Origin of the sequence: Corticibacter populi, assembly GCF_004217315.1 — a bacterium.
Lineage (GTDB): Bacteria > Pseudomonadota > Gammaproteobacteria > Burkholderiales > Burkholderiaceae_C > Lampropedia > Lampropedia populi.
On record NZ_SGWR01000001.1, the window covers coordinates 286,474 to 401,816 of the forward strand.

At 64.8% G+C, this 115,343-nt stretch carries 100 protein-coding genes and 1 pseudogene (2 of these 101 only partly in view); 46 read left to right on the top strand and 55 right to left on the bottom strand.

The genetic code is table 11. The features are described 5' to 3' along the window. A protein-coding gene (locus EV687_RS01245; protein WP_162846513.1) for an NAD(P)/FAD-dependent oxidoreductase crosses the window boundary here: on the bottom strand, positions 1-467 show its 5' end (the start). It extends 793 nt beyond the left edge of the window; 467 of the gene's 1,260 nt are visible here — the first part of the coding sequence; it begins with the start codon at positions 465-467; the stop codon falls past the left edge of the window. Positions 468-767: 300 nt separating this feature from the next. Between EV687_RS01245 and EV687_RS01250 the strand changes: the two genes are divergently transcribed. After that, positions 768-2,447 carry a thiamine pyrophosphate-binding protein gene (locus EV687_RS01250; RefSeq protein ID WP_122226072.1) on the top strand — a complete coding sequence of 560 codons (1,680 nt, stop codon included), beginning with the start codon at positions 768-770 and terminating at the stop codon, positions 2,445-2,447. A gap of 3 nt (positions 2,448-2,450) precedes the next feature. Here EV687_RS01250 and EV687_RS01255 read toward each other — a convergent pair whose 3' ends face one another. Next, positions 2,451-3,383 carry a LysR family transcriptional regulator gene (locus EV687_RS01255; RefSeq protein ID WP_122227083.1) on the bottom strand — a complete coding sequence of 311 codons (933 nt, stop codon included), beginning with the start codon at positions 3,381-3,383 and terminating at the stop codon, positions 2,451-2,453. 429 nt (positions 3,384-3,812) lie between these two features. Between EV687_RS01255 and hglS the strand changes: the two genes are divergently transcribed. From hglS to EV687_RS01285, 6 genes are all read left to right on the top strand, one after another. Continuing rightward, a complete protein-coding gene (hglS, locus tag EV687_RS01260; protein ID WP_122226073.1) occupies positions 3,813-5,267 on the top strand; it encodes a 2-oxoadipate dioxygenase/decarboxylase HglS in 1,455 nt (484 codons plus the stop codon). A gap of 64 nt (positions 5,268-5,331) precedes the next feature. Then, a complete protein-coding gene (locus tag EV687_RS01265) occupies positions 5,332-6,333 on the top strand; it encodes a Bug family tripartite tricarboxylate transporter substrate binding protein (RefSeq protein WP_122226074.1) in 1,002 nt (333 codons plus the stop codon). A gap of 291 nt (positions 6,334-6,624) precedes the next feature. After that, entirely contained in the window at positions 6,625-8,055 is a 1,431-nt protein-coding gene (locus tag EV687_RS01270; RefSeq protein WP_122226075.1) for an FAD-binding oxidoreductase, read from the top strand. A gap of 87 nt (positions 8,056-8,142) precedes the next feature. Then, on the top strand, positions 8,143-9,726 hold the full coding sequence (locus EV687_RS01275; RefSeq protein ID WP_122226076.1) for an acetolactate synthase large subunit: 1,584 nt from the start codon (positions 8,143-8,145) through the stop codon (positions 9,724-9,726). Positions 9,727-9,999: 273 nt separating this feature from the next. After that, positions 10,000-10,980 (top strand): tripartite tricarboxylate transporter substrate binding protein, encoded by a 981-nt coding sequence (locus tag EV687_RS01280; protein ID WP_122226077.1) that lies wholly within the window; start codon positions 10,000-10,002, stop codon positions 10,978-10,980. Between the two features lie 158 nt (positions 10,981-11,138). Continuing rightward, positions 11,139-12,584 carry an NAD-dependent succinate-semialdehyde dehydrogenase gene (locus tag EV687_RS01285; protein WP_122226078.1) on the top strand — a complete coding sequence of 482 codons (1,446 nt, stop codon included), beginning with the start codon at positions 11,139-11,141 and terminating at the stop codon, positions 12,582-12,584. A 42-nt stretch (positions 12,585-12,626) separates the two neighbouring features. On the opposite strand, the gene EV687_RS01290 is transcribed toward EV687_RS01285, so the two are convergent. After that, positions 12,627-14,081 carry an aminotransferase-like domain-containing protein gene (locus EV687_RS01290; RefSeq protein WP_122226079.1) on the bottom strand — a complete coding sequence of 485 codons (1,455 nt, stop codon included), beginning with the start codon at positions 14,079-14,081 and terminating at the stop codon, positions 12,627-12,629. 158 nt (positions 14,082-14,239) lie between these two features. On the opposite strand from EV687_RS01290, the gene EV687_RS01295 reads away from it, so the two are divergent. From EV687_RS01295 to EV687_RS01310, 4 genes are all read left to right on the top strand, one after another. Beyond that, positions 14,240-15,103, top strand: a complete 864-nt coding sequence (locus tag EV687_RS01295; RefSeq protein ID WP_122226080.1) for a DMT family transporter — start codon at positions 14,240-14,242, stop codon at positions 15,101-15,103. Positions 15,104-15,324: 221 nt separating this feature from the next. Beyond that, positions 15,325-15,996 (top strand): HNH endonuclease, encoded by a 672-nt coding sequence (locus EV687_RS01300; RefSeq protein WP_122226081.1) that lies wholly within the window; start codon positions 15,325-15,327, stop codon positions 15,994-15,996. Next, entirely contained in the window at positions 15,993-16,412 is a 420-nt protein-coding gene (locus tag EV687_RS01305; RefSeq protein ID WP_130466404.1) for a hypothetical protein, read from the top strand. The genes EV687_RS01300 and EV687_RS01305 overlap by 4 nt, the downstream gene beginning before the upstream one ends. A 698-nt stretch (positions 16,413-17,110) precedes the next feature. After that, the gene (locus EV687_RS01310) at positions 17,111-18,733 is read left to right on the top strand and encodes a tetratricopeptide repeat protein (protein WP_130466405.1); all 1,623 of its coding nucleotides are present in this window, start codon (positions 17,111-17,113) and stop codon (positions 18,731-18,733) included. A gap of 219 nt (positions 18,734-18,952) precedes the next feature. Here EV687_RS01310 and EV687_RS01315 read toward each other — a convergent pair whose 3' ends face one another. The 8 genes from EV687_RS01315 to EV687_RS01345 form a co-directional block, all read right to left on the bottom strand. After that, the gene (locus tag EV687_RS01315; protein WP_122226083.1) at positions 18,953-19,183 is read right to left on the bottom strand and encodes a helix-turn-helix transcriptional regulator; all 231 of its coding nucleotides are present in this window, start codon (positions 19,181-19,183) and stop codon (positions 18,953-18,955) included. Position 19,184: 1 nt separating this feature from the next. Next, positions 19,185-19,595, bottom strand: coding sequence for a hypothetical protein (locus tag EV687_RS01320; RefSeq protein WP_122226084.1), 411 nt, complete (start codon positions 19,593-19,595; stop codon positions 19,185-19,187). 175 nt (positions 19,596-19,770) lie between these two features. Then, positions 19,771-20,028: a hypothetical protein gene (locus EV687_RS01325; RefSeq protein ID WP_122226085.1), complete on the bottom strand. Its 258-nt coding sequence runs from the start codon at positions 20,026-20,028 to the stop codon at positions 19,771-19,773. Positions 20,029-20,172: 144 nt separating this feature from the next. Further along, positions 20,173-20,490 (bottom strand): nucleotidyltransferase domain-containing protein, encoded by a 318-nt coding sequence (locus EV687_RS19350; protein WP_162846514.1) that lies wholly within the window; start codon positions 20,488-20,490, stop codon positions 20,173-20,175. Beyond that, a complete protein-coding gene (locus EV687_RS18855; RefSeq protein WP_162846515.1) occupies positions 20,471-20,677 on the bottom strand; it encodes a hypothetical protein in 207 nt (68 codons plus the stop codon). The genes EV687_RS19350 and EV687_RS18855 overlap by 20 nt, the downstream gene beginning before the upstream one ends. A gap of 605 nt (positions 20,678-21,282) precedes the next feature. After that, on the bottom strand, positions 21,283-21,516 hold the full coding sequence (locus tag EV687_RS01335; protein ID WP_122226088.1) for a helix-turn-helix domain-containing protein: 234 nt from the start codon (positions 21,514-21,516) through the stop codon (positions 21,283-21,285). Between the two features lie 76 nt (positions 21,517-21,592). Further along, entirely contained in the window at positions 21,593-22,156 is a 564-nt protein-coding gene (locus EV687_RS01340; protein ID WP_122226089.1) for a DUF2975 domain-containing protein, read from the bottom strand. A 110-nt stretch (positions 22,157-22,266) separates the two neighbouring features. Next, positions 22,267-22,980, bottom strand: coding sequence for a class I SAM-dependent methyltransferase (locus EV687_RS01345; protein ID WP_122226090.1), 714 nt, complete (start codon positions 22,978-22,980; stop codon positions 22,267-22,269). A 107-nt stretch (positions 22,981-23,087) separates the two neighbouring features. On the opposite strand from EV687_RS01345, the gene EV687_RS01350 reads away from it, so the two are divergent. Beyond that, positions 23,088-23,411: a hypothetical protein gene (locus tag EV687_RS01350; RefSeq protein ID WP_122226091.1), complete on the top strand. Its 324-nt coding sequence runs from the start codon at positions 23,088-23,090 to the stop codon at positions 23,409-23,411. Between the two features lie 55 nt (positions 23,412-23,466). Here the strand turns inward: EV687_RS01350 and EV687_RS01355 are convergent, their stop codons facing one another. Then, positions 23,467-24,462 carry an aldo/keto reductase gene (locus EV687_RS01355; RefSeq protein WP_122226092.1) on the bottom strand — a complete coding sequence of 332 codons (996 nt, stop codon included), beginning with the start codon at positions 24,460-24,462 and terminating at the stop codon, positions 23,467-23,469. Positions 24,463-24,505: 43 nt separating this feature from the next. Continuing rightward, complete coding sequence (locus EV687_RS01360; protein ID WP_122226093.1) at positions 24,506-25,273, bottom strand: SDR family NAD(P)-dependent oxidoreductase; 768 nt, start codon at positions 25,271-25,273, stop codon at positions 24,506-24,508. Between the two features lie 165 nt (positions 25,274-25,438). Between EV687_RS01360 and EV687_RS01365 the strand changes: the two genes are divergently transcribed. After that, positions 25,439-26,347: a LysR family transcriptional regulator gene (locus EV687_RS01365; RefSeq protein ID WP_122226094.1), complete on the top strand. Its 909-nt coding sequence runs from the start codon at positions 25,439-25,441 to the stop codon at positions 26,345-26,347. A 21-nt stretch (positions 26,348-26,368) separates the two neighbouring features. On the opposite strand, the gene EV687_RS01370 is transcribed toward EV687_RS01365, so the two are convergent. After that, a complete protein-coding gene (locus EV687_RS01370) occupies positions 26,369-27,205 on the bottom strand; it encodes an SPFH domain-containing protein (protein WP_122226095.1) in 837 nt (278 codons plus the stop codon). Between the two features lie 35 nt (positions 27,206-27,240). Beyond that, a complete protein-coding gene (locus EV687_RS01375) occupies positions 27,241-28,023 on the bottom strand; it encodes an MOSC domain-containing protein (RefSeq protein ID WP_130466406.1) in 783 nt (260 codons plus the stop codon). A gap of 171 nt (positions 28,024-28,194) precedes the next feature. Here EV687_RS01375 and EV687_RS01380 point away from each other — a divergent pair, with 171 nt between their 5' ends. The 7 genes from EV687_RS01380 (at position 28,195) to EV687_RS01410 (ending at position 38,378) form a co-directional block, all read left to right on the top strand. Next, positions 28,195-28,674 (top strand): flavodoxin domain-containing protein, encoded by a 480-nt coding sequence (locus EV687_RS01380; protein ID WP_122226097.1) that lies wholly within the window; start codon positions 28,195-28,197, stop codon positions 28,672-28,674. Between the two features lie 240 nt (positions 28,675-28,914). Further along, positions 28,915-29,562, top strand: coding sequence for an RNA polymerase sigma factor (locus EV687_RS01385; RefSeq protein ID WP_162846516.1), 648 nt, complete (start codon positions 28,915-28,917; stop codon positions 29,560-29,562). Further along, positions 29,559-30,587, top strand: a complete 1,029-nt coding sequence (locus EV687_RS01390) for a FecR family protein (protein WP_122226099.1) — start codon at positions 29,559-29,561, stop codon at positions 30,585-30,587. The genes EV687_RS01385 and EV687_RS01390 overlap by 4 nt, the downstream gene beginning before the upstream one ends. 393 nt (positions 30,588-30,980) lie before the next feature. Beyond that, positions 30,981-33,413, top strand: a complete 2,433-nt coding sequence (locus tag EV687_RS01395; RefSeq protein WP_122226100.1) for a TonB-dependent siderophore receptor — start codon at positions 30,981-30,983, stop codon at positions 33,411-33,413. 7 nt (positions 33,414-33,420) lie between these two features. Beyond that, positions 33,421-34,485, top strand: coding sequence for an alpha/beta hydrolase (locus tag EV687_RS01400; RefSeq protein WP_162846517.1), 1,065 nt, complete (start codon positions 33,421-33,423; stop codon positions 34,483-34,485). Beyond that, a complete protein-coding gene (locus EV687_RS01405; RefSeq protein WP_122226102.1) occupies positions 34,482-35,516 on the top strand; it encodes an alpha/beta hydrolase in 1,035 nt (344 codons plus the stop codon). Before EV687_RS01400 ends, EV687_RS01405 begins: the two co-directional genes overlap by 4 nt. Before the next feature lie 171 nt (positions 35,517-35,687). After that, positions 35,688-38,378, top strand: a complete 2,691-nt coding sequence (locus EV687_RS01410; RefSeq protein WP_122226103.1) for a bifunctional acetate--CoA ligase family protein/GNAT family N-acetyltransferase — start codon at positions 35,688-35,690, stop codon at positions 38,376-38,378. A 12-nt stretch (positions 38,379-38,390) separates the two neighbouring features. Here the strand turns inward: EV687_RS01410 and EV687_RS01415 are convergent, their stop codons facing one another. Together EV687_RS01415 and msrP are read right to left on the bottom strand one after the other, a co-directional pair. Then, positions 38,391-39,011: a protein-methionine-sulfoxide reductase heme-binding subunit MsrQ gene (locus tag EV687_RS01415; protein ID WP_122226104.1), complete on the bottom strand. Its 621-nt coding sequence runs from the start codon at positions 39,009-39,011 to the stop codon at positions 38,391-38,393. Between the two features lie 16 nt (positions 39,012-39,027). Then, on the bottom strand, positions 39,028-40,020 hold the full coding sequence (msrP, locus tag EV687_RS01420; RefSeq protein ID WP_122226105.1) for a protein-methionine-sulfoxide reductase catalytic subunit MsrP: 993 nt from the start codon (positions 40,018-40,020) through the stop codon (positions 39,028-39,030). Positions 40,021-40,251: 231 nt separating this feature from the next. Here msrP and yjjJ point away from each other — a divergent pair, with 231 nt between their 5' ends. Continuing rightward, complete coding sequence (yjjJ, locus tag EV687_RS01425) at positions 40,252-41,601, top strand: type II toxin-antitoxin system HipA family toxin YjjJ (protein ID WP_122226106.1); 1,350 nt, start codon at positions 40,252-40,254, stop codon at positions 41,599-41,601. A gap of 37 nt (positions 41,602-41,638) precedes the next feature. Here the strand turns inward: yjjJ and EV687_RS01430 are convergent, their stop codons facing one another. Then, positions 41,639-41,887, bottom strand: coding sequence for a SlyX family protein (locus EV687_RS01430; protein ID WP_122226107.1), 249 nt, complete (start codon positions 41,885-41,887; stop codon positions 41,639-41,641). Between the two features lie 370 nt (positions 41,888-42,257). Here EV687_RS01430 and EV687_RS01435 point away from each other — a divergent pair, with 370 nt between their 5' ends. Continuing rightward, positions 42,258-42,962 (top strand): YebC/PmpR family DNA-binding transcriptional regulator, encoded by a 705-nt coding sequence (locus tag EV687_RS01435; RefSeq protein WP_122226108.1) that lies wholly within the window; start codon positions 42,258-42,260, stop codon positions 42,960-42,962. Positions 42,963-43,236: 274 nt separating this feature from the next. Here EV687_RS01435 and EV687_RS01440 read toward each other — a convergent pair whose 3' ends face one another. The 3 genes from EV687_RS01440 to uvrA form a co-directional block, all read right to left on the bottom strand. Then, positions 43,237-43,593: an FKBP-type peptidyl-prolyl cis-trans isomerase gene (locus EV687_RS01440; RefSeq protein ID WP_122226109.1), complete on the bottom strand. Its 357-nt coding sequence runs from the start codon at positions 43,591-43,593 to the stop codon at positions 43,237-43,239. 189 nt (positions 43,594-43,782) lie between these two features. Continuing rightward, positions 43,783-45,195, bottom strand: a complete 1,413-nt coding sequence (gene dbpA / locus EV687_RS01445; protein WP_122226110.1) for an ATP-dependent RNA helicase DbpA — start codon at positions 45,193-45,195, stop codon at positions 43,783-43,785. Positions 45,196-45,509: 314 nt separating this feature from the next. After that, positions 45,510-51,374: an excinuclease ABC subunit UvrA gene (gene uvrA / locus EV687_RS01450; RefSeq protein ID WP_122226111.1), complete on the bottom strand. Its 5,865-nt coding sequence runs from the start codon at positions 51,372-51,374 to the stop codon at positions 45,510-45,512. Positions 51,375-51,486: 112 nt separating this feature from the next. On the opposite strand from uvrA, the gene EV687_RS01455 reads away from it, so the two are divergent. Together EV687_RS01455 and EV687_RS19085 are read left to right on the top strand one after the other, a co-directional pair. Beyond that, positions 51,487-51,816, top strand: a complete 330-nt coding sequence (locus EV687_RS01455) for a hypothetical protein (RefSeq protein ID WP_122226112.1) — start codon at positions 51,487-51,489, stop codon at positions 51,814-51,816. 179 nt (positions 51,817-51,995) lie between these two features. After that, a pseudogene (locus EV687_RS19085) lies at positions 51,996-52,109 on the top strand (IS110 family transposase); the annotation flags it as partial. A 16-nt stretch (positions 52,110-52,125) separates the two neighbouring features. Here the strand turns inward: EV687_RS19085 and EV687_RS01465 are convergent. Next, positions 52,126-52,962, bottom strand: coding sequence for an aldo/keto reductase (locus EV687_RS01465; protein ID WP_122226113.1), 837 nt, complete (start codon positions 52,960-52,962; stop codon positions 52,126-52,128). A 198-nt stretch (positions 52,963-53,160) separates the two neighbouring features. Here EV687_RS01465 and EV687_RS01470 point away from each other — a divergent pair, with 198 nt between their 5' ends. Beyond that, a complete protein-coding gene (locus tag EV687_RS01470) occupies positions 53,161-54,246 on the top strand; it encodes an FUSC family protein (protein WP_122226114.1) in 1,086 nt (361 codons plus the stop codon). Between the two features lie 95 nt (positions 54,247-54,341). On the opposite strand, the gene mtlD is transcribed toward EV687_RS01470, so the two are convergent. The 7 genes from mtlD to EV687_RS01505 form a co-directional block, all read right to left on the bottom strand. Next, complete coding sequence (mtlD, locus tag EV687_RS01475) at positions 54,342-56,579, bottom strand: bifunctional mannitol-1-phosphate dehydrogenase/phosphatase (RefSeq protein WP_122226115.1); 2,238 nt, start codon at positions 56,577-56,579, stop codon at positions 54,342-54,344. A 301-nt stretch (positions 56,580-56,880) separates the two neighbouring features. Beyond that, on the bottom strand, positions 56,881-57,318 hold the full coding sequence (locus tag EV687_RS01480) for a type IV pilin protein (RefSeq protein WP_122226116.1): 438 nt from the start codon (positions 57,316-57,318) through the stop codon (positions 56,881-56,883). 166 nt (positions 57,319-57,484) lie between these two features. Then, positions 57,485-62,452: a PilC/PilY family type IV pilus protein gene (locus EV687_RS01485; protein ID WP_130466407.1), complete on the bottom strand. Its 4,968-nt coding sequence runs from the start codon at positions 62,450-62,452 to the stop codon at positions 57,485-57,487. 22 nt (positions 62,453-62,474) lie between these two features. Next, a complete protein-coding gene (locus EV687_RS01490; RefSeq protein WP_162846518.1) occupies positions 62,475-63,101 on the bottom strand; it encodes a pilus assembly PilX family protein in 627 nt (208 codons plus the stop codon). Further along, positions 63,098-63,982: a PilW family protein gene (locus EV687_RS01495; protein WP_162846519.1), complete on the bottom strand. Its 885-nt coding sequence runs from the start codon at positions 63,980-63,982 to the stop codon at positions 63,098-63,100. The genes EV687_RS01490 and EV687_RS01495 overlap by 4 nt, the downstream gene beginning before the upstream one ends. After that, on the bottom strand, positions 63,918-64,466 hold the full coding sequence (gene pilV, locus EV687_RS01500; RefSeq protein WP_122226120.1) for a type IV pilus modification protein PilV: 549 nt from the start codon (positions 64,464-64,466) through the stop codon (positions 63,918-63,920). Before pilV ends, EV687_RS01495 begins: the two co-directional genes overlap by 65 nt. Further along, on the bottom strand, positions 64,460-64,942 hold the full coding sequence (locus EV687_RS01505) for a GspH/FimT family pseudopilin (RefSeq protein WP_162846520.1): 483 nt from the start codon (positions 64,940-64,942) through the stop codon (positions 64,460-64,462). The genes pilV and EV687_RS01505 overlap by 7 nt, the downstream gene beginning before the upstream one ends. 259 nt (positions 64,943-65,201) lie before the next feature. Here EV687_RS01505 and EV687_RS01510 point away from each other — a divergent pair, with 259 nt between their 5' ends. From EV687_RS01510 to purF, 11 genes are all read left to right on the top strand, one after another. Continuing rightward, the gene (locus EV687_RS01510) at positions 65,202-65,873 is read left to right on the top strand and encodes a response regulator (RefSeq protein ID WP_122226122.1); all 672 of its coding nucleotides are present in this window, start codon (positions 65,202-65,204) and stop codon (positions 65,871-65,873) included. A 53-nt stretch (positions 65,874-65,926) separates the two neighbouring features. Further along, complete coding sequence (locus EV687_RS01515; RefSeq protein ID WP_122226123.1) at positions 65,927-67,438, top strand: sensor histidine kinase; 1,512 nt, start codon at positions 65,927-65,929, stop codon at positions 67,436-67,438. A 162-nt stretch (positions 67,439-67,600) separates the two neighbouring features. Beyond that, complete coding sequence (locus EV687_RS01520) at positions 67,601-68,623, top strand: Bug family tripartite tricarboxylate transporter substrate binding protein (RefSeq protein WP_122227085.1); 1,023 nt, start codon at positions 67,601-67,603, stop codon at positions 68,621-68,623. Positions 68,624-68,756: 133 nt separating this feature from the next. Then, positions 68,757-69,194: a tripartite tricarboxylate transporter TctB family protein gene (locus tag EV687_RS01525; protein WP_122226124.1), complete on the top strand. Its 438-nt coding sequence runs from the start codon at positions 68,757-68,759 to the stop codon at positions 69,192-69,194. After that, positions 69,191-70,702: a tripartite tricarboxylate transporter permease gene (locus EV687_RS01530; protein ID WP_122226125.1), complete on the top strand. Its 1,512-nt coding sequence runs from the start codon at positions 69,191-69,193 to the stop codon at positions 70,700-70,702. The genes EV687_RS01525 and EV687_RS01530 overlap by 4 nt, the downstream gene beginning before the upstream one ends. Positions 70,703-70,830: 128 nt before the next feature. Beyond that, on the top strand, positions 70,831-71,895 hold the full coding sequence (locus tag EV687_RS01535; protein WP_242612406.1) for an AbrB family transcriptional regulator: 1,065 nt from the start codon (positions 70,831-70,833) through the stop codon (positions 71,893-71,895). Positions 71,896-72,000: 105 nt separating this feature from the next. Further along, positions 72,001-72,480, top strand: coding sequence for a universal stress protein (locus EV687_RS01540; RefSeq protein ID WP_122226127.1), 480 nt, complete (start codon positions 72,001-72,003; stop codon positions 72,478-72,480). A 102-nt stretch (positions 72,481-72,582) separates the two neighbouring features. Beyond that, positions 72,583-73,935, top strand: coding sequence for a bifunctional tetrahydrofolate synthase/dihydrofolate synthase (gene folC, locus EV687_RS01545; protein ID WP_122226128.1), 1,353 nt, complete (start codon positions 72,583-72,585; stop codon positions 73,933-73,935). A gap of 48 nt (positions 73,936-73,983) precedes the next feature. Further along, positions 73,984-74,946, top strand: coding sequence for an SPOR domain-containing protein (locus EV687_RS01550; RefSeq protein WP_122226129.1), 963 nt, complete (start codon positions 73,984-73,986; stop codon positions 74,944-74,946). A 96-nt stretch (positions 74,947-75,042) separates the two neighbouring features. Next, on the top strand, positions 75,043-75,582 hold the full coding sequence (locus EV687_RS01555) for a CvpA family protein (RefSeq protein ID WP_122226130.1): 540 nt from the start codon (positions 75,043-75,045) through the stop codon (positions 75,580-75,582). An 87-nt stretch (positions 75,583-75,669) separates the two neighbouring features. Further along, a complete protein-coding gene (gene purF, locus EV687_RS01560; protein WP_122226131.1) occupies positions 75,670-77,184 on the top strand; it encodes an amidophosphoribosyltransferase in 1,515 nt (504 codons plus the stop codon). Positions 77,185-77,348: 164 nt separating this feature from the next. On the opposite strand, the gene accD is transcribed toward purF, so the two are convergent. The 8 genes from accD to EV687_RS01600 form a co-directional block, all read right to left on the bottom strand. Next, on the bottom strand, positions 77,349-78,251 hold the full coding sequence (accD, locus tag EV687_RS01565; protein ID WP_122226132.1) for an acetyl-CoA carboxylase, carboxyltransferase subunit beta: 903 nt from the start codon (positions 78,249-78,251) through the stop codon (positions 77,349-77,351). An 82-nt stretch (positions 78,252-78,333) separates the two neighbouring features. Next, the gene (gene trpA / locus EV687_RS01570) at positions 78,334-79,170 is read right to left on the bottom strand and encodes a tryptophan synthase subunit alpha (protein ID WP_122226133.1); all 837 of its coding nucleotides are present in this window, start codon (positions 79,168-79,170) and stop codon (positions 78,334-78,336) included. After that, a complete protein-coding gene (gene trpB / locus EV687_RS01575; RefSeq protein ID WP_122226134.1) occupies positions 79,167-80,498 on the bottom strand; it encodes a tryptophan synthase subunit beta in 1,332 nt (443 codons plus the stop codon). The genes trpA and trpB overlap by 4 nt, the downstream gene beginning before the upstream one ends. Next, positions 80,446-81,240, bottom strand: coding sequence for a phosphoribosylanthranilate isomerase (locus tag EV687_RS01580; RefSeq protein ID WP_242612407.1), 795 nt, complete (start codon positions 81,238-81,240; stop codon positions 80,446-80,448). The genes trpB and EV687_RS01580 overlap by 53 nt, the downstream gene beginning before the upstream one ends. Before the next feature lie 40 nt (positions 81,241-81,280). Further along, entirely contained in the window at positions 81,281-82,135 is an 855-nt protein-coding gene (truA, locus tag EV687_RS01585) for a tRNA pseudouridine(38-40) synthase TruA (RefSeq protein WP_122226136.1), read from the bottom strand. Positions 82,136-82,243: 108 nt separating this feature from the next. Next, entirely contained in the window at positions 82,244-85,453 is a 3,210-nt protein-coding gene (locus EV687_RS01590) for a motility hub landmark protein FimV (protein WP_122226137.1), read from the bottom strand. A gap of 318 nt (positions 85,454-85,771) precedes the next feature. After that, entirely contained in the window at positions 85,772-86,752 is a 981-nt protein-coding gene (locus EV687_RS01595) for a Bug family tripartite tricarboxylate transporter substrate binding protein (RefSeq protein WP_122227087.1), read from the bottom strand. An 81-nt stretch (positions 86,753-86,833) separates the two neighbouring features. Continuing rightward, positions 86,834-87,883 carry a CDP-6-deoxy-delta-3,4-glucoseen reductase gene (locus EV687_RS01600; protein ID WP_122226138.1) on the bottom strand — a complete coding sequence of 350 codons (1,050 nt, stop codon included), beginning with the start codon at positions 87,881-87,883 and terminating at the stop codon, positions 86,834-86,836. Between the two features lie 103 nt (positions 87,884-87,986). On the opposite strand from EV687_RS01600, the gene EV687_RS01605 reads away from it, so the two are divergent. Beyond that, positions 87,987-88,940, top strand: coding sequence for an NAD-dependent epimerase/dehydratase family protein (locus EV687_RS01605; protein WP_423201057.1), 954 nt, complete (start codon positions 87,987-87,989; stop codon positions 88,938-88,940). A 51-nt stretch (positions 88,941-88,991) separates the two neighbouring features. Here EV687_RS01605 and EV687_RS01610 read toward each other — a convergent pair whose 3' ends face one another. Both EV687_RS01610 and EV687_RS19255 read right to left on the bottom strand, forming a co-directional pair. Continuing rightward, complete coding sequence (locus EV687_RS01610; protein ID WP_162846521.1) at positions 88,992-89,735, bottom strand: DUF4124 domain-containing protein; 744 nt, start codon at positions 89,733-89,735, stop codon at positions 88,992-88,994. A gap of 95 nt (positions 89,736-89,830) precedes the next feature. Further along, the gene (locus EV687_RS19255; RefSeq protein WP_122226141.1) at positions 89,831-90,364 is read right to left on the bottom strand and encodes a hypothetical protein; all 534 of its coding nucleotides are present in this window, start codon (positions 90,362-90,364) and stop codon (positions 89,831-89,833) included. Positions 90,365-90,831: 467 nt separating this feature from the next. Between EV687_RS19255 and glnA the strand changes: the two genes are divergently transcribed. The 4 genes from glnA (at position 90,832) to ntrC (ending at position 96,012) form a co-directional block, all read left to right on the top strand. Next, on the top strand, positions 90,832-92,247 hold the full coding sequence (gene glnA / locus EV687_RS01620; RefSeq protein ID WP_122226142.1) for a type I glutamate--ammonia ligase: 1,416 nt from the start codon (positions 90,832-90,834) through the stop codon (positions 92,245-92,247). Positions 92,248-92,502: 255 nt separating this feature from the next. Next, positions 92,503-92,997: a hypothetical protein gene (locus tag EV687_RS01625; protein ID WP_122226143.1), complete on the top strand. Its 495-nt coding sequence runs from the start codon at positions 92,503-92,505 to the stop codon at positions 92,995-92,997. A gap of 268 nt (positions 92,998-93,265) precedes the next feature. Continuing rightward, positions 93,266-94,318 (top strand): nitrogen regulation protein NR(II), encoded by a 1,053-nt coding sequence (glnL, locus tag EV687_RS01630; RefSeq protein ID WP_423201058.1) that lies wholly within the window; start codon positions 93,266-93,268, stop codon positions 94,316-94,318. A gap of 41 nt (positions 94,319-94,359) precedes the next feature. Beyond that, positions 94,360-96,012: a nitrogen regulation protein NR(I) gene (gene ntrC, locus EV687_RS01635; protein WP_122226145.1), complete on the top strand. Its 1,653-nt coding sequence runs from the start codon at positions 94,360-94,362 to the stop codon at positions 96,010-96,012. A gap of 656 nt (positions 96,013-96,668) precedes the next feature. Here ntrC and EV687_RS01640 read toward each other — a convergent pair. Then, positions 96,669-97,838 carry a glycosyltransferase gene (locus tag EV687_RS01640; protein ID WP_122226146.1) on the bottom strand — a complete coding sequence of 390 codons (1,170 nt, stop codon included), beginning with the start codon at positions 97,836-97,838 and terminating at the stop codon, positions 96,669-96,671. A gap of 121 nt (positions 97,839-97,959) precedes the next feature. On the opposite strand from EV687_RS01640, the gene EV687_RS01645 reads away from it, so the two are divergent. After that, positions 97,960-98,301: a DMT family protein gene (locus EV687_RS01645; RefSeq protein WP_207226359.1), complete on the top strand. Its 342-nt coding sequence runs from the start codon at positions 97,960-97,962 to the stop codon at positions 98,299-98,301. A gap of 450 nt (positions 98,302-98,751) precedes the next feature. On the opposite strand, the gene purU is transcribed toward EV687_RS01645, so the two are convergent. From purU to EV687_RS01670, 5 genes are all read right to left on the bottom strand, one after another. Continuing rightward, the gene (gene purU / locus EV687_RS01650; RefSeq protein ID WP_122226148.1) at positions 98,752-99,609 is read right to left on the bottom strand and encodes a formyltetrahydrofolate deformylase; all 858 of its coding nucleotides are present in this window, start codon (positions 99,607-99,609) and stop codon (positions 98,752-98,754) included. A 41-nt stretch (positions 99,610-99,650) separates the two neighbouring features. Further along, a complete protein-coding gene (locus tag EV687_RS01655) occupies positions 99,651-100,562 on the bottom strand; it encodes a ChaN family lipoprotein (protein WP_122226149.1) in 912 nt (303 codons plus the stop codon). A 95-nt stretch (positions 100,563-100,657) separates the two neighbouring features. Continuing rightward, positions 100,658-102,217 carry a phospholipase D family protein gene (locus EV687_RS01660; RefSeq protein WP_122226150.1) on the bottom strand — a complete coding sequence of 520 codons (1,560 nt, stop codon included), beginning with the start codon at positions 102,215-102,217 and terminating at the stop codon, positions 100,658-100,660. Between the two features lie 175 nt (positions 102,218-102,392). Next, positions 102,393-102,692, bottom strand: coding sequence for a BTH_I0359 family protein (locus tag EV687_RS01665; RefSeq protein ID WP_122226151.1), 300 nt, complete (start codon positions 102,690-102,692; stop codon positions 102,393-102,395). Between the two features lie 233 nt (positions 102,693-102,925). Next, positions 102,926-103,723 (bottom strand): DUF3108 domain-containing protein, encoded by a 798-nt coding sequence (locus EV687_RS01670; protein ID WP_162846523.1) that lies wholly within the window; start codon positions 103,721-103,723, stop codon positions 102,926-102,928. 166 nt (positions 103,724-103,889) lie between these two features. Here EV687_RS01670 and EV687_RS01675 point away from each other — a divergent pair, with 166 nt between their 5' ends. Continuing rightward, a complete protein-coding gene (locus EV687_RS01675) occupies positions 103,890-104,543 on the top strand; it encodes a nitroreductase family protein (protein WP_122226153.1) in 654 nt (217 codons plus the stop codon). A gap of 25 nt (positions 104,544-104,568) precedes the next feature. On the opposite strand, the gene EV687_RS01680 is transcribed toward EV687_RS01675, so the two are convergent. The 4 genes from EV687_RS01680 to ugpA all read right to left on the bottom strand — a co-directional run bounded on the left by EV687_RS01680 (position 104,569) and on the right by ugpA (position 108,530). Then, positions 104,569-105,600 carry a metal-dependent hydrolase gene (locus tag EV687_RS01680; RefSeq protein WP_162846524.1) on the bottom strand — a complete coding sequence of 344 codons (1,032 nt, stop codon included), beginning with the start codon at positions 105,598-105,600 and terminating at the stop codon, positions 104,569-104,571. A gap of 113 nt (positions 105,601-105,713) precedes the next feature. Next, positions 105,714-106,724 (bottom strand): sn-glycerol-3-phosphate ABC transporter ATP-binding protein UgpC, encoded by a 1,011-nt coding sequence (ugpC, locus tag EV687_RS01685; protein ID WP_122226155.1) that lies wholly within the window; start codon positions 106,722-106,724, stop codon positions 105,714-105,716. Positions 106,725-106,794: 70 nt separating this feature from the next. After that, entirely contained in the window at positions 106,795-107,646 is an 852-nt protein-coding gene (gene ugpE, locus EV687_RS01690) for a sn-glycerol-3-phosphate ABC transporter permease UgpE (RefSeq protein WP_122226156.1), read from the bottom strand. Between the two features lie 2 nt (positions 107,647-107,648). Beyond that, positions 107,649-108,530, bottom strand: a complete 882-nt coding sequence (ugpA, locus tag EV687_RS01695) for a sn-glycerol-3-phosphate ABC transporter permease UgpA (RefSeq protein ID WP_122227089.1) — start codon at positions 108,528-108,530, stop codon at positions 107,649-107,651. A 295-nt stretch (positions 108,531-108,825) separates the two neighbouring features. On the opposite strand from ugpA, the gene yfiR reads away from it, so the two are divergent. From yfiR to yfiB, 3 genes are read left to right on the top strand one after another with little or no spacing between them, the layout of a single operon-like run. After that, positions 108,826-109,449 (top strand): regulatory sequestration protein YfiR, encoded by a 624-nt coding sequence (gene yfiR / locus EV687_RS01700; protein ID WP_122226157.1) that lies wholly within the window; start codon positions 108,826-108,828, stop codon positions 109,447-109,449. Then, positions 109,446-110,723: a diguanylate cyclase DgcN/YfiN gene (gene dgcN / locus EV687_RS01705; RefSeq protein ID WP_122226158.1), complete on the top strand. Its 1,278-nt coding sequence runs from the start codon at positions 109,446-109,448 to the stop codon at positions 110,721-110,723. Before yfiR ends, dgcN begins: the two co-directional genes overlap by 4 nt. Positions 110,724-110,753: 30 nt before the next feature. Beyond that, entirely contained in the window at positions 110,754-111,290 is a 537-nt protein-coding gene (gene yfiB, locus EV687_RS01710; protein WP_207226360.1) for an outer membrane lipoprotein YfiB, read from the top strand. Between the two features lie 63 nt (positions 111,291-111,353). Here yfiB and EV687_RS01715 read toward each other — a convergent pair whose 3' ends face one another. From EV687_RS01715 to EV687_RS01740, 6 genes are all read right to left on the bottom strand, one after another. Further along, a complete protein-coding gene (locus EV687_RS01715; RefSeq protein WP_122226160.1) occupies positions 111,354-112,247 on the bottom strand; it encodes a recombination-associated protein RdgC in 894 nt (297 codons plus the stop codon). A gap of 19 nt (positions 112,248-112,266) precedes the next feature. Beyond that, positions 112,267-113,058, bottom strand: coding sequence for a glycerophosphodiester phosphodiesterase (gene ugpQ, locus EV687_RS01720; RefSeq protein ID WP_122226161.1), 792 nt, complete (start codon positions 113,056-113,058; stop codon positions 112,267-112,269). 126 nt (positions 113,059-113,184) lie between these two features. Then, positions 113,185-113,781: a cation:proton antiporter gene (locus tag EV687_RS19320; RefSeq protein ID WP_122226162.1), complete on the bottom strand. Its 597-nt coding sequence runs from the start codon at positions 113,779-113,781 to the stop codon at positions 113,185-113,187. Continuing rightward, positions 113,781-114,062 (bottom strand): K+/H+ antiporter subunit F, encoded by a 282-nt coding sequence (locus EV687_RS01730; RefSeq protein ID WP_122226163.1) that lies wholly within the window; start codon positions 114,060-114,062, stop codon positions 113,781-113,783. Before EV687_RS01730 ends, EV687_RS19320 begins: the two co-directional genes overlap by 1 nt. Then, positions 114,059-114,562 carry a Na+/H+ antiporter subunit E gene (locus EV687_RS01735; protein ID WP_341273242.1) on the bottom strand — a complete coding sequence of 168 codons (504 nt, stop codon included), beginning with the start codon at positions 114,560-114,562 and terminating at the stop codon, positions 114,059-114,061. Before EV687_RS01735 ends, EV687_RS01730 begins: the two co-directional genes overlap by 4 nt. A gap of 20 nt (positions 114,563-114,582) precedes the next feature. Next, positions 114,583-115,343 carry the 3' end of a monovalent cation/H+ antiporter subunit D gene (locus EV687_RS01740; protein WP_122226165.1) on the bottom strand. It continues 970 nt past the right edge of the window, so only the last 761 of its 1,731 coding nucleotides appear in the window; its start codon lies off the right edge, out of view; it ends in the stop codon at positions 114,583-114,585.

The window sequence follows — 115,343 nt, forward strand, 5'->3', positions numbered from 1 at the left end:
GCGGCGTCCCCGTCCCGCGCGGCCTGGCTGGTGTAGACCTGCAGCTGGCCGGTGAAGCGCAGCAGATCGTCAGCCTGCAGCTGCTGCGCCAGCGCACGGTAGAGATCGGTGGCCTGCTGGTTGATTGCGGCCAGCGCCAGCGAGGCCTGTTCCACCTGGCGGACATTGGAGGCCGCCAGAAACCGCAGCAGCCAGGGCGCTGCCCGCAGCGCATACGCGGGCTGGATGCTCAGCGGGCCATCGCGGTCGAGCAGCATGCCGGGCACCTTCTTCCACATGCCGGGCATGCCCAGCGGCGCGACCGACGCCGAGCTGATGCTGCCGGCGTTGCCGGTGGAGCAGCACAGCGCGTCCGGATCGCGCTCGATCAGGGTGACTTCCAGCCCCTGCTGGCGCAGTTGCAGGGCGCACAGGGAGCCGATGATGCCTGCACCGATGACGATGCAGTGGGAATGCTGGGTTGGCATGTTCGTGTTCGATTTCAAGGAGTGTGGAGCGGCAGCCCCGATGATAGAGCCGCCGGAGCGCCATTCGGCCGGTTCGGCTGGCAGCCAAGCTGTGCTGCTGCATACCCATTCCGAAACGGAATGATCTGCCACGCAACTATCGTTTGCCATGCGCAGGGGCCGCTTCTAGCATCGGCGTATTTTGTTCGGGATGCGCTGAAATCCATCGCATTCCCTCCAGGACACTCTTCCAGGGTGTCCTCCCTCCCCCCAGGGGCGTGGCATCGGCTGCCATTCCTGCGGGTTTCCAGTGAGCCCATCATGACTTCATCCCCTCAGTCCCCATCCCCCCAAAGTGCCGGTCGCGTGCTGGTCCAGGCGCTTGCGTTGCATGGCGTCGACCGCGTTTTCTGCGTGCCCGGCGAGAGCTACCTGGAGGTGCTCGATGCCTTGTACGACGAGAAGGGCATCGACGTCGTCGTCACCAAGCATGAAGGCGCGGCGGCCAACATGGCCGAAGCGGACGGCAAGCTCACCGGCAGGCCCGGCATCTGCATGGTGACGCGCGGCCCGGGCGCCACCCACGCCAGCATCGGCGTGCATGTGGCCCAGCAGGATTCGACGCCGATGCTGCTCTTCATCGGCCAGATCGCCCGCGACATGAAGGGGCGCGACGTGTTCCAGGAGATGGATTATCAGCAGGTCTTCGGCTCCATCGCCAAGCTGGTGATCGAGGTCGACGATGCCGATCGCATGGCCGAGTTGGTCGCGCGCGCCTTCCATGTGGCGGTGTCGGGGCGGCCTGGTCCGGTCGTCATCGCGCTGCCCGAGGACATGCTGGAAGACCCCACCGGCACACCGGCCTGCCAGGCCACGGCCGTGGCGCCTGTGCAGGTGGGCACCGCTACGGCGCAGCGCATCGCCGCGCTGCTGCAGCAGGCTCGCAGGCCCCTGGTGGTGGCCGGTGGCGGCGGCTGGGATGCCGTCTCGTGCCAGGCGCTGCAGGTGTTCGTGGAGTCATGGGGGCTGCCGGTGGCGTGTGCGTTCCGCCGCCAGGACGTGTTCGACAACGAACACACCCATTACGTGGGGCACCTGAGCCTGGGCATGAGCGGCTCGGTGCGGGAGATGGTGCAGCAGGCGGATGTGATTCTCGCCATCGGCACGCGCCTGGGGGACATCACCACCGGCGAGTATGCCTTGCTGCAGGTACCCCGGCCGGCCCAGACGCTGGTGCATTGCCACCCTTCGGCGGAGGAACTCGGGCGCGTGTACCAGGCAGACCTGGCGGTGGCGGCCCCGCCCCGTGCGCTGCTGGCCGCATTGAATGCGCTGGCCGCGCCAGACGCTCCGCGATGGAGCGACTGGCGCGCGCAGGGCCGCGCGGGTTTCGAGGCGTTCACGGGTCTGTCTTCGGCGCCTTTGGAGGCCGCCGGCGTGGACTTGCGTGAGGCCGTGCTGCACCTTTCCCGCGTTCTGCCAGAGGATGCGATCCTGACCAACGGCGCAGGCAATTACGCGGTCTGGCTGCACCGCTTCTACCGCTACCGCAGGCCGCGCACGGAGCTGGCGCCGACCTGCGGCGCGATGGGCTACGGATTGCCCGCTGCGGTGGCTGCGGCCTTGCGCCACAAGGGGCGGCCGGTCGTCTGCGTGGCCGGTGATGGCTGTTTCATGATGTACCCGCAGGAGCTGGCCACTGCCGCCGAGTTCGGGGCCTCATTCATCGTGCTGCTGGTCAACAACGGGATGTACGGCACCATCCGCATGCACCAGTCCAAACGCTATCCGGGGCGCGTCAGCGCCACCCGGCTGCAAGGCCCCGATTACTGCGCACTGGCGCGCTCGTTCGGCGCCCATGCCGAGCGCGTGACCGCCACCGCGGAGTTTGCGCCGGCGTTTGCCAGGGCCCAGGCCGCGGGCGGGCTGGCATTGCTGGAACTCGTCACCGATCCGCTGCAGATCACCCCGGATCTGCGCCTGCCGCAGGCCGACGCGTGAGCGTCAGGGCGGTGCCGCGCCGGTGACTGCTTCGCCGCGCGTGAACGCGGCGGCCTTGTCCTGCAGCCAGGAACGAAAGGCCGCCAGCGGCGGATAGTTGGCGCGGCGCGTGGGCCACACCAGGTAGTAGGCGCCGATGCTTTGCACCGGCGGGAGTCCGGGCACGGCGCTGACCAGTTCGCCTTGCTGCAGCTCGCGCGCGATCAGAAAGCTCGGCAGCAGGGCCACGCCGATGCCGGCCACGGCGGCCTGGGCGGCGGTGGCGAACTGGTCGAAATGCATGCCGGGCGCCTCCGGCGGCTCCATGCCCTGGGTACGAAACCAGGCTGGCCAGGCGCCGGATCTCGACGCCAGATGGATCAGCGACTGCCGGCTGAGACCCGGCACGCCGTCAATGGGGTTTTGTGCCAGAAACTCGGGGCTGCAGGCAGGCACCACCGTTTCGTTCATCAGGAACGTGCTCTCGCTGCCCGGCCAGTGCGACTCACCGAAATGGATGGCCGCGTCCTGCGGGTCGAGCTGGAAGTCGAATGCGGCCAGCCGGGTCGAGATGTTCAGCGTCGTGCCCGGATGGCGCTGGAAGAAATCCGGCAGGCGCGGCGCTAGCCAGCGCGTGCCGAAGGTCGGGAGGATGGCCAGGTTCAGCACACCTCCTTGCGGATTGGCCTTGCAGGCGAGGGTGGCGCTGGTGATGCGGGTGAGCGCCTCGCGCACTTCCTGCGCGTAGGTTTGCCCCACGCCGCTGAGGCGGACGGTCTGGCGTTCGCGGATGAAAAGCGCGATCCCCAGGAATTCCTCGAGCGCACGTATCTGCCGGCTGACGGCACTCTGGGTGAGGTGCAATTCCGAGGCCGCCGCCGTGAAGCTCAGCAGGCGGGCGACCGACTCGAAAGCGATCAGCAGCGATGTGGGGGGAAGATCTCTTCGCGCAAACATGGTCTCGGGTACTTGGGCCAACCAACGGGCCTGTCGACGGATGGAGGGCGGGCGTGGATGTCGACGAGTATGCGCCATGCCAGGACCGGCCAAGCCCGGACCCAGGCATGGTCAAGCCCTCAGCAACATGCGCGCCACCATCGTAGCGTGGACATCATGCGATTCTGCCGGCAACTCGGCCTGCACGCCGCGGGGAATACCCATGCCGTGTCGCCGGCGGGATACCGCCTGCCAGTCTCGCCGTTCACCAGGGAAGGGTTAACGCGGATGTATTCCATCCCGGAATGAATGCGCACGGATTTATCGTTTGTGGCCCGGGGAGGTGTCCCCCTACCATCTGCGCATCCCGTCACAGGCCGGCGTTTTCCACGGCGCGAGCCTGCATCCGGGCATTGAACGCCCGTCACCACTTCCATCACCACGACAGCCATGGCAGACACCGTTGCCCCCGCCCAGACCGTGCCGTTTGTTTCCACCGATGAAATCCGTACACGCTTCTCGCGCGCCATGTCGGACATGTACCGCAACGAAGTTCCCCAGTACGGCACGTTGCTTGAGTTGGTTGCTCAGGTGAATGAGGCCTGCCTGCAGGCCCGGCCCGAACTGCGGCAAGCGATGCAGGGCAGCGGCGAGCTCGAACGCCTCAATCTCGAACGCCATGGTGCCATCCGCGTGGGCACCGCACAGGAGCTGGCGACCCTGCGCCGGCTGTTCGCGGTCATGGGCATGGAACCCGTCGGCTATTACGACCTGTCGGTGGCCGGCGTGCCGGTGCATGCGACTGCCTTCAGGCCGGTCTCCGACGAGGCCCTGCACAGCAATCCGTTCCGCGTGTTCACCTCCTTGCTGCGGCTGGAGCTGATTGCGGATGCCCAGTTGCGCGAGCGGGCGCAGCAGATTCTCTCGCGGCGCAACATCTTCACCGCCCGGGCGCTGGAGCTGATCGCTGGTTTCGAGGCCGCGGGTGGTCTCAGCGAGCGCCAGGCCGACGAGTTCGTGCGGGAGGCACTTGAGACCTTCCGCTGGCACAGCGAAGCCACCGTGGATTTCGAGACCTACACCAGCCTGCAGAATGCCCACCGCCTGATCGCCGATGTGGTGTGCTTCAAGGGGCCGCACATCAACCACCTGACGCCGCGCACCCTGGACATCGACGCCATCCAGGCGGCCATGCCGCAGCGCGGCATCAACGCCAAGGATGTGGTGGAGGGGCCGCCGCGCCGCGAATGCCCGATTCTGCTGCGCCAGACCAGCTTCAAGGCCTTGCAGGAGCCGGTCCACTTCAGCGACCACGTCGGCTCGCACACCGCGCGCTTTGGCGAGATCGAGCAGCGCGGCGTGGCCTTGACCCGCAAGGGCCGCCAGTTGTACGACGAGCTCTTGTCGCGGGTGCGCAGCATGCAGGGCGCGGGCAGCTCCGCCCCGGACTACGGCCAGCGTCTGGCACAGACCTTTGGCGAATTCCCCGATAGCCACGAACGCATGCGTGAGGAGGGGCTGGCGTTCTATCGCTACCGCCTGACCGACGCTGGCCGAGCGCATGCGCGCGAGGCCTTGCAGGCGCTGGATGGAGATCCTGCCCATGGTCTCCACGCCCTGGTGAACCGCGGCTGGGCCACGGCCCAGCCCATCACTTATGAGGACTTCCTGCCTGTCAGCGCGGCCGGCATCTTCCAGTCGAACCTCGGCGGCCAGGAGCAGCGCCACTACCAGGCCCATGCGGCCAGGCAGACGTTCGAGCGCGACCTCGGGGCCGCCACGCACGACGAACTGGCACTCTACGAACAGGCGCAACAACGCTCTGTGGAGGGCATGGTCCAGGCGCTGCAAGCCCAAGTGAAGGCTCAAGTGAAGGCTCAAGAGAAGAAGCCCCAGACGACATAGGCAAGAACCGAGTCAAAGGCCTGACAGCAAGAACTTTCATCTCACAACGACACAGGAGACATCCATGCCAGACCGCAAGATCACCCGACAAGCCTTTCTGAAATCCATCGCCGCGCTGGGCCTGACCGCTGCCTTGCAGCCCTTGTCCGCGCAGATCTCGAATGGCTACCCGAGCCGCGCCATCCGCCTGGTCGTGCCCTTTGCGCCCGGAGGCAACACCGACCTGATTGCGCGGATCCTGGGCCAGGCGCTGGCAGAGGAGCTGGGCCAGCCCGTGGTGGTGGAGAACATCTCCGGCGCCAATGGCTCGATCGGCACGAGCCGGGTGGCGGCGGCCGCCGCGGATGGCTACACCCTGCTTTTCGGAACGGCCGGTACGCAGGCCATCAACCAGAGTCTTTACAAGAACCTGAGCGAAAAGAACCTGGACGATTTCGAGTACCTGGGCCTGGTGACGTCGATCCCCAACATGCTGGTCATCAACGAGGCCAGAACCCCGGTGGGTTCGGTGGCCGAGCTGCTGGCGCTGGCCCAATCCAGCCAGGCGGGCCTGAACTACGGATCGCCCGGCGCGGGCTCCACCATCCATCTCTCCGCGGAAATGTTTGGCACGGCCGCAGGGGTCAAGCTGCTGCATGTGCCTTACCGCGGCAGCGCGCCAGCCCTGGCCGACCTGATGGGTGGGCAGCTGGACTTCATCTTCGAGAACATCACGCCGGCCCTGCCATTCGTGACTTCGGGCAAGCTCAAGGCACTGGCCGTCGCTTCAGAGGAGCGTGTGCCGCTGCTGCCGGATGTGCCGACGATGAAGGAAAGCGGCTTCGACAACTTCGTCACCGGCACCTGGAACGGGGTGCTCGCGCCCAAGGGCACGCCGCAGGCCATCGTCGATCGTTTGAGCACAGCCATCCTCCAATGCGCGGCCAAGCCGGACTTCAAGGCCAAGGTGCAGGAAATGGGCGGGCAACCGCTGGAGATGGGGCCGGAGGAATTCAAGCGCTTCACGCGCGAGGAGTACCAGCGCTGGAATGCGGTGGTGGCCGCTGCCGGTGTGGAAAAGCTGTAAGAACCTGTTCACGATCTTTTCATGGGCCACGTTGTTCCGACAGGCGATGCGATGCAAGGCGCAAACCGCAGTCGGGCCGGTGGCCCGGCGAGGATTTGTAACATCGCAGCGCGCGCCTGCCGGGACAACCCGAAGGGCAGGAGGCCAAAAATGCATCGGGCGGCGTTGCCCGCCTTGCCCAGACGCCCAGTCTGGCCTGCGACGGGCGTCTTGCCCACTGCATTTTTGGCCTCCTGCGTGACCCATGAAAAGATCGTAAACAGGTTCTAAGAACCTCTTGCCGGATTTGCCATGCACGCTGATCTCATTGCAGCCTTGACCGCCATCGTGGGCGAAGGCCACGTCCTCACCGGCCATGCCACGGCCGAATATGCCACCGACTGGCGCCAGCGCCTGCAAGGCCAGGCCTTGTGCGTGGTACGCCCCGGCAGCACCGACGAGGTTGCGCAGGTGGTGCGCGCCTGTGCGGCGGCGGGCGTCTCCATCGTCCCACAAGGCGGCAATACCGGCCTGGTCGAAGGCTCGGTGCCGGACGGCTCAGGCCGGCAGGTGGTGCTGAGCCTGCGGCGCATGCATGCGGTGCGCGCCATCGATCCAGACAACCTCACCATCACCGTCGAGGCGGGCTGCGTGCTGCAGAACGTGCAGGCGCTGGTGCAGGAGGCGGGCTTTCTGTTCCCGCTCAGCCTGGGGGCCGAAGGCAGTTGCACCCTGGGCGGCAACCTGGCGACGAACGCCGGCGGCACGCAGGTGGTGCGCTACGGCAATACGCGCGACCTTTGCCTCGGGCTGGAGGTGGTGACCGCCGACGGCCAGGTCTGGGATGGCCTGCTGGGCCTGCGCAAGGACAACACCGGCTACGACCTGCGCCACCTCTTCATCGGCAGCGAAGGCACGCTGGGCGTGATCACGGCGGCGAGCATGCGCATGGTTCCGCAGCCTGCCGCGCAGCTGACGGCCTGGACCGCCGTGCCCTCGCTGGATGCGGCCAACGCCTTGCTGGCGCTGGCGCACCAGCACCTGGCCTCGGCGCTGACCGGCTTCGAACTGATGAACCAGCAGGCCCTGGCGCTGGTGGACCTGCACTACCCGCACTTGCGGGTGCCGCTGTGGCAGCAGGGGCCATTCTGCGTGCTGCTCGAAGCCTCCGACAGCGAGTCGGAAGCCCATGCCCGCACGCTGTTCGAGCGCCTGCTGGAGCTGGCGATGGAGAAAGAACTGGTGCTGGATGCCGTCATTGCCGAGAGCGTCCAGCAGGCACATGACTTGTGGCACATCCGCGAGAGCATCACCCTGGCCCAGGCCGCGGAAGGCGTGAACGTCAAGCACGACATCTCGCTGCCCATCTCCCGCATCCCGGCCTTCGTGGCCGAGACCGATGCCGCGCTCCATGCGCTGCTGCCGGGCATCCGGCTGGTCAACTTCGGCCACCTGGGCGATGGCAATCTGCACTACAACGCCCAGGCGCCCGAAGACATGGAGGCGCGCGCGTTCGTCGCCGACCACGAGGAGTGCATCGGCGAGGTGGTCTACCGGAACGTGCACCGCTTTGGCGGCTCCATCTCCGCCGAGCACGGCATCGGCTCGCTCAAGCGCGAGAAGCTGCCCCACTACAAGTCACCGGTCGCCATGCAGCTGATGCAAAGAATCAAGTCCGCGCTCGACCCCCAGAACCTGCTCAACCCCGGGCGTGTGCTGGTAGGCCCGCGCACGGACCCCTGAGCGCTGCCGGCGGGACGCGATAGCGGTGCATGGAATGGCCCATCCCGCCCTCTTGAACGGAATATCCCTCAACCCCTGGAATCGAATATGACCCATAGAACAGGCGCGGAGCAGCTGGTTCACACGCTGCTGGACAACAAGGTGGACGTGTGTTTTGCCAATCCCGGCACGTCGGAAATGCACTTCGTCGCGGCGCTGGACAAGGTGGGCGCCATGCGCTGCGTGCTGGGCCTGCACGAGACCGTCGTGACGGGCGCAGCCGATGGCTACTACCGGATGGCCGACAAGCCGGCCGCCACGCTGCTGCATCTCGGTCCGGGCCTGGCCAACGGCCTCTCCAATCTCCACAATGCCAAGAAGGCCCGCTCCGGGATCGTCAACATCGTCGGCGACCATTCCGCCGAGCACCTGAAGCTGGATGCGCCGCTCACATCGGACATCAAGGCCCTGGCCGGCGTGGTCTCCCAATGGGTGCACACCAGCCAGTCTGCCAGCGACATTGCCACCGATGGGGCGCAGGCGGTGCGGCAGGCCTGCGGCCGGCCGGGGGCCATCGCCACGCTGATCCTTCCGGCCGATGTGGCCTGGTCCGAACTGGCGGCGGAGGGCTCCGCCGCCGTCGCGCCACAGGCGCCGAAGGCGGCAGCCGAGCCGGCAGGGGCGGCCGGTGCCCATGACATGGCCCGCATTGTCCAGGCCTTGCGGGAAGATCCCGAACACACCCTGATCCTTTGCGGAGACCGCGCGACGCGTGCAGATTGCACCAGCCTCGTCGGCCGCATCGTCGCCGCCACCGGCTGCGCCGCCCGCGCCGAGTTCTATGGCGCGCGGCTGGAGCGCGGCGCCGGCAGGGTGGCGCTGCTGCGCCTGCCATACGCGGTGGCGCCTTCGCTGGCCATCCTCGCCAAGTTCAGCACGGTGGTGCTGGTGGGGGCCAAGGAGCCGGTGGCCTTCTTCGCCTATCCCGACAAGCCCGGCCGCCTGACGGCCCCGGGGTGCCGGTTCCTGACGCTCTCGACACCCGAGGACTGCCCGCGCGACGCCTTGCGCGAGCTGTGCGGTGCCTTGGGTGCGCAGTCATTGCCGGCCGCACTGCTGGCGCGCCACGCCACCGACGCGCCCGCGCAGGGCCCGCTCGATTCCGAATCCATCGGGCGGGTGCTTGGCGCCACCTTGCCGGACAACGCCATCGTGGTCGATGAAGCCATTTCGACCGGCAGAGGCTTCGATGCGCTGACCCTGCATGCCGCGCCGCATGACTGGCTGACCGGCTGTGGCGGCTCCATCGGCTTTGCCCTGCCGGCGGCGGTGGGGGCGGCCATCGCCGCACCGGGGCGCAGAGTCGTTGCGCTGGAGGGCGACGGCAGCGGCATGTACACCTTGCAGTCGCTGTGGTCGATGGCGCGGGAGCAACTGGACGTGACCGTGCTGATCTTCGCCAACCGGACCTACGGCATCCTGCATGGTGAACTGGCGGCCGTGGGCGCCGGCGCACCCGGCGCGCGCGCCCAGGACATGTTGAACCTCGACAGGCCGCAGATCGACTGGTCGGGGCTTGCCGAGTCGATGGGGGTGCCCGCGATCAAGGTGGCCGACATCGAATCCCTGAGCAAGGCCCTGCAGGCGTCGTACCGCCGCCATGGACCCATGTTGCTCGAGGTGCTCCTTTAGAACCTGTTCAAAGTCTTGGCATGAGAGCCGTTGTGGTTGAAAGGTTGTGGCTGCAAGGCGCAAAACGCAGCCGGGTTGGTGGCCGGGCGAGGCGTTTGCAACGCCGCAGACGCAGCATTTCAGCCGCAACCCACAGGGCATGGCGTTGCCATGCGGATCCATGCAGAGACTTTGAACAGGTTCTGAGAGCCTGCTTGCGATCTTTTCGCGGGCCCGAACGCAGATTTTCCCCACCACACCAGAAGAACCATCGCATCAAGGAGACAAGCCATCATGCAACGTGAAACGAATCGTCCTGCCAGGCTGGCCAAAGCCAGCATCCTGTCCGCCGCCGCGGCACTGGCCATGCCGCTGTGGGCGGCCAACGCCTTCCCGCAATCGCCCATCGTGCTGGTGGTGGGATTCGGCGCCGGCGGCAGCACCGACGTGTGCAACCGCGCGCTGGCGGTGGATGTCTCGCGGCAACTGGGGCAGCCGCTGGTGGTGGAGAACCGGCCCGGTGCCGGCTCCTCGCTGTCCGTGACCTACACCGCGCGCCAGAAGCCCGATGGATACACGATAGCCGCGCTCTCCACCGGCAGCCTGCTCAATCAGGTGCTGACACCGAGCGTCAAATACGACGTCACCCGGGATCTCACCCAGATCGCGATGGTCGCGCAGTACCAGGTGGGGGTGTTGGTAAAGGCCGATTCCCCCTACCAGTCCATGGCCGAACTCATCGAGGCCAGCAAGACCGCCAAGCAGCCATTGGCCTATGGCACGGCGGGGCTTGGCACGCCGATGCACCTGGCTTCCGAGCGGCTGACGCAACTGGCCGGCACGGAGTGGGTGCATGTGCCGTACAAGAGCGGCCCGGAGAACATCACCGCGCTGCTGCGAGGTGATGTGGACTTCATGGTGCAAACAGCGGAGTGGGTACCCTATGTCCGCAACGGCAGCATGCGCTTGCTGGCCGCCTACACGCAGGAGCGGATCAAGGGGTTCGAGTCCGCCCCCACCGTCCGGGAACTGGGCTACGACGTGGTGGCACCGAGCTTCATGGGGATTTCCGGCCCGGCTGGAATGGATACTGCGGTTGTGCAAACATTGCAGGAAGCATTCCGCAACGCCGTCAACGCCAAGGAATTCGTCAGTTGCAGCGACCAGTTTGGCCTGCGGCCGGATTTCAAGGATGCCGCAGCCTTCAGCGCGCATGTCCAGGATACCTTGACGACCTGGACGCCGCTGATCAAGCAGCTGGCGCCGCAGAACTGAGCCTGGTGGAGCCGGGACGGCGGCCACCGGCGCGCGGGGTGCCCGCCGCCTGCACCGGGCCGCCGGTGCGGGTGTCTCCATCTCCAGGCCATTCCCTTCGTGACAACGGTGCGCGGTCCATTGGCCCGCATCCGATCCTTTTTCAGACCAGGAAACCCATGAGCTCTTTTTCATACCCCAGCACCCAGCTTCTGATCGGCAACCAGTGGGTGGACAGCCAGGACGGCCGGCGCATCGATGTGCGCAATCCCGCGACGGGGCAGGTCATCGGCCAGGTTGCCCATGCCGGCATTGCCGACCTCGACAAGGCCCTGGCAGCGGCGCGGCAGGGCTTTGAGGTCTGGCGGCACACCTCGGCGCATGAGCGTGCGGCCCTGATGCGCCGCGCGGCGGGCTTGCTGCGCGAGCGCGCCGACGCGATCGCCCGCAGCCTGACGCTGGAGCAGGGCAAGCCGCTGCGGGAGGCGCAGGCGGAAGTGGCCGCTGCCTCCGGCATCATCGAATGGTTTGCGGATGAAGGCCTGCGCGTCTATGGCCGCATCGTGCCGGCGCGCAATGTCGCAGCGCTGCAGCTGGTCATCAAGGAGCCGGTGGGGCCGGTGGCGGCGTTCACGCCATGGAACTTCCCGGTGAACCAGGTGGTGCGCAAGCTCGGCGCGGCGCTGGCCACGGGCTGCTCGTTCCTGTTGAAGGCGCCGGAGGAAACGCCCGCTTCACCGGCTGCATTGCTGCGCGTCTTCGTCGATGCCGGGCTGCCGCCTGGCGTGCTGGGGCTGGTGTATGGCGATCCGGCGGAAATATCCTCCTACCTGATCGCGCACCCCGTTATCCGCAAGGTCACGTTCACCGGATCGACGGTCGTGGGCAAGCAGCTGGCCGCGCTGGCCGGCGCCCACATGAAGAGGGTGACCATGGAGCTGGGCGGCCATGCCCCGGTCATCGTCGCGGAAGACGCCGACCTGGAACTGGCGGTGCGCACGGCCGGCGCCGCCAAGTTCCGCAACGCGGGCCAGGTGTGCATCTCGCCCACGCGCTTTCTGGTGCACAACAGCCTCAAGCAGGCATTCGCGCAGGCGCTGGCAAGGCACGCCGAGGGCCTGCAGCTGGGCGATGGCCTGGTCGATGGCACCACGCTGGGGCCGCTGGCCAACCCGCGCCGTGTCGTGGCGATGGAGTCCATCGTCGCGGACGCGAAAGCCAAGGGCGCGCAGATCGTGACCGGGGGCGAACGTGCCGGTGGCACGGGCAATTTCTTTGCGCCCACCGTCATCTCCGATGCGCCGCTGGACAGCATGCTCTTCAATGACGAGCCGTTCGGCCCGGTGGCCGGCATTCGCGGCTTCGATTCGCTCGAAGAGGCGATCGCCGAGGCCAACCGTCTGCCCTACGGGCTGGCGGCGTACGCGTTCACGAAATCCTTCAGGAACGTGCAACTCCTCAGCGACCGGCTGGAAGTCGGCATGGTCTGGATCAACCAGGCCGCGACGCCCTCGGCGGAACTGCCTTTCGGCGGCGTCAAGGATTCGGGCTACGGCACCGAGGGTGGCCCTGAAGCCCTGGAGGCCTACCTCAATACCAAGGCGGTGTCTGCCGTGGGGGGTTGAGATCGGGAGGAGTCGTGGCATCGGTCGGCAAAGCCGAATGCACTACTGGCCGGCCCGGCCAGTAGTGGGCGCGGCAGGCTCAGCGGACAGCGGCGGGGGAAGGAGAGGCGCTGGCACGGACGCCAGGGCCCTGGCCAGCACCTCGAACAAGCGCCCGTCCAGTGATTGCGAGACATTGAAGCGCAGGTACCCGCTGGCACTGAGCGATTGGCTGAAGGCATTGCCGGGCGCGAGCACCACCCCCTCCTGCAGGCAGGTGCGTGCCAGTGCCGCGGCATCCACGCCATCGGGCAGGCGGCACCAGAGGAACATGCCGGCACCGGGCCTCAGCCACGGCACGATGCCCAGTGCGCCCAGGTGCTGGATGGTTTGTTCCATCGCGGTGGCCAGGCGTGCGCGCACGCCCTCCATGTGACGGCGGTAGCCGCTGCCGGTCAGCGCCGCCAGCAGAATGGCCGCGGGCAGTTGGCCGCCTCCGAAGTGGGTGGCGATCTTCAGGTCGACCAGGGCGTCGATCCAGTCCGCGCGGGCGGCGATATGGCCGCAGCGGAGCGAGGCCGAAAGGCTCTTGGAGAAGCTGCCGATATGAATCACCCGCGAGAGACCGTCGAAGGCGGCCAGGCGCGGCGCCGGGCTGGTTTCGTAGTCGGCATAGAGATCGTCTTCGACGATCACCAGTTCGGAGGCGTCGGCCAGCTTGAGCAGCCGGTGCGCCGTCACCGATGACAGCGTGGCGCCGGTCGGGTTGTGGATGCCCGCATTGGTGATGTACAGGCGTGGTGAATGCGTGCGCACCGCCGCCTCGAAGGCCGCGAGGTCCGGCCCGCCGGGCGTGAACGGCACGCCCACGACCTGCACGCGATGGGCGCGCAGCAGGGCGTGAAAATTGAAGTAGCAGGGATCGTCCACCAGCACGGTGTCTCCCGGCTGCAGCAGAAAGCGGCAGATCAGGTCGATCGCATGCGTGCTGGACTCCGTCAGCATGATCTGCTCGGGCTGCGCCTCCACATCCATCGCCGCCAGGCGGCGGGCCAGCCATTGCCGAAGCGCAGGCAAGCCCCGCGCCGTCGCGTAATCGGCCAGCAGCGCCTCGCCGGCCCGCGCGGTGCCACGCAGCGCACGCCGCATGCCCTCTGCATACGTCCACGATGCGGGCAGCCAGCCGCAACCGGGCTTGAGCAAATCCTTGCCGGTCTCCAGTGCCTGGCGCGATACCCAGAGCGGATCGACTTCGCGGTCGAGTCGCGGGCCGATTTCCGCCAGGGCCAGCGGCGCCGCCGGGCCGGCAACATAGAACCCCGCACCACGCCGGGCGTGGATAACCTCCTCGGCCACCAGCCGCTCGTAGGCCTCCACCACGGTGGAGACAGACAGCCCCATCGTCCTGGCCTGCGCGCGCACCGACGGCAGGCGGGCGCCGGGCAGGTAGCTGCGCGAGGCGATCTTCGCGCGTACCGCGGCCATGACGGCCTCGATACGGGTGTGGCTTGTTGGCATGGGCTGGTCCTTCCATCCGAAGCAGGGAGAGCAACTGTGGCGTGATCGACTGTGTGGTGATCGATACCAATACAGTTCATGAAAATTGTATGGCATTGTCCATGGCCGGGCGGGCGCCTCCGTGGTGAAGTGTGGGGCCACCTCCAACGGAACGAAAAATGGACCAGAAAACCAGCGGCTGGATCAGCGGCTTCATCGGCGTATTGATATTCGCGGGCTCGTTGCCCGCCACGCGAGCGGCGGTGATGGATTTCGAGCCGGTATTCCTCACCTGCGCCCGCGCCAGCATCGCCGGCCTGCTGGCGCTGGCCTTGCTGCTGGCGTTGCGCCAGCGTCGTCCCGCCCCGGCCGACGTGGTGCCGCTGGCGGTGGTTGCCCTGGGTGTGGTGCTGGGCTTTCCGCTGCTGACCGCGCTGGCGCTGCGGCACGTCTCGTCCGCGCATTCCATCGTCTTTCTCGGGCTGCTGCCCGTCTGCACGGCCTTGTTCGGCGTGCTGCGCGGCGGCGAGCGGCCCCACGCGGCCTTCTGGCTGTTTTCGGTGCTGGGCAGCGCCTGCGTGGTCGGCTATGCCGCAAAGGACGGCATCGATGCCTCGCCGGTTGGCGACCTGCTGATGCTGGCGGCCATTCTTGTTTGCGGCCTGGGCTATGCCGAAGGCGCCCGCCTGTCGCGCCGGCTGGGCGGCTGGCAGGTCATCAGCTGGGCGCTGGTGCTGACCCTGCCCATCATGCTGCCGGCCGCCGTGTTCACCATGCCGGCATCGTTTGCTGCAGTCGGCACGCCGGCATGGATTGGGCTGGCCTACGTCTCGCTGTTCAGCATGCTGATCGGCTTCATGTTCTGGTACCGCGGGCTGGCGCTGGGCGGCATCGCCGCAGTGGGACAGCTGCAATTACTGCAGCCATTTTTTGCCCTGGCGCTGGCGGCATCACTGCTGCACGAAGCGGTGAGCGGAGCCATGCTGCTGGCGACTCTCGGCGCGGTACTTTGCGTGGCTGGCGCACGGCGGTTTGCTGTGTGAGCGAAAGTTGACCAGAAGAGCAATGGAGACGACCTCGCAGTGCGTTGATCGAGAGTTAACTCAAATGTATCTAAATGAGACAAACTTTCGTATACTGCGCTTTCGAGGCCGTTGCCAGAGCACTGAAGTGACGGCTATCGGCTAGAAGCGGACTATCAGACCTACTGCCGCAAAGCAGTCGAACAGAGTGACTCTAATTAGGTTACACAGGATTATCACCAGTGGCGATTAGCGACAACACAGTGAAGCTCTTGTGGGGCCGCGCGGCAGGCACTTGCTCCAATCCAATTTGCCGCACCGACCTCACGGTCCTCTTGGAAGACGGTCGCGGCTTTAATGTTGGCGAGATGGCACATGTCATAGCCAGTAGTCCTAATGGCCCACGCGGAGTTGGCACTGGTGGAAGCGATGAGTATGAAAATTTGGTCTTGCTCTGCCCAACTTGCCATCGAACCGTGGACAAGGCACCTGCGGGAACTTACCCAGTCTCCATGCTCCACCAGTGGAAGCAAGATCACGAAAGTAGCATCCGCTCTAATGGGACCGCGCTGAAGTTTCAGAGCGTAGCGGAGCTGAAGATCTATGTCGCTCGCCTACTCTACGAAAATAAGGTCTTATGGTCTAGCTTTGGGCCGCAGTCCCTAGTCGCTCAGGCCGATCCAGGTTCTAACATGTACGAGGTGTGGGTGCTGCGGAAGCTAGACACAATCGTTCCCAACAACACCAAGATCATTAACGCAGTCGAAGCAAATATCACTTTATTGAACTCAACTGAAACTGCATCGTTCTTCCATTTTAAGATTCACGCACAAGCCTTCGAGCGGCATCAATACACACGACTGGATACCTACCCAATGTTTCCCGCAGAATTTGAGAAGGCAATGTTGTCATGAGCCAGAACGGACGTAACAATTGGAATGTAAGCTTTGCCCATATTTCTTGGCTTGATAAGCTATTAAGTACTCACGGAAACTGCGGAACGCTTACTCGACATGACGATCTTGTTTTCGAAATTAACCGAAAGCAGCAGACGGATAACCTCTCTGTTGTCTGTTTGAACGAATATACGATGGGCCTTACTGCTGTGCAACGCGTGATTCATGAGTTCGGGAAACCTTCAATCATTTACATTGGAGGCGGATGGTGCGGCTACACAGAACAAGCAAAACAGTTCTGTCTTTCGGAGTGTATTGGTCTTTATGTCACCAATGAAATGTCAGGAGCGCTATGGGCCACTGAGTATTGGGCTTATCACCAGCGTGACAGGGATGGCAATTCAATCTATCACCTCAGCAGAGAGCAGGCTTAAGGCTGTATATGGTTTCGGGTCAGCCTTTCGCGGTGAGCCGTTCCGCGACATTGACATCCTTGCTGTAGTTAAGGCTGAACCGACAGTGGCGCTCGACGCATTCTACGATTTGCGGGCTGCGCTTGAAAACGCAACAAGAATCTACGGAGCTCCCGTTCACCTAATTATGCTTACAGAAGTCGAGTTGGCCTCAAGACCACTCAGGTGCATGAATGCACTGACGCCTCTCTGGGTTGTGCAACCCAACTCCGCACTTGACGTGACCTGCGCGAAAAGTTTGGCGGGCACCTCAACTCCACGTTGAGCGCTTTTGCTTTCTAAGAGTCTGACTGTCCGCAATGGGCCGGCAAGACCTCTTCATGAGCCGCAATAGCGGACTTCCAGCAGTCCCCGGGATCACACTGTTTGTCACCGCCGACTACTCACCTGAAGCCTGTCATTGAGCAGAAGCAGGCGAAGCTGGTCAGGAAATGGAACGCAGACTCTCTCACAAAAGGCACAATTGACAAATGGCACGGGACAATTTCAAGGAGTCAATCAAGGCTGCGCTTCGCGATCGCGTCGCACATCGCTGCTCCAATCCTGAGTGCCGAGTCCCCACTGCAGCCCCTGGATCCGGAACTAGGGGTGTAGTCCGAGGAGGTGATGCCGCGCACATAGCCGCAGCCTCGCCCAAGGGCCCTCGCTACGAAGAGAGCATGTCTGCGAAGGAGCGCTCGTCTATCGAGAACGGAATCTGGTTGTGTGTTACTTGTGCTCGTAAAGTTGATCACAATCCAGAGGCATATCCAGTCGAACTTCTGCGCGAATGGAAAGCCTCAGCTGAAAATGCTGCTACGCTGGAATTTGGCAGGCCACTCCTCGCAGATGCTCATTTGCAAGCGCAGGCGCAAATACTCGTCGCCCGGCAAGATCAAGCACAACAAGAAATACTTGCTAAGCTGAACTCCATTCAAGCCGATCTTGCCAATGGACGCTCATCAAGCCAAATAGGCGTTGAGCCGCTTGACCATTTGTTGGAAGCTCTGAGGCGGCTTGCAGACAATGGCAAGGTTCGAGGGGCAACTGTCATAGAACTCAGCAGCGACGGCCGCTATAGGGATGCTGCGACAGAAGCTATCCGTCTTGCTGAAGACGAGGCCAATGCTGCAGTTTATCTTAGAAACGCAGCAAAGGAGATGCGCAGTCGCGCCGCAACCCGGTGGCTCGATGCCGGAGATATCGCCTTCGTTTCGGATCATTTTCAAGCTGCCAATGCCTACGAGCGTTGCACCGAAATTGATCCATCAAATCCTTACGGCTGGAGTCGACTAGGAGAGATTTCTTGGTGGGTCGGCCGCCTAGACAAGGCATTGCATGCCTTTACTCAAATGTGGTATTCAATGCCGGAAGGGATTGTAACGCTGTGCAGAGGAGGGGATCCACCTGAAGCACAACTCGCTCAATTCATGATTGATCATCCAAACGTCAGCCGCGAGTCATACATCTGGACTATCAGAGGTATCGTAATTGCCGGGCTCAACATTGTCGAGATTTTGCGACGTCAGCCTTCTTTGGTCTCGCAATGGGTCATGCGGCTTGTACCTATGGAAGGAATTGGCAGACAGAGATCACCAACAGAGGCTGAAGCGGCAGGTATGGCTGAATTCTTCAGGGAACAGGTTTATAGCTTAGGTCGTGTGATCAGCACCAGTGCTGCGTCAACTGAGCATCGTCGCATCTTAGAAGGTCTCGCGCGTGTCTCTAGACGTCGAGCTGAACTTAACGAGAGCGAAGAGTACTTGCAGCGTGCGCGTGCCATGTCTGTCGAGCAAAAAGATTTTGTGGCCGAGGCAGTCTACCTATGCAATCTAGGTGTTGTTGCCAGCATGCGAGCTCAGATAAATACTGCCCGAGAATACTTTGATCAAGCTCTCTCCTTGTGCAAGGGGAATCCCCGCAAGGGACGGCTATTCGTCGGAACCAAACTTATCAGTGTCGAGGAGGCGGCTTGCCTTCGAGAGGAGCATGAGCTGAATTTGGCGAATGGCACCGCCATCGCAGCTCCGAAAGCAGACGAAATCGAGGTTTGCAACTTGCTCGCTGACGCGTTCGACCATGACACAGAAGCCGCTATGCGAAAAGCTCTAGTCCTGAAAGAGACGGAAGGCAATGCACACGGCAACCTAGGTAGGCTCGCAATGATGGAAGGCGATATTGATCTAGCTCGACGGGAATTTGAGATATCACTGGCACTTCATGAGTCGATCTGTTATTCCAGAGGAGTCGAAATTACACGCAACGCGATATTGCTCTTGGATAAATCCAAAACAGGAAAATAGGACTATGGATTGACGCGAGCGAAAGATGAGGGTAGCTGCTACCGTTCGCGTGCAGTGTACTGACTCGTAGTTCGCACTGCTGAGCAGCCATAGGTGTTGCTCGGTTGAACTTCCGCAATGGGTCGGAAACGGCCATCTATTTTGGGAGAAAGTCAGCAAGGAGCAGGCATCGGCATGATGGTATCTTGATTCATAGGGGCACCTATGGATTCGTTTCGGCTAATTATTCTCCGGGCGTTTCTCAGCGATTGAGGGATGATGAGGGTTCTCGAAGATATCTTCGACAGACTGATTGAAAATCGCACTGATCCGAAACGCCAAGTCCAGGGAAGGGGCGTGCTTTTCAGTTTCGAGGGCGTTGACAGCTTGGCGGGAGACGCCCAGTCGCTCTGCCAAATCCGCTTGCGTCAAGGCGAACTCGGCGCGCAGTATTCGTAATCGATTCTTCATCTCAGTTGCTCGTGCGAACAAAGGGGGATGCAAGAGCGTACATTGCCCAGAAAAATGGATAGACGAGCCAGCCGGGAAGATGGGGAGCGGTCGCGTAGGTTTCGCCAAATCCCCATGCAGTGCAAAGCACCAGTGTTGCGCCGGCAGCCAGGATGAAGCATTTGGCGACGATCACGCGCACGAATTCGTCGCTCTCCGCCATGAGCCGAAGGGTGGCCCAAATTTGTCCTGCAACAGGTAACGCCACTGCCACGGCAACTGCCCATCCCGCAGGTCGTCCCAGAAGGCTGTCGAAAAAGCCGAGGATTGCGGCAATGTTGATCAGTATGTAGATCCCCATGAGGGACATCATACGAATGATGTATGTGCGTTCAACTGAAGGAGGACGCGCACGGTCGATGTGAGTGTTCATTGCTATGGGCTCCATGTAAGGTTTACATGACTTTAATTATGTCGTGACTACTTGTCAATAAGTAATGTTGTCATTACTTATTGATTGGATTTTGGTCGATGAAGCATGTTGACCCACTAAGAACCTGCACACGCTAGTTGCATGAATTCAGACCAACTCGTGTGGCAGGGTGTGCTCAGTATGCCGAGACGCATCGCCGTTCAATCGCGTGTCTGGCATGCGTGATGAATGCTGCAACATCGGCCGGATGGCTGGCGAGATCGTCCTGCTCCAGCGCCAGGTCGCTGGCGGGGGTCTTGCGTAACACCGGACGGTAAGGCGGCGTTACTTTTTTCTCCAGCGCATGCCCCAAATCTGTCTTTGGCACGGCGTCGAGCAGGGTTGGTGCGCTGGGCGCCAAGATGGCGATGCGGTGTGTGCGGGCCTGGGTCAAGAGCAGGGCAGGTCGTGGTCCACCTCCGGCTCCTCGAAAACGCTTGCCAGTATGTCCTCGCACCGCCGCCATTCACCAAACCGGGCCTCGCGCCTGGCGGGATGGCGCCAGGGCATGACGTGCTTCAGTGCCAGCACTGTCACTTCAAGCGCACGCAAGGTGGGCGATGGCGCGGGGGGCAGAAGGGGCCAACAGTGCCGCCACCAATGCCTGCCGCTCGGCCTGGCCCGGCGGCTTGTCCACGATGACCAGCAGGTCAATGTCGCTGTAGGGCCGAAGTCCGCCATTGACGGCAGAGCCGAAGAGGTGAAGGTCACGATGCCATGGACCTGATGCCGTTCGACGATGCCGCGGGCCTGGGCGACCTGGGTCCGATGGAGGGGCCTGTCGCTCATGGCGATGGAGGGTAGCGCGGCAAATGCCTTGATGACGCCTCCATCGACTACCGTGCGCAATCTCCATTGACTGCCGCCGCCACGAGAAATGGCGCGCTGAGCAGGCCCATGCCACTGCCTTGGTACTCGCCCTTGGCGCAGTCGCCTTTGGCGGATTGCGCAATCGCTTGGCCAAGGCGCTGGTCGGTGCGGTTGACGGCCGGGCCCTGCAGGCGGGCGTTGGCCTGCTGGGCGAGGGTGGGGGCATGGCGCATGCCCTGCAGTGCTTGCTGGATGCCGTGTGCATCCGTCGGGATGCGGGGGGTGGCCGGCGTGGCGTCTGGTTTTTCTGGCTGCGGCGAAGGATTGTCCGGATGGGTGGCGCGCGTGGCTGGCTGCGCCGATGGTGCAGATGGATTGGCCGCCCTGTCCGGAAGCTGGGCCTTGGCCAGAGGTGGTGCGTCGTTGCGTCTTGGCTGTGCCGGGGTTTGTGGCGCGGCAGAGGCCGTGTTTGAGGGGCTGCGTTGTTTCTTTGCCGAGACTGGGATGTCCGGTTGCGACCGGGTAGATGGTGACGGCTCCGTCTTCGGGGCAGGCGCTATTGCCCGGGCAGGGAGTTTGTCGGCTTTCGGGGGTGACGCTGGATGCTCGGGCAACAGTTGCACCTGGATGGCGAGGGTGGTCGCGGGTGCCTTCGCCTTCGGGATGGGCGCCACATGTGTTGTGAAGATGCCCAGCAGTAACGCGCCATGCATCGCCAATGCAAGCAGCGTGGTCATCAGCAGCCTGCGGTGCGGGTCCGGTGCCGGCTTCAGCATGCTGTGTGTGTGAGACGTGCTGGCGGCCTGCATCGCGGTGGCTTCAGGAGGCGTTGGGCAGCTCAGCGCTCGGAACCGGTGTGGCCGCCTGGTTCCGGGCGGTAGCTCAGCAGCTCGCCGGGCTGGCAGTCCAGGTGCTGGCAGATGGCTTCGAGCGTGCCGAGTCGGATGCCTTTGACCTTGCCTTGCTTGAGCAGCGAGAGGTTTTGCTCGGTGATGCCGATGGCCGCAGCGAGGTCCTTGGATTTGACCTTGCGCCGCGCCAACATGACGTCGAGGGTGATTTCAATGGGCATGGGGGTGATGGGAGAGCGCTTGAGTAGCCTGGATACATGACGGCCTGTGAGAAGGCTGCAGGCGTCTTGTGTCTTGTCAAACGAATTGCTGGTTTTCGGCGTGAAGTTCGCTGGCGCGGCGCAGGATGCGGGCGATCACCACCACGCAGGCGGCGAGAAACAGCGCGACGATGCTGCCGGAATCGAAACCGAGCGAGATCAGGCGCTCGCCGGGCGGATTGGTGAAGGTGAGCCAGGCGCTCAGCAAGGGCTCGCAGAGGAAGGTGGCGAGCACCCAGAGGGCCACGGCCTGGCCCAGCCGGCCCATGTGCGTGGCCGATTGCGGCGAGAAATATTGGCCGCCAGCGTAGTTGCGCAGCAGTGCGCGCAGGTGCAGCAAGCCACCAGAGAGCACCAGCAGCGGAATGGCCGAGAGCACGGCCGCGCCCAGGCGCTGCCACCATGGCAGCGCGGCGGGCTCAAGGGCGAGTGCGGCGATCAGGCTGTCGGAGAGCGAGAAGGACAGTCCGTGTCGCGCATGCAGGTCCTGCCATGCGGGGACGAGCCAGACCGCCGCATTGAGCAGCAGCATGCCGATGACCAGCCAGAGCGTGAGGGTGGCCATGCGCTGGCTGAGAACGGGGAGGCGATCGGTGACCATGACGTTTTTCTGGAAGTTTTAATGATCGAATTGTATTGAAAAATTATCGTAAAACAATAATAAATAAAAAGAGCAGCGATGATCATGGCCTGCGCATTCGCAGTGCAGCTTCATGCGCGCCTGGCGTGGTAGAGGCTGACGCGCCGGAACTCGGGTGATTCGTCCAGGTCGGGCCAGGTGCATGCCTGCAGCGTGGCCACGCGCTGATAGGGCGGGTGGCGGAAGTTGCGCACCCGCGAGTCGGCCAGCAGCACCTGGGCGCCACGCGTCAGGAAGGCATCGAGCAGGGGCAGGTTGGCGCGGTCGTACAGCACGTCGGCGGCGAGGATGAGGTCGAAGCGGTCGGCCTCGGCAAAGAAGTCGGCGCTGCTGCCGAGGGTGACGCCATTGAGTGCGGCATTGGCATGGCAGGCCTGGCGGGCGAGCGGGTCGAGGTCGCAGGCCACCACCTCGGTCGCGCCGACTTTCGCGGCGGCAATGGCGGCCACGCCCGAGCCGCTGCCGAAATCCAGCACTTTCTTGCCCTGCACCCACTGCGGATGCTCGGCCAGCCAGCGCGCCAGCGCCAGGCCACTGGCCCAGCAGAAGCACCAGTAGGGCGGCTCGTTCATGATGCGGCGGGTTTCGTCTGGCGAGAAGGGCCGGTGCATGCCGGCCGCATCCAGCAGCCACAAGCGCAAAGCGGTGCCGGGTAGCTCGGTGAGGGCGAGCCGGGCATCGTGCAGCAAATCGTGCAGGGCGTGCTGCAAGGCCGCCGTGGCAGGCGCAGGCGCTGCACCTTCTGCTCTCTTTGCTCTCTCTGTCGTGGATTCGGATGGATTCATCAGCGCTTTCTTGGGGCAATGGCGTGACGCGTACCATGCCACGTCGGGCACTGTTTGATAAGGTCGATGACGTCGCAGTGGATGAACCCATGACAGGAGTACATACGGTGAAACGCTTTTTCCTGGTGGTGTGTTGTGCGGGCCTGGCAGCCTGCGGCAGCGTGGGCGGCCAGGCGCCGCAGAGCCCGCAGGGCCATGCCGAGGTGGTCAAGCCCCTTGGCTCACGGCAATGCGAAGGAGGTGGCAGCACGCTGGAGCAGTTGCAGGTGCAACTGGCCGGCGCCGGGGTGCGGGTGCTTGCGGCGGCGCAGGGCTCGGATGGCCGGATGTACCCGGCCGTTTGCGGTGCGCCGGATGGCCGCGTCGGGGTCTTCACCATCCCCGCTGGTCAGGTGGACGCGGCGGCGAATGCGGGGTTTCAGGCCAGGTGAGGGGAGAGTTGCATCGGGCGCGAGGCGGTGGTGATGGCGCTCCCTGGCCCGGCGCTCAACGCTCCACACCGGCGAATCCGGCCTCCGGATAGCGCTCGCCGGCAATGGCTGCCGCATCGAACAGGTGATCCAGCTCCGCAATCTCCCCGGCTGTCAGCGTGATGTCGGCGGCGGCCACATTGCTCTCCAGATAGGCGATGCGCCGCGTGCCGGGGATCGGGATCACGTGCGGATGCTTGTTCAGCAGCCACGCCAGCGCAATCTGCGCATTGCTCCAGCCGCGCGCCTTGGCAAATTCGCCCAGCGCGGCGACCAGCCGGCGGTTGTGGGCTTCGGCCTCGCCGATGAAGCGCGGGTTGTGGCGGCGGAAGTCGTTCTCGGCCAATTGGTCGGCCGCCACGGTGGCCGTCAGAAAGGCCCGGCCCAGCGGGCTATAGGCCACGAAGGCAGTGCCCTGTTCGGCGCAGGCGGCCAGCATGCCTTGCTCGGGCTCGCGGCTCCACAGCGAGTATTCGCTCTGGACGGCGGCAATCGGGTGCACTGCGTGGGCGCGCCGCAAGGTCTGCTGCGAGACTTCCGAGAGCCCGATGGCCGCCACCTTGCCCTCGGCCACCAGCCGGGCCATTGCGCCCACCACGTCCTCGATGGGCACGGCCGGGTCGCGCCGGTGGCAGTAGTAGAGGTCGATCTGCTCGACGCCGAGGCGCCGCAGCGAGGCCTCGCAAGCGGCCTGGATGTAGGCGGGCGAGTTGTCGATGCGGCGCTCATAGCGGCCTGCCTCGCGCACGATGCCGAACTTGGTGGCCAGCACCATGCGCTGCCGCCGGACCGGGCCGCCTTCGGCAATGAACCGCCCGAGCAATTGCTCGTTGTGGCCCAGGCCATAGGTGTCGGCCGTGTCGAACAGGGTGACATCCAGTTCCAGCGCGCGGGCCAGCGTGCGCAGTGACTGGGCATCGTCGCTGGGGCCGTAGAACTCGCTCATGCCCATGCAGCCGAGGCCGAGGGCGGACACCATGGGGCCTTGCGTCCCGAGTCGTCGTTGTTGCATCGTTTTCTCCAGAAGTTGGGTCAGGGCATTCGTCCCATGGGAGTCAGGGCAGCGTGTAGCCGCCATCGACCGTGAGGGTCTGGCCATTGATGTAGCTGGCCGCGTTCGAGAGCAGGAACAGCACCGGTCCGGCCACCTCTTCGGGCGTGCCGGGACGGCCTGCCGGCGTGGTGGCCAGTGTCGCATGCAGATTCTCGATGCTGCCGAATCCGATGGCGGCCATGGGCGTCTCGATGGGGCCGGGACTGACGGCATTGACGCGGATGCCATGCGGCCAGCCCTCCAGCGCGGCGGCGCGTGTCAGGCCCAGCACGGCCTGCTTGCTGGCGGTGTAGGGAGCGAGGTTGGCAAACGTGGCCTGCGTCACCATCGACGCGGTGTTGACGATGGCGCCACCACCGCTCTGCCGCATGGCCGCCATCTCGTGCTTGAGCGCATGGAAGACGCCAGACGCATTGGTGCGCATCACCGCCTCGAAATCGGCGCTGGTCAGGTCGGTCAGCGCGCAGGCCTGGCCGAGCAGCCCGGCATTGTTGAAGGCGCCGTCGAGGCGGCCGAAGCGCTCCACCGCAAAGGCCACGGCCCGCGCCACATCCGCCTCCACCGCCACATCGGTGGCGATGGCCAGAGCCTCGCCACCCTGGTCGCGGATGCTTTGCGCCAATGCGTCGAGCGCATCCCGGCGCCGCGCCGCCAGCACGACGCGGGCGCCGGCCTGGCCCAGCGCCAGGGCCGTTGCCGCGCCGATGCCGGACGATGCGCCAAGCACCAGCACGCTTTTCCCGGCCAGGCCGGAGTCGATCGAGGTCATGGGTGAAGCCTTTCTCATGAGACGAAGGGGTTGAAGGGGTTGAAGGGGTTGAAGGGGTTGAAGGGGTTGAAGGGGGCGAATGAAATGACCCGATCGAGCATAGTCCCCATGCCATTGCGCAACAATACGCACATTGATTCATGACTTGTTGAGAAATTTTCATCAATGACCACTGCCTCCGCCACCAGCCTGAACGACCTGCACGCCTTTGCCGCGGTGGCCAGGACGCGCAACTTCCGGCGGGCCGCCGTCGAGCTGGGGGTTTCAGCTTCGGCGCTGAGCCATTCATTGCGTGGCCTGGAGGCGCGCCTGGGCGTGCGGCTGCTGCACCGCACCACGCGCAGCGTCGCCCCGACCGAGGCCGGCGAGCGCCTGTTGGCCCGCCTGGGCCCTGCGCTGCGCGAGATTGCCGATGCCATCGAAGCGATCAACGACTTCCGGGATTCCCCCACCGGTCTGCTGCGCATCAACGCCCCCCGGGCCGCCTGCGACTGGGTGCTGGCGCCGCTGGTGGCCAAGTTTCTGGCGCAGCACCCGGGCATGCGGGTGGAACTGGTGGACGACGACAGCCTGGTCGACATCGTTGCCACCGGCTTCGATGCGGGCGTGCGCTTTGGCGAGAGCCTGCAGCAGGACATGGTGGCCGTGCCGATCGGCCCGCCGCAGCGCTTCATCGTCGTGGCCGCGCCCGACTACCTGGCACGGCGCGGTACACCGGCCGATCCGCGTCAGCTCACCGGGCATGCCTGCATCCGCGTGCGCTTCCCGGCTGGTGCGTTCTATCGCTGGGAGTTCATGCGCGATGGCGAGCGCCTCGAGGTGGAGGTCGACGGGCCGCTGGCGCTGGGCGACATGCGCCTGATGGTACAGGCCGCCGAGCAGGGCCTGGGCCTGGCCTACGTCTACGCGCAGTATGCGCAAGAGGCGCTGGCGGCGGGCCGGCTCGTCAGCGTGCTGGATGATTGGCGGCCGGCCGAGGCGGGCTTTTTTCTCTACTACCCCAGCCACCGGCTGGTGCCGGCCGGGCTGCGCGCCTTCATCGCGCTGGCGCGGGAGTCATTGTCGGCGCGCTGAGCAAGTTCCCGCTGCCTGTTCTCAATGCCTGCTGCTTGCCTGTACCACCGGCTGCGTGCCGCGCTCGCTGCACAGCACCACCAGCAGGTTGCCGACCAGGTCGGCCTTGTGGGCATCGTCCAGTGGCACGGTGCCGTTCTTCTCCAGTTCGGCCAGCGCCATCTCCACCATGCCGACGGCACCGGCGACGATCTTGGCCCTGGCCGCAATCACCGCGTTGGCCTGCTGGCGCTGCAGCATGGCCTGGGCGATCTCCGGCGCGTAGGCGAGGTGGCTGATGCGCGCCTCGATCACCTCCACCCCGGCCTTGCCCAGGCGTTCGGCAATCTGCCGCTGCAGCTCGTGCGAGACCTCGTGCGGGTGGCTGCGCAGCGAGACCTGGCCGTCCTCGTGCTGGTCGTACGGATAGCTGCCCGCCAGTGCGCGAAGGGCCGCCTCGGACTGGATGCGCACATAGCTCTCGTAGTCGTCCACGTTGTAGACGGCTTCGGCCGAGTCCTGCACCTGCCAAACGATCACGGCGGCAATCTCGATGGGGTTGCCCTCCAGGTCGTTGACCTTGAGCATGCTGCTTTCGAAATTGCGCACGCGCAGGCTGATGCGGCGCTTGCTGAAGAATGGGTTGTTCCAGCGCAGACCCTCCTGGCGGACGGTGCCGACGTAGCGCCCGAACAGGCTGAGCACGGCCGACTGGTTGGGCTCCAGCATGTAGAGGCCCTTGATGACGACAAGGGCTGCCGGCACAGCAACCACGAGCAGCGCCGGATGGCGGAAGAAGCCCACCACGGCTACCAGCACCACCGCGCTGACCGCCAGGAAGGGGATGCCGGGGAGCGAGCTTTTATCAATTTCTTTCATGGGGTTCCTGAGGAAGGGGGGAAGAGGACGAGGGTTCAGGCCAGCACTTCAACGGCATCGCCCACATGCAGCACGCCTTCGCCGTGCGCGTACAGGTTCATGCCGAAGCAGGCGCCCTGCGGCAGCTTGTGGGTTTGCGCCAGTGTCTTCAGCGGCTCCTTTTGCTCGGAAAGGGTGGCCGTCTCCGGATCGAGGTTGACGATCTTGCAGCGTGCGCAGGGCTTGAAGAGCGAGAACTCGATGGTGCCGATGCGGATGCGCTGCCAGCCGTCTTCCGCGTAGGCGTCCAGTCCGTCGATCACGATGTTGGGGCGAAAGCGGCGCATCACGACGGGCTGCGCCAGATGGCTGTTGAGCGAGGCCAGCGAGGTCTCGGCACACAGCAGGTAGGGAGCGCCATCGGCAAAGGAGAGGGGCGCGGCGTTGACCTTCAGCATCCGCTGCGGCCGCCGGCCGGTATGGAACAGCCGGCACGGCTGGCCCAGCTGACGGCTCAGCCAGGCATCGGCCCCGGGGGCGCCGCCATAGGCCTGAAAATCGTCGCGCCACACCGTCACTTCGGCCGGATGCACATATTCGGCGGTACGCACCAGCAGCGATTCGCCGTCTGGGGCGACGAGCCGCAGACCGTCTTGTTGCGGCAGTGGCTGCCACAGCAGCAGCGATTCCAGCTCGCGCGCGGTGATGAAGCGGCCCGAGGCATCGGTGACCAGCCATTCGCGGTCGCCCGCGAAACCCTGCGCCAGAGCCTGCGCGGCAGGCAGCGACAGGCCCTGCATCGATTTGACGGGGTGGATCCACAATTCGGTCACTTGCACAGAGGAGACTCCTGGGTCGCACACCTGCCGCCGGTCGGCAGGGAAAAGCGCAGTGCCGTATTGTGGATTGAATTGCCCCGCGCGCAGGGCAATGCGGCGCGCGGGCCAGGGCCGAAGGCCGCTATGATGCCGCCGAAGATACCAACACCCGCCTTGGCGGAGAGGGATTCCATGAAACTGAAGATCATCGTTGGCTCGGCCAGCGACACCGCTTTGTATGTGGCCAAGGCCATCGCGCAGGCTCTGGCCGGCGCGATGGACGCGGTGGAAGTGCTGGTGGCTGGCGCCGCCACGACAGGGAGTGTGCTGGAAGTGGCCGACGATGAATTCGTCCTGATCTGCACTTCCACCCACGGCAATGGCGAGGTGCCCGAAAACCTGCAGCCCTTGTATTTCGAGCTGGACGCCAACCCGCGTTACCTGGGGCTGCTGCGTTACGGCGTGATTGCGCTGGGAGACAGCTTCTACGGGGATACCTTCGCGGCCGGTGGCCATCTGTTCGACGCGCGCCTGCAGGATCTGGGCGCCACGCGCCTGGGCGAGATTTTCACCATCGACGCCAGTGAAGTGGCGGACCCCGACCCCGTGGGCGCGGCGTGGGCGCAAGGCTGGCTCGATGGCTTTGTGAAGCCCGCTGCCGGCCGGGTTTGATCCCCGGCCGGTACGGCGCACCGGCGATTGGGCGAGGCGCAAGCCCTTCTGGCTACAATGCGGAATGGTTTCCATTCTCCTTCTTGCCGTGTTTCCAGGTCGTGCCGGTTCAACGCCTTGCGAGATGCCTGCTGACAGGTGTGGCGGGAGGCGATCGGGGCGGCCGCAGCGGCAAGCCGGCATTGGCGGCGAACCGGCGTGCATCTGGCCCGCTCCGGCGGCGCAATGAGCGGACAGAACGTGGAAGATCCATCCTCCCGGCTGGCGAAGCTGTACCGCCGCTTCAGCCAGCCCCTGATCCATGCCTTGCAGGGAAAAGAGGGTGGCCGCGCCAAGGCGGAGGATGCCGTCCAGAACGTGTTCATGCGCATGATCGCCAGCGGCAGCCTGCCGCAGACCGGCAAGGAGTATGCCTACCTGATGCGGGCGGCGTCCAACCAGCGCATCGACCGGTTCCGGCAGGAGGCTCGCGAGAGCGAGAGCGTGCCCCTGTCGGTCGATGCGCTGGCTGAAGAAGACCGCGCCGGTATGGCGCAGCTCCGCGCCGACGAAGTGCTGGAGGGGCTGCAGCGTCAGCAGCAGCTGGCCCGGCTGCGCGAGGCGCTGCTGGAGCTGCCCGCGCGTCAGCGCGAGGCCTTTGCCCTGCATATGATCGAGGGCCACAGCCAGCCCGAGGTGGCTGCGCGCATGGGCATCACGCTGCGCATGGTATCGCGGCATGTCGGCAGCGCGCTGGCCTACTGCGAACTGCGCCTGCAGTATGGCAGCCTGGAACAGATGCAGCGCCTGCGTCAGGAGGTTCGGGAGCAGCCCGTTCCAAACGCTGGCGCGTCGGCGGCACCATGCGGTACCAGCGACGAGAACATGCGGGGCACGCACGCACGATGAACAAACCCATACCCCCCGGAATCAGCGCCGAGGCATTGGTGGCCGTGCACGAGCAGGCCGCCGACTGGCAAGTGCGGCGCCTGCGGCCCGACTGGCAGCCGGCGGACGAACACGCCCTGCGGGCCTGGTTGAACCAGGATGCGCTGCACGCACAGGTCTTTGCCAGCATGGACCGGACACGCCTGGCCTTTGGCCAGCTCAAGGGCCTGGTGACCGACGCGAGCCCGGCCGCAGTGTCTGAACCGGGCACACCACGCCGCCCGCACCGCCGGCGGCGTCCGTCCCCGGCCATGGCGGCCGTGGCCTGCATGGTGCTGGCGCTGCTCGGTGGCGGCGGCTTCTACTGGTGGGACAACACGCCCCGATACAGCATGGCGTACCGGACGCAGGGGGAGGGGCAGCGCATCCGCCTGCCCGATGGCTCGCAAATCGACCTCAATGTCCACAGCGGCCTGCAGGTGCGCTACTACCCGCGGCGCCGTCAGGCCGTGCTCGATGGCGGCGAGGCCTTTTTCGATGTGGCCGCGGATGCCGGCCGCCCCTTCACCGTCGCCAGCGGTGCGGCGCGGATCCGCGTCGTCGGTACCGCCTTCAACGTGCGGGCTGCGCCGCCGGCTCTGGTGGTGCAGGTCAGCGAAGGCCTTGTCGAGGTCAGCACCGCGAAAAACGGGCAGGGCGGTGCCCGCAAGGTTCTGCTCAAGGCCGGCACGGGCCTGGCACTCGATCCCGCCAGCGGCGCCTACCAGCCCCTGCAGCCAGCGGCCGGTTCAATTGGCCAGTGGCGCACCGGCCAGATTCGCTTCGATCAGACCCCGCTGGGCGAGGTGGTGGCCGAAATCGCGCGTTACCTGCGCCAGCCGGTCCGCCTGCAGGGCGCGGCGCTGGCGGACCTGCCCGTATCCGGCTATTTCTCGCTGCGCGATCCCGAGGCCTTCATCGAGTTGCTGGCAAGCACCGTGCCGGTGCGCGTCGAGCGGCGCCGGAGCGAAGGACCGGGTCTGGACTGGGTCATTCTGCCGCGCTGAGAAACAACTGATTACAAATAATCGGGCGAGCCGGGGTTCGTGCTTTGCCGCTCGCTGGCGTCTTACTCCATGTGGCGCAAGAGATGCGCCGCAACGGCTGCCAGCCATGCCCACCCCGCCTTGCCCGACCCGCTTGCGCGCAGCACCAGCCAACGGCCGCAGATTTCCCGCCCGCCTGTCCTCCCCGAAGGGGCCGTGGCATGCGGGCGCATTCTTTACAGCAAGGAATTTGCAATGCACACAGGCACAGGTACGCGCGGCCGTGCGGACGAACGCACGCCGGCAGGCACAGGCCGGGGCTCCCGCAGGGGTCCTTGGCCCGCCGGAGGCGCCGCAAGGCGCCAAGACATCGATGAAAGTCGCTGGCCATCGCCGGCTTCGACTCCCACTGCCATGCGCCTTCTGATCGCGGGGGTCATCGCCATGTTCACCCTGGCGGCGGCGCCGGCGCGCGCGCAGCCGTCCGGCGACACGGCGACGGGGCAGGCCGCCGCCGTGCAGGCGCTGCGGTTCGAGATTCCGGCGCAGCCGCTGGAGGCGGCGCTGGGCGCCTTCGGCCGCCAGGCCGGCAAGCAGGTGCTGTTCAACGCCGCAGACGTGGCTGGCCGCCAGTCGCAGGCCGTCAGCGGCACGTTCGCGCCACGCGAGGCGCTGCAGCGGCTGCTGGCCGGCAGCGGCGTGGTCATCAGCAGCGAGCAGGCGGGCGGGTTCGCGGTTCGCCACGTGCCACCCGCGGCGAGCGGTGACGCGCAGGCGTTGCCGGAGGTGCAGATCCGGGCCGAAGGGCTCGGCGGCAGCGGCGCGGCATCGCTGGTTGCCACGCAGAGCTATGGCGCGAGCAAGACCGAGACGCCGATCGTGGAGATTCCCCAGTCGGTTTCGGTGGTGACACGCCAGCAGATGGATGAGATGGGGGCAAGAAGCGTGGAGGATTCGGTCGGCTACCTCGCCGGCGTGGACACCGGCGCCAATGGCCGGGACAGCCGGGTCGATGAAATCTGGGTGCGCGGCTATCGCACCGGCAGCTTCGCGAATTACATGTACGTCGACGGCCTGCGCCCGCCAGGCAGCAGCAGCGGCGCGGCCGCCCTGTCGACCCGTTTCGACAGCTATGGGCTGGAACAGGTGGAGGTGCTCAAGGGGCCGTCGTCATCGCTTTATGGCCAGGTCGCGCCCGGCGGGCTGATCAACATCCGCAGCAAGCGGCCGCCGCAGCAGGCGCAGCGGCAGGTCGGCTTGCAGACCGATACCGACGGGCTGATCCGCGCCAACATGGATATCGGCGGCCCGCTGGATGAAGAGCGCAAGTGGCTGTACCGGCTGGTCAGCTCGGCCTCGCACACGGGCACGCAGGTCGATTACGTCGATCTGAACCGCTTCTTCTTCAATCCATCTCTGACCTGGCAGCCTTCCACGCGCACCTCGGTCACGATGCTGGTCAACTATCAGCAGGACCGCGGAGGATCGGATTATCAGTTCCTGCCCGGCACGGGCATCATCGTGCCGTCGCCGTATGGCGAAGTGCCGCGCGGCCGTTTCCTGGGAGAGCCGGACTTCAACCGCTACGACCGCAATCAGTCCGCCATCGGTTACTCGCTGGAGCAGTTCATCGGCGAATCCGCCAAGCTGCGCCAGAATGTGCGTTACATCGAGGTGGACATGAACACCGAGGGCGCAGGGCGGCGGACCGTCAGTGCCGATGGCCGGACCATGACCGGCACCGCCAGCGCCTACGAGAACCACAGCAAGGGCATCAGTGCCGACACCAATCTGCTTTATGCGCTGGAGATGGGTTCGGTCTCGCACATGTTGCTGGCCGGTTTCGATTACCACAAGACCGACATCAATCTGGCCTCGGCCAGCGGCACGGTCGGCCCGCTCGACCTGTTCGAGCCGGTCTATGGCTCGCCGGTCACGATCGGCGAGCTCACGCCCAGTTCGGAGAACGGCCGCATCCAGCAAGGCCTTTACCTGCAGGACCAGGTGTTCTGGAACCAGTGGACGCTGACGGCGGGCCTGCGCCATGACCGCGCGAAAACCAGGACCAAGACGCTGGCCAGCGGCAGCCGCACCGATACGGCCGTCGAGGCCACCACGGGCCGCATCGGCGTGAACTACCTGTTCGCCAGCGGCGTCGCGCCGTATGCCAGCTACTCGACCTCGTTCGTGCCCTCGAGCGGCGAGGATTACTATGGCAAGCCCTTCGATCCGGTGACCGGCAGGCAGGTCGAGCTGGGCGTCAAGTATCAACCGCCCGGCAGCCGTGGTCTGGTTTCGGCCGCCGTCTACGAAATCACCCAAAGCAATGTGCTGACCACCGACCTCGATGAAACGCATATCTGCAATGGCGGCAGTTGCCAGGTGCAGTCCGGGGAGAACCGGGTGCGCGGCTTCGAACTCGAAGGTGCCTACGAGCTGGGCAAGGCCCTGCGCGTCAATGGTTCATACACTTACCTGGATGGCAAGATCACCGAGGTCAACAATGCCAACAAGGGCAACCGCATGGCGCGTTCGCCGCAGCACATGGCGGCACTCCGGTTCAACTACCGCATGGCGGCCGGGCTGGATGTCGGCATGGGGGTGCGCTACACCGGTTCGTCCTACGGCAACGATGCCAACACGGTGAAGAACTCGGCCCGCACGCTGGTCGACGCCTCGCTGCGCTATGAGCTGCGGCAGCTCGACGAGCGGCTGCGCGGAATGCGGCTGAGCCTCAACATCAGCAATCTGTTCGACAAGGATTACGTCACCTGCACCGGGCCTACCGGATCTTGCTTCTACCATCCCAATCGCGTGGTTTCCGCCGCCCTGACCTATGACTGGTGAACAACACATGAATCATTCTGACCTGCCCAGCAGGCGTGGCGCATTGATGGGGCTTTCGGCGCTGGCGCTGCTGCCCCTTGCCAGGGCGCAGGCACCCGCCCAGACAGGCGCCGCGGAGCGCCCCCGGCCGGCATCGGCACAGGGCGGTGCAGGCGCGCCGCCGCGCCGGGGCAACCAGGTGCCCGCCGAAGTCATCGTCGACGAGCGGGTCGAATCCTTTCCGCTGAACAGCCCGGGGCACAGCGGTCCGCCGTGGCAAATCCATCTGGCACGGCCGCGCGGCCAGGCACCGGAGGCCGGCTGCCCGGTGCTGTACCTGCTCGACGGCAATGCGGCCTTTCCGGCTGCCTGGCATGCGTTGGCCGCGCTGCGCAGGCAACGGTCCGAGCTGGCGGAGGCGCTGGATTCGCTGGCGCTGGTCGGCATCGGCTATCCATCCGGCCTGCGCATCGATACCCCGCGGCGCTATCATGACTTCACGCCCCATACGGCGGAGGAGTACCGGCGCGCCAGGGGCACCGATCTTGCCACCGGTGGCCGCGAGGTCTTTCTCGACTTTGTCGCGCGGTCGCTGCGCCAGGCCATCGCGGCGCGGCTGCCGGTCGACCTCCAGCGGCAAAGCCTGTGCGGCCATTCGCTCGGCGGGCTGTTCACGATGCATGTGCTGTTCAACCGCCCGGAGCTGTTCCGGAACTACATCGCCGGCGACCCGTCGTTCTGGTGGAACGGCGCTTCGGTGATGCAGGAGCAGGCCGCCTTCATCGCTGGCGTGCGTGCGGCCGGCGGGCAACTGGCCAGCCCGCTGGGCCTGCTGGTGGAGCACTCCGGCCGGGTCCGCGAGGAGCCGGCGGCGCCAGCGGCAGGGGATGCCCCGGAGCGTGCCGCCGCGGATCCCGGCCAGCGCCCGGCGGCGCCGGATCCGGCCCTCGGGCAGATCGGCCACCTCCAGATGTGGCACCGGCGCCTCGAGGATGCTTCGCATGGCTCCATGCTCGGTCCGCTCGTGGCCGACGCGGTGCTGTTTGCCCTTGGCCAGATTCCGGCGCACGCGCAGATGGTGAGGTTGTCATGAACAAGCGTGAGAGACGCCATGCCGCCATTGGCCGGCGGCAGGTCCTGCTCGGCCTGGCGGCATTGGCCGGGGCGGCGAGGTCGCAGCCGGCCGCCCCGGCAACGCCGGCCTTGACCGCGGAGGCCCTGGCCAGCCCGCCGCGCCAGAATGCCCAGTTGCCACCGGAGATCATCGAGCATCCGCGCGTCGAGCAGTTCTTGCTGGGCGGATCCCGCCACGATGGGGAGCCCTGGCGCATTCATCTGGCGCGGCCGCAGCAGGCCGCCGCGGCCGGTGGCCATGCCGTGCTTTATCTGCTCGATGGCAATGCCAGTTTTCCGCTCGCCTGGCATGCGCTGCAGGACTTGCAGGAGCGCCTGCCGGCAGCCCGGCAACTGGCCCTGGTGGGCGTTGGCTATCCGGCCAACGTGCGCTTTGACGTGGAACGCCGCTTCTACGACCTGACGCCGCCCACCACGGCAGAGCAGATGGGGCGGCGCGCTGGCACCCGTACCGGGGGACAGGACGTGTTTCTCGATTTCATCGAGCATGACCTGCGTCCTGCCATCGGGCAACGCCTGCCGGTCAACCCCGCCGAGCAGGCCTTGTTCGGCCATTCGCTCGGTGGCCTGCTCACCATGCACGCGTTCTACACGAGACCCGCGCTTTTCCGGACCTGGCTTGCCGCCGACCCATCGTTCTGGTGGAACGGCGGCTCCATCCTGGATGAAGAGGCGGCTTTTCTGGCCGGCGTCAGGAGCGCCGGGAATCGGTTGGCACGACCGGCCCGCCTGCTGATCGAGCAGTCAGGCGGCAGACGCCGCCGGCAGGCGGGCGATGGCGCACAGCAGCCGGGCACCACGGTCACGGCGAGCATGGCGCAAGGCCCCGATGTGCTGGCCAGTGCGGATCGGCTCGCCGCCATCGCAGGACTGGACGTGTGGTACCACCGGTTTGCGGAAGAAACGCATGGCTCCATGCTGGCACCATCGATTCGGGACGGACTGGCATTGTTGCTGGACCAGGCGCCTGCGCATCTGCGGCGGCTGTAGGCAGGGCGGCGCGGGCCACCCAAGCATTGCCCCTCTGTCCGTCTGGCGGAGAATGGCCGCGGCGCTGCGTTTTCGGCCGTTTCCATTGCATTGCCTGTTGGGACTTTGGTGAAGCCGCGTCAGAATGGCAGGGACCCACACCCGATCACCTGTCTTTCCCGCGAGGCCCTCATGGACCAGCATTACCTTACTCCGTTGTTCGACCCGCAGTCGATTCTCCTGTTCACCGGCCCGGAGGATCAGCCCGAGCGGCAGACCCCGCAGGCCCGCGCGCTGCTGGCCTATCTGAAGGCGCAGCCTTTCGACGGGCGGATCACCCCGCTGGACATCCATTCCTCCAGCACCCTGGCCGAGCTGGTGCAGACCCGCTCCGATCTGGCCGTGATCGTCTTGCCGCCGGACGACATCCTGCCGGCGCTGGAGTTGGCCGGCCGGCTCGAGGTGCGGGCCGCGCTGGTGCTCTCGACGGGCATCGGCGCAGTGCAGGCCGCACAAATGCACCAGCTGGCCCAGCGCATGGGCTTCTGGCTGATGGGGCCCAACAGCCAGGGTTTCCAGCGTCCGCGCCTGCAACTCAATGCCAGTGCGGTGGGCGATCTGGCCAAGCCGGGGCAGCTGGCGCTGGTGGCGCAGTCGGGCGCCTTGAGTGCCTCCATCCTCGACTGGGCCAAGCACAATGGCGTGGGGTTTTCCACCGTCGTCGCGCCCGGCTCGCTGACCCAGGTCACGCTGGCGCACGTGCTGGATTTTCTGGCCACGGACCGCCACACCCATGGCATCGTGGTTTACATGGAGGGCATCTCCAACGCCCGCCGCTTCACCAGTGCGCTGCGGGCGGCGGCATTCTCCAAGCCGGTGGTGGTGCTCAAGGCAGGACGCAAATCGGCCGGCAACGCCGCGGCGCAAACCCATTCGAGTGCCATCGTCGGCAGCGACGAGGTGTTCGACGCGGTGCTGCGCCGGGCCGGGGCGGTGCGTGTGCACTCCTTCGTCGAGCTGTTTTCGGCCGCCAAATGCCTGGCGTCGCGCTACCGGCCGGTGGGGCGGCGCCTGGGCATCATCAGCAATGGCGGCGGCCCCGGCGTGCTGGCGGCCGACTGGGTCAGCGAGATCGGCCTGGAGTTGGGTGTGCTCTCGCCCGGGAAGGCGGCAGAACTCCAGCCGCTGCTGCCTGCCAATGCGTCGCTGACCGATCTCATCGACGTCTCGGAGGAGGCAGGGCCCGAGCAGTTCCGCGCCGCGCTGGAGGCGGCCATGCAGGACCGGCAGATCGACGGCATCCTGGTGATCTATTCGCCCAAGCTGGGGTGCGACCCGGAGGGCGTTGCCCGGCAACTGGCCGAGCTGCGTCCCAAGCTGCGCAAGCCGCTGGTGGCCTGCTGGATGGGCGAGGCGACGGTGGGGCCGGCGCGCCAGGTCCTGGTCGATGCGCAGATTCCGAGTTTCCGCACGCCGGAGGCCGCGGTGGGCGCGTTCGGCAACATCGCCTCGTTCTACCAGAACCAGCAGCTGCTGCAGCAGACGCCGCCGCCGCTGTCGAGCCTGGCGGCGCCCGATGTGGAGGGCGCGCGCCTGCTGATCGAAGGGGTGCTGGCCGAGCGCCGCCATGTGCTCACCGAGATGGAGTCGAAGGCGCTGCTGTCGTCCTTTCACGTTCCGATCACGCAGACACTGCTCGCGCGCAGCCCGACCGAGGCGATGATGATCGCCTCGCAACTGGGCTTCCCTGTCGCGCTGAAGATCGATTCACCCGACATCACGCACAAGTCGGATGTCGGCGGCGTCGCCCTGAACGTGATGAACGCCACTGTGGTGCGCGATATCTACAACGACATGATCGCCGCGGTGCGCGAGAGGTGCCCCGAAGCCCGCATCAACGGCGTGACCGTGCAGGCCATGGCCCGCAAGAGCCGCGGGCGCGAGCTGTACATCGGCGTGGTGACGGATGATCCGTTCGGTCCGGTCATCGCCTTCGGCGCCGGTGGCACCATGATCGAGTTGATGAGCGACCACGCCATGGAACTGCCGCCGCTCAACCAGTTCCTGGCGCATCGGCTCATCGAGCGCTCGCGCGTTTACGAGACCCTGGGGGAATGGCGTGGTGCGGCGGCGGTGGATCAGGCGGCGCTGGAGCGGGTGTTGCTGCGCGTCTCGGAGATGGTGTGCGAGCTGCCGCAGTTGCGCGAGATGGACATCAACCCGATCATCGTCGATGAGCATGGTGTGGTGGCGGTGGATGCGCGCGTCGTCATCGGCCCGGCCGCGCAGACCGCGCCCGGGCGCACCGGGCGCTATGGCCACCTGGCCATCCTGCCGTACCCGGCGCGTTATGAGCAGACCTGGCTGCTGCGCGGCGGCGTCGAGTACCGTGTGCGCCCGATCCACCCGGACGATGCCCAGGGGCTGCAGGACCTCGTCAAGCGGGTCAAGCCCGAGAGCCGCTATTTCCGCTTCGTCTCGCGCATGTCAGAACTGCCGCCCTCCATGCTGGCGCAGTTCACGCTGATCGACTACGACCGCGAGATGGCGCTGTGCGCGGTGATCGACGAGGAATACGCCGACGAGAACGGCCGCAGGAAAAACCGCGAGCGCATCATCGGCGTGTCCCGCTACGTGACCAATCCGGACCAGACAAGCTGCGAATTCTCGCTGCTGGTGGACGACGCCTTTGTTGGCCAGGGACTGGGCGCGCGGCTGATGCACAGCATCATGGACGTGGCGCGCGACAAGGGCCTGCGGGAGATCATCGGCCTGGTGCTGACCAGCAATGACGGCATGCTGCGCCTGATGCGCAGCCTGGGCTTTGTCATCAAGGCCTATCCGGAAGATCCGGAGTTCCGCCTGGTCACGCATGCGTTGTGATGGTGCAAGCGCTCAGCGGCGCCTCTGCCGCCAGCGTTGCAGCAGCCGCCAGCCCAGCAGCGCCGCGACGATGGCGCCATAGACGGCTACTTCGCCAAACTGCCTCTTGCCGCTGCGCATCCAGAAGAAGTGCAGCAGCGCCAGGCCCGCGGCCAGGTAGACCAGCCGGTGCAGCCATTGCCAGCGCCGGCTGCCCAGCGCACGGATGGCGAGGCCTGGCGAGGTGGCGGCCAGCAGCGTGAGGATCAGGAAGGCGATGAAGCCCACCAGGATGAACGGGCGCTGGCCGATGTCCTGCACCACCTGTGCCAAGTCCAGCCCCATGTCGAACAAGGCATAGGCGGCCACGTGGCACAGCGCGTAGAACCAGGCATACAGCCCCAGCATCCGTCGAAAGCGCGCCAGTGCCGGCGTGCGGGTGATGACGCGCAGCGGCGTGACGGCGAGCGCGATGCACAGGAAGCGCAGCGCCCAGTCCCCGCTGGCGCGGATCAGGTATTCCGCCGGATTGGCTCCCAGTGCATCGGCCAGGACGCCACAGACCAGCCATGCCAGCGGCAGCAGGCAAAGCACGAATACCAGCGGCTTGGCCGCCGGGTACAGCAGCAGGGCGCGGACGGGCTGGGGACGCATCGGCTCGGCGGTGCTTTCAGTAGTTCTTCTTCAGATCCATGCCCGCATACAGCTGCCCCACCTGCTCCTCGTAGCCGTTGAACAGCAGGGTCTTGCGGCGCTTGGCAAACAGCCCGCCGTCGCCGATGCGCCGCTCGCTCGCCTGGCTCCAGCGCGGATGGGGCACCTCGGGGTTGACGTTGGAGTAGAAACCATATTCGTTGGCGGCGGCCTTGTTCCATGCGGTGGAAGGAATCCGCTCCACCAGGCTGATGCGCACGATGGATTTGGCACTCTTGAAGCCATACTTCCACGGCACCACCAGCCGCACCGGCGCGCCATTCTGCCTGGGCAGCACTTCCCCGTAGAGGCCAAAGGCCAGCATGGTCAGCGGGTGCATGGCTTCATCGAGCCGCAGCCCCTCGGTGTAGGGCCAGTCGAGCACGCGCGAGCGCAGGCCGGGCATGGTCTCGCGGTCCGCCAGCGAGAAGAACTGCACGTACTTGGCGCTGCCCAGCGGCTCGACCTGCCGGAGCAGGTTCGAGAGCGAATAGCCGATCCAGGGAATGACCATCGACCAGCCCTCCACGCAGCGCATGCGGTAGATGCGCTCCTCCTGCGCGCTGAGCCGGAGCAGCTCTTCGATGCCGAAGCTGCGCGGCTTGGCCACCAGCCCGTCGACCTGCACCTGCCAGGGTGCCGTCTTCAAGGCATGGGCATTCAGGAAGGGATCGCCCTTGTCCACCCCGAACTCGTAGAAATTGTTGTAGCTGGTGACGTCGTCGTAAGGCGTGAGGGCCTCGTCAGTGCGCGCACCGGCGACCGGGGAAGGAATGCCGGGCAGCGCAGGCAGTTGGCCCGCAGAGCCGCCCTGCGCCCGGGCCGGCGGCGCCATCCAGCCGGTGGCGGCACCCATCGCGCTGGCCGCGGCCAGCTTCAGCCACCGGCGGCGGCCTGCGTAGGCGGCCGGCGGGGTGATCTCGCTGGTGTGGGGATGGCGGAATCCGGTGGCGTTGTCGGGAATGAGCATGGGGCGGCTTTCATGGTTCGCCACAACGGCGATTGAGCAGTCATTCTGTGCCGGGGCGGCAAGGCAGGCAACAGATTCTGGACCATCTGACGGGACATCGGGCATCTGCGTGAAATCATCTCCTCCCCATGCCTTTCCCGGCGCTGGCTCCCGCACCTTTCTTGACAATGCAGCGCTTGCCATTACCATTCATTATCTATTCATTAATCTAATCATAAAGCCATTCATTTCATGTCAGATCATGCCGACGTCATCCGTTTTTGCCTCGCTGCCGGTCCGGTCGGTGCATCGCAACTGATTGAAAAAGCAAGGATCAGCCAGCCAACCCTGTCACGCACCTTGCGTCAGATGGACTCGGAGATCGTCCGCATCGGGGCCGCCAGATCCATTCAATATGCCTTGCGCGATGCGCGGCGTGGTCTGCCGGACATGCCCGTTTACCGGGTTGATGCCGACGGGCGCTTGCACCTGCTGGGCATTTTGGTGCCGGTGCTGCCGGAGGGCTTCGTCATGCAGCAAGACGACGGGCGCACGCTGCACAGCGATGGCCTGCCGTGGTGGCTGCTGGACATGCGCCCCCAGGGCTACCTGGGGCGAGCCTGGGTGGCCCGCCATGCCGGTGCGCTCGGCTTGCCGGCGCGCATCGTCGATTGGAGCGACGCCCATGCCCTGCGGGCCTTGCTGGCACACGGGCATGACAGCGTGGGCAACCTGGTGCTGGGCGAAACCGCACGCCAATCGTTTCTGACGCAGCCGCTGCCGACGGCCATTGCGCAGGCCGACAAACCTGCCGCCTATGCCCGACTGGCCCGTGAAGCCGCGCAGGGTGGTCTGGCCGGCTCTTCGGCGGGCGGGGAGCAGCCGAAGTTCAGCACCTACGCGCAGACCGCGCAGGGGCCGCGGCACGTTCTCGTCAAGTTCAGTGAAGGCGAGGGCGGCCCGGTGACGGAACGCTGGCGCGATTTGCTGCTGGCAGAGCACCATGCGCTGCAAACCCTGGCGCAGGCGGGGGTGCCTGCCGCTGCCAGCCAACTGCTGGACCATGGCGGCCAGCGCTTTCTGGAAGTGGATCGCTTTGATCGTGTCGGCCCGCTGGGGCGGCGCGGCCTGCTCTCGCTGGCTGCACTGGATGCGGAGTTCGTCGGCAACGCGCCGGCGGGCTGGCCCGGCTGCGTCAAGGCGCTGGCGGCGGGCGGCCACATCCGGGCCGAAGCCGTGCAGGGCGCCGCCTTGCTGTGGGCCTTCGGCACGCTGATCGGCAACACCGACATGCACACCGGCAATCTCTCGTTTCTCACGGAACACGGCAGACCCTACGCCCTGGCGCCCGCCTATGACATGACGCCGATGGCCTTCGCGCCCCGCAGTGGCGGCGGCCTGCCCGATGCGCTGGCACCGGCGCAGCTCCATGCCGATGTGCCGAACCGTACCTGGCGGCAGGCCGGGGAACTCGCGCAGACCTTCCTGGCCCGGTTGGAGCGGGAAACCGGCTTCAGCCAGCGCTTTGCGCCTTGCATTGCCGCCCTGCAGAGGCATATGGCACTGGCTGCCGAGCAGATTGGCCGGCTGGCCGTGGTTTGAAATGGCTTGCCGCACTTCAAACTGAGTCATTCGGTCTTCAGTAATGCGGCGGCAGTTCGTCGCGCGGGTCGCGCGGCGCTTCATTGCCGGGGCTGGCCTGCATCTGCTGCAGGCGCTGCACGTGTGCGCTCAATGCCTCAATTTGCGCCTGCTGCCGATAGACGAGCAGGTTGAGCTGTTCCAGCAAGTCTTCGCTGTAGCTCAGCTTGATTTCAATGTCGGTCAGACGGGTCTCGGCCTGCTGCTGAAAGGCATCGGTTGACTGGGGGCGCTGCGCATCGGACATGTCGGGTCCTTCGTGTGGATCAGGGACGGTATTGTGATGCGGCTTGCAAGCCGGAAGGGCGAAGTCTGATCTCAGAACCTGTTCACGATCTTTTCGCGGGCCACGTTGCCCCGGCGAGGATTTGCCACACCGCAGCGCGCGCCTGCCGGGACAACCCGACGGGCAGGAGGTCAAAAACGCACCGGGCAGCGCTGCCCACTGCACTTTTGACCTCTCGCGTGACCCATGAAAAGATCGTGCATAGGTTCTCAGGCGCCGCGCCGCGCGTATACACTCATCCCCGGCTATCCGACCGGCGGCTGCGGCGCACCGTTGCACGGATTCATCCGCAGCAACCCCGCTGCGACCACCCAAACAAGGACACGCAGCCATGGGCGCGCAATGGAAAGCAAAGGGCAAGGCACTGGTCGCCGATGCCAAGGGAAAACTGTTCGGCAAACTCGTCAAGGAAATCACCGTCGCCGCCCGCATGGGCGGTGGCGACCCGACCGGCAACTCGCGCCTGCGCATGGCGATCGAGGCGGCGCGCAAGGCGTCGATGCCCAAGGACACGCTGGAGCGCGCCATCAAGAAGGGCTCGGGTGCCGGGGCCGATGCCGTCAATTACTCCACCGTGCTGTTCGAAGGCTATGCGCCGCACCGCGTGCCGGTGATGGTCGAATGCCTGACCGACAACCCCAACCGGACTGCGCCGAACATGCGCGTGTGCTTCCGCAAGGGCCAGCTCACCGCCGTCGCCTGGGATTTCGACTACGTCGGCATGGTCGAAGGCGAGCCGGAAAATGGTGCAGACGTGGAGCTCGCCGCCATCGAAGCGGGAGCCCAGGACTTCGAGCCGGGTGAGGAAGAGGGCGTGACGCTGTTCCTCACCGAACCGACCGACCTCGACGCCGTCAGCAAGGCGCTGCCCGAGCATGGCATCAAAGTCTTGTCGGCCAAACTGGGCTACAAGGCGAAGAACCCGGTCAGCATGGGCAGCCTGTCGGCAGAGGCGCAGGAAGAGGTGCAGGACTTCCTGGCCGGGATCGAGAACGATGACGACGTGCAGAACGTGTACGTGGGCCTGGTGGACTGACGCAGCGCGCACCGCACGGGCGCGCGCAGGTTCAGCCGTGTCCATCCGCGATCGATGGATCCTTGTTGAATTGGGCGATGGCAGTGTTCAAGGTCTTGCCACGTAGCCGCATGCGTCAGCTTGCGCAGCAATCTCAAAGCGCCAACCTTGGGTGCCGCATATGCGGATCACCGGTCTGGCGATAGCGAGCAGATTGCATCAAGCAATGGGGCGGGGAAAAGATGCGCCACAAGGGGGCGCATCGCCAGACCTTGTCTCTTGACAGCGTCTCCTGTCAGTGCGCGTCCAGCAGCTCGACGTCGAACTTGAGCGTGGCGTTGGGCGGAATCACGCCGCCCGCACCGCGTGCGCCATAGCCCAGCTCGGCGGGGATGATCAGCGTGCGCTGGCCACCGATCTTCATGCCGGCCACGCCTTCATCCCAGCCCTTGATCACATGCCCGGCGCCGAGCGGAAACGCAAACGGCTGGCCACGGTCGCGGCTGGAATCGAACTTGGCGCCTTGCTGGCCATCGTTGAACAGCCAGCCGGTGTAGTGCACATGCACGTGCTGGCCGGGCTGGGCTTCTGCGCCGGTGCCGACCTGGGTGTCTTCGTACTGCAGGCCGGAAGCGGTGGTGGTGAGAGGCATGGAATCTCCTTGGGTGCGATGGATCGACCCGGCAGTGTAATGGCTGCGCGCCGCGCGATCCGCCTTCCTATCCCACAGCGCTGCTCGCAGCGCTGCCTGAAAGGCGAGCATCAGTCGATCGGTTGCCGGGTGTGTGCGGCAACAGCAACCTCCGTGAAAAGAAGCAGGATTCGGCCAACTGCGCGCGTTCTAAAGCAAGCGCGCTTTGACGCTTTTGCCCTTGACGCGGCCGCTGTTGAGCTTGCTGACCGCCTGACTGGCGATATCGCGCGCCACGGCCACGTAGGTGGAGAAGTCGTTCACGCTGATCTTGCCGATTTGTTCTTTGGCGTAGCCAAAGTCGCGCGTCATCGCGCCCAGCACGTCACCGGCGCGGATTTTCTCCTTGCGCCCGCCGCTGATCTGGATGGTGCGCATGGCCGGGACCATTGGCGCGTTTGACGCGGGCTTCAAATCCGTCAACGGGTGCCATTCCGATTCGCGCCCTTGCAACTCTTCGATGCGGCCGACCGAGCCCATCTCGTCCATGCTGGCGAGGCTGAGCGCCAGCCCTTCGGCATCGCCACGGCCAGTGCGGCCAATGCGGTGGATGTGCACTTCGGCATCGGGCGTGGTGTCCACGTTGATCACCGCCTCCAGGTTCGCAATGTCCAGCCCGCGCGCAGCCACGTCGGTGGCCACCAGCACGCTGCAACTGCGGTTGGCAAATTGCACCAGCACCTCGTCGCGCTCGCGCTGCTCCAGCTCGCCGAACAAGGCCAGGGCGCTGATGCCTTGCGCCTGCAGCACCGCCACCAAGTCGCGGCATTGCTGCTTGGTGTTGCAAAACGCGATGCAGGAGTCGGGGCGGAAGTGCAGCAGCAATTGCGAGACGGCATGCAGGCGCTCGCTCTCCTTCACCTCATACCAGCGCTGCGCAATCTTGTGCGCGCTGTGCTGCGCCGCCACCTTGACGGTTTGCGGCTGGCGCATGAAGCGCGCGGCCAGTTCCACAATGCCATCCGGGTACGTGGCCGAAAACAGCAGGGTTTGCCGCTCGGCCGGGCACTGGCTGGCGACTTTGGTGATGTCGTCATGGAAGCCCATGTCCAGCATGCGGTCGGCTTCATCCAGCACCAAAGTGTTGAGCGCGGCCAGATCAATCGCGCCGCGCTCCAGCAAATCCATCACCCGGCCGGGCGTGCCGACGATGATGTGCGCGCCGTTTTCAAGAGAAGCGATCTGGTTGCGCGCGGGCACGCCTCCATAGACGGTCACGACCTTGATGTTTTCCTCCGACCGTGCCAGGCGTCGGATTTCGGTCGCCACCTGGTCGGCCAGCTCGCGCGTTGGGCACAGCACCAGGGCCTGCACCGCAAACCAGCGCGGGTTGAGCCGTGCCAGCAAGGCCAGGCCAAATGCCGCCGTCTTGCCGCTGCCGGTGCTGGCCTGGGCGATCACATCCTTGCCCTGCAAGGCCAGCGGCAGGCTGGCCGCCTGGATGGGCGTCATCTGCGTATAGCCCAATTGCTGCAAGTTGGCTTGCATGGCGGTGCCCAGTTGCAGGTGGGTGAATGAGGCCGCATCCGCTAACGGGGTGGAATTTTTCGTGGTTTCGTTCATGCCACATTATCCAGGGCTTGTGGCGCAGCGCCGACCATGCGAGACGGTGAAAAGCACGCAGTTTTTCCGTGTAGGCGGCTTGTCTGATCACGCATGCCAGCGCAGTGCAGTTGGAGGAGCCGGTGGGGCGGCAGATCTGAAATGATGAAGGGGTTGCGGACCTGCCATGCCGGGCAGTTGCCTGTCTGGATGAAGCGGACCAAGGGGGGGCAGCGGTTGCGAATGCAGGCTGTATGCGCGTGGCACCGGTCACACGCGCAACGGGAGTGGTTCACATTCGTTCATGTTCCAAGGAAGGCATCCTCGAGTCGCCACTACCGGCTCAACACTGGCGCAATCGCCTGCCCCGTGAAGGTGCCCTTCGTCACCACATCCTCTGGCGTACCTGCTGCCACGATCCGGCCGCCGTTCTTGCCGCCTTCCGGCCCGAGGTCGATGATCCAGTCGGCCTCGGCAATCACATCCAGGTCGTGCTCGATGACGATCACGCTGTGGCCGCCATTCACCAGTCGGTGTAGCACATGGATGAGCTTTTCCACATCCGCCATGTGCAAACCAACAGTAGGTTCGTCCAGCACATACAGCGTGTGCGGCTGCTTGTTGCCGCGGCGGGTCACGTCGTCACGCACCTTGGTGAGTTCGGTCACCAGCTTGATGCGCTGGGCTTCGCCGCCCGAGAGCGTGGGGCTGGGCTGGCCGAGCGTCAGGTAGCCCAGGCCCACGTCCTTGAGCAGTTGCAGCGGGTGGGCGATGGTGGGCATGCTGGAGAAGAAGCCCACCGCATCGTCCACCTCCATGGTCAGCACTTCGCCGATGTTCTTGCCGCGCCAGGTGACCGACAGCGTCTCGGGGTTGAAGCGCGCGCCGTGGCAGACCTCGCAGGGCACTTTCACGTCGGGCAGAAAGCTCATCTCGATGGTGCGCATGCCCTGGCCTTCACAGGCGGGGCAGCGGCCTTCGCCGGTGTTGAAGGAGAAGCGGCTGGCGCTGTAGCCGCGCGCCTTGGCTTCGAGCGTGTCGGCGAACAGTTTGCGCACGGTGTCCCAGAAGCCGATGTAGGTGGCCGGGCAGCTGCGCGGGGTCTTGCCGATGGGGGTCTGGTCGACCTCCAGCACGCGGTCGATGTGTTCGGTGCCGAGCAGGCCCTTGAGGTGCTGCAGTTGCGCGCCGACGCCGGATTGCGCCAGCGCTTCGCGACCGGCGCGGGTGGATTGCTCGCCAACGACACGCGCGACGTTGGCCAGCAGCACGTCGCGTGCCAGCGTGGACTTGCCCGAGCCGGAGACCCCGGTGATGGCAACCAGCCGGCCCAGCGGCACCCAGGCATCGACGCCCTGCAGATTGTGCAGCGCAGCGCCCTTGAGGGTGAGCGCGGGCATGCCGGGAGAGACGGGCAGGCGCGGCTGGAACGGGTGGCGCATGGCCTGGCGCAGGTACTTGCCGGTGATGGAGTCCGGGTTGTGCGCAACCTCTTCGGGCCTGCCTTCGGCGACGATGGTGCCGCCGCGCACACCGGCACCGGGGCCGACGTCGATCAGGTGGTCGGCATGGCGGATGGTGTCCTCGTCGTGCTCGACGACGACCAGCGTGTTGCCTTTGTGGGCGAGGTCGTGCAGCGCGGCCAGCAGGATCTGGTTGTCGCGCGCGTGCAGGCCGATGGTGGGTTCGTCCAGCACGTAGCACACGCCCTGCAGGTTGCTGCCGAGCTGCGCGGCCAGTCGGATGCGCTGGGCCTCGCCGCCCGAGAGGGTGGGGGCGCCACGGTCCAGCGTCAGGTAGCCCAGGCCAACCTGTTCGAGGAACTGCAGGCGCGAGCGGATTTCGGGAATCAGGTCGCGCGCCACTTCGGCTTCGCGGCCTGTTAGCGCCAGTGCGTCGAACCAGGCGCGCAGGTCGGTGACGGACAGGCGCGCCAGTTCGGTGATGGCGACCTCGTGAAAGCGCACGGCGCGGGCCGTGGCGTTGAGGCGCGTGCCCTGGCAGCTGGGGCAGGCGGCATCGCCCACGCCTTCGGCATCGGGCTCCTCGAAGCTGCGTTCACGGCCGCGGTTGTCATCCTGCGGGGCGGAGTCGTCCAGTGCCTTGCGCTGTTCGCGCGTCAAGGCCACGCCGGTGCCCACGCAGTCCGGGCACCAGCCGTGCTTGCTGTTGTAGGAGAAGAGGCGCGGGTCCAGCTCCGGGTAGGAGGTGTGGCAGACCGGGCAGGCGCGCAGCGTGGAGTAGGTTTCCACCCGGCCGATGCCCAGCGTGGGCCGGTCGTCCTCCAGCGCCTCGGAGAGGCCATCCATGCCGCTGATGACCTGGAGCACGCCCTTGCCGTGCTCCAGCGCCTTGGCGACCTGCTCGCGCAGCAGCGCCTCGTGCTCGGGCCGCACGTCCAGGCTGAAGACGGGCAGCTCGATGCGGTGTTCCTTGTAGCGGTCCAGCTTTGGGAAGGGGTTGGTGGGTACGAAGCTGCCGTCCACGCGCAGGTGCGTGTGGCCGCGCTGGCGGGCCCATTCGGCGATCTCGGTGTAAATGCCCTTGCGGTCGGTCACCAGGGGCGCCAGCAGGCCGACGTGCTGACCGCGGTAGTGGCGCAGGATGTGGGCAACGATGGTGTCGGGCGACTGCGGCTGCACGGCGGCATCGTCGTGCACGCAGTGCTGTACGCCGAGCTTGACGTAGAGCAGACGCAGGTAGTGCCAGATCTCTGTGGCGGTGCCCACGGTGCTCTTGCGGCCGCCGCGCGAGAGGCGCTGCTCGATGGCCACGGTGGGTGGAATGCCGTGCACGGCATCCACATCCGGTCGGCTGGCCGGCTGCACGATGCTGCGTGCATAGGCGTTGAGCGATTCGAGGTAGCGCCGCTGGCCTTCGGAAAACAGGATGTCGAAGGCCAGCGTGGATTTGCCCGAGCCCGAGACGCCGGTGATGACGTTGAACTGCCCGCGCGGGATGTTGACGCTGAGGTTCTTCAGGTTGTGCTCGCGCGCGTGGACGATGGCGATTTCCTGCGGCGGCGGACTGGCCGGGCGCTGGTACTCGGCGATGACTTCGCGCACTTCCACCAGTTCCTGCTCCAGCTCGATGGCGGTGCGGGCCGGGTTCATGGTGGCGGCATAGTCGCGCAAGGCCTGCGCGGTGTAGGACGTCTCGTGCCCTGCCACCTGTTCCGGCGAGCCCTGCACGACGATGGCGCCGCCGGCATCACCGGCATCGGGGCCGAGGTCGATGAGCCAGTCGGCCGCGCGCATCACGTCCAGGTTGTGCTCGATGACGATCAGCGAATGGCCGGCATCGAGCAACTTGCGCATCGCCCGCATCAACTTGGCGATGTCGTCGAAATGCAGGCCGGTGGTGGGTTCGTCGAACAGGAACAGCGTGCCCTTGCGCGCCAGCGTCTGGCGGCTCTTGCTGGCGTTCTTGGCTGCCTCGGCGAGGAAGCCGGCAAGCTTGAGGCGCTGCGCTTCGCCGCCGGAGAGCGTGGGCACGGGCTGGCCCAGGCGCAGGTATTCCAGGCCCACGTCGGCAATCGGCTGCAGGCTGCGGACGACCTCGCGGTCCTGCGCAAAGATCTGCAGGGCCTGTAAGGCGGTGAGGTCCAGCACGTCGGCCACGTTGAAGGACTGGCCCTGGCGCTCGATGCGCACTTCCAGGATTTCCGGCCGGTAGCGGCTGCCATTGCATTCGGGGCAGCGCAGGTACACATCGGAGAGGAACTGCATCTCCACGTGCTCGAAGCCGCTGCCGCCGCATACCGGGCAGCGCCCGTCGCCGCTGTTGAAGCTGAACTTGGCGCCGGTGTAGCCGCGTTGCTGCGCCAATGGCGCCTGTGCGAACAGGGTGCGGATGGCATCCCACGCGCCCACGTAACTGGCGGGGTTGGAGCGCGCCGTCTTGCCGATGGGGGATTGGTCGACGAACACCGCATCGGCGATCTGCTCGGTGCCCAGCAGGGCGCGATAGGCACCGGGTGCCTCGGTGGCCTTGCCGAGCTGGCGCATCAGCGCCGGCGCCAGCACGTCCTGGATCAGCGTGGACTTGCCCGAGCCCGAGACGCCGGTGACGACCACCAGCCGCTCGAGCGGAAACTCCACGTCGATGTCCCGCAGGTTGTTGGCGCTGGCACCCTGCAGCAGCAGGCGCGGGGTGTTGGCCTTGACATCGCGGTGGGCCAGGTTGGTGATGTGCTTGCGCCCGCCCAGGTAGTCGCCGGTGAGGGTATGCGCGCGGCGCAGCGCGGCGGGCGTGCCGTCGAAGACGATCTGGCCGCCGCCGGCTCCCGGGCGCGGGCCCATGTCGATGATGCGGTCGGCCGCCAGCATCACGGCGGGGTCGTGTTCCACCACCACCAGCGTGTTGCCGGCATCGCGCAGGCGCAGCATGGCCTGGTTGATGCGCTGCATGTCGCGCGGATGCAGGCCGATGCTGGGCTCGTCCAGCACGAACAAGGTGTTGACGAGGGAAGTACCCAGCGCCGTGGTGAGGTTGATGCGCTGGACCTCGCCACCCGATAGCGTGCGGCTTTGCCGGTCCAGCGTCAGGTAGCCGATGCCGACTTCGCCCAGAAAGCGCAGCCGGGTGCGTATTTCATCCAGCAGCATGCGCGTGGCCTGCGCCTCGGCGTCATCATCGGCCGCGGGTGGCTGCAGCAGGTCCATGAACTGCGCCAGGCGCGAGAGCGGCAGGCGCATCAGGTCGTGCAGGCACAGGCCCGGCAGGGCTTCGAGCTGAGTTTGCGTCCAGCCCACGCCATGCGGGCGAAAGCGCTGCTCGGGCGGCAGCACCGCATCGGCAGCGGCCTTGCTGCCGATGCGCCAGAGCAGGCTCTCGGTCTGCAGGCGCGCGCCGCCGCAAGTGGGGCAGGTGGTGTAGCTGCGGTACTTGGAGAGCAGCACGCGGATGTGCATCTTGTACGCCTTGCTCTCCAGGTACTGGAAGAAGCGCGCAATGCCGTACCACTGGCGGTTCCAGTTGCCCTTGTAGCCGGGTTCGCCATCGATCACCCAGTCCTTTTGGGCCTGTGTCAGGCGGCTCCAGGGGGTGTCGCGCGGAATGCCGTGGGTCTCGGCATGGCGCAGCAGGTCGTCCTGCGCCTCGCGCCAGGCGGGGGTCTGGATCGGCTTGATGGCACCCTGGCGCAGCGTCAGCTTCTCGTCGGGGACCACCAGGCCCCAGTCCACGCCGATCACGCGGCCGAAGCCGCGGCAGGCCTCGCAGGCGCCAGCGGGCGAGTTGAACGAGAACATCGAAGGCGTTGGCTCGTGGTAGCGGATGTCGCTGCCCGGGCTGTGCAAGCCTTGCGAGAAGGACAGCACCTCGGCAGTTTGCCCTTCGTCGTCAAGCACATAGACCGACAGGCGCCCGTTGCCGCGCTTGAAAGCGACTTCCAGCGCCTCGATCACCCGCGCCGACTCGGCGCGGCCGAGGCGGAAGCGGTCGGCCACCACGTCGAGCAGCTTGCGTTGCTCGGGGGCACTCTGTGCCCTGGTGCTTTTGGCGGTCTTGCCTGCCTTGGCTGTTTTTCCGCTCGCGGCGGCGGGAGCATCGATCAGCCGCTCGGCCTGCACTTTGGTGAAGCCGCTGGAGGAGAGCCATTGTTGCATCTGCTCGTCGCTGGTGTTGGCGGGCAGTTCCACCGCGAAGGTGATGACCAGGCGTGGGTCGCTCTGGCCTTCACCAACGCCAAAGCGCGCCTGCAGCGCGGCATGCACGCTTTGCGGCGTGTCGTGCTGCACGGGCAGGGCGTTTTCCTTGTCGAACAGCTGCGCGGTGCGGGCGAACAGCAGCTTCAGGTGGTCGTTGAGTTCCGTCATGGTGCCGACTGTGGAGCGCGAGTTGCGCACCGGATTGGTCTGGTCGATGGCAATGGCGGGCGGCACGCCCTCGACCTTGTCCACCGCCGGCTTGTCCATGCGGTCAAGGAACTGGCGCGCATAGGCCGAGAAGGTCTCGACATAGCGACGCTGGCCCTCGGCATAGAGCGTGTCGAACACCAGCGACGATTTGCCGCTGCCGCTCGGACCGGTGACCACCGTCAACTCGCCGGTGCGGATGTCCACATCGAGGTTCTTCAGGTTGTGCTGGCGCGCACCGCGGATGCGGATGATGCCGTCCTGCCCGCCATCGGCTGGAGCCGTGGCAGTGGCTGTAGGGACGACAGGGACGAGCGGGGCTTTGGAGTCGGGGGCGTTCATGGAAGGTTTTTTTGGCTGGGCGCGGCAGTGGAGGCCTGGAAGGTTCCCGGCGCTACCGACTCATATGGGGGCGGTGCAGGCAAGGGCAAGCGAAAGATTGTAGGACGCACCCATGCCGGCCGCGGCCATGGGGTTTATGGCGGAAAGGCGCGTGGCCAGCGAGCTGCATGGGCGCTCGATCAGTGACGTGTGCACAGGGTCATCGAGTTCGCTGGATTTGATGATGCACGGCCCTTCGGCGGTTTGCAGCAGCGCCTCGGGGCGTGCCGCCACCCAGCGGGATATCACCCGGCTGCAGCAGCTGTTCGGTCGCGGGGGGGAAGGGAGCCTGGGCCTCTTCGAGCGCTGTACTCATGCTGGCCAGCGCATCAATCCATGGGCATGGGCCGAGGTCGCATGGCAGGTCGTGCGCGGCAAGGTCATGGAGCGGAGAGCGGCGTGAGCTTGAGGCCCGATGCCTGGCCGATGCGCCACATGCACATCACATCACATCACATAGGAGGCCAAGGCCACGGAGGGGGCGCCGCGCCCGACGCGAACCATGGTGGGTTGCGAGATGCCGAGCTTTCTGGCTTATCGCGCCTGGCTTCCGCCGCACCACTTGCGCGTAACGAGGATGTTGCTGGCAAGTTCTCCAAGGCCGCCTTGGTCGCTTGCATGCGCAAGCTGCTGACCACCCTCAACGCCTTGGTCCGTTCCGGTATGTCCCGGGACATTTCGCTTCACCGCTCTTGACTTTCAAGACGGTTACTCAGAATTCCTCGTACACCGCCGGATCCTGATCGTTGATGCGGCCATCGGTGCGGGCCAGTCCGGCGATGGCGGCCATGTCCTCATCGCTCAGCGTGAAATCGAACACCGCCAGGTTGTCGCGCTGGCGCTGGTCAGAGTTGGCTTTGGGGATGGGCAGCACGCCTTGCTGTACTTCCCAGCGCAGGATGACCTGCCCCACGCTGCGGCTGATGCGCGCCGCGATCTGCACCAGCAGCGGCTCCTGCAGCACGCTGCTGGCACGGCCCAGCGGGCTCCAGGCCTGGGTCAGGATGCCGCGCTGCCGGTCGGCCTGCTGCTGTTCGAGCTGCGGGAAGTGCGGGTGCAGCTCGATCTGGTTGAGGCTGGGTGCGACGCCGGTTTCGGCGATCAGGCGGTCCAGGTGCTCGGGCAGGAAGTTGCACACGCCGATGGAGCGCACCAGCCCGCGCTGGCGTGCCTCGATCAGGGCGCGCCAGGCCTCGACGTACAGGCCCTGCTTGGGGTTGGGCCAGTGAATCAGGTACAGGTCGAAATAGTCCAGCCCGGTGCGGTAGAGCGACTCTTCGATGGTGGCAATGGCCTCGCCGTGACGCTGGTGGCGGCCCGGCAGCTTGGAGGCGACGCGCAATTGCTCGCGCGGCACGCCGCAGGAGCGCACGGCCCGGCCTACCGCGCCTTCGTTCTCGTAATTGAACGCCGAGTCGATCAGCCGATAGCCGTTGTGGATGGCTCGGATGATGGTCTCGACGCCTGCCGCGCCGTTGAGAGTGTAGGTGCCAAAGCCGATTGCCGGCACGGTGGTGCCGTCGTTGAGGGTATGGAGGGGGATGCTCATGATGATTCCTTTCCTTTCAAGAATGCTGGCAACTGCCAAGCCGGTTGCTGCATGGCTCCAGTATTGCGCCATTGCGTGCGCAGGCCTGTAGGTCAAAGGTGTCAATGCGGCCGGCCGGCGCTGGATTGACTGGCCGATGGCGTTGATGATGCATCCTCGGAGTCTTTCGGCGGGGCTTCTTTCGGCTATCGTTCGGGGATGCGATTCCAGTCCATTCCGTCCATTTCCAAGCTCCGATTCCGCAAGTGGCTGCCCACCTGGCAGCAGCGGGTGCGACTGGCCTTGCGCGACGCCGTTGGCTGCGCATTGGCCGCGGTGATCGCCTGGCAGTTCGCGGCCTTGCTGTGGGGCCATGCGCGGCCCACCTTTGCTGCCGTCACGGCCGTGGTCTGCCTGGCGCCGGGCGTGCCCAGCCACCTCAAACAGACCTGGAGCCTGCTGCTGGGCTGCACGGTGGGCATTCTGGTGGGGGAGCTGGCCTGGCAGTTGCCGGAGCATCACCCAATGCTGAGGCTGGGGCTGATGGTGTTCGTGGCCTTGCTGCTGGGCTGCCTGTTCGGGCCCGCACCGGTGGTGCCGATCCAGTCGGGCATCTCCGTGCTGCTGGTGCTGGCAATGGGCCCGGCGGTGGCTGGCGAGGTGCGCCTGCTGGACGTGTTCACCGGTGCGGTGGTCGGGGTGTTCTTCAGCCAGGTGTTGTTCACATCGGATCCGCTCAGGGACATGTCCCGGGCGGCGGGACGGTTTCTCGGGCAGTTGGGCGATGGTTTGCAGCATGCATTGCAGGCGGTGGCGGGCGGCCGGGCCACCGAGGCCGAGCGAGCACTGGGCGCAATCACCCGCGCGCATGAAGGGCTGGCGGCATTGCAGACCGCGGTGGCGCAAGGGCAGTCGGCGGTCAAATGGTCGCTGCGTGGGCGACTGGATGCCGTTCGCGTGACGGCGGTGACACGTCGCTACGACCGGCATGCCGTGCGGCTTTATGCCGCCACGCTGCTGCTTGGTGAGAGTTTGGTGCGCACGCTCGGACACCAGAGCGGGGCCATGCCCGAGACATTGCGCCAGCGCTGTGAATGGCTGGTGCAGGCCCTGGCCGGCCTGGCGAAGGACGCGGATGTGATCGTGCTTGACCCCAGCGCGCGATTGCCCAGCCTGCCACAGGCGCACGCGGGCGGGCCGATGGCGCCGGTGCCGGCATTGCCGCCGGAATGGCAACCGGTGGACGAATATTGCGAACAGGCCCGGCAGGCGCTGGTAGCGCTGCTGGGCTCGCGTGATGGCTGAGAGCGGAAAGAGGAGCAGGCGGTCCGCTTGATGTAATCCACCTGCTCCGCCTTGCCCGCAGGCGATGGTTGATGGCCGGGCCGGCGGGCAGGTTGTCAGCTGCGCCGCAGCGGCCAGCTCCAGTGGGGTGAATCGGCCTGCAGCAGCTTGCCGAAGTGCCTGGAGATGCGCCGGATCAGTGCCATGTCACGCTCCGGCGACAGGCCCCGGTAGGGCTTACCGTGGTAGCTGCCCTGCCAGCACAGCAGTCGCGCAACCGACTCGCCCGCCTCGTAGCGGGCCTTGATCTGCTGGCTCTCCTTGTCCGATGGAGCGGCGCGGCGAATGGCATAAAGCAGGCCCAAAGCCACGCCATATTCCAGCATGGGTGTGGCGATGCCATGCCGCTCGGCCAGCGCGATGCTGCCCATGATGCGCTCGCCCTGCTGGAGCTTGCGCAGCGGATCGCGCCCGACCCGCCGGCAGGGATCCTTGAACGAGGAACGGCAGCGCTGCAGGAAATTGTTCATGAAGCTGTTGACGTGTTCGGCCAGCTCAGGGGATTCCCGCACGATGGCGGGCTTGATCTCCTGGTTGACCAACCGGCGCACCAGCGTGGCGACGCGCTCGTCCCCCATGCCCTGGGCGATGGTTTCATATCCCAGCAGGCTCGCATACCAGGCCAGGATGACATGGGTGCCGTTGAGCAGCTTGTTCTTGATGGTCTGGATCTGCGCGATGTCGTCGACCACCTTGAGCTGGCACAGCCGTCCCAGGATGTCCGGCCCCTTTTGCACATAGAGCGGCATGTCAGGCCCGCTGTGGAACAGCGCGACATTGACCTGGTTGATGGCAGTCGTCAGGTTCGAGAGGCGGCTCATCTTTTCGTAGAGCTGGGGCAGAGCGGTCTCGGTGGTGGCCGCCTTCTGGCCCAGCAGTTGCCGCACCGGCGGGCCGAGGTCGATGGTTTGCGCACCCGCGCTGCGCTCGAAATTGCCGAGGCTCGCGCGGATCAGCTTGAACACGGTCTCGCGCGGGATCTTGGTGACGATGCGGTTGACCACGGTCTCGACGAAGTCCACCTCCTTGAGCACGGCCCCTGCCGAGGATGCGCCGAGCTGCTCCGCAAGCGCTTCGGCGACGGCTTTGCGCACGAAATCCGCTCCACCGACCTTGTTGATCAGCACCAGCACCGCCAGCCGGCGGGGCTTGTCGCGCTGGCGTTGCGCCAGAGCGCGGCCGATCAGCGGCGCCTGCGAGCGGATGGCTGTCTCCGGCAGGCAGATGCCGATGATCTCCGCATCGACATACATCTGGCAGATGGCCGCTTCATCGCCCGAATCGACGATCTCCACGTTCTCGATCGACTGGTCGAAGGCCACGTCCGGGTAGCGCACCCGGTATTTGCCGAAGTGGTTGATGATGCCGCGGTAAAGCGCATTGCCGGTCACGCCGATGATCTTGCGCGGCCGCGCATAGCCATCCCAGTGGGAGAAGATCTGGCTGAGGTAGCCGCCGCCGATGGCGCCGAAGCCATGGATGCCGGCAATGCTGTGGTTCTGCGTGGGGGGGAAGGCGTCGCTCAGCCGAGGCAAGGGCAGGTGGGGGGTGACCTGCTGCAGATCCTGCAGAAAGCCAAGCATGCTGTCGTAGCCGGCAAAAGCCTTCTTGCGAATGGCCGCAGGGGGATGCTTGATGTCGAGCAGATAGATCGGCAGCCCGCCTGCAGCCACGGCAGCCTTGAGGCCATTGGCCGAATCCTCCAGGATCAGGCACTCCTCGGGCGCGCAGTTGATTTCGCTGGCAGCGGTCAGGAAGATCTCGGGGGCTGGCTTGCCGTGGATGACCTCGTCGCCACAGACCGTCGCATCGAAGTACTTGAGCACCTTCGCGCTGAGCAGGTATTCCTCGGCAATCGCGCGCCGGGTGGATGTTGCCAGTGCCAGCAAAACGCCGTTGCGCTTGAGGCGCTCGAGCACGTCGTAGAGCCCTTTCTTGACCGGAACGCCGTACTTGCGCACGTAGGCCAGTTCCAGTTCGTCAGCGCGCCGACGAATCGCCTGATAGGGGTAACGGGGACCGAAATGCTGCTGCGCCAGTTCCTGGGCCTTCTTGGCGCTCAGACCGAGTGAGCCATACAGCACCTCGTCGCTGATGCTCTGGCCGAAGAGTTGAAGGGATGCCTTGCGCAGCGTGCTGAAGCGCAGGCGCTCGGTGTCGAACATGGTGCCGTCCATGTCGAAGATGGCTGCTCGAATGTGCTTGTCTTTGAAAAACAAAACCGTCCTTTCTGTGGGCTGCTGTTTCTGGCGCCGCAGGCAGCGGAGACCAGGACTCTTAGGGGACTCATCCATAAGCGCCGGGAAAGAACGAGGCTCGTCAAGACGACGACTACGGCAACCGTGCCAATGAATGAGTCACACGACAGGACAATAGCCAGCAAGAACCATGCCGCAATGGGCGTGCTGCCAGATTGCCCTGCCAGTATTCGGACATGCTAAACGACGTTGGTGACATGCTGCTCAGGTTGCTTTGCGGTCAATGTGCATAAGCGTTGCTGGTATACAAGGTACTGAGGCTCGTGCGATTGTCGAAGGCTCATGTGGGCCGGACCTCCCGGAGCGAGGCCCGGCAGCCAGTGAGCAGACGGACTGGTCAACGCCAGCAATCGGAAGCGCTGCGCGTGCCGCCAGCCATCCCTTTGACGCCACTGGCATCGAGCGTGAAGTCACCGCATTTCTTGTCGCCCGCCTGTGCGCCGGCGCGCGTGGCTTTCAACTTGTAATTGGTGCTGGTTCCGCTGTCGTCGGAGAGCGTGTAGTACCCATTTTCGCTCGTGAGCGGCATGTTCAGCTTGCTCAAGTCTGTCGCATAGACACCATTCTGTGCGCGAAAGCGTTCCTGCCGGGCTGCGGCGTCATGCAACAGAGACTGGCCTTCAACCCGGCGTGAGCGATAGACGTATTCCTGATAGTTGGGGTATGCGATCGCGGCAAGGATGCCGACGATGGCAACCGTAATCATCAGCTCGATCAGCGTAAAGCCGATTTGCCGATTGCGATGATGCGGGAAGAAGCGTTGGAACGAGGGCATTTCTGACATCCATGAAAGAGTGAACAAGCAGCCCCACTCATGGGCATTGGCGGAGTATGGGTGACGTCACGGGCAATGCCGACGTGTACAGCTGTTGTACACAAGCTCCGGTGATCGACATGCGGGCGGCAGCCAGCATGCCGATCCATTCCCCGAAAACACTGACTCAGTTCTGTGGGGGCAGAACCCTCCAGTTCTGGCGTCCCGACTGGACGCCGGATGCCACACGGCGATTGTCCCCATCCGGTGTCCATACGCGGCCGTCGGCAATGGGTGTCTTTCCACCAGCAGTGTCAAGGCCACTGACGACATATCCATCGATCAGATCCTGGTCGTCGATCACACCATCGCCATTGACATCGAACACCGGATAGGTCGTTGCACCACCGGTTAATGGGTCAATGCCATACGTCGTTCCGGAGAGGCCGGCTTCACAAGGATTCTCACGCGGCAACAGCGTGGTGAACACCAGGCTCTTGCCATACAGAATCATGCTGTAGATCTGGCGCTCGCCGTCGCGGGGAAAATCGGCATACCAGCCCCATTTTTGCGGGGTGCCGTCAGAGTCACGCCACTCCACATTGTTCTTGCTTAGCTTGAAGGCGCCATCCTGCGAACTGAACTGCTCGAATGTCTGAATCTGCAGAGCAGAGCGGCCTTTGTCTGCCGTTGGCACATTGTTGGCATTGGTGTCCGCGGCGTTGGCCGTTGCGAATTGGTCCCACACGCCGTAGATGCTTTGCGCCTGGGTCTCGCGCTTGTCGTTGTCGGTGAGGAAGCGGCCGGTGGCGACAACGACCAGATCGCCAACACCGGTTGAATGACTCAGGACTGTGGGTGCAGCGGTGATGGGCTGGCGATGCCCATCGGTATCGCGGGCGGTGAAAAAACGCTGGACCGACCATTGCGACGTTGTGGCGCTGCGCAGATCGAAACGCCAGACATTGCCGAGCAAGTCGCCGGCGTAGGCCATGTCGACCTTGGCGTCGCCATTCAGGTCTACCGCCGTCAGGCTGGAGAGCCCATTGCCAATGACGTCCAGCGATTCACCGCTGTTTGCGCCATTCATCGTGAACTTGTGCAGCACGCTGCCGTTCTGAATGTCCAACACGAAAAGCGATGCCTTGCCGGTACTGCTGTTGCCGCCTTGGTAGCCATTTGGCAGCAACACGACCCATTTGCCTTTGCCGCCTTCCGGATCGTTGAGGCGTGCAATGGTCGGCTCTGGCAGGCTGTAACCCATATCGCTGTCATTGTCCTCGCCGAATTCCCAGAGCAGCTGGGGGTCAGCGGGATTGGTGATATCCAGCGCAAAGATTTGGCGACCGCCGGCCCCCAGGCTGCCAATCAGTACTTTGTGCCATTGGTCGTTGAAATACACATCGGTGCTGACGGGAGTGCCGTCGACATAGTAACGGTGAGGCGTTCCTTCGGGCTCGCCATAGTCGGCAGCGCTGAGGACATTCAGCTTGGACATCAGTGTCGATGGGATGAATGCAAACAGCTCCTCGCCGTCGCTGGCCCTGAATGCATGCAGCATGCCGTCATTGGCGCCGATGTAGATCACCTCGTCACGACTGGCCAGTGTGGCGGCATAGGTTCCGTACTTGTCGGTGCCATCGAGCTTGTTGGCACCAGCCGTCTGATAGGCTGGCCCCTTGATGCGAAGCGGGGATGAGTTGACGATGTCACCCAGCACGTTCTCCTTGCCGTTGTCGAGTTTGCGACGCTCGCGCAGGGAACTCGACTTGCCGCGTAAAAAGGCCACACGTTCGCTGCCCTGACCGTCGACATTCAGAATGTTCCGATAGCTGGCATAGGCACTGGAATTGATGGTGGACCAATTGAATGGCGCGAGGGTCGAGGCACCGGCTGCGGTACGGCCTGCAAAGTAGATGGCTCGGTTGTCGGCGCCTTTGGCCGCCAGCTTTTGCGCGGCACTCCAGATGGATGTGCGCGTCAGCGTGGCGCTTGTGCTGCCTTCTGCCGTGACGTATTCCTGCTTTTCCTTGAGGAAGTCACCAGACCACCCTTCAGCCTTGAAGTCGGTGCGGTACACGTAGGTCGTGTCGGAGAGCACGGTGGCGCGCGGTACGTCCACCGAGACGGCAGTTACCGACGACGTTCTTTGCACGATGTCGTTGAATGCCTTGGTGAGCTGGTCCTTGAGCGTCGTAGCGTTGGTTACCAGGAAGTAGTTGTCAGGGTCTCCAACCACCGATGCCGGGTCACGATCGGGCATGCCGTATTTTGCGGCGTACCAGAGCGGATCCTTCAGAAATCCGGCACCGCTGTTTCCTGTGGACGGTGTGAAGGCGCGTTCGGTTTCGAGCGGCAAGGGCCTGCAGCCGGTGCTTCCGGTGCTGGTGCACCAGCCAGATGGTCTGCCAGGTGGTGTGTTGAGCTTGTAGGCAACGTCGCTGCCCTCCGCCGTGTCGACATCGCGCACTTCGAGATAAACACCATCGGCTGTTGTCCCTGATATCACGTATCCCATGTGCTGGATGATGCCGCCGGCCGCATACTCGGAGGTGAGCTTGATGCGCACCTTTTTGTCCGCATCAAGCCAGATCGTATAGAGCACAATGGCGTCCATGTCATGGTCGGCTCCTTGTTCCACGTCTTCGTAATTGATACGGAACTGCGCATAGGGGCGGCCTTCATTGATGCTTGGATCGGCATCGGCATTGCCGGTATTGGCCATCGCCGAGACGTAGTAATCCACGATCTGATTGGTGGGCTGGAATTCCGAGGTCGAACTGATGCCATAGCCTCCACCAACCGATTTCGCGAATGGGGAAATGGTGACATAGTTGCCATTCTCGACCGGAAAGCGGATTTGAGGCAGTGGCGATGCGATAGCCACCGCATAGGTCATGATCGGATTGAGGCCTTCTTCATTGCCAGCGATTTTGTTGTTGGCGGCGAAGCGGGCGACTCCAGCGGAGAAGTAGGTGCCCTGCTTGCTGGGCTCTTCAGGAGAGAGGCCGCGGGCATTGGAAAGGTCATCGATTTTCTTGACGGTTGGCAGGCTGTCGGCATTGCTTTGTGTTGATTGTCCGATGAAATAGTCCCTGCCTGTGATGCCTTCGGCCCCTCCGATGGCTCGGGTTTCCGTTGAGACATTGAATGCCGTCAAGCGGGCTGCCTCAGCACTCACTTTTTCGTCAGAGCGCACGAACTCGCTGCCAGGTAATTTGTAGTCATAAGATGGGTTGATGTCGCTGATGACGGTCATCACTGGTCGCGCGCAGTATTGGTAGCCGCCGCCGCCATCGCTCAATGGTTCGTACGGAGATTTCCAGTCGGGGTGCGCCAAATTGATTTGGCGATCCTTGCTTCCATCACCGTACTGGGTATTGGCCTTTTCTGCGCCAGCAAAATAACGCACGGCCTCGAACATCATTTCAGCAACCGGGTTGCCCCACATCGTGCAGTTGGACGCGTTATAGCCGGAACGGCTGATGGGGCCCATGGTGTTGGAACTGTAGGTGCAGCTGGAAGAGTATTCGTTGCTGGAGTAACTGTAGTCGATGATCTTCAGACGGTCGATGTTGGCAACAATGCCATCCACGTTTGTCTTGTAGATGCCAGTGACTGGATCCACTTCATTTTTGAAGCTGTCCATATTGCGGCGTAGCGCACCACCGGCAATATTCTTCGAGTAAGAGCCGGTAAGCAGACCAAAGTACATTTTTTCATTTTCGCCAAAATCGTGCAGCAGACCCGTTGGCTTGTAGATGGCATTGCCGTCATTGGGATATTTTTTGCATGTGTCCTCGCGCAACTCCTCAGTGTTTGCGGGACACGCAACAACCCGCAGGTTGTGGTTGACGATTTTGCTTTCGCGGGTAGTCAGTTTCCAGTAGAGGCCCCAGCTGTCTCCACCGGTTTCTTCGATATGACGGAAAGTGACGTCGTACCAGCCGGATTGGCTGAAGTTGATGCTCTTGGAATTGGTATCGAGCTGTGATGTATTGGAGCTGTTATATCCATACCGTCCAATGGTGGTGCCGTTGATGGTCACATCAACCGAATCATCCCCATCGACTCCGAAACGGTAGGTGCCGGCGTCTGCAATGTATATCTTTCCAGTGATCTTCGTGATGTAATTTTCCTGTGTGCAACCATTGCTTCCGGAGAAGGGGTTGTTGTCACTCGCCGTATTCGTTTTGATGCTGCTGAGCAGCGTTGAAGAGCTTCCGCATTGGGATTTATTGGGAATGTTTGAAAAAAGGTTGTTCATCTCCGACGTGTTATAGGCATGTTGGTTGGAGCCTTTTTTCCATGTCGTTATTACAAGATCCTTCAGAATCGTATTGGGAACCGCACTCCATGACGTGTTGTTGCTGGTATCCACGCAGGAGTTCCCTCCCATGCAGCTGTCCTGTCCCACTGGAGCTTCCTTGGAGACCCAGTCCCAGATGCGCCAGCGGCTGGTGTCATTGAGGACTCTCAATACCGGTATGCCATCTTGCTGCAGTGTGGTTACTGCGAAAAGGTGGCGGGAACCGGAGTTTGGTTTTGGCAAAGGCGCGTATTTGCTGATGTCGTAATCGTCACGAAGAGGGTCATATTCCTTGCCCCAAGTATGGGCATCACGTGGAATATAGGCAGCCTGGAGAACGGTCTTGCTCGTTGAATCAGTGAAGCGGTAGCCTCCGTACAGAACCCTTCGGATGGCGTCCATGCGAGAAGTGGCGAGATAGTTCAAGAAATCACCGCTCCACGCATCGGAGCATTGTTTCTTGTTAGTACCACCAGCCGCGGAATTAGGGTAAAACTCGCCTGCAGTGGTGTAAGTGTAGCAAACGTTGTTGTTGAAGTAGCCGTAATAGTCAATCTGATCTGGTTTGTAACCGACATCCAGAACACCATCGCCATCCAGATCGGAGGCGTCGTTGTACGCCTCATAATAGAGTTTGTGGTCGCGTCCCAGCACCAGCATGTTCAAGGGAGGGAAGCTCTCATTGATAAACAGCGGTGTTTGTGCCAGCGCACTGTCTGTTGTGGCAGCGTGTACAGAACCGAGAGCGATGGAGCCCATCAAGCCTGCGGCAAACATCTTCCCTACGGCAATGACGGGTTGAAAACAGCAAGTAAGAATGCGGTTTTTCTTTTGATTGTTGGACATGATCTCCACCTGCTGATTTTTGTTACTTGATAAAAAGATTCATGACAGAGCGCACGCACAGACTGTCGCCGTTGCATTGATCGACACCGTTGTAATCCGATGCCGATGTGCTGACGGCATTCATTTCGTAATAATCCGTACAGCCGGTCGTGGAAATATTGATCGCCGAAGTGGCACTGGCCCCTTTGGGACAAGAGGTCTTGATGTACCTTGGATACCACGCGGTCTTTCTATTGAATCCTGTTACCTCATGGATCTGCGCGGCATGGCTTTTGAAGCCCACCTGCATTCCGTCCGGGTCGGTCAAGGCATCGCTGATATAGCAGGGCAGCGTCTGCGTTGCCCCTTCGCCAGCCTTGGTATACACATTCTCGTTTGTGCCGCATATGGACAATGGCTGGCTGTAGAGGGCCAAGGTGCGCTCTGAATGTCGCAGTGCACCGTCAGCCGCTTCGAACAGGCGTTGTTGTTCCAGGGCGTTGGCGGTCATGCGGGCATCCATGGTCAGAGCGCGCATGCCGGTGATGCCCATCATCAGAACCAGTAGCAGCATGATGAGGGCGACGATCAAGGTTGAACCCCGTTGGTTGTGGGGGGGAAGTCGAAGCGTCACTGGCAGCACGGTATGCGGGTGAAGGGGAGGGGTCATGGCATCAGATTCCTCAGCATTACCGCACCGCTGGCCAGTTGGAGCAGTTTTCCTGCGCTGTTGTCGCTGCATAGTTCTTCGTCGCCTCCGGCCTCGGTCCATTGGTCACATGCCGACGACTCCATGCCGACGCTCACACGCCCGGTAGGGCTCTCCAGCAGGACTGTGTAGCGCAATGCGCGGATGGACTCGTTTGCTTCGGGTGCAGTGGTGAATTCCTGAATGCTGCGCTGCGCTTCAGAGTCCGAGGCCGGACCTACACCAAATTCGAAGTGGATGCTGCGGACGCCGTCGGCCAGCACAGTGCCGGAAGCGAGCGCGACGTTCTTTGGGACCCAGCGAAGCTCCTGGGTTGCTTCGTCCACGTAGTAGCGCTCCACGAACATGACCGTGCTTGGGTCTGCCGCGGTGTAGGCACCCAATGCCGATGGTGCCATGCTGCCGCCGTTGTAGTACTTGCCCGCGAAATCCACCTCCTGGGCGTCGTATGGCTGATAGCGGATGCACAGCCCATGATCCGCTGTGGCGATGGCTTCCCGAACATCAAACGCGCAGCCATTGGCATAACCCGCGGCGGCAGGAAAGGCTTCTGCCGTGTCCTGCGATGGGTCACGCCGATAGCCGGCCTTGGCCATTTGGGCTTCCAGCATCTCCAGGGTATAGCGGCCGGTGATCAGGTTCTCACTCTGGCCCTGACGGAATCGATAGTGTCCGCCAGTATTGATGAAGATCTGAGTGACAGCCAGAATGATGAAGAGGCCGATGGCCATCGAAACCATCAGTTCCACCAGCGAGATGCCGCGCTGACCGTGCGACTCAGAGCATCGAGCGGAGTTCGAATGTACAGACATCACTTCCTGAATCCTCAGTTTTCTTGCCATCCAGACATTCGCCTGCCTTGACGGGCCAGGCCACGCGCACAGTGACGATTCCATTGGCATCTGCCGTGATTGCATATTGCTTCAGGACTGCGTCTTCGGTCGCCGCCGGCAAAGTCTGGGCCACCCTGACTCTTGCCCAGCAGGCCAGCCTTTCCTGTGCGGAATCCGGCAAGGGCGCGCACCCGGAACTGCCCAATGTGGGGAAGTCCTGTCCGGCGGCCTTGAAATAGCCAGAACCGGATTTCGGCGTGCCGCTGACATCCAGAATGCTGCTGGCATCCGAGCGCATGATTTCCAGAAGTTCATTGGCGAGCATGGCGGCCGATTGCTGCTCGTAGGTGTCGCGCGAGTAGGCAATGCCTTTGCCAAACAGCGCTGCAGCGCCCAGCAGACCGATGCTGACCAGCAGCACGGCAACCAGGACCTCCAGCAGGCTGAAGCCCGCCTGCTGCCTTCGGGGCAACGGTTGCTGGGCATTCAGCATGAGGAGTCTCCCTTGACCTTGAGGCGAATCAGCCCGGAAGGCAGCACGCTCAGACAGTACTCCTTGGTTGCGTTGGAGGACTGCAGATGAATATTGAGTGTGGAGGATGCAGTGCCATTGGGGGCAAATTGCAGCGTGACCGATGCAGGGGTGGCAGTGAGGCTGCCTGCCATCGTCCATTCCCGCGAAACGGTGCTGCCACTGAAACTCCATTTGGAGCCGACCTTGGTCAGCGGTACCGTCTGCCGGTGGCTGATGGCCTCGGACTTCGCGGCCGCGATCAAGCTCTGGAGTTCCGATGCGGAACTGGAAAGCCGGTAGTTGGCAATGGTCGATTGAAACGACGGCACTGCAATTCCTGCCAGGATGCCCAGTAAGGCCACCACTACCATCATCTCGATGAGGGTGAACCCACGCACAGGTTTGACGTGATGATGCCGCGCAACGCCAATGAGCCAAGGTGGACTTTTTTTCATCCTCGTGCATTTCTGTGATGACTTTACATTCGAGATCATAATGTAAAAAAATGTCACTATGTTGTGTAACTTTAGTTAAATTTTCGTTCGCATGAATGCGTACCTTGGGCCATGAATTGGGCTGTAGCGTTCGGGAGAGGGCAAATCGCACAAAATAGCTGCCTCGGTTGCCTGATCTCGCTTGCCTGATCTCGCCGATGGCCATGCATGTAGTGCCCATGCCAAACTGGCTTGAGCGATCCTGAGGAAAACATCACCCATGAAAATCCTGCTGGTTGAAGACGAGGCCGACCTGGCGCACTGGCTGGCGAGGGCGCTGGCACGCCAGGCGGGTTTCGTGGTCGAGTGGGCCGACGATGGCTTGCTGGCCGAGCGGCGTCTTCAGCAGGAGGAGTTCGATGCGGTGATTCTCGATCTGGGCATTCCCGGTCTCGATGGCTCGAGCGTGCTGGCGCGGATGCGCGCGCGCGATGACCGCACGCCGGTGCTGGTACTGACGGCGCGCGATTCGCTTGCCAACCGCGTGGGCATGCTCAATGATGGGGCCGACGACTTTCTGCCCAAGCCCTTTCAGCTGGAAGAGCTGGAAGCGCGCCTGCAGGCCTTGATCCGGCGCAGCCGGGGCCGCGAGTTCGGGCGCATGAGTTGCGGTCGCCTGCACTATGATCTGGGCAGCCAGCGGTTCTGGAGTGGGGAGGAGCCACTGGCATTGACACCCCGCGAACACGCCGTGTTGCGCACCCTGATCCAGAAGAGTGGAGAGCCGCTGAGCAAGCAGGCCATTCTCGAGCGCATCCTGCCCGATGAGAGCGACATCGGCCTCGATGCCGTGGAGGTGATCGTGCATCGCCTGCGCAAGAAGCTGCAGTCCTGCCAGGTGCAGATCGTCACCATGCGCGGCCTGGGCTATTGCCTGGAGGCGCTGGATTGACCAGGGCCGGTTCCGACCTCCCATACGCCGGCCAGCCACCCGCTGCAACGGCGTTGACAGGACCGAGTCTGAAGCTGCGCCTGCTGGCCTGGACGGTGCCGGTGCTGTTGCTGGGCAGCGTGGCGGGCATCTGGAGTTCCTGGCATGTGTTGCGGGAGCAGGCCGAGCAGGCCTATGACCGAGCGCTGGCGGGTGTGGTGCGCGCCATTGATCTGAACATCTCCACCGACAGCGGCGGCCTGGCACTGGCGCAACCCTATCAGTTGCTGGAGTTCTTTCGTCTCACGGCCAGCGGCAACGTCTACTGGCGCGTCAGCACCGAGGACGGGCTCGCCGAGATCGGTCATGCGCGCCTGCCCATGCCCCAGGTCTTGCCGCCATCGGAGCAACTGCATTTTTTTTATGATCACTACATGGATGGCGAGCCGGTACGCGTGGCCATGCTGGTGCGCGACATGGATCCGCCGCTGCCGCACGCGGGCACCCACCAGCGGGTCATCGTCCAGGTCGCCGAGAGCATGGAGGAGCGCGAGCGCTACACGCGCAGCCTGGTTCTGCAGTCGATCGGCCGGGATCTGCTGTTGATGCTGCTGCTGGTGCTGACTGTGGTGGGCGGGGTGATCGTGGCGTTCCGCCCGCTGGTGCGCTTGCAGGGCGAGGTGGCGCGCCGCGCCGGTGACGACCTGCGGCCCATTGCGCTGCAGGGCATTCCCGCCGAGGTGGTGCCGCTGGTCCAGGGTATCAACGGCCACATGGCGCGCTTTGCCGAGCGTTCCCGCATGCAGCGCCAGTTCCTCGACGATGCCTCCCATCAGTTGCGCACGCCGCTGGCCATGCTGCGCACCAAGCTCGAATATGCACTGCGCGAGCCTGATCCGCAGGAAATGCATGCGGCCCTGCTGGCCATGCGCAATGGCCTGGATCGCGCCGAGCGCGTCACCAACCAGATGCTGTCGCTGGCCAAGGCCCATGATGCCGGCGTGGCGGGCTCTGCGCAGCAGCGCCAGCGTTTCGAACTGGGCGCATTGCTGGAGGAGAGTGTGCGCCTGCTGCTGCCGGCGGCCCGCGTGCGCAAACTCGACTACGGGCTGGAACTGCCGGAGCAGAAAGTCCATGTATTCGGTCTGCGCTTGCTGTTGCAGGAGGCCATCCTCAACCTGCTGGACAACGCCATCAAATACAGCCCGGTGGGCGGCACGGTGCTCGCCAGCCTGGAACTGAGTGGGAGGCAGGCCCGCATCGTCGTGCAGGACACGGGGCCCGGCATGAGCGCTGGCGACCGCCAGCAGGCTGGCGTGCGTTTTCGGCGTGGCGCGGCCGGGCGAGGCACATCCGGCGCCGGCCTGGGCCTGGCGATCGTGGATGCCATCGTGCGGGCGCATCACGGGCAGATGCGTCTGCTGCCGGTGCAGCCGGATGCGGCGTTGCCGGAATCGGAACCGGCAACGGAAAATGCGAAGAGTGGGCCTGCTGAAGGACCCGATCCCGGGACCGGGCTGCGCGTGGAGTTGGTGTTTTCCCTAGTTGGGGTAAACACGGATTTGGATGGTTTGTCGCCAAATTGAAAGCTTTCTGAAAGCATTGCTGCGATACCTTCCGGTCCGCAGCCAGCACGGGGTCGCCGCGGAGACGGCCCGGCTGCAGCGTCCGACCCCGTTACCGTGACCATCGGTGACGAAGGCCAGCCCCCTGACGGTGACAGCACCAACGACAAGGAGACCGCTCGCATGTCCAACCAACGATCATTCCCCACCACCATCGGCCGCCTGCTGGGCAAGGCCTCGGCCGCCGCCTGCCTTGGCCTGTCCCTGCTGGCGCTGACCGGCACGGCGGTCCAGGCCGAGCCGCGCCGGCCCGAATGCATTGCGCCGGCGCAGCCCGGCGGCGGCTTCGATCTGACCTGCCGTCTCACGCAGGCCGCGCTCAAGGAGAGCGGGGCGCTGAAGAGCCCGCTGCGCATCGTCTACATGCCCGGCGGCGTGGGTGCGGTGGCCTACAACAACATCGTCGCGCAGCGGCCGGCCGAGGGCGGCGCCATCGTGGCCTTCTCGGGTGGTTCGCTGCTGAATCTGGCGCAGGGCAAGTTTGGCCGCTACACCGTCGATGACGTGCGCTGGCTGGCGGCCATCGGCGCCGACTATGGCGTGGCGGTGGTGCGCGAGGATTCACCGTTCCAGAACCTCTCGGACCTGATGGCTGCGCTCAAGGAAGATCCCAGCAAGGTCGTGTTCGGCGCAGGCGGCACCGTCGGCAGCCAGGACTGGATGAAGGCCGCGTTGACGGCCCGCGCCGCCGGCATCGATTACAAGCGCATGCGCTTCGTGGCCTTCGAAGGCGGCGGCGAGGGCATCACCGCGCTGCGTGGCAACCACATCCAGGCCTACATGGGCGATGCGGCCGAGGCGAGCACCATCCTCGAGGGCGGCGCGCCCATCAAGATCCTGGCGGTGTTCCACAACGAACGCCTGCCGGGCCGCCTGGCCGAAGTGCCCACTGCCAAGGAGCAGGGCTTCGACATCGAGTGGCCGATCATCCGCGGCTTCTACCTGGGCCCCAAGGTCTCCGATGCCGACTATGACTGGTGGACCGATGCGTTCAAGACGGCCACTTCGCACGAGGCGTTTGCCAAGCTGCGCGAGCAGCAAGGCTTGTTCCCGTTCGATCTCTCCGGCCCGGCGCTTGATGCCTATGTGAAGGACCAGGTCAAGGAATACGCCGAGCTGGCCAAGTCCTTTGGACTGATCCAGTAATCCAGCAACCCGCGGCAGATTCGGCAACCACGGCAGGCGCAGCACCGCACGGCCCGCCCATGCGCTTGCTGCCGCAGTGGTCCGGCGGGCCAGAGCTGCCGTGCCCGGCGTGCATCCCGGAAGGACAAGACACATGAATGATCGAAAACTCGGCATTGCGGCGCTGGCGCTGGCAGTGGTGATGTTCTGGCAGGGCTGGGGCCTGGAGGCGCCATTCTCCTACGAGCCACTGGGCCCGCGGGCCTTTCCGCTGCTGATCGCGGCGGTGATGGCTGTGTGCGGCATCGTGCTGGTGGTCAAGGGCGGCGGCCAGTCCGAGCCCAATCCACCGGGTGCCAGCCTGCGCATCGGCGCGATGTTCCTCGTCATCGTCGGTTACGCGCTGATCTACCAGCCGGCCGGTTTCATCATCGCCACCGCGCTGATGACGATGCTGGTGGGCCGCCTCTTCGGTGGCGGCTGGCTCAAGCCCGCCGTCTGCGGGGTGCTCGGCTCGGTGCTGTTCTTCTTTCTGTTTGACCGCGTCCTGGACGTGGTGCTCCCACTTGGCGTGCTGGAGGCCTGGCTATGAATGAAATCCTCGGCGCCCTGGCTCAGGGCTTTGGCGTGGCGTTCACGCCCACCAACTTGCTGGTGGCAGCCATCGGCTCGTTCTTTGGCACCATCGTCGGCGTGCTGCCCGGGCTGGGCCCGATCAACGGCGTGGCGATGCTCATCCCGGTGGCATTCGCCATGAACCTGCCCCCCGAGACCGCGCTGATCCTGCTGGCGGCCGTGTATGTCGGGGCCGAATATGGCGGACGCATCACCTCGATCCTCATCAACGTGCCGGGCGAGGCCGCCTCGGTCATGACCACGCTCGACGGCTATCCACTGGCGCGCCAGGGCCTGGGCAGCGTGGCGCTGTCGCTGTCGGCCTGGGCCTCTTTCTTCGGCTCGCTGGTGGCCTTCATCGGCATCGTCATCTTCGCGCCGATACTGGCCAAGTGGGCCCTGGCTTTCGGTCCGGCCGAATACTTCGTGCTGATGGTGTTCGCTTTCTGCTGCCTCACAGGCCTGCTGGGCAACCAGCCCGTCAAGGGGGTGCTGGCGGCGATGATCGGGCTGGGCATCTCCACCGTCGGGGTCGATTCCAATTCCGGTGTCTACCGTTACACCTTCGACCTGCCCAACCTCTCGGACGGCATCGACTTCGTGGTCGTGGTGATCGCGCTGTTCGCCATCAGCGAAATGCTGCAGATGCTCGAACACGTGGTTGGCGGCATGTCCGTGAAAGTGCCCAAGAGCGGGCGCAAGCTGTTCAACTTCACCGAGTGGAAGTTCACGCTGCCCAGCGTGATCCGCTCGAGCCTGACCGGCTTCGGCCTGGGCGTGCTGCCCGGTGCCGGTGCCAGCGTGGCATCGGCCATCGCCTATGCCAACGAGAAGCGCATCACCGAGCAGAAGGACCCGAATGCCAAGTTCGGCAAGGGCGACATGCGCGGCCTGACGGCGCCCGAGTCGGCCAACAACGCCTCGGCGACCGGTTCCTTCATTCCCATGCTGACGCTGGGTGTGCCGGGCTCGGGCACCACGGCGGTGATGATGGGCGCGCTCACGCTCTACAACATCACCCCCGGGCCGGTGCTGTTCGAGCAGCAGCCGCAGCTGGTCTGGGGCCTGATCGCCTCGCTGCTGGTTGCCAATGTGATCCTGCTGATCATGAACATCCCGATGGTGCGCGTGTTCGCCAGCATCCTGTCGATCCCGCCATGGCTGCTGGTGCCGGGCATCGTGTGCGTGAGCATCATCGGCGTGTATTCGATCAACGCCACCCGCTTCGATCTGCTGCTGGTGGCAGGCATCGGGCTGATCGGCTACTTCCTGCGCAAGGCCGAGGTGCCGATGGCGCCGTTGATCCTGGGAGTGGTGCTGGGCAACATGATGGAGCAGAATCTGCGCCGTGCGCTGGCAATCTCCAACGGCGATGCGGCCATCCTGTTCGCCAGCCCGGTGACCATCGCGTTCTGGGTACTGTCGATCGGCGTCATCGCCTTCCCGCTGCTGCTCAAACAGTGGAAGAAGCGCCGCGCCGGGTGAGGCTGGGCCGCGATCACGGGCGCTGAAGCCCCTGCGCATTCTCTGGCCGGCCGGTTGCGTGCCGGTGCCCTGTGCCATGGGCCAGCGGAACGAGGGCCGTTCTGCTGGCCCGCCTTTTTTTGATGTCCATGGAATATCCGAAGAATCTGGCTGCCTTGCTGCTGGGCTTGGCCATTGCCCTGCTGGGTGCCATGCTGGCGCTGTGGATCAACATGCCCCTGCCATGGATGCTGGGGCCGCTGCTCCTGACCGCGGCCACGCGCATCGGCGGCGTGCCCAGCCGCTGCGCACCCTTGTTCAACCAGTTCGGCCGCTGGATGATCGGTGTCTCGCTGGGGCTGTACTTCACGCCCCAGGTGGCCGCCAGCCTGGCGCAGCACTGGCCGCTGATCCTGCTGAGCATGGCCTACGCCATGCTGCTGGCCTGCATTGGCTACTGGGTCTACCAGCGTTATGCGGGGCTCGATGCCACCACCGCCTGGTTCGCGGCGGCCATCGGCAGTGCCAGCGAAATGGCCAACATGGCGCAGCGCCATGGCGCCCGCATCGACCAGGTGGCCTCGGTGCACAGCATGCGGGTGCTGCTGGTGGTGGTAATCATGCCGTTCGCGTTCCGCTGGTTCAGCGAGCATGGCGCTACGCCATTGCCGGACGTGCGCGAGGTGCACTGGCCTGGCCTGCTCTGGCTGGTGCTGGGCGCGTGGGTGAGTGGCTGGCTGTTCCAGCGCTTGCGGCTGCCCAACGGCTGGATGCTCGGGCCGATGACCTTCGCCATGATCGTGACGCTGTTCGACATCCGGCTCTCGGCGCTGCCGCAATGGCTCTCCTGGGCCGGGCAGTTGTGCATCGGCTGGTCGCTCGGCGACAAGTACCGGCCGGATTTTTTGCGCTCGGCGCCGCGCCTGCTGGGGATGGTGGCGCTGTCTTCGCTGGCCTTCATGGGCAGTTCGGTGGTACTGGGTTGGGCGCTGGCGCAGTGGATCGATGTGCCCGCTGCCACACTGATCCTGGCCCTGGTGCCTGGTGGCATTGCCGAGATGACGATCACCGCCAAAGTGCTGGGCCTGGGCGTGCCGCTGGTGACGGCCATGCAGGTCGCACGCATGCTGTGTGTGGTGCTGACCACCGGCTGGATCTACCAGCGCTGGCTGGCGCCACGCGGGCATGACGGCAGCGCCGGTCTGCGCGGCTGAAGCCTTGACGCTGCCGTGCGGTTGGCCGGGCTATGCTGGGGTATAAACGGATGATCGGGATGCATGTCCGAGCGTCCCCGTTCCTCTGCTTGACAAGGAGTCACCATGAAAATCCTGCTGCCCGTTGACGGCACCTCGCTGTCCGAGAACGAAACCCGCTTTGCGCTGCGCCTGGTGGCCGAAGGCCTGCGTGCCGAATTCGTGTTGGCCAATGTGCAGGAGCCGCCGAGCTTCTACGAGCTGCTGACCACTCAGGACCCGGAGGCCCATGCCGAGGTGGCGCTGCAATCGGGCGAGGACATGGTGGCACCGGCGGCGGCCATTCTGCGTGCGGCCAATGTGCCTTTCACCACCGTCGTGACCACCGGTGATCCGGTCCGCTCGCTGCTCGATGTGATCGAGGCCGAGGGCGTGGACATGGTCATCATCGGTGCGCGGCCGATGGGGGTGCTGCGCAGCGCCGTCGATGGCTCGACCTCGCGCCGCCTGTTCCAATATGCCAGCGTGCCGGTGCTGCTGGTGAATCCGCATCCGGGCGAGGTGGAAGGGGGACTGGACGCAGAGCAGGCATCGACCCAGGGTTGATGATGCCGGCATGGGCTTGCGGCAGGCGGGCCGCGGTGGGCGCCGCACATCGGCGACAATAGCCGCTTTTCGCCCGAGCCTCCCCGAGGCCTTCCTGTCGCCATGCCTTCGCAAGCCCTTCCCGACATCTCCGACCTGCATTCCCTCGACGCCTGGCTGGCCTACTGCGAAAGCATTCACCCCACCACCATCGAACTGGGACTGGAGCGCATCCAGCGGGTGGCCGATGCGCTGCAGTTGCGTTTCGACTGCCCCGTCATCACCGTGGCCGGCACCAATGGCAAGGGCTCGACCTGCGCGATGCTCGAAGCCATTGCCGGCCAGGCCGGCTACCAGACTGGCGTCTACAGCTCGCCGCACCTGGTGCATTTCGAGGAGCGTTGCCGCATCCGTGGCGAGATCGTCCGGGCCGAGCAGCTGCTGCCGCATTTCGCCGCCGTCGAGGCCGCGCGCCGCCAGGCCGGCGAGGGCGGGGCGGCGGTATCGCTAAGCTATTTCGAATTCACCACGCTGGTCATCGCCCGATTGCTCAGCCAGAGCGGCCTCGATGTGGTGATCCTGGAGGTGGGGCTGGGCGGTCGGCTCGACGCCACCAACATCTTCGATGCCGATTGCGCGATCATCACCAGCATCGACATCGACCATACCGAGTTCCTGGGGCCCGACCGTGAATCGATCGGCCGCGAGAAGGCCGGCATCATGCGCGCCGGCAAACCCGCCATCGTCTCCGACCCGGTGCCGCCACAATCGGTCATCACCCATGCCGAGGCCATTGGTGCCGATCTCTGGCTGGTGGGGCGCGACTTCAATTATTCCGGCGACCGCCAGCAGTGGAACTGGGCCGGGCGCGGCAAGCGCTTCGCGGGGCTGGCCTATCCGGCGCTGCGCGGTGCCAACCAGCTGCTCAATGCCGCGGGCGTGCTGGCGGCGCTGCAGGCGCTGCGGCCCGTGCTGCCGGTGACCGCCCAGGCCATCCGCGAAGGTCTGGCGCTGGTGGACATGCCTGGGCGCTTCCAGATCGTGCCCGGCCAGCCCACGCTGGTGCTGGACGTGGCCCACAACCCGCACTCGGTGGCCGCGCTGGCCGCCAACCTCGATGCGATGGGCTTCTTTCCCGCCACGCATGCGGTGTTCGGCGCCATGCATGACAAGGATCTCAACGCCGTCATGCAGAAGATCGGCCCGCTGATCGACCGCTGGTACTTCACCGATCTGCCGTTGCCCCGGGCCGAAAAGGCCTCGGCATTGCTCAAGCGCTGGCAAGCCCTGCAGATGGTAGCGGCGCGTCCGCGCGAAGTCCCGGCGCAAATATTTCCGGATCCGCAAAAGGCTTTGGATGCGGCCGCCAGCGTGGCGGAGCCGACTGATAGAATCGTGGTTTTCGGCTCGTTCTATACGGTCGGAGGGGTCTTGCAGCATGGTGTGCCGCGCCTGTCGGCGCCGCATCTGCATTGATTTTGCACTGCATTTCCTGCCGTCCACTGCTTTGGATCACACGCCCCCATGGCACTTTTTGAATCGCGCAAGAAAGCCGAGCCAGCAGAAGAGACAGGCTCGCGCAACAGCGGCCGCCGGCGTTCCGCAGCCGGCTCGGTCGATGACATGCGCCGGCGCGCACGCCACCGCCTCATTGGCGCCTGCCTGCTGGTGCTGGCCGCCATCGTGGTGTTTCCGATGCTGTTCGACACCCAGCCGCGGCCGGTCGCCGTCAATGCCGAGGTGAGCATTCCCGGCGTGGATTCGGCTCCGCCGCTGGCGCTGCCGGCCAGCTCGGCCGCCAACAACGCCGCAAGCGGTGACGTCCATGGCCTGGGTGAGGGCGAGGAAGTGGTGGCACTCGCAGCACCTTCCGCGTCTCCGGGCTCGGCTGCCCAGCCGCAGGCCCCGAATGCCGCCAGTGCCACGGCACCGACGGCGGCGCAGCGTGCGGCCGAGGCTGCGCGCCGCCCGGAGGCCACTGCGCCAGGCAATGCCCGCACGCCACCGGCCGGACAGAACGCGAATCAGGGCAACAATCCGCCCGCAGCACAACCCCCCGCTGCGCAGCCGGGCTCGCGCCCTTCGGCTGCCAGCCAGGCCGCCACGCCCGAGCCGCCGCCCGCCGCCAAGCCACCGCCGCCGGTGCAACCACCGCCCGCGCAGCCGCCGGCCTCGGTGCGCGCCGACGAGGCCGCGCGCGCGCGCGCGCTGCTCGAAGGCAAGCCGGTCGAGACCGTGGTGCCCAGCCGCAGCGAGGAAGGCCGCTTCATCGTGCAGGTGGGTGCATTCTCGGACGACGCCAAGGTGCGTGAGGTGCGTTCCAAGCTCGATCAGCTGGGCCTCAAGACCTACACCCAGGTGGTGCAGACCGGTGCTGGCCGCGCCACGCGTGTGCGTGTCGGGCCGTTTGGCAGCCGTGCCGAGGCGAATCAGGCGGCCGAACGGGTCAAGGCAGCAAATCTGCCGGCGGCCATCATGTCGCTGTGAACACCGGTTTCATCAGCGTCGCCGTCGTGCTTTTGTCGCCGGCCGAATCCATGACGGCGCGGTGCGTGCACGTGGCCCCATGACCATTGCGCAACCATGGTGCTGAGCTGGTTCGATGTTTTCTTTCTGATGCTGGCGGCGCTCTCGGTGGCGTTCGGGGCTTGGCGTGGCTTCGTGTTCGAGAGCATCAGCGTGCTGGGCTGGATTGCCGGCTTCTTTGCTGCCATGCAGTGGGGGCCGCAGCTGGGCCTGTGGTTGCCGGGCGAGGCCCTGGCCGAGGAGGCCAGGCGGGCGCTGGGCATGCTGGCGGTGTTCGTTCTGGCGGTGTTCCTGTCGTCGATGCTGGCGTCGCTTGCGCGCGCCTCGGTCCAGGCGCTGGGCATGCGAGCCGCCGATCGTGTCATCGGTGCGGGGTTCGGCCTGCTGCGCATCGTGTTGCTGGGGGTGGCACTGACGGTCGTGCTGCATGTACTGCAGTGGCAGGATGCTCCCTGGTGGCGCGAATCCGCGCTGGCTGGCCCGTTGGATACCGCGCGCCTTGAATTGGCGCGCATGCTGCCCAATTGGAAGGTGCTGCAGCCGGTGCCGCCCGTCGAGCTGCCGCCTGCGCTGGAAGCGGGGCGGCAGCTGCTGTAGGCCACCGTCGGTGGTAGTTGGATCGGTTCGGAATCATGGCGCAGGGCTGCGGCAGCGCCTCTTGAATGTCGCGCAAGGAGTATTTTCATGTGTGGAATCGTCGGGGTCGTGAGCAACGCCCCTGTCAATCAGTTGATTTATGACGCCTTGCTGCTGCTGCAGCACCGCGGTCAGGATGCGGCGGGCATCGTCACCCAGCTCGACCGCAAGTTCTTCATGCACAAGGCCAAGGGGATGGTGCGCGACGTGTTCCGCACCCGCAACATGCGGGCGCTGCCGGGCAGCACCGGCCTCGGCCAGGTGCGCTACCCGACGGCGGGCGACGCCAACAGCGAAGAAGAGGCCCAGCCCTTCTACGTGAACGCGCCGTTCGGCATCGTGCTGGTGCACAACGGCAACATCACCAATGCCAAGGTGCTGCGCAAGGAACTGTTCAGCACCGACCACCGCCACACCAACACCACCAGCGACTCGGAAGTGCTGCTCAATGTGTTTGCGCATGAGCTCGACCGCGTCACGGTGGGTGGCGCGCTGACGCCCGAGACCGTTTTCAAGGCCGTCTCGGCCGTGCACCGGCGCGTGCGTGGTTCGTATGCAGTGATCGCGATGATCGCCGGCTACGGCACGCTCGCCTTCCGCGACCCGCATGGCATTCGTCCGCTGTGCTTTGGCCGGTCGCAGGATGGCACCGTCATGGTTGCCAGCGAATCGGTGGCGCTGGAGGGCACCGGCTACGCGTTCGAGCGGGATGTGACGCCGGGCGAAGCCCTGTTCATCGCCCTCGATGGCACCGTGCATGCCAGGCAGTGCGCGGCGCCCGAGAAGGTGCACCACACGCCCTGCATCTTCGAATACATCTACCTGGCCCGCCCGGATTCGGTGCTCGATGGCATTTCCGTCTACCAGGCCCGCCTGAATCTGGGGGAGACCCTGGCCAAGCGCCTGGTCTCGACGGTGCCGCCCAATGAGATCGATGTGGTGATTCCCATCCCCGAATCGAGCCGCCCCAGCGCCATGCAACTGGCCGAACTGATTGGCAAGCCTTACCGGGAAGGTTTCGTGAAGAACCGCTACGTGGGCCGCACCTTCATCATGCCGGGCCAGAACGTGCGCAAGAAGTCGGTGCGTCAGAAGCTCAATGCCATTGGCAGCGAGTTCAAGGGCCGCAACGTGCTGCTGGTTGACGATTCCATCGTGCGCGGCACCACTTCGCGCGAGATCGTGCAGATGGCGCGCGAAGCTGGCGCCAACAAGGTGTTTCTCGCCAGTGCCGCGCCGCCGGTGCGCTACCCGAATGTCTACGGCATCGACATGCCCACCAGCGAAGAACTGGTGGCCAATGGTCGCAGCATCGAGCAGATCCGCGAACTGATCGGCTGCGATGCGCTGATCTACCAGGACGTCGATGCGATGAAGCGCACCATCGGTGCGCTCAATCCGTCGCTGGAAGGTTTCGATGCCTCGTGTTTCGACGGTATTTACGTCACCGGTGATGTCACCGTGGATACCATCGCCAGCCTCAATGAGGGGCGCAATGCGTCGGGTGCCGAGGAGGCTGAGGACAGTTCGCGCCTGACCCTGCCCAACGCCGCGCAAGGCTGAAACCCGCTCACGCGGCAGGACCCACCCACCAGCAGGCGGGCCCGGACTGGCAAGCAAAAAGGCGTATCGGGAGATACGCCTTTTTGCCTTTGGGTCACTGACAGGCCGGTCTTGCCTTGCCAGCGATGTATCTGTTGTCTAACGGCTCATCGCCTGGCAGGACCTTATGCCGCAGCTTCGACCACGCCGGGTGCTGCCTTGGGCTGCGCGTCGGCATGCAGAAAGATGCTCAGGTTGCGGGCCAGCACATCGCGCAGCTCGCGGCGGTCGACGATCAAGTCGATCGCGCCTTTTTGCAGCAGGAATTCCGAACGCTGAAAGCCCTCGGGAAGCTTGACGCGCACCGTTGACTCGATCACGCGCGGGCCGGCAAAGCCAATCAGCGCCTTGGGCTCGGCCACCACCAGATCACCCATGAAGGCGAAACTGGCGCTCACTCCGCCCATGGTCGGGTCGGTCAGCACGCTGACGTAGGGCAGGCCCTGCTCGGCAAAGCGTGTCAGTGCGGCATTGGTCTTGGCCATCTGCATCAGCGACAGCAGACCTTCCTGCATGCGGGCGCCGCCCGTGGCGGTGAAGCAGATGAATGGCACCTTCTTGCGCGTGGCGGCCTGGACGGCGCGCACGAAGCGCTCTCCGACCACGCTGCCCATGCTGCCGCCCATGAAGTCGAACTCGAAGCAGGCCACCACCACGGGAATATCGTGCAGCGTGCCTCCCATGGTGACCAGCGCATCGGTCTCGCCGGTGGCCTTGGTGGCGTCCTTGAGGCGGTCGGGGTACTTGCGGCTGTCCTTGAATTTCAGCGCATCGACAGGAGTGACCTCCTGGCCGATCTCGTAGCGGTTCTTTTCGTCGAGGAAGTGATCCAGACGCTCGCGTGCGCCAATGCGCTGGTGGTAGCCGCAGTGCGGGCAGACGTGCTGGTTCTTGTCCAAATCGGCCTTGTAGAGCACCGTTTCGCACTCGGGGCACTTGGACCAGAGGCCTTCCGGAATCTGGTGGCGTTCGGTGGTCTCGGTGCTGCGAATCAGCTTGGAGGGAATGAGTTTGTCGATCCAGGACATTCGTGTGTCAATTCATGGCTGCGGGGCCACCACAAGGCGGCCCCTGGTCGGACAGGCGTCCATTTTAGTGGAGCCTGCAGTCTCAGGCATCAACGGCCTGCCGCACGTCCCGCAGGAAGGTGCAGACAGCGGCGATGCCGGCCTGCTCACCGGGGTTGTCACGCAGCAGCTCGATCAGCCTGGAGCCGATCACCACTGCATCAGCCTTGGCGGTTTGCGCGATGGCCTTGGCGGTTTCGGCATCACGAATGCCGAAGCCCACGCCGACCGGCAATTGGACGTGCTGGCGGATGCGCGGCAGTGTCTCGGCGACCTGGGCGGTATCCAGCGCCTTGGAGCCCGTCACACCCTTGAGCGATACGTAGTAGACGTAACCGCTGGCCACCTCGTTGATCTGTGCCATGCGCGCCTCGGTCGAGGTGGGCGCGAGCAGGAAGATCAGGTCCATGCCATGGGCGCGCAACTGCACCTGCAGGGCTTGGGCTTCCTCGGGCGGGTAGTCGACGACCAGCAACCCGTCGACACCGGCTGCCGCGGCATCGCGCACGAAGGCGCCGGCGCTGCGCAGTTGGTCGTAGCGCTCGATGGGGTTGGCGTAGCCCATCAGCACCACCGGTGTGGTCTGGTTGCGCTGACGGAATTCGTGCACGTATTCCAGCACCTGCACGAGGCCCGTGCCATTGGCGAGCGCGACGTCGCCCGCCTGCTGGATGGTGGTGCCGTCGGCAGAGGGATCGGAGAAGGGCACGCCGAGCTCGATGATGTCGGCGCCGGCGGCATGCATGGCGTGCATCAGTTCGGTCGTGGTGGATTTCTCTGGAAAACCGGCGGTGACGAACGGAATCAGCGCCTTGCGACCTGCGGCCTGCAGTTGGGCGAAGGTGTTGGCGATGCGGCTGGTGGAGGTGGACGGCTTCATTGCGCAGCTCCTTGTGCGGCTTCTGGCGCCTTGGCCGGTGCCAGGTCGTTCAGCTTGGCAAACAGGCTGCCATCGTCGAGGCCGGCCACGGTACCGATGTCCTTGTCGCCACGGCCGGAGAGGTTGACGAGGATGGACTGGTCGGGGCGCATGGCTTTCGCCAGCTTCATCGCATGGGCGACGGCGTGGCTGGATTCGAGCGCGGGGATGATGCCCTCGGTGCGGCACAGGTGGTGGAAGGCATGCAGGGCCTCGTCATCGGTGATGCCGACGTATTCGGCGCGGCCGATCTCGTGCAGCCAGACGTGCTCTGGACCGACGCCAGGGTAGTCCAGGCCGGCGCTGACGCTGTGCGTCTCGATCACCTGGCCATTGTCGTCCTGCATGATGTAGGTGCGGTTGCCGTGCAGCACGCCCGGGCTGCCACGCTGGATGGAGGCGGCGTGCCGGCCGGTGTCCAGCCCGAGGCCGGCGGCCTCGACGCCGATCAGGCGCGTGTTCGGATGGTCGATGTAGGGGTGGAAGATGCCGATGGCATTGCTGCCACCGCCCACGCAGGCCACCACCGCATCGGGCTGCGATTCGGCCAGGTGCAGGCGCTGCTGCATCTCGGGGAACTGTTGCAGGCATTCCTTGCCGATGATGCTCTGGAAGTCGCGCACCATCATCGGATAGGGATGCGGGCCGGCGACGGTACCGATGATGTAGAAGGTGTCGTCGACGTTGGCGACCCAGTCGCGCATGGCTTCGTTGAGCGCGTCCTTGAGCGTCTTGCTGCCCGATTCGACCGGTACCACGGTGGCGCCCAGCAGCTTCATGCGATAGACATTGGGACTTTGGCGCTTGACGTCCTCGGCACCCATGTAGACCACGCATTCGAGGCCATAGCGCGCGCAGATGGTGGCGGTGGCCACGCCGTGCTGGCCGGCACCGGTCTCGGCGATGATGCGCGGTTTGCCCATGCGGCGTGCCAGCATGGCCTGGCCGATGACGTTGTTGATTTTGTGCGCGCCGGTGTGGTTGAGGTCTTCGCGTTTGAGGAAGATTTGCGCGCCGCCGATCTCGCGGCTGAGGCGGTCGGCGTGGTAGATCGGCGAGGGCCGACCGACGTAGTGTTTGAGCTCGTAGGCGAATTCGGCGAGGAACTCGGGGTCGTGCTGGTAGCGTGCGTAGGCCGCCCGCAGTTCCTCGATGGCATAGGTCAGTGTCTCGCTGACGAAGCTGCCGCCATAAGGGCCGAAGTGGCCGCTGGCGTCGGGCTGCAGGTAGGCGGCATCAGCCGCCGGAGGAGTTGCGGGAGTCGTCGCTGGTGTTGCGGTGTCTGTCATCGTTCGTCCAATCCTGATGGGTGTCCATGGCGGTGCGGGTGGCCTGGTCGGCCTCGCGCACGGCGGCCATGAAGCGATTCATCTTGCGGGCATCCTTGATGCCTTTGAGGGGACGGCCGTCGGGGCCGTCCTGCTCGATGCCGGAGCTGACATCCACGGCCAGGGAGAGGCCGCGGTGCTGCAGCTCACGAATGCCATCGGTCACATTTGCTGGTGTGAGCCCACCACTTAAGACGAGGTGAGATGTGACGCTTGTTGGAAGAAGTGACCAATTGAAGACCTTGCCGCCACCGCCGTAGCCCGTGACGTGGGCATCGAGCAAAATGGCTTGTGCCTGGGAGAAACGATCTGCGTATTCTACGAGATCGAATGGAGGTGCAGTGTCATCGAGCGGAATGCGGGCGGCGCGGATGAATGGGTGGCGGCCTTCATGGCTGAGCCGCCAGCAGTCTTCGGGGGATTCGTCGCCATGGAACTGCAGCAATGCCTGGGGCAGCAGCGCCAATGCCGCATCCACCTCCCCGGCCGTGGCGTTGACGAACAGCAGCACGGGGCTGATGAAGGGCGGCAGCGCCCGCGCCAGTTCGGCGGCGCGCGCGGCGCTGACGCTGCGCGGGCTGGGCGCATACATCACGAAGCCCACGGCATCGACGCCGCAGGCCATGGCAGCGGCGACGTCCTCTTCACGCGTGAGACCACAGAACTTGACGCGCGTGCGTTGCTGGGTGTGGGGTGGGGACACGGGGTGGTTCCTCGAACAGGATGGAGAAGTGCCGTAGATCCTATAGATCCTGGGCGTTGGCGCCGGGCAGGAAGTCGAACAGCGCGCTGCTGTCAGGCAGGTCCCAGCGCGGCGCATAGCGGGGCCCCAGGAAATACAGGCCATCGGGTGCGAAGGTGGGAGCGGCGGCATCGCGCGAGCGCGCCTGCAGCACTCCGCGCATCCATTCGGGCCGTTGATGCCCCTGGCCGACGGCGATCAGGCAGCCCATGATGTTGCGGATCATGTGGTGCAGAAAGGCATTGGCCTCGAACTCGAAACGCCAGTAGCAGGTGGGTACGGCGCGTGCGTCTGATCCGGCCGGTGGGTGCTTGCTGCGCAGTGGCGAGGCGCTGATGCGAATGGCGTGCAGCGTCTTGACGGGCGTGTGGGACTGGCAGGCCGCGGCGCGAAACGAGCTGAAATCATGCTCTCCCAGCAAATGCCGGGCGGCCTCGCGCATGCCTTCGCCGTCGAGCGGCAGAAACGTCCAGCCGACGCGGCCGGCATCGATGCTGGGGCGCACGGCGGACTGCAGCAGCACGTAGGCGTAGCGGCGGCTCTCGGCGCGGTTGCGTGCATGGAAGTCATCGGGCACCTCGCGAGCCCATTGCACGGCGATGTCGGCCGGCAGGAATCGGTTGGTGCCGCGCACCCAGGACATCTCGGTGCGCTGCACGGGCGAATCGAAGTGCACCACCTGCATCAGCCCATGCACGCCGGTGTCGGTACGGCCCGCGCACAGGGTGCTGACGCGGCTGCCGATGAAGGTGGCCAGCGCGTGCTCAAGCCGGTCCTGCACGGTTTGACCGTCGGGCTGGCTTTGCCAGCCGTGGTAGTGCTGGCCGTGGTAGCTGATGCCGAGGGCGATGCGCATGGATGGAGGACAGGGCAGGACAAAACAAAAACGCCGAAGACGGGCCTCGGCGTTTTGGCTTGGAAGGCAGGGGTGAAGACCTGCCGCGATTCTAGTACGGAGTGGGCCTCAGCCCAGTTCCTTGAGCAACTGCTGGGCCTTGTCCTTGAGTTCTCCGCTGGCCTGGGCCAGCACTTCCTTGACCAGCGCCCGGGCACCCTCGGCGTCGCCGAGCGTGTTGAACTCGCGGGCCAGCGCCAGCTTGGTGGTCAACGGATCGTCGGAACCGAGGTCATCCAGATCCAGGCTGGCCAGGGTGCTGTCCCCCGAGCTCAGGCTGGTGTCGTGCACCGTCGTGCTGGCATTGTCCAGACCGTCCAGGTCCAGCGCCGAGAGGTCCAGTTCCAGCGAGCGGGTGTCCTGCTCGTTGTCGGGCAACGGGGCCGGTGCCAGATCGGTGTTGGGCAATTCGAGACTGAAGGGGTCTTCGCTGGCCTTGGCCGGCTCGGTCGGGTGGCCCTGCAGGTTGTCGGACGCGGTGGCGTCGAATGGGTGCGAGCCGGTCTCGCCAGCATTGCCCTGCACGAAGGTCGCCGAGCCGCTCTGCGGCAGATCGGCCGGATTGGTCAAACCGCCCATCTTGGATGGCGTGATCTCGCCAAGGTCCAAGTCCAGGTCCAGATCGGCCAGCGGATTGGCATTGCCTGTCTGGGGCGCGGGCGAAGCAGGCTCCGCATCGCCGGGTACCGAGGGCAGGAAATCGAATTCCAGCTTGTCTTCCGGGGCTTCTGCCCCGGCCTTGGGAGCCGCCGCGGGTGGGGCTGGAGGAGGCAGGTCGCCCATCTTGGACGGCGAGATCTCCCCGAGGTCCAGATCCAGGTCCAGGTCCGGCTTGTGCGCATCCGATACCGTGGAGCCGGTCTTGTCGCCCCCTGTCCCGTTGCCTGTGGAGGACAGCGTGGAGGGCTGGAAATCGACATCCAGCCCGGACAGCGGGCCAAAGCCCGAGAGGGCATCTTCGCCTTGGCTGGCTGGCGCGGCGGATTTGGCGGCGGGAGCCTCATCGACCTGGTACAAGGCATTGGACGGATCGAGGTTGCGGCCGAGTTCTGCCACCTTGATCCACTCGGCGCCGGAACGCTGCGTCAGACGTGCGACTTCATTGGCCGTGACCTCGAAGGACAGCCGATCCTGCCGCGCGGCATAGATTTCGGCCAGGCGCGTCTTGATGGCAACCCGGGTCGGGTGGCTTTGTTCGGCTTCCTTGAGGACTTCCTCGGCCTGCTGGTCGCGGCCATAGGCGAGCAGCACGTCGGCCTCGAGCACCGGGTCGCCCTCTCCGGTCGCATCGATCTGGCTGGGTGAATAGTCCATCGAGGACACACCAGTGCTGATGAGACCGGTGGTGGCCGACTTGGTCGACTGCGTGCCGGCCTGGCTGTTCTTGCTGCTGTGGGCGAAGAACGAATCGGGGACGTTGCCGCTGTTCTCGTACACCACTTCCGCTTCGCCGCGACCCTTGCGATACCGGTAGTAGCCATAGCCTGCCAGCAGCAAGGCCAGCAGACCGCCGGCATACGGCAGCATCGGATAGTCATCCAGGAGGCCGGGAGGCGGGGGAGGAGGCGGTGCCGGGCGTGGCGGTGGCGGCACGGGCGCGGCAGGTGCCGGAGGCGCGGCCACTGGTGCCGCTGGCGCTGCGACGGGGGTTTCCACTGCGCTTGTTGTGGAAGGCGGGTTCTCCGCGGCACCAGTCTGGGCCTGCCCATCGGTGGAGCCGGTCTCGCCTGCCGCGTCGGCCGGCACAGCGGCTGTCTCCGGCGTGGCGCCGCCGGCTGCTGGTGCGGGTTCGGGCTCGGTGGGTGACGGTGCCGCTGCCGGAGTGGCTGCGGCGGTGGTTGCCTCGGTGGACGGCGCATCAGGCAGTGGCAAGGGCGGTGCTGTCTCGATGGTCAGGCCGAGTCCCTTGCCGGCTTCGGCGTTCGCTGGTGGCGTCGCGCTTGCTGCGGCGGCAGGAGCGGCTGGCGCGGGCTGCTCCATCTGGGCCCGCAGTTCCTGCAGGCGCTGGATATTGTCCTGCTGTTCCTTCAGGCGCTCCGCATCTTCCTGTTGCTGGCGTTGCTGGGCGAGCGCCGCTTCTTCGGCCTGGCTGGCGGCCCCACTGGCGGGTGTGGAGAGCTCGAGCACATCGGCTGCAGGGGCTTCGCTGCGTTCTTCGCGGACGGGTTGCACCGTGCCGCTGGAGACGTCCTGCGCCTGGGTGCTGACAGGGGCCTGGGGCACTGTGCGGGCCACGCGGTTCCGGTAGTCGTTGAAATCGCGCGTCTGAGCGACGATGATGCTGCGTGCTTCCTGCGCGGAGATCGCCTGGATATCGCTGAGAGCCGGGATATCGAGCCTGGCGCCGCTGCGCAGCAGGTTGACGTTGTTCTGGAGGAAGGCGTTCGGGTTGGCGCGCTGCAGGGCCACCAGCATCTGGTCGAGCGAGACGTTGGCGGGCAGATGGCGTCTGGCGATCTGGCCTGCCGTGTCGCCGCGGCGGGTGGTGATCGTTTGCGGCGCGGCTTGCGGCACCGCGCTGGTGACCTGGCCGCTGGCCGTTGTCGGGGCTGCGGGGCGTGCGGTGGTCTGAGAGGCTTCGGCGCTGCGCGGAGTTGCGGCTGCGCGGGCAGGGCGCGGTGCCGGTGCAGGGCGCGGGCTGACGGCACCGGAGCTCACCTGCTGGCCACGGCCTTCCAGCCAGTTGCGGGCCCGCTCATACACATCGTCGCCGACCGGGGCCTGCGCCCGCGGGGATGCCGTGGGCGCAAAGGCCGGTGCGGGTGCTGCCGGTGCGCTGGTGCGGGGCACCGCTGCAGGGGCCGCGGCTTGTGGCACGGCTGCTGCAGTTGCCGCAGCGGGCGGCACGGCCGCGCGCGTCTGCGGTGCCGGAGGATCGAGCAGCACGGCATAGCTGCGCACTGCGCTGCCGCCATTCCAGCTGGTGTTGAGCACGAGGTCGAGGAAGGGCTCGCTGACCGGCGCCTGGGTGCGCAGCTCGAGATAGGCGGAGCCATCGGCATGGCGCTGCAGTTGCACGACCAACTGGGTCATGACGGCGGAGTAGGTGGCGCCATGGGCGTTGAAGACATCCGGGGAGGCCGGATTGGCCCGCAGTGTCTGGGCTTCGTCGGGCGTCAGGTTGCTGACCGGAATGCGCGCAGAGAGGGGCTGCCCGAGCGCCGATTGCACCTGGATCTGACCGAGTGTCAGGGCTGCGGCATTCGGCAGATGCAGGCCGGTCGACATCAAGACGGCAACGGCCAGGGCCGATGGTTTCCAACGATAGGTGTGTGCCATTTTTATCGATTCAAAAAATCATTGGTGGGCGCAGCAGGTGCGCATGATTGGGGTGCTGCCTCACACAGCAGGGCCCCACCATGGTGTTCGGGCACGATAGCAGCAAAAAAAAGCACTGACAAGGTAAATTCCGGGCATTTGTTGTTACGAATCAAAACATTTTGAGGCGTGTTGCCCGATCGCAACGACAGGGTGAATTTCAATGCAAATCAGCGGCTTGTGCTGGTTTCTTGATGGCTGCTATGTAACACGATCGGCCTGTTTGCACAGAACGCCGCGAAGGGCAAACCGGGCCGGTCAATGGGCATCCAGATGGCTTCAATCGACCTGCGCGCCCGTGGCCTTGACGATGGGCGCATAGCGTTCACGCTCGGCATGCATGAAGGCATCGAAATCGGCTGCGGTGCTGGGGGCGGGGGTGGCCAGCAGCATCTCGAAGCGCTGGGCGATGTCCCGGCCGCCCAGTGCCTCGGTAAAGACACGGTTGAGCCGGGCGATGGACGCCTCTGGCGTGCCGGCCGGCACGACCAGACCCCACCAGGTATCGATGGCGAAGCCGGGCAGGGTCGCGGCCATGGTGGGCACGGCGGGCAACTGGCTGCTGGGCTCGAGGGTGGTGACAGCCAACGGGGTCAGCTTGCCCGCGCGGATGTTGGGGGCGGCGGCGGCCAGATTGTCGAAGTTGAAATCGACTTCTCTGGAGAGCAGGGCGAGCTGCGCCGGGCTGGCGCCGTTGTAGGGCACATGCACGGCATCGATGCCGGCCATGTTCTTGAACAGTTCGCCGGCCAGATGGCCGGCGCTGCCGTTGCCGCCACTGCCATAGTTGAGCTTGCCCGGATGCTGCCGGGCGTAGGCAATCAGATCCTGCAGCGACTCGATGCCCTTGGCGCGGGCGGCGTCGCTGTTCATGACCAGCACATTGGGAATGCGGGCGACCAGGGTAACGCCGGCGAAATCCTTGGCTGGGTCATAGGGCATGCTCTGGTACAGCCATGGATTGATGGCGATGGTGGCGACGGCGGCAATACCCAGCGTCTTGCCATCGGCGGCGGCGCGCGCGACCTGGCCCAGGCCGATGTTGCCGCCCGCTCCCGGCCGGTTGTCGATGATGATGGTGCCCAACTCGCCCTTGGCAGCCTCGGCCAGGGCGCGCGCGGTGGTGTCCAGCGGGCCGCCCGGCGCATAGGGCACGACGATGGTAGTCACCGCCTGCGCATCGGCTGGTGCGGCATGCGCATGCAGGGAGAGGAGGCCCAGGACGGACAGGGCCAGGGCTGCGATGGTTCTTGGATTCATGGCGATGCGAAGGGAGGTCAGGGCGCCGGCTGCGATGCGGCGGGGCACGGAGATTGGATGGGGCGCTGAGTGTGGCGGGGATTATGCCGCCACGTCGGCAGCGGTCGTGAAGGCGTCGGCGTAGAAGGCGTCCTCGGGCAGACTGCGGCTCTCGGTGTAGGCCGTGCGTGCGCTGTCGACCACGATCGGTGCCCCGCAGGCGTAGACCTCATGGCCAGAGAGATCATCGAAGTCGTCCAGCACGGCCTGGTGCACGAAGCCGGTACGGCCCTGCCAGTCGTCCTCGGGCAGGGCGTTTGAGACGACCGGCACGTAGTGCAGATTCGGCAGGCTGCGGACTTGCTCCAGCACCCAGTCGTTCATGTAGAGGTCGGCCGGGCGGCGTCCGCCCCAGTAGAACGCGATCGGTCGCATGATGCGCTTGTGCCTGACATGTTCGAGCATGGCCTTGATGGGAGCGAAGCCGGTGCCGGAAGCCAGCAGGATGATGGGCTTGCCGGAATCCTCGCGCAGATAGAAGCTGCCGAAAGGTCCCTCGATGCGCAGGATTTCCTTTTCCTTCATGTTGGTGAAGACATGCTCGGTGAATTGGCCGCCGGGATGGTGGCGGATGTGCAGTTCCAGCCCAGGCGACTCGGCCTGCACATGCGGAGCCACCGCCATCGAATAGGCGCGGCGCGAGCCGTCCTTGAGCAGGAACTCGACGTACTGTCCGGCGTGGTAGCGGAAGGTTTCCGTGGCTGGCAGCTGCAACAGCACCTGCATCACGTCCGGGCCCAGCGGTACCAGCTGGCGCACGCGCACGGGCATCTTGCGGATCGGGAAGGCTCGCTCGTCGGTAACCTGGCGTGACTCGATCACCACGTCGGTGAACGGCTTGGCGCGGCAGGTCAGGATGTAGCCTTGCTGGCGCTCCTGCTCGCTCAAGGCCTTGGCGGCATAGGGCAGCATCTGCACCTCGCCGCGCTCCATGCGGCACTTGCAGGAGCCGCAGGCGCCATCCTTGCAGCCATAGGGCAGGCCGATGCCCTGTCGGATCGCGGCGGCGAGAATGAACTCATCGGGCTGGGTCTGGAAACTGCGGGAACTGGGCAGGACGGTGACGTTGTAAGAGGTCGGCTGGCTGTTCATGGTCTTGAAGGCTGGCAGTGTGCATCCGGGCCGTCGCGCAGCGCGCGCTCGGTGTTTGCTGCTGTTTGCGTTAGCATCCCCGGTTTCTCTCCAACCGCGTATTGTGCCCTTGATTTCCCTGCCCCCTCGAGCCCTGCCGGCACGCTTTCGGCGCAGCCGTGTCCTGGTCATCGGCTGTGGCGACGTTGGCCTGCGCATGGTGCGGCAGCGGGCCGCACGATCGCCAACAGGGGCGGACGGCCCGCATGGCCCGCACGGTGTGCACTTTTATGCACTGACAAGCGATCCAGATCGTCGGCAGCTGTTGCGCGAGGCCGGCGTCACCCCCTTGCTGGGCAATCTTGACCAGCCGCGCAGCCTGCGCCGGCTGGCGGGTCTCGCCACGTACCTGGTCCATCTGGCGCCGCCGCAGTCCAGAGGCGAGCAGGACCTGCGCAGCCGCGCGCTGCTGCAGGCGCTGCGGCGTGCTCGTCCACCCGCGGCGTGCGTTTATGTGTCGACCAGTGGCGTCTATGGAGACTGCCAGGGCCAATGGGTGCGCGAAACGCGCGCACCAGCGCCGATGAGCGCGCGGGCCCGGAGACGCCTCGATGCCGAGCGCATGCTGCGCCGGGTCAATCGTGCGGGCTGGCGCACCATGGTGCTGCGGGCCCCCGGCATTTATGCGCTCGACCGGGCACAGGGCACGCCTGCGGCGCGCCTGCAGCGGGGCACGCCGGTGCTGCGCAGCGAGGACGATGTATTCACCAACCACATCCATGCCGACGACCTGGCGCGGGCCTGCTGGCTGGCGCTGTGGCGAGGCGCTCCCGGGCGCGTCTTCAACGCCAATGACGACACGGTGCTCCGAATGGGCGATTACTTCGATCTGGCGGCCCGGCTCCTGTGCTTGCCGGCGCCGCCACGCATCAGCCGCGAGCAGGCGCAGAATGTGCTGACGCCCGCCATGCTCAGCTTCATGAGCGAATCGCGCCGCCTCGACAACCACCGCCTCAAGCATGAGTTGCGGCTGCGGCTGCATTACCCGACGGTGACCGAAGGTCTGGGAGTCGGTTGATGGCCTTGCTGTGCTGACTACCCGACCCCGTAAAAGATCGTCAACAGGTTCTTAGCGCCTTGGCAGAAGGTCGTCTTGTGGCCCGGCCCCTGGCGCCTGCACGGGCACAGGTGGCTTGATGTTGGGGAAAATCACCGGCGCGTTGGTCTGCGGTGGCCGGGGCGGCGCAGGCGGCCGCTGCCCGCCGGGAGGCTGGGGCCGGGGTGGTGGTGGGGCGTACCACCCGCCGCTGCCCGGCCAGCCATGGTTGCCGGGGTAGGGTGGGCGGCGTGGCACCACGATGATGGGCGACACCTGTTGCGCGGCACGATTGCGCTGTATGGCGGCATAGCTGGCCGGATCCAGGCAGGCGCGGTCGACCTGATCCTGCGCGGCCAGCAGCCGGGCACGTTCTTCGCTGCTGTAGCGGCCGTGGTCGAGGGTCGCGGCCTCCAATGCGGCATGGGCGTCGCGGCAGGCGGCGGAGTTGGCATGGCCGCCCGTTCTGGGTGCCGCGATGGCTTGCGCTGCGGCCCGCTCGGCCTGCAGGCGGCGTTCGGCTTCCAGGCGCTCGATCTCGAGCTGCATTTCGCGTTCCCGCAGTTGCTGACGTTCGGCGTTGCGCTGCCGAGCTTCTTCGGCTCGCAGGCGGTCGGCCTCGATCTGCTCGGCGGTTCTGGGCGCTTCGATCTGGGCCGCGCGGGCCCCTTTGGGGCAGGCGGCATCGGTGTACTGCACCTGTCCGGCGGCATCGATGCAGCGGTTGACCTGGGCCTGCGCGGCGCCGGATCCAGCACCCAGCAGCAAGGCGGCCATGACCACGCATACTTGCATAACTGCATGGCGGCCGGAACGGCGCGGCGCGGCGGATGCAAGGGCAGGACGGTGCGGCTGGATCAGGTCGGCCATGCTCATCGCTCGTCGTTGGCTGGCATGCCTGGGCGATAGGTGATGTTGCCGCGCAGCGGCGTGCGTTGGCGGGGCTGTTGCGATTGCGGCGGCAAGGGCGGGCGCTGTGTCGATGCTCCCGGTGGCACCGCAGATGGTGGATTGGGCCTCGGTTGCGCCGGACCCTGGGCCTGCGGTGGCTGCGGCCGGCCGGGTCGATCCTGGCCTGGCCGTGGTGGCCGGGGTCCGGCACCGGGACGATGGGCGGGGGGGCGGTTGGCCAGTGGCGGAGGCGGTGGACGATAGCCGCCCGGTGGTGCATAGCGCGGTGGATGGGGGCTGCGGTAGCGGGGGGCGGGCCAGTAGCCGTAGGCGGGACCGGGAATCACCGGTGTCGCATACACGAGGCCAGGGTCATAGACCCCATAGCTGCCATAGCCATAGCCGAATTCGCCGTAGCCCTGGCCGGCATAGTAGCCATCGGTCACTGCACAACCGCCAAGCAGCATGGCCGCGGCGGCCATGCCGAGCCGGGTGAACCAGTTTGCGTGGGACATGCGTTATTCCTGCAGATGCTGAGAATGGGTGAATGAAGCATGACAGGTTTGGAAAACCGCATGGCGCTTGTGGGGGACATGCCTAGCGCAGCAGTCTGCCAACAGGGACCGGGATTGCGCAAGTGGTGCAAGCGGTGCATGTCGATGCCGGGACGGGCGTTTTGCACCATCATGTCGTACCCTGCCTGTTTCAACGCATGGCGCTGAGATGGGTTGACTGGTTCGGTGCGAACCAGCGCAATCATGGCACCATGCATAATTGCACCAAAAAAGTGCAAATAAAATGAATCACAATATTGGTGCAATCAATTGCATTTAATTGGTGCATCATGCGGTGGCGCTGAATCAGCCGGTGCATGGCTGTTTGCTGGCCTTCTCCATGCCAGTGCTTGCGCACGTTTTTGGCACATATTTTGCTCGATCTGTGCCATCCCTTCTACCCAATGAAACAACAGCAGGAGTGCTCGATGGTAAAGACAGTTGATGATGTCATGCAAATGATCAAGGAAAACGAGGTCAAGTTCATTGACTTCCGCTTCACTGACACGCGTGGCAAGGAGCAGCACGTCACGGTGCCCGTGTCGGCTTTCAGCGAAGACAACTTCAGCTCGGGTCAGGCCTTCGATGGCTCATCGATCGCCGGCTGGAAGGGCATCGAAGCCTCCGACATGCAACTGATGCCCGACCCGGATTCCGCCAACATCGATCCGTTCTTCCAGGAACCCACGCTGTTCCTGACCTGTGACGTGATCGATCCGGCCGATGGCAAGCCCTATGAGCGCGATCCGCGCTCCACCGCCAAGCGTGCCGAGGCCTATCTGAAGGCCTCGGGCCTGGGCGATACCGCCTACTTCGGTCCGGAACCCGAATTCTTCATCTTTGATGGCGTACGCTTCGAAAACTCGATGGGCCGCGTCTTCTATGAAATCGAAGAGTACGAAGCGCCCTGGAACACGGGCTCGAAGCTCGAAGGCGGCAACCGCGGCCACCGTCCCACAGTCAAGGGCGGCTATTTCCCGGTACCGCCGGTCGACAGCACGCAGGACATGCGTGCCGAGATGTCGCTGGTGCTCGAATCGCTGGGCATCCCTGTCGAGGTGTTCCACCACGAAGTCGCTGGTGCCGGCCAGAACGAGATCGGTACCAAGTTCAACACGCTGGTCAAGCGTGCCGACTGGACGCAGACTCTGAAGTACGTGGTGCAGAACGTCGCCAACCTTTATGGCAAGACGGCCACCTTCATGCCCAAGCCGCTGGTGGGTGACAACGGCTCCGGCATGCACGTGCACCAATCCGTCTGGAAGGATGGCAAGAACCTGTTCGCCGGTGACGGCTACGCTGGTCTCTCGGACTTTGCGCTGTACTACATCGGCGGCATCATCAAGCACGCCCGTGCACTCAATGCCATCACCAACCCCAGCACCAACAGCTACAAGCGTCTGGTGCCGGGCTTCGAAGCCCCGGTCAAGCTCGCCTATTCGGCCAAGAACCGCTCGGCCTCGATCCGCGTGCCATTCGTCTCCAATCCGAAGGGCCGCCGCATCGAAGCGCGCTTCCCCGATCCGATGGCCAACCCGTACCTGTGCTTTGCCGCACTGCTGATGGCGGGCCTGGACGGTGTCGAAAACAAGATCCATCCGGGTGAAGCCGCCACCAAGGATCTGTATCACCTGCCGCCGGAAGAGGATGCGCTGATCCCGACCGTCTGCCACAGCCTGGACCAGGCGCTGGAGGCACTGGATGCCGATCGCGCTTTCCTGACCAAGGGTGGTGTGTTCACCGACGCCATGCTCGATGCCTACATCGACCTGAAGATGGCTGAAGTCACGCGCTTCCGCCAGGCCGTGCACCCGGTCGAATACGAGATGTACTACTCGCTGTAATCGGCGATTGGCCCCCTCTCTGGGTCCATGCCAGGCTGCCACCTTCGGGTGGCAGCTTTTTTTCATGGTGGATGTCACAGCGTGGCGGTGGATGCCGGCCTTCTTTGCACGGCCGGGGCGTGCGCGGGCCATGGATTGGGGTAATATGGCAGTTCGCCTGCGAGGCGAAAGGGGGTTGCTCCTAATCTCTTGAATTTGTTAATCATTTCTGGATGACAGGGCGATTCGATGAAGCGCAAAGCGGAATTACCAAGAATGAAAAAGACAAGCCTTGGCCTGTGGTGCCTGCTGGCATGGTGCAGTGTGGGTTTTGCCCAGGAGCGGGTCTATCGCTGCGGCAACGAATACACGAACAACCCGGTGGTGGCCAAGGAGCGCAACTGCCAGCCCCTGGAGGGCGGCAACGTCACGGTGATCCAAAGTTCGGGTACGCGTGCGACGCCGCCGAGCCGGCCGGCAGCTGCACCGGCACAGGCCAGTTCCGCATCCAGCGCCTCCCGGGTGGCCGATACGGCGCAGCGCTCGCGCGACGCCGATGCGCGTGCCATTCTGGAGGCCGAGCTCAAGAAGTCCGAGGAACGCTTGGCTGCGCTGCAGACCGAATACAACGATGGCTATCCAGTACGCACGGCACTGGAGCTGCGCAATCCGCAGGGTTATCTGGAGCGCACCGCGGAACTCAAAGCCAATATCGAGCGCACGCAGGCCGATATCGAGAGCATCCGGCGCGAAATTGCCCGCCAGCGCTGATGGTCGAGCGGCCTGTGCCACGGCCGCGCCATGGCATGACAACGCAAAAACCCCGCAGGGTGTTCGCCCTCGCGGGGTTTTTGCCTGTCATGGAGCTGGCCTGGAACGATGACCGAAAAGTGTGCACGAAGATTGCTGGGATAAACGCAGCGCGGCCCCACATGCCATGAACGATGGCCTGGAGAGAGGACGCCGTGAACCGCAACAAGGCCATTGAGGTCGGGGCCATGGAAGCTGGCTTCGGGTTCGAATGGCAGGGAAGGCAATGATGCAAACCGATTTTGACATGCTGGCGGCCTTGATCGTCAGGCTCGACCGCAGCGCCCACATCATCGACGCGAACGCGGCAACGGAGAGCGTACTGGGCTTGTCTCGCCGCAAGCTGCGCGGCCTGAGTTTCACGCAATTCATGCCGCAGTCAGAGGCGTTCGAGATGGCCTTTGCCAAGGCCACCCAGCCCAGCGATTTCCTGATCTTCCGCTTCGAGACCAGTCTGCAGGGGCCGGCTCATGACGATCCGGTCATTCCGGTGCAGGCGAACCTGACACGGCTCGATGCCGCGCAGGAATGGCTGATGGAGATGTGGCCCCTCAACGAACAGGCCCGCCATCAGCAAGAGTCGCGTATCCACGAGTTGGCCGAGACCAACAAGATGCTGCTGCGCAACCTGGCCCATGAGATCAAGAATCCGCTGGGCGGCATCCGTGGCGCGGCGCAGTTGTTGGGCATGGAGGTGCAGGATCCAGAGCTGCTGGAATACAGCCAGGTCATCATGCACGAGGCCGACCGGCTGCAGGCGCTGGTGGATCGGCTGCTGGAGCCGCATCGCCATCCGCAGACGCTCGAGGACGTCAACATCCATGAGGTCTGCGAGCATGTGCGTTCATTGGTGCTGCTGGAATTTCCCAAGGGCCTGACGATCGAACAGGACTACGATATCTCGTTGCCGGACTTCAAGGGCGATCGCAACCAGCTTGTGCAGGCCATTCTGAACATCGTGCAGAACGCTGCGCTGGTGCTCAAGCCCAAGATCGCTCAGGGCACGGCGCGCATCGAATTGCGCACGCGCGTGGCACGCCAGGTCTACATCGGCATGAAACTGCACCGGTTGGCACTGGAATTGCATGTAGTGGACAACGGCCCTGGCATCAGCCCCGAAATCCGCGAACGGATTTTTTATCCGCTGGTCTCTGGTCGGGATGGTGGCTCGGGCCTTGGTCTGAGCTTGGCGCAAACCTACATCCAGCGCCACCATGGCATCGTCGAATGCGAAAGCGTGCCGGGCCGCACCTGTTTCAAGATCACCATCCCGCTGACATGACGTCGCCGGAACAAACAACCGAACTGAAAGGACATTGCCGTATGGAGCCGATATGGATTGTGGATGACGACCCTTCAATCCGCTTCGTGCTGGAAAAGGCGCTGGCCCGCGAGGAACTGGCGACACGCAGCTTCAGCCACCCGGCCGAGGTCACCGAGGCGCTGCAGGAGAAGGCGCAGTCGGGCAACGGGGCACTGCCGCAAGTGCTCATCAGCGACATCCGCATGCCGGGTGGCTCGGGCCTGCAACTGCTCGAAAAACTGCATGCGCAGTATCCGAAGCTGCCCATCATCATCATGACGGCCTATTCGGATCTCGACAGCGCCGTCTCGGCCTTCCAGCGTGGCGCATTCGAATACCTGCCCAAGCCTTTCGATGTGAACAAGGCCATCGAGCTGATCCACCGCGCCATCCAGGAAGGCGAGCGGGAGGCTGGCGCCGGCGCTGCCGATGCGGGCGCCGTCATGCCCGAGATCCTCGGCCAGGCGCCGGCCATGCAGGATGTGTTCCGCGTGATCGGCCGTCTCAGCCAGAGCCTGGTGACGGTGCTGGTCACCGGCGAATCGGGCTCGGGTAAGGAGCTGGTGGCGCGCGCATTGCACAAGCATTCACCGGTTGCGCAAGGGCCTTTCGTGGCCATCAACACTGCGGCCATCCCGCAGGATCTGCTCGAATCCGAGCTGTTCGGCCATGAGCGCGGCTCTTTCACTGGTGCGCAGACCCAGCGGCGCGGTCGCTTCGAGCAGGCCGATGGTGGCACGCTGTTCCTCGACGAGATCGGCGACATGCCCTTCGACCTGCAGACGCGACTGCTGCGCGTACTCTCGGAGGGGCAGTTCTATCGCGTGGGCGGCCACACCTCGGTCAAGGTCAAGGTGCGTGTGATTGCCGCGACCCACCAGAATCTCGAGGAGCGGGTGGCCAAGGGACTGTTTCGCGAGGACTTGTTCCACCGTCTCAACGTGATCCGCGTGCGCCTGCCGGCGCTGCGCGAGCGCGCCGAAGACATCCCGCTGCTGACCCGCTATTTTCTGCAAAAGAGTGCGCAACAGCTGGGGGTCGAGCCCAAGCGCATCTCGGACGATGCGGTGCAATTGCTCAGCCGCTTTCCGTTCCCGGGCAATGTGCGGCAGTTGGAGAACACCTGCCATTGGCTGTCGGTCATGGCGCCTGCGCAAGTCATCTCCAGCCATGACCTGCCGCCGGAGATTTTGCAGGCGGTGCATGGCAAGGCACCTGCCGGATCAGCCGCCCAGGCGAGCAGTGCCGGAGCCCATGCCGATGGGGCAACTGCTGCGGCGCTTCCCGGCGTGGCAGGCGGGCCGGTCGGGCTGGTAGCGGCGGTACCATCGGACAGCCCGGATGCGGTGGCACAGACGCCACTGGGCCATGCGCTGGCAGAGCGGCATCCAGGAGCACCCGAGGTCGACTGGACGGAAGGGCTGATGGTCGAGACCCGCCAGTTGCTCGATGCCGAACCCGGACTGGTATGGGACCGGCTCAGCCAGAAATTCGAATCGCACCTCATCCGCATGGCGCTCGAACACACGGGCGGGCGCCGCATGGAGGCGGCGCAAAAGCTCGGCATTGGCCGCAACACCATCACGCGCAAGATCCAGGAACTGCACATGGACGACGATTCGCGCAGCGGGCGCGGCAGGCATGAGGACGAAGGCCAGGCCGGCCCGGACTGACAAGCCGGTACAAGCCGGCGCATCTCGCCTGATGGGCAAGCATTTGCACATGCCCCGGCCGTTGCATAAGAAGGTGCCGCGGCCTGCTTGGCATTCGCTGTGATTGGCGGCATTTGCCATGCCGGGGGGGGGGGGCGCCGGCACATTCCGGCCGGATGCGCGCCAGTTTGCGAGGCGATGTGATCCGCGATGGCTGGTGCCCGAGGCCGGGGTCGAACCGGCACGACTGTGAGGTCGAGGGATTTTCGTACCACTTCGGCTTTCGCCGCCAGCGCTGTGCTGTTCGTGGTCTGGAGCACGCCTTCACCATAGCCTCGCGGCCGTAGGTGCCCGCCGTCTGCTCTCTACACCTTCCCGGTCTTTCCTGATCGGGCTTGGCTCGGCGTTGGCGCGGATGCTGGCATCCAGGGCGTTCGCCGAATTTGACGGGCGTCACCCCCGGCGTTTCCACCGGAGGGCTCAAATTGTTCAAGTCCCTTGTGTCTACCTATTCCACCACTCGGGCGATGTGCAATCGATGTTGCAATGTCTGTGCAGCTTTGCTGGCGTTTGCCGGACGATCGGCTGTGGCCAAAGCTGCAAGGCAGGCGATTCTACTGTATCCAGGCAGCACGGCGGCCGCGCAGGCGTAATCGTTTGGGCTGGCCAGTTGCTGGTCAATGCATGGCAGCGCTCTCTGCCTGGTGTCGGGTGGCTGCCACCGGTGTGCTGTGCAGGATGTCATCGAGGATGTCCGGAACCTCGAAAAGCGCCCGGTTGTGGATGGCGGCAACGCGTTGCCGTAGGGTGGGCAGCGCGGCCAGCATGGCGTCGGCGGCAGCGGCGACGCCGCGGTTGCTGGCGAAGGTCATGCCAAGGCCTTGTTCAGCCACCCATTCGGCGTTGTAGCGCTCCTGTGGCATGGTGGCGCCATTGTGCTGCAGCAGCACAGGCAGGCCGCAGCACAGCGCCTCGCTGATGCTGCCGGGGCCGGGCTTGCCGATGAAGAAGTCGGCCATGCGCATGAATTCGGGAATGTCCCGGGTGAAGCCTTGCACCAGGCGCGGCGCCTGCGCGGGCTGGGCCCGCAGGGCCTCGGCCAGCGCCTGGTTGTGGCCGCACAGCAGGATGAGTTGCAGCGTTGGCAGGCGCTGCGCCAGGCCGAGCATGGTGCGCGCGCCATGGCCGCCGAACATTACCACCGCGGTGGGGCGTTGCGGATCCAGTCCGTGGCGCCGCATGGCGCTGGCGCGGTCCTCGCGTGGCGCGGCATAGAATTCCGGGCGCACCATCATGCCCGAGCTGCGATGCAGCCATGGCGCCCGGTAGCCGCGCGCCATGGCCTGTTCGGCCGCCCGTGCGGTGCCGCAGATCACGTGCTGGGCCTGGCCGGCTTCGATCCAAAAGTGTTCGCGCTCCAGATCGGCGAAGTCCGTCAGGATGGTGACGTATGGGGCCTCACTGCCAGTGGCGCGCAAGCCCTCGAACATGGCGCGGTTGAAATTCGGAACAAGCGAGACGACCAGATCCGGCCGCGTCTGCCCCCAATGGGTCGCCAGGCGTTGCACCAGCCGCCCCTGGGCCAGGCGGATGAGTTGTTGCAGTAGCCGCAGTTCCTGCCCCATGCCGCGTGTCCAGCCGTGTGCAAGGCGCTTGTTGTACAAATCTTCCGGGCGCAAGCCGGTGAGGCCCTGGAAGCGCTGCCCGGGGTCGAGCACATCGAACAGGTTGATCAGCCGCAGCTGCCATGGCCGCTGCTGTTGCAGCGCAATGGCTTCGAGCGCCAGGGCCGAGGCGCGATGTCCGCCGCCGGCATTGATGTAGACGAGATCGATGATGAAGGGCATGGGGGAAGCATAGCGCCATGGCGCGCGAGCGCAACCAGCGAATTTATCGCGCCGATGCGACAAGACCATGACGGCGTTCGGCGGCGGCAGGCATGGCACGCCGGCCAGTAGAATGGCCTCCATGTCAAAGCTGCTGCCCGTTGGCCTGCTGGTTCTCTCCAACCTCTTCATGACGCTGGCCTGGTATGGTCACCTGCGCTTTCCGCACGCGCCCCTGGTGAAGGTGGTGCTGTTGAGCTGGGGCATTGCGTTGATCGAGTATTGCCTGGCGGTGCCGGCCAACCGGATCGGGCATGCCTATTACTCTGCGGCCGAGCTCAAGACCATGCAGGAGGTCATCACGCTGCTCGTGTTTGCGGGCTTCTCGGTGTTTTTCCTCAAGGAGTCCCTCACGCTCAATCACCTGATCGGTTTTGCACTGATCTGCGCGGGGGCCTTTTTCGTCTTCAAGGGACCGTTCTGAGAACCTGTTCAAAGTCTTGGCATGAGAGCCGTTGTGGTTGAAAGGTTGTGGCTGCAAGGCGCAAAACGCAGCCGGGCTGGTGGCCCAGCGAGGTTTTGCAACGCCGCAGACGCAGCATTTCAGCCGCAACCCACAGGGCATGGCGTTGCCATGCGGATCCATGCAGAGACTTTGAACAGGTTCTGAGCGCGCCTGCAAAGTCTCGACACGCTTGCAGTCGCGCCTGAAAAATCGTGGCGGCAAGGCGCAAACCGCAGCCGGGCTGGTGGCGCCGCGAGGATCTGCAGCGCCGCTGACGCGATGTTTCAGGTGCAAACTGAAGGACATGGGCGCAGCCATGCGGTTGCGCGGCGAAACGTCGAACACCCTTTGAGTGACCTGCACAGGCTTTTCCCGTGGTACACGCCACTCCACCAGGCGCCGTGTGCTGGCACCGGCGGCTGGCGTGCCTCAGCGGAAGATCACCGTCTTGTGGCCATTGAGGATGATGCGGTGCTCGCTGTGCCACTTGACGGCACGTGCGAGCACCTGGCTTTCGGTGTCGCGGCCGCGCGCGGTGAGGTCTTCGACGGTGTCGTTGTGCGAAGCACGCGCCACGTCCTGTTCGATGATCGGCCCCTCGTCCAGATCGGCGGTGACGTAGTGGGCCGTGGCGCCGATCAGCTTGACGCCGCGCTCGTGTGCCTGGTAGTAGGGTTTTGCACCCTTGAAGCTGGGCAGGAAGCTGTGGTGGATGTTGATGGCACGCCCGGAGAGCTTGTGGCTGAGGTCGTCCGAGAGGATTTGCATGTAGCGGGCCAGCACCACCAGTTCGGCCTGCTCGTTCTCGATGATTTCATACTGCCGCGCCTCGGCCTGGGCCTTGCCTGCGGCCGTCACCGGAATGTGGTGGAAAGGCACGTTGTAGCTGGCGGCAAGCTGGTAGAAGTCGCGGTGGTTGCTGATGATGGCGCGGATGTCGATCGGCAGCAGGCCGCTTTTCCAGCGGAACAGCAGGTCGTTGAGGCAGTGGCCCTCGCGGCTGACGAACACCACGGTGCGCACCGGCACGCTGGCGTCATGCAGGCTCCAGCGCATCTCCAGTGCGGGTGCGAATTCGGCCATGGCCGATTGCAGCTGGGCCAGCGAGGTGTCGGCGGCGCAAAACTGCACGCGCATGAAGAAGAGCCCGGTAGTCTGGTCGTTGAACTGGGCGGCTTCCTCGATGTTGGCGCGCTGGTCGAGCAAAAAGCCGGAGACGGCATGCACCAGGCCCTTGCGGTCCGGGCAGGAGAGGGTAAGGATGAAAGTTGGCTGTGCTTGGCTCATAAGGGTTCGCATTGTCGCATTGCCCAGGCGCTGCGGCGGCATTACTGGGCTGGGGCGCGGCGCTGGTGAAACTGTTCGCAATGGTCCACGGGAGGCAGGGGCGGGGTCAGCACCCGCAGCTCGGCCAGCATTTCGTCTTGCGGCGCGCCAGCAGGGCCCCCGCCATTCTCGACCTGGAAGTAGACGCTGTAGGTATCGCCCTGTGGCAGCCGCAGATGGGCTGGCACGCCCGCATTGCGGATGACGTGGCCGTTGCCGGCGATCAGCACGGCTGTGCCGTGTGCGGGCTGCATGGCTTGCTCCAGCGTGGCGGCCATGCTGGCATCGCGGGCGAGCTGAATGCGCGCCATGCCCGGGACGGTTTCGGCCGGCAGCATGTGGCAATGGCCGGCTTCGATGGCCTGCAACTGGTACTTCCATTCCGCTGCGGGCAGCAGGGTATCCCAGTGCGGGTTCTGCATCGCATCCTGCATGGCCGCACGCGGCAGGTTGCCGCCCAACACGGACACGCCATGGGATACCGCCGCCATGATGACCGGGCGGTAGCGCTCCCATGGCCAGGCCCCGGAACTCCAGCGCAGCGCCTGCTGCACCTGCGTCTCGCTGGCGTTGCGCGCCAGGCCGGCGGTGGAGCCGCCGCGCTCGGCCATCTCGAGCACCAGCGCGGCAAGGCGCTGCTGCTCGAGAAGATGGTCCACGATTTCGAGTTGGGCGATGGCATGCTCGGGCGCATCGTGCTGCTCGCCCAGCAGCAGCACGGAGGCTTTGGCCATGGCCTCGGCATGGGGGCGCCAGTCGGTGTCGGTCTGCCCGAACACGGCGGTGTTCGCGGACGCCGGGGCATCCCCCTCGGGCAGGGTGGAGCAGGCACTGAGGACCAGCATGGTCATGCCAAGGGCGGCGGTGCGCCAGACGGCGCCCGTGCAATCTCGAGAAACGAATGAATGGGGCATGGCGTTGTCGATGGGGGATGGCAGATGGGGGGGCGTGAACGGGTGAGGCGACTTCCCCGGCGTGTGGCGGGCCTCGGCGTTGCGTTCCGGCGTTTTCAGAGTTGCGATTCGATCGGCAGCCAGCTCAGCACGCGCACAAACAGGCGCTGGCGCCAAGTACTCTTGGGTTCGTGAGTATGAATCTCGTCGGGGATGCTGCGCTCGTGCCAGCGCAACTGGCCGTGTTCGTCCAGGCGCACTGCGTAGCTGTAGCGTGGGCCAGAGAGCAGCCGGTATTCATCGAGCAGCGCTTCATAGAGCTGCGGGTTGTCGAAGGCCACGCCCATTTCGGTGTTGAGATTGATCGAGCGCGAATCCATGTTGAACGAACCGATGAAACCGCGCGCGCCATCGAGCAGATAGGCCTTGGTGTGCAGGCTGGCACCACTGCTGCCGAACAACGAGCTGTCGCTGCCGGGCCGCGAACGGATTTCGAAGAGCTCGAAGCCCTTCTCCAGCAATGGCTGGCGGTATTGCATGTAGCCGCTGTGCACCGCCAGCACGTCGTTGGCGGTCATCGAGTTGGTGACGATGCCCACTTTCGCTTGGCGTTCGGTGAGCGTGGCAAACATGTCCTGCATGCTGTCGTGATCGGGAACGAAGTATGGGGAGATGATGTAGGCGCTTTGCGTGGCCGAGGCCAGATCGCGCGTGATGTGGCGGTAGAGCCATTCCTCGCGGTTGCTGTCGGCGTGTTTGAGGGGTGGATCGGAGAGAATGTGGTAGCGATCGCTCCAGAACGGTGTGAGTTCCTGGGCGAAGTAGCGGATGACCTGTGGCGACAGGCCGACCCGCTCCAGATACTTGCGGGCCTCGTCGCTTTGGGCTTCGGAGCGGATTTGCTCCATCACCTCGGAGAGGCGGCCGACCTCCTTGTGGTTGAGCGCGTCGATGGGAACGGCCGCCGGGCTGTTCCAGAAGTCGTCGAAGATGGCGCTGGCCGCGCTGGTGACTGGTCCGAAGAGCAGCAGGTCCAGATCTCGGAAATTGGTGGTCGTGGCCGCATCGAAGTACTCGACGCCGACATTCCGTCCACCCAGCACGACCATGCGGTCGTCGGCGATCCAGGCCTTGTTGTGCATGCGGTGGTTGACGCTCCAGATGCGCTGCACCATCTCCAGCAGCCGGCCGATGCCGTCTCGGTTGCGAAAAGGGTTGTAGACGCGCACTTGGATGTTCTCGTGCTGGCTCATCGCCAGCAGCGCGCCGTCCTTGCCGGAGGTGTTGATGTCATCGAACAGCAGGCGCACGCGCACTCCGCGTTCGGCCGCCTCCCACAGCTCCTTGAGCAACAGGTGGCCGGTGATGTCGTCCTTCCAGATGTAGTACTGCACATCCAGGCTGCGGCCAGCCTGCCTGGCCGAGATGGCGCGGGCGGCAAAGGCATCGAGGCCCTCGGTGAGCATGATGGCGGCGCTGTAGCCCTCTGGCTGGCGGGCCAGCAGAGGTTCGAGTTCCCGGTCGATCGGCGTCTGGCCCGCCTCGATCGGCAGCGTGTGGCTGGGCTCTCCCGTGGCGCGCGGCGTCAGGTAGTCCGCCAGCAGCACGCCGCTGATGGCGAGCACGATCAGCGCAAGCAGCAGCCAGCCGAGCGTGAGAAAAAGGTGTTTGCGCATGAAGCGGACCGTGGCAATGCCGTCGCGAACGTCGTGAATGACGTCGCATTCTACTGGCGCCACGGTGGCGCCCGCATGGGGCTCTGGGCGGGATGGCGGCGCAGCATCAGGCAGCGCGCAAGGGGGCTGCCAGGCGGAAGCGTCCAACGCAGCGGCTGGGCGTTGGAGCCGATGCTCAGTGAATCACGACCGGATGCTGTGCCAGGCCGGTGTAGCTGTCGAGGGTTTCCTCGACCTCTTCCTGCGTGGGGGTGTTGTGCTGCCACTCCTGGATCTGGGCATGGAAGACTTCCGCCCAGCTGCCGTCCAGATAGACCTCGCGACCGGAGCGCTTGTCGACGATCTCGAAGCCGTGCCGCACCAGACTGTGGGACAGCGGCGCATCCATGCCATGGGAACCATCGGGCAGCATCGGCGGCACGTCCTGCTGGATGTGGACCACGGCAAATGCTTCAGAGTCATACAGGGTATTCATCGAATCCTCCGTAGTGATGGGTTCATTCCCTGCTGATGGGGGCATTTGTATCGTTTTCAAGTGGGCGGTCTGCTTGGCTGGGTGTTCTCGGGGGCTGGCAATCTGCCGCATGCGCTGCTCGCACAGCGCGCGTTGCATGTCAGTATGCCGTAAAAAAAGTGCAGTTCAGATCTGGTGAATGTCAAGAGGGCAAGCGATTTTTGTGCCAGGTTCGCCATGAGCGGGCATGCTTCTCATGGTGCCGTATCGGTTTGGGCCTGGTAATCGCGAAGCCGCAGGTCGACCACATCACCATCGTCCTCGCTGAGGTGGATACGCACCGGCAGGTAGCCCGTCTGCGGCGCCAGCCAGATGTCGGCCTGCTGGTCGCCCGGCTTGCGGGGCATGCGTTGCAGCCGGACGGCATCCATCGTGCCGGCCGGCAGGGTGATCGGTGCGTGCTCGACCACCTCGAACACCCAGGCTTCCTGCTTGTTGTTGGCGACCGTCCAGATCGGAATCTGCCGGCCCGGCTCGACGTAGCGCTGCGGCTGGCCGGCCACGGTGGCCGCCAGCTGGAAGAAGACGCTCAGCCGATCCTGCGCTCCTTCGGGCACGCTGGCCGATTGGGTCGCTTCGTCGGCGATGACACTGCCGCTGGCGGGGTCGAAGCGCAGGCTGCGCCGCTTGCGGGCCGAATCCTCGAAGCGCAACGGCTGCAGGAAGTGGGGCCGCAGCGTGCCGCTGCTGCGCTGCGAACGGGTGCCCACCAATGGCAGGCGGATAGCCTGGAAAGCCTCATAGTGCTCTCCATCCTGCTGCCAGCGCAGCTGTGCCCGGGCGCTGTAGCCCATGCCGCTGATGCGGCCCTCCACTTCGAAGGCCATGTCCGCTGATGGCGGTGGCGCAATCGCTTCGGCAGGCACGGTCTGCGCCGGTGCGGGCAGCAGCGCCGCGCCGATGAGCAGGCCTGCCAAGGTGCACAGGCTTGGCAGCTTCGGCAGCAGGCGGGTTGTCAGGCTGGGCAGGCGTGTCTGGAGTGGCAGTGGCATGGATGGAGCGATGTGTGAATGGCAGCCCAGGACAGACTGGCTCCCGGAAGCAGAGTTCCCGATGCGCCGACGGTGCCGGACGGCGCAGCCTGCGGAGACCATCGCCCGGCAACGGCATTGCCGGGCATGCACAATGGCGCATCGGATTTGAGGAAAGGAATGTCCATTGACCAGCTTGGATCATAAGGCCGAGGCATCGGCCGCATCAGCCGGCTTGGCTGCATCGATGGTGGGCGAGGGCGTTGCGGCCGATGCACTTTCGGCTTTGCTTGCGCGCCGTTCTGCCTGGCCGCTGGCCGAGCCGGGGCCGACGGATGCCGCGCTGGCGCGCATCCTCGATGCCGCGGCCTGCGCTCCCGATCATGCGGGCTTGCGCCCGTGGCAGTTTCAACTGGTGCGCGGCGCTGCCCGCCACGAACTGCTGCGGCAGGTGCTGGCGCAGCCGCAGGCCCAGGTGCCCGAGGTGCGCGAACTGCATGGCAAATACACCGCCAAGCTGACGACGGCACCGGTGGTCATCGTGCTGGCGGCGCGCATCGTGCCGCATCCGAAGGCGCCGGAATTCGAGCAGTTGCTCACCTGCGGGGCGGCGGTGATGAACATGCTCAATGCTGCGCATCTGCTTGGCTATGCCGGCTTCTGGAGCAGTACGCCCGAGCCGTTGGACGGCCTGTTGCGCTCCGTGATGGGCTTTGCGCCGCAGGATCACATGCTGGGACTGCTCAACCTTGGCACGCCGGTCAACCCACCGTCGCGGCAGCCGCGTCCGGTGCGCGCGACCTATGCGCGCGAATGGCCCCCATCGGCCCATTCGATATAGGCAGAGACCGCGTAGAGACCGCGCGTCATGGAAGCGGATGCCACAGGCGCTGCCAGGTCTGCTCGACCTGCTGGCGCATCTGGCGGGGTCCCGCCACAGCCTGGGCTGGCGTGATGCTCTGCCATGGTGCTTGCTGCCCGTGCATGATGGGCTGCTGCCGGGCCACCGCAAAGCTGAAGAAGTAGCTGCCTTCGGTGCCCATGCGCAAATCCCGCAGCACCAACCGGCCATCGGTGATGTCGGCAGCCATGAAGCCGCTGGTGAACCACAGCAGTCGCTGGATTTCCGGGTTGTCCCCGGCCAGTTGCCGCACCAGGGGCATCTCGCTGGCGTGGTGCTGCAGTTGCAGCGGGGCGTCGCCATCGAAGATCGAGCGGTGGCCAATGGCATAGCCTTGCGGTGTCATGACGATGATCCGCCACAGCATGGTGTTCAAAGGGGTATTGACCAGCAGGCGGGGCGCATCGGCGAGGCCCTGTTCAGCCAGGCCGGTGGCGACGATGCGGTCGGTCCAATGGCGTGACAATTGAGACCAGCCGATGTAGGCGGTGCTGATCACCAGCCCGGCCAGCAGTGCCCGTCCGGCCCAGCGGCGTGCGCCACCGATCCAGGCCAGCACCACGCCCAGCAGCAGGGGCAAGGTATAGAGCGGATCGATGATGAAGAGGCTGGACCACATGACGGGGTGGCTGGAACTGGGCCACCACAGCTGTGTGCCATACACCGTGAAGGCGTCGAGCAACGGGTGCGTCAGCAGGGCCAGCACGCTGCCCAGCAGCCAGGCGTTTGGCGCCTGCTGCACCGCGGGAACCCGGCGTCGCAGCAACCACCACAGCAGCCAGCCCAATAGCAGCAACAGCCACAGGGCATGACTAGGGCCGCGATGCCAGGTGAAGATATCGACCGGCGTCTGCGAGAACAGCGGGACGATGAAGGTGTCGAGATCCGGTACGGTCCCCAGCAAGGCTCCTGCGGCCAGGCCTTTGCGGCGCTGGCGTGCCGGAAGCACGGCCGCCATGACGGAGGCCCCGAGGACGGCTTGCGAGAGGGAGTCCATGCGGAACGTGATGCTTGCAGTTAGTTGCGTTGATCTTCTGTCATTGGATGGCATCTCCGCTCATCGCGATGGATTTGGCGGTGCGCTCGAAGGCCTGTGCGTCCATTAGGCCATCAGGGGATGCGCAGTCCCGTAGTCGCATCGAAGCGATGCAGGCGACCCGGCTTGGGCGTGACGTGAATGGTGTCGCCGCCTTGCGGTGCAGGTGCGGCTTCATCGATGCGCACGACCATCGGCTCCTGGCCGAGCAATCGCCCGTAGACCAGGCGTTCGGCACCAAGCAGTTCGACGGTGTCGACCTGAACGGGCCAGCCCTCGGCGCCGACTTCCAGGTGCTCGGGGCGAATGCCGGTGATGATGTCGGCGGCGGCGCCCGGGGCGGCCTTGAGCAGGTTCATCGGAGGCGAGCCGATGAAGCTGGCAACGAAGGTGCTGGCGGGGGTGTGGTAGACCTCTTCGGGCGTGCCGAACTGCTCCATGCGGCCGCCATTGAGCACGATCATGCGCTCTGCCAGCGTCATCGCCTCGACCTGGTCGTGCGTGACGAACAGGCTGGTGATGCCCAGTTCGCGGTGCAGCTTCTGGATTTCCAGCCGGGTTTGCGCGCGCAGCTTGGCGTCCAGATTGGAAAGCGGCTCGTCGAACAGGAAGACTTGCGGCTCCCGCACGATGGCGCGGCCCATGGCCACGCGCTGGCGCTGGCCGCCCGAAAGTTCGCGCGGCTTGCGCTCGAGCAGGTGACCCAGTTCGAGGATTTTGGCGGCCTTGTCGACGCGGCGGATGATCTCGTCGTTGGGCACCTTGGCGATCTTCAGACCGTAGGCCATGTTGGCGAACACGCTCATGTGGGGGTAAAGCGCATAATTCTGGAACACCATGGCGATGTCGCGCTGGGCGGGCTCCAGGTCGTTGACCGCGCGCGCACCGATGGCGATCTCGCCGCCGGAGATTTCCTCCAGCCCGGCAACCATGCGCAGCAGAGTGGACTTGCCGCAGCCCGAAGGGCCGACGATGACGACGAACTCACCATCGGCGATCTCGGCGTTGATGCCGTGGATGACCTGATTGGTCCTGTCGCCACGACCGTAGCTCTTGATGACGTTGCGAAGGGAAATGGATGCCATGGCGGTGTTTCTCGTCGGGTGAGGCTTGGTATCTTGCTGCGATGGGTGAGTGGATGGTGGCGGGGCGGATTCACTTTTCGGTGTCCACCAGTCCCTTGACGAACCAGCGCTGCATCAGCACGACGACCAGCGCCGGCGGCAGCATCGCCAGGATGGCGGTGGCCATCACCACGTTCCATTGGTTGCCGGAGTCGCCGCCGGCGATCATGCGCTTGATGCCGATCACCACCGGGTACATGTCTTCCGAGGTGGTGACGAGCAGCGGCCAGAGGTACTGGTTCCAGCCGTAGATGAACTGAATCACGAAGAGGGCAGCGATCGAGGTTTTCGAAAGCGGCAGCAGGACGTCCTTGAAGAAGCGCATCGGGCCAGCGCCATCGACACGGGCGGCCTCGACCAGTTCGTCGGGCACGGTGAGGAAGAACTGCCGGAACAGGAAGGTGGCGGTGGCCGAGGCGATCAGCGGGATGGTCAGGCCCGCGTAGCTGTTGAGCATGCCCAGGTCCGAGACGACCTGGTAGGTCGGGCCGATGCGCACTTCCACCGGCAGCATCAGGGTGATGAAGATCATCCAAAAGAACAGGCCCTTGAGCGGAAACCGGAAGTACACGATGGCAAAGGCCGACAGCAGCGAGATGGCGATCTTGCCGACGGCGATGACCATGGCGGTGACGAAGCTGATCCACATCATGCGGGCCACCGGGGCTGTCGATCCGGCACCCTCGCCGCCGCCGAGCAGCGCGCTTTTGTAGGTTTCCCAGAAGTTGCCGCCGGGCAGCAGTGGCATCGGCGCCTGGACGATATCCTGGGCGGTGTGGGTGGAGGCCACGAAGGCCAGGTACAGCGGAAAGCCGATCAGGATGATGCCGATCACCATCACCAGGTGCGACAGTGCGGCAAGGAGGGGACTGCGCTCGACCATGCTCAATACTGCACTTTCTTCTCGACGTAGCGGAACTGGATCACCGTCAGCGCGATGACGATGGCCATCAGCACCACCGACTGGGCCGCCGAGCTGCCCATGTCCATGGCCTTGAAGCCGTCGTAGTAGACCTTGTAGACCAGAATGGCCGTATCGCGTCCGGGGCCACCCTGGGTGGTGGCATCGATGATGGCAAAGGTGTCGAAGAACGCATACACGATGTTCATCACCAGCAGGAAGAAGGTGGTGGGCGAGAGCAGCGGGAACTGGATGCTCCAGAAGCGCCGCCACGGCCCGGCGCCATCGATGGCAGCAGCCTCGATCAGCGATTTCGGGATGGCCTGCAGGCCGGCAAGAAAGAACAGGAAGTTGTAGGAAATTTGCTTCCAGACGGCAGCCATGACGATCAGCGCCATGGCCTGGTTGGAGTTCAGCAGGTGGTTCCAGCGCACGCCCATTTCGTTGAGCGCATAGGACACCACACCCAGCGTGGGCGAGAACATGAAGAGCCAGAGCACGCCGGCGACGGCCGGTGCCACTGCATAGGGCAGCAGCAACGCCGTCTTGTAGGCCAGTGCGCCCTTGATGATGCGATCGGCGAACACCGCCAACAGCAGCGAAATGCCGATGCCCAGCACCGCCACCAACAGCGAGAAGATGGCCGTGGTCTTGAACGAGGCCAGGTAGAGCGGGTCGGAGAATAGACGCTTGAAGTTTTCCAGACCGACCCACTCGCGCGAGAAGCCGAAGGCGTCCTCCATCTGGAACGACTGCACCAGGGCCTGGCCGGCAGGCCAGAAGAAGAAGACCAGAATCACCGCCATTTGCGGTGCCAGCAGCAGCCAAGGCAACCAGGCCGAGCGGAAGAGAACGCGTTTTTCCATGGATGTGTCGTGATCGGTGCCCGTGTTTTGTCTCGGCCGCGCAAGCTTGTGGTTTTTGAGGTGGCGCAAGTTTACATGCATGTGACGCATGTGATGCGTGCATCCGGCTCGCAAGCCCTGAGAACCTGTTCATGAAAAGATCGTGAACAGGCTCTCAGGCTGCGCCCCTATGGCCGGCAGGGGAGGAAAACACCGCGGATCCCTTGGATGGTCGCCAATCCCATTGATAATCGCATGACCATGGCCTCGGCCGTCGTCGGCTGTCGTCTATTGCCGCCGCATTCGCCTGTACTGCATGCCTCTTGTCCCCGCCTTCCTGATGCTGATGCTGCTTGCCTGTCTGGTGGGCGGCGGCGCATCGGCCCGGGCGCAGTCATCACCCGGCGAGCAGACCCGTGCCGCCGGTGCGGAGACCTTGGCGGCGGATGCCCAGGAGGAGACCCCGCGCGAGCTGGCACCCCATGAGCGCCAATTGGCGCGGATCGTCTACGGCATCCTGAGTTTCTCGCATTGGCCGCAGCCCATGCCGCATCGGGTGCTTTGTGTGCTGGGCAGCACGTCCTACTCTCCCATATTGGCGGCCGAGCCTGCCCGCCAGCAGACCCCCGCGTGGACCGTTCGCGCCGTCCGCAGCCCGGCCGCGAATGACCTGCTGTATCAGACATGCGATGCCATGTATGTCGGTGCGCTGCCTGATGCCGAAAACCGGGCGTTGTGGTTGCAGATGCAGGGAAGGCCGGTGGTGACCATCAAGGAGCAGTCGGCCTATTGCGACGAAGGAGCGCTGTTCTGCCTGTATTTCCACGAGGATGGGCGCATCGGTTTTCAGGTCAATCTGGATGCCGTGGCGCGCAGCGGCATTCGTGTGGATCCCCAGGTGCTCAAGCTGGCCCGGGAACCCCTGGGGGATGCGCCATGAACGGTCTCACCAAGCAGCAGGAGAGAGCCGGACATGGAATCCGCCTGCGCGATCTGCTGCGCAGCACGCAGATCAGGGGCATCATGCTGGTCGTGCTTGCAACCGGTTTCTGCCTGACCCTGGCCGCGCTGTGGACGATCACCCGCTACGCCAACAACAACCTGGAATTGCTCGGCCGCACGCTGGCCTACAACCTCGAGGCACCGCTGGTTTTCAATGACGCGGTGGCCGTACAAAGCATATTGGACACCCTGGCGACCCAGGAGGATCTGTCCTATGTCCGGGTGCAGAATGCGGACGGAACGGAACTGGGCCAGTCTCGCAATGACACCCCGGTGGCGGTGTTCATGGATCACATCGCCAACCTGCTGCTGGAGCAGCCTTTGCACATGCAGGTCACGCACGCGGGAGAGGTGGTGGGGGCGCTGGAACTGCGCATGCAGGGCCGGGTGCTGGTGCAGTTTCTGCTGGCGGGTGGGGGCCTCATCCTGCTCTGGCTAGTGCTGGGTGTGCTGATGGCCGCCTGTGTGTCGGCCCGCCTGCAGCAACGCATCAGCCGGCCGCTGGATGTGCTGTCAGAGGCGACGCGGCAGATCACCTGGAGCAGGAACTTCGCGGGCCGGGTCCCGAATTCGCCCATTCTCGAATTCAACGAACTGACCAAGGACATCAACAAACTGGTGGCTCAGGTGCAGCAGTGGCACGAACTGGTGTTGCATGAGAAGGCCGAGCTCGAACACCGTGCCGACCATGATGCCCTCACGGGCCTGGCCAACCGCAGCCGTTTCGAGGTGGCCATGCAGAAGGCGCTGCTTCATGCCATGCGCCAGCGTGGGCATTTTGCCTTGCTGTTCCTCGACTGCGATGGCTTCAAGAGCATCAATGACTCTTTTGGCCATGCCGCCGGCGACCAGGTTCTCAAGAAGATTGCCAAGCGTCTGCAAAACAGCTTGCGCGATGACGACCAGATCATTCGGCTGGGCGGGGACGAATTTGCCGTGGTGATCGGCAGCATTCGCAGCGAGCAGGACGTGGTGCGCGTGGCCGAGAAGATCCTGGTGCGCATGGCCGCTCCCATCTTTCTCGAGAATGCCGTGCTGATCGATCTGACCATCAGCATCGGGATTGCCCTCTACCCCCAGCATGGGGACAATACGCAGACTTTGAGCAAGGCGGCCGATCAGGCCATGTACCAGGCCAAGCGTCAGCGGCTTGGCTATGCGCTTCCGGAGCCCGGGCAGGCGCACATGGCGGCCGCAGGAAGCGTCATGTAGACATAATGTGTAGACGTGAGGAGTACCCCATTGAGCAGCAAAGACACGACAACAAACAAGCGGCGGGCCGCGCGGCCGTTGCACTGGCTGTTGGCAGCCTGTCTGGCCACGGCATTGGCGGCATGCCAGACACATGCCGTCAAGCCGATCGGCTCGTTGACGGCGGCGCAGGTCGCGGCGCTGACTGAACAAGGGTTCGTGGCCGTGGGCGACGATGGCATGCAGCTGAACCTGTCCGGGCGCATCCTGTTTGCGCTCGACTCGGCACGGGTCGAGGCCGAGACGCGCGAGCACATCGCCAAGGTCGCCCGGACATTGCTCGGACTGGGCATCCAGACCGTGCGGCTCGACGGCCACACCGACAATCTGGGGGCGCCCGAGTACAACCAGTCCCTGTCGCTGCGGCGCGCGCAGACCGTGGCCGACCTGATGGCTGATGCGGGGTTCCCGCGCGAAGGCATCGGCATCCGCGGGCTGGGACAGACCGTGCCGGTGGCTGACAACGCGACCGAAGAGGGCCGCAGCCAGAATCGCCGCGTCTCGGTGGTGGTCGGCAGCTTCTATTGAAAGCCGGGTCAGGTTCTGCAGAAGACCATGCAGAACCTGGATTGCGAGACGCGGCAGGGGGGCTTATTGCAGCGGCATCTCGCCGCCCAGCGCTTCGATCAGCTGCGGTAACAGCAGGCGCAACTCGCCGGTGGTGAGCGCCACGTCGGCATCGAAGTGGTCGTCGCCGTCGCTCTTGCCTTCGAACACGGCATCCGAGAACGCCAGCTTCTTGACCTGCAGCGCCTCGGTCAGCACGAAACTGGCGCGATCACTCCAGCCCATGCCCAGGCGCGTGGGGCGCTTGCCGGCCTGGATGTGCTGGCGGATTTCCTCGATCTCCAGTGCGTGGCGTGCATAGCGGACGGCGGCGCGCGTCTCATCGGCAGCCTTGAGTTCACACTCGTCGGCCAGTGAGAAGGCGCCGGGCGCGGCCTGTTCGCTGAGCCAATCGGCCATCGCGGCTGCAGGCGTCTGCTCGGTCTGCAGCAGGCGTGGCGCGAAACCCGGCAATTGCTCGACCAGTGCGGTGATGATCTCGTCGGCGCGGCCCTGGCTGCCGGCATCGAGGACCAGCCAGTGACCGGCCTGGTCGATCCACACCCAGGTGCCCTGGCGCTTGGTGAAGGCCATGGGCAGCAGTTCCAGACGCGCCTCGTCCTTGAGATCACGGCGCTCCTTCTTGCCGGGCTTGCGGCCACTCTCGGCCTCGATGCGCTGGACCTTCTCGTCGACCTTGCTCTCGACCACCGAGGCCGGCAGGATCTTGGTCTCGGTGGCGAAGCGCAGAATCCATTGCCCGTCGATGGACTCGACCAGCGGGCCGTGCGCATCGCCACGCGGAGGCACCCAGCCGGAGGATTTTTCCTGCGTGGCCGAGCAGGGAATGAAGGGATTTTTCGCGAGGGCGCCTTCGGCGTCCGTCAGGTCGGCCTGCCAGTTCTCGGGCAGGCGGTAGATCAGCAGGTTTTTGAACACAGGTTATTCCAGATCGGGGTCACAGTGGCGCATGGGTGGTGCCAATGGGGCTGAAGAGATCGATGCGATCGGTGATGATGCCATCGGTGCCAAGGTCCTTGAGGCGCTGGGCATGCTCGGCCTCGTTGACCGTGTAACTGAGCGCCCGCAACAACCGCCCATGGCATTGCTGCACGCGTTCGGGCGTCCACAGCAACTGGTTGCAGACGAGCGCGGCGCAGCCGAGCTCGCCAGCGAGGGCCAGGCTGCCATCACTCCACTCGTCCATCAGCAGGGCTCGGGTCTGCGCAGGCACGGCCTGCCGGGCGGCGGCGAGGGCCTGCGGCTTGAAGGAGGAAAGCAGCGGCGGCGGCAGCGTGTCTGGCCATATTTGCGCCACCAGCTCGGCCACGGCGCGGCCGGTCTCGGATTCGGCACCAGGGCTGGGCTTGATCTCGATATTGATGGCGTAATGGTTGCGGATGCACCAGTGCAGCAGGTTGCGCAGCGTGGGCAGTGGCTCGCCGGCCCATCGGCGGGAATGCCAGGAGCCGGCGTCCAACTGGGCGAGTGTCCCCCAATCCTGCTCGGCGGCGATGCCCTCGCCATTGGTGGTACGTGCCAGCTCGGTGTCGTGCATCAGGAACAGCACGCCATCGCGGCTGAGCTTGGCGTCGCACTCGAACATGCGGTAGCCAAAGTGGGCGCCATGGCGAAAGGCCGCCATGGTGTTCTCGGGCGCGAGCTTGCCGGCACCGCGGTGCGCAACCCAGAACGGGTACGGCCATTCGGTCCATTCCGGGCGCGTCGCGCTGTGATGGGGGTTTGTCATGGTGTATGCGTGTGGATGATGGGCCTTGCATGGCCTCCGTGCAGTCGAAGCGGCTGCGCTGTGTCCGCCTGGCGCCCTGCACGCGGCAGACAGCCGCAGCCATGGTCCGTGTGCGGTGCAGTGCGTTCAGCGCGGGGGCGCTTTGGTTTCGCCGGGCGGCGGCGGTTGCGATTGTGCACCGCTTTCTGTGCCGCTTTCAGCACCGCCGGTATCGAGATTGGCATCTGTCGCTGGCGCTGCCTGCATGTCGTCAGGCTCTGGGGCCGGCGCCGAGTCATCGGTGCCGCCTTCGTCACGATCCGCATCGGTTGGCTGGTCGCCCTCGGATGGTGGCTCGTCGTCCTCTTCCGGCGCTTCCTGCGGCACGGCCAGCGCCAGCATGCTGATGCTGTGCGGCACGTCCTCGCCACGCTGGCGCGCGCGGAACAGCGCGGCGCGCATCAGGAAGATGGTGGTGACCGGCGTGGTGATCGAGATGAACAGGCCGATCAGCATGATGTTGATGGCCGGGCTGCCGCGCTGCACCGAGAAATGCACGATGGCGGCAATCATCACGCACCAGATGCCGACCGTGGTGATCACGGCGGGCGCGTGCACGCGCGCGAAAAAGGAATTGAGGCGCAGCAGGCCGGAGGCCGCCAGCAGCGCGATCAGGCCGCTGAGGATGGCAAAGACGGCCACTGTGATCTCGGCCCAGAGGGGCAGGTGAATGGTGCCGGGCATCACTCGATGACCTCCCCGCGCAGCAGGAACTTGGCCATGGCCGTGGTACTGACGAAACCGAGCAGCGCGATTAGCAGCGCCGCCTCGAAGTAGGCCCCGCTGTCGTAATAGATCGACAGGGTCAGCATCACGAACATGCTCAGCGCATAGATGCAGTCCAGTGCCATCACACGATCCTGGGCACTGGGTCCGATCAGCAGGCGCAGCGTCGCCATCAACATGGCCAGTGCCAGCATGGCCAGGGAAATGGGCAAGGCCCAGGCAAGGATTTGTCCGCTCATTCAAAAATCTCCATGAGGGGGCGCTCGTAGCGCTCCTTGACGGTCCGGATCACCTTCTCCGGTTCCACCTTGCCATCGAGCACATGCAGCAGCAGGGTGCTGCGATCCATCGACAGCTCGCCCCAGGCATTACCCGGGGTGATGCAGGTGATCAGCGCCAGCACGGCCAGGCCGTTGGGGTCGCGCAACTCCAATGGCACGTGGACGAACTCCGACGTGTCTTCGTTGCCTACACGGCGTAGCAGAACCTTCATCACCGCCCAGCCCGAGTGCCAGGCATCGATGGTGACGACCGCGAACAGGCGCAGGATGACCAAGGGCCGGCGCACGCGCACATAACGTGGCCGCAGCTTGGCACTGAAGATGGGCACACCGAAGCCGAGTATGGCCGCCAGCACCATGTTGGCCAGCGAATAGCTTTGCGTCATCATCAACCACATGCCGAACAGCATGACGGACAGCAGCGGCCCCGGGAAAATCCTGCGCAGCCAGGTCTTCAAGTTTCTTTGCAGCCGTTTTCTCATGGTTGCGCCTCCGCGGCTTCGCCTTCTGCCGGCATGCTGTCGGGAAGCTGCTGAGTGGGGTAGGGGACCGGCCGGGTCGAGAGGACCGAGTTGACGTAGTCGTCCGGCGCATACAGGCCATTGGCGGTGGTCTGCATGTAGCGCATGATGTTGTCTGCGTTCACCGTCAGCGCCACGCAACTGCCCAGCAGGATCACCAGCGGGATACCCTCGACGATGCGCACCGTTGGCGGAGTGCGGTCGTGCGAGGCCCAGAAGTGCCGAATGCCCGCGCGCGAAAACGCTACCAGCGCGAAGAAGCCTGAGGCAATCAGCAGGCCCAGCAGTATCCAGCCTTCGATGCCAGGCGTCTGGCCGGCCGAGGCGCCGATGCCCAGCGGGTTGAGCAGCGCGGTCAGCATCGCAAATTTGCCGAGGAAACCCGACAGCGGCGGCAGCCCTGCAATCAGCAGCGTGCAGGCCATGAAGCTCAGGCCCAGCAGCGCGACGGCGGCGGGCATGGCGCGGCCGACCAGCGCCTGCTCGCGCTCGTCGAGATTCAGCTCCTTGAAGGTGCTTCCCAGGTCGGGGGAGAGGAAAGGCGCCACGTCTTCCTCTTCATAAGGCGCATAGTCCTCGCCGTCATTGCGCCAGCGGTCCATCAGGTCGGCCAGCAGGAAGCAGGCACTGACCGCCAGCGTGGAGCTGACCATGTAGTACAGCAGGCCGGCCGTCAACAGGTTCTGACCGAAGCCGAGCGTGGCCAGCAAGGTTCCCG

Coding starts and splice junctions, on each gene's coding strand:
- EV687_RS01250 (WP_122226072.1), top strand. CDS start 768: ATGACTTCATCCCCTCAGTCCCCATCCCCCCAAAGTGCCGGTCGCGTG.
- EV687_RS01255 (WP_122227083.1), bottom strand. CDS start 3,383: ATGTTTGCGCGAAGAGATCTTCCCCCCACATCGCTGCTGATCGCTTTC.
- hglS (WP_122226073.1), top strand. CDS start 3,813: ATGGCAGACACCGTTGCCCCCGCCCAGACCGTGCCGTTTGTTTCCACC.
- EV687_RS01265 (WP_122226074.1), top strand. CDS start 5,332: ATGCCAGACCGCAAGATCACCCGACAAGCCTTTCTGAAATCCATCGCC.
- EV687_RS01270 (WP_122226075.1), top strand. CDS start 6,625: ATGCACGCTGATCTCATTGCAGCCTTGACCGCCATCGTGGGCGAAGGC.
- EV687_RS01275 (WP_122226076.1), top strand. CDS start 8,143: ATGACCCATAGAACAGGCGCGGAGCAGCTGGTTCACACGCTGCTGGAC.
- EV687_RS01280 (WP_122226077.1), top strand. CDS start 10,000: ATGCAACGTGAAACGAATCGTCCTGCCAGGCTGGCCAAAGCCAGCATC.
- EV687_RS01285 (WP_122226078.1), top strand. CDS start 11,139: ATGAGCTCTTTTTCATACCCCAGCACCCAGCTTCTGATCGGCAACCAG.
- EV687_RS01290 (WP_122226079.1), bottom strand. CDS start 14,081: ATGCCAACAAGCCACACCCGTATCGAGGCCGTCATGGCCGCGGTACGC.
- EV687_RS01295 (WP_122226080.1), top strand. CDS start 14,240: ATGGACCAGAAAACCAGCGGCTGGATCAGCGGCTTCATCGGCGTATTG.
- EV687_RS01305 (WP_130466404.1), top strand. CDS start 15,993: ATGAGCCAGAACGGACGTAACAATTGGAATGTAAGCTTTGCCCATATT.
- EV687_RS01310 (WP_130466405.1), top strand. CDS start 17,111: ATGTCTGCGAAGGAGCGCTCGTCTATCGAGAACGGAATCTGGTTGTGT.
- EV687_RS01315 (WP_122226083.1), bottom strand. CDS start 19,183: ATGAAGAATCGATTACGAATACTGCGCGCCGAGTTCGCCTTGACGCAA.
- EV687_RS01320 (WP_122226084.1), bottom strand. CDS start 19,595: ATGAACACTCACATCGACCGTGCGCGTCCTCCTTCAGTTGAACGCACA.
- EV687_RS19350 (WP_162846514.1), bottom strand. CDS start 20,490: ATGGAGATTGCGCACGGTAGTCGATGGAGGCGTCATCAAGGCATTTGC.
- EV687_RS18855 (WP_162846515.1), bottom strand. CDS start 20,677: ATGCGCCATGCCCCCACCCTCGCCCAGCAGGCCAACGCCCGCCTGCAG.
- EV687_RS01335 (WP_122226088.1), bottom strand. CDS start 21,516: ATGCCCATTGAAATCACCCTCGACGTCATGTTGGCGCGGCGCAAGGTC.
- EV687_RS01340 (WP_122226089.1), bottom strand. CDS start 22,156: ATGGTCACCGATCGCCTCCCCGTTCTCAGCCAGCGCATGGCCACCCTC.
- EV687_RS01345 (WP_122226090.1), bottom strand. CDS start 22,980: ATGAATCCATCCGAATCCACGACAGAGAGAGCAAAGAGAGCAGAAGGT.
- EV687_RS01355 (WP_122226092.1), bottom strand. CDS start 24,462: ATGCAACAACGACGACTCGGGACGCAAGGCCCCATGGTGTCCGCCCTC.
- EV687_RS01360 (WP_122226093.1), bottom strand. CDS start 25,273: ATGACCTCGATCGACTCCGGCCTGGCCGGGAAAAGCGTGCTGGTGCTT.
- EV687_RS01365 (WP_122226094.1), top strand. CDS start 25,439: ATGACCACTGCCTCCGCCACCAGCCTGAACGACCTGCACGCCTTTGCC.
- EV687_RS01370 (WP_122226095.1), bottom strand. CDS start 27,205: ATGAAAGAAATTGATAAAAGCTCGCTCCCCGGCATCCCCTTCCTGGCG.
- EV687_RS01380 (WP_122226097.1), top strand. CDS start 28,195: ATGAAACTGAAGATCATCGTTGGCTCGGCCAGCGACACCGCTTTGTAT.
- EV687_RS01390 (WP_122226099.1), top strand. CDS start 29,559: ATGAACAAACCCATACCCCCCGGAATCAGCGCCGAGGCATTGGTGGCC.
- EV687_RS01395 (WP_122226100.1), top strand. CDS start 30,981: ATGCGCCTTCTGATCGCGGGGGTCATCGCCATGTTCACCCTGGCGGCG.
- EV687_RS01400 (WP_162846517.1), top strand. CDS start 33,421: ATGAATCATTCTGACCTGCCCAGCAGGCGTGGCGCATTGATGGGGCTT.
- EV687_RS01405 (WP_122226102.1), top strand. CDS start 34,482: ATGAACAAGCGTGAGAGACGCCATGCCGCCATTGGCCGGCGGCAGGTC.
- EV687_RS01410 (WP_122226103.1), top strand. CDS start 35,688: ATGGACCAGCATTACCTTACTCCGTTGTTCGACCCGCAGTCGATTCTC.
- EV687_RS01415 (WP_122226104.1), bottom strand. CDS start 39,011: ATGCGTCCCCAGCCCGTCCGCGCCCTGCTGCTGTACCCGGCGGCCAAG.
- msrP (WP_122226105.1), bottom strand. CDS start 40,020: ATGCTCATTCCCGACAACGCCACCGGATTCCGCCATCCCCACACCAGC.
- yjjJ (WP_122226106.1), top strand. CDS start 40,252: ATGTCAGATCATGCCGACGTCATCCGTTTTTGCCTCGCTGCCGGTCCG.
- EV687_RS01430 (WP_122226107.1), bottom strand. CDS start 41,887: ATGTCCGATGCGCAGCGCCCCCAGTCAACCGATGCCTTTCAGCAGCAG.
- EV687_RS01435 (WP_122226108.1), top strand. CDS start 42,258: ATGGGCGCGCAATGGAAAGCAAAGGGCAAGGCACTGGTCGCCGATGCC.
- EV687_RS01440 (WP_122226109.1), bottom strand. CDS start 43,593: ATGCCTCTCACCACCACCGCTTCCGGCCTGCAGTACGAAGACACCCAG.
- dbpA (WP_122226110.1), bottom strand. CDS start 45,195: ATGAACGAAACCACGAAAAATTCCACCCCGTTAGCGGATGCGGCCTCA.
- uvrA (WP_122226111.1), bottom strand. CDS start 51,374: ATGAACGCCCCCGACTCCAAAGCCCCGCTCGTCCCTGTCGTCCCTACA.
- EV687_RS01455 (WP_122226112.1), top strand. CDS start 51,487: ATGCCGGCCGCGGCCATGGGGTTTATGGCGGAAAGGCGCGTGGCCAGC.
- EV687_RS01465 (WP_122226113.1), bottom strand. CDS start 52,962: ATGAGCATCCCCCTCCATACCCTCAACGACGGCACCACCGTGCCGGCA.
- EV687_RS01470 (WP_122226114.1), top strand. CDS start 53,161: ATGCGATTCCAGTCCATTCCGTCCATTTCCAAGCTCCGATTCCGCAAG.
- mtlD (WP_122226115.1), bottom strand. CDS start 56,579: ATGGATGAGTCCCCTAAGAGTCCTGGTCTCCGCTGCCTGCGGCGCCAG.
- EV687_RS01480 (WP_122226116.1), bottom strand. CDS start 57,318: ATGCCCTCGTTCCAACGCTTCTTCCCGCATCATCGCAATCGGCAAATC.
- EV687_RS01485 (WP_130466407.1), bottom strand. CDS start 62,452: ATGTCCAACAATCAAAAGAAAAACCGCATTCTTACTTGCTGTTTTCAA.
- EV687_RS01490 (WP_162846518.1), bottom strand. CDS start 63,101: ATGACCCCTCCCCTTCACCCGCATACCGTGCTGCCAGTGACGCTTCGA.
- EV687_RS01495 (WP_162846519.1), bottom strand. CDS start 63,982: ATGGCAAGAAAACTGAGGATTCAGGAAGTGATGTCTGTACATTCGAAC.
- pilV (WP_122226120.1), bottom strand. CDS start 64,466: ATGCTGAATGCCCAGCAACCGTTGCCCCGAAGGCAGCAGGCGGGCTTC.
- EV687_RS01505 (WP_162846520.1), bottom strand. CDS start 64,942: ATGAAAAAAAGTCCACCTTGGCTCATTGGCGTTGCGCGGCATCATCAC.
- EV687_RS01510 (WP_122226122.1), top strand. CDS start 65,202: ATGAAAATCCTGCTGGTTGAAGACGAGGCCGACCTGGCGCACTGGCTG.
- EV687_RS01520 (WP_122227085.1), top strand. CDS start 67,601: ATGTCCAACCAACGATCATTCCCCACCACCATCGGCCGCCTGCTGGGC.
- EV687_RS01525 (WP_122226124.1), top strand. CDS start 68,757: ATGAATGATCGAAAACTCGGCATTGCGGCGCTGGCGCTGGCAGTGGTG.
- EV687_RS01530 (WP_122226125.1), top strand. CDS start 69,191: ATGAATGAAATCCTCGGCGCCCTGGCTCAGGGCTTTGGCGTGGCGTTC.
- EV687_RS01535 (WP_242612406.1), top strand. CDS start 70,831: ATGGAATATCCGAAGAATCTGGCTGCCTTGCTGCTGGGCTTGGCCATT.
- EV687_RS01540 (WP_122226127.1), top strand. CDS start 72,001: ATGAAAATCCTGCTGCCCGTTGACGGCACCTCGCTGTCCGAGAACGAA.
- folC (WP_122226128.1), top strand. CDS start 72,583: ATGCCTTCGCAAGCCCTTCCCGACATCTCCGACCTGCATTCCCTCGAC.
- EV687_RS01550 (WP_122226129.1), top strand. CDS start 73,984: ATGGCACTTTTTGAATCGCGCAAGAAAGCCGAGCCAGCAGAAGAGACA.
- EV687_RS01555 (WP_122226130.1), top strand. CDS start 75,043: ATGGTGCTGAGCTGGTTCGATGTTTTCTTTCTGATGCTGGCGGCGCTC.
- purF (WP_122226131.1), top strand. CDS start 75,670: ATGTGTGGAATCGTCGGGGTCGTGAGCAACGCCCCTGTCAATCAGTTG.
- accD (WP_122226132.1), bottom strand. CDS start 78,251: ATGTCCTGGATCGACAAACTCATTCCCTCCAAGCTGATTCGCAGCACC.
- trpA (WP_122226133.1), bottom strand. CDS start 79,170: ATGAAGCCGTCCACCTCCACCAGCCGCATCGCCAACACCTTCGCCCAA.
- trpB (WP_122226134.1), bottom strand. CDS start 80,498: ATGACAGACACCGCAACACCAGCGACGACTCCCGCAACTCCTCCGGCG.
- truA (WP_122226136.1), bottom strand. CDS start 82,135: ATGCGCATCGCCCTCGGCATCAGCTACCACGGCCAGCACTACCACGGC.
- EV687_RS01590 (WP_122226137.1), bottom strand. CDS start 85,453: ATGGCACACACCTATCGTTGGAAACCATCGGCCCTGGCCGTTGCCGTC.
- EV687_RS01595 (WP_122227087.1), bottom strand. CDS start 86,752: ATGAATCCAAGAACCATCGCAGCCCTGGCCCTGTCCGTCCTGGGCCTC.
- EV687_RS01600 (WP_122226138.1), bottom strand. CDS start 87,883: ATGAACAGCCAGCCGACCTCTTACAACGTCACCGTCCTGCCCAGTTCC.
- EV687_RS01610 (WP_162846521.1), bottom strand. CDS start 89,735: ATGGCCGCCTTGCTGCTGGGTGCTGGATCCGGCGCCGCGCAGGCCCAG.
- EV687_RS19255 (WP_122226141.1), bottom strand. CDS start 90,364: ATGTCCCACGCAAACTGGTTCACCCGGCTCGGCATGGCCGCCGCGGCC.
- glnA (WP_122226142.1), top strand. CDS start 90,832: ATGGTAAAGACAGTTGATGATGTCATGCAAATGATCAAGGAAAACGAG.
- EV687_RS01625 (WP_122226143.1), top strand. CDS start 92,503: ATGAAAAAGACAAGCCTTGGCCTGTGGTGCCTGCTGGCATGGTGCAGT.
- glnL (WP_423201058.1), top strand. CDS start 93,266: ATGCAAACCGATTTTGACATGCTGGCGGCCTTGATCGTCAGGCTCGAC.
- ntrC (WP_122226145.1), top strand. CDS start 94,360: ATGGAGCCGATATGGATTGTGGATGACGACCCTTCAATCCGCTTCGTG.
- EV687_RS01640 (WP_122226146.1), bottom strand. CDS start 97,838: ATGCCCTTCATCATCGATCTCGTCTACATCAATGCCGGCGGCGGACAT.
- EV687_RS01645 (WP_207226359.1), top strand. CDS start 97,960: ATGTCAAAGCTGCTGCCCGTTGGCCTGCTGGTTCTCTCCAACCTCTTC.
- purU (WP_122226148.1), bottom strand. CDS start 99,609: ATGAGCCAAGCACAGCCAACTTTCATCCTTACCCTCTCCTGCCCGGAC.
- EV687_RS01655 (WP_122226149.1), bottom strand. CDS start 100,562: ATGCCCCATTCATTCGTTTCTCGAGATTGCACGGGCGCCGTCTGGCGC.
- EV687_RS01660 (WP_122226150.1), bottom strand. CDS start 102,217: ATGCGCAAACACCTTTTTCTCACGCTCGGCTGGCTGCTGCTTGCGCTG.
- EV687_RS01665 (WP_122226151.1), bottom strand. CDS start 102,692: ATGAATACCCTGTATGACTCTGAAGCATTTGCCGTGGTCCACATCCAG.
- EV687_RS01670 (WP_162846523.1), bottom strand. CDS start 103,723: ATGCCACTGCCACTCCAGACACGCCTGCCCAGCCTGACAACCCGCCTG.
- EV687_RS01680 (WP_162846524.1), bottom strand. CDS start 105,600: ATGGACTCCCTCTCGCAAGCCGTCCTCGGGGCCTCCGTCATGGCGGCC.
- ugpC (WP_122226155.1), bottom strand. CDS start 106,724: ATGGCATCCATTTCCCTTCGCAACGTCATCAAGAGCTACGGTCGTGGC.
- ugpE (WP_122226156.1), bottom strand. CDS start 107,646: ATGGTCGAGCGCAGTCCCCTCCTTGCCGCACTGTCGCACCTGGTGATG.
- ugpA (WP_122227089.1), bottom strand. CDS start 108,530: ATGGAAAAACGCGTTCTCTTCCGCTCGGCCTGGTTGCCTTGGCTGCTG.
- yfiR (WP_122226157.1), top strand. CDS start 108,826: ATGCCTCTTGTCCCCGCCTTCCTGATGCTGATGCTGCTTGCCTGTCTG.
- dgcN (WP_122226158.1), top strand. CDS start 109,446: ATGAACGGTCTCACCAAGCAGCAGGAGAGAGCCGGACATGGAATCCGC.
- ugpQ (WP_122226161.1), bottom strand. CDS start 113,058: ATGACAAACCCCCATCACAGCGCGACGCGCCCGGAATGGACCGAATGG.
- EV687_RS19320 (WP_122226162.1), bottom strand. CDS start 113,781: ATGCCCGGCACCATTCACCTGCCCCTCTGGGCCGAGATCACAGTGGCC.
- EV687_RS01730 (WP_122226163.1), bottom strand. CDS start 114,062: ATGAGCGGACAAATCCTTGCCTGGGCCTTGCCCATTTCCCTGGCCATG.